The sequence below is a fragment of the Luteibacter flocculans genome (assembly GCF_023612255.1).
Lineage (GTDB): Bacteria > Pseudomonadota > Gammaproteobacteria > Xanthomonadales > Rhodanobacteraceae > Luteibacter > Luteibacter flocculans.
The window spans coordinates 2,343,041-2,458,383 of sequence record NZ_CP063231.1; the positions used below are offsets into that span (position 1 = coordinate 2,343,041).

104 protein-coding genes, 1 tRNA gene and 1 pseudogene (2 of these 106 running past the window's edge) are annotated in these 115,343 nt (G+C 64.1%); 38 read left to right on the forward strand and 68 right to left on the reverse strand.

Annotated features, from left to right (window positions below; translation table 11 throughout):
- The 8 genes in view from IM816_RS09900 to IM816_RS09935 are tightly spaced (at most 22 nt apart) and all read left to right on the forward strand, a layout consistent with a single transcriptional unit that may run on beyond the window.
- Positions 1-661, forward strand: the 3' portion of a protein-coding gene (locus IM816_RS09900; protein WP_250337941.1) for an NAD(P)/FAD-dependent oxidoreductase. It extends 623 nt beyond the left edge of the window; the window shows 661 of its 1,284 coding nt (coding positions 624-1,284); the start codon falls outside the window, past its left edge; the stop codon is at positions 659-661.
- The gene (locus IM816_RS09905; RefSeq protein WP_250337942.1) at positions 658-1,455 is read left to right on the forward strand and encodes a DUF1365 domain-containing protein; all 798 of its coding nucleotides are present in this window, start codon (positions 658-660) and stop codon (positions 1,453-1,455) included. Before IM816_RS09900 ends, IM816_RS09905 begins: the two co-directional genes overlap by 4 nt.
- A complete protein-coding gene (locus tag IM816_RS09910; protein WP_250337943.1) occupies positions 1,452-2,744 on the forward strand; it encodes an SAM-dependent methyltransferase in 1,293 nt (430 codons plus the stop codon). Before IM816_RS09905 ends, IM816_RS09910 begins: the two co-directional genes overlap by 4 nt.
- Positions 2,745-2,766: 22 nt before the next feature.
- Positions 2,767-3,573, forward strand: coding sequence for a DUF1295 domain-containing protein (locus IM816_RS09915; protein ID WP_250337944.1), 807 nt, complete (start codon positions 2,767-2,769; stop codon positions 3,571-3,573).
- Positions 3,554-4,642, forward strand: a complete 1,089-nt coding sequence (locus IM816_RS09920; RefSeq protein WP_250337945.1) for an SAM-dependent methyltransferase — start codon at positions 3,554-3,556, stop codon at positions 4,640-4,642. Before IM816_RS09915 ends, IM816_RS09920 begins: the two co-directional genes overlap by 20 nt.
- 11 nt (positions 4,643-4,653) lie before the next feature.
- Positions 4,654-5,214: a lipocalin family protein gene (locus IM816_RS09925; protein ID WP_250337946.1), complete on the forward strand. Its 561-nt coding sequence runs from the start codon at positions 4,654-4,656 to the stop codon at positions 5,212-5,214.
- A gap of 19 nt (positions 5,215-5,233) precedes the next feature.
- Positions 5,234-5,866, forward strand: coding sequence for a sigma-70 family RNA polymerase sigma factor (locus tag IM816_RS09930; protein ID WP_250337947.1), 633 nt, complete (start codon positions 5,234-5,236; stop codon positions 5,864-5,866).
- Positions 5,863-6,522 carry a ChrR family anti-sigma-E factor gene (locus IM816_RS09935; protein ID WP_250337948.1) on the forward strand — a complete coding sequence of 220 codons (660 nt, stop codon included), beginning with the start codon at positions 5,863-5,865 and terminating at the stop codon, positions 6,520-6,522. Before IM816_RS09930 ends, IM816_RS09935 begins: the two co-directional genes overlap by 4 nt.
- A gap of 29 nt (positions 6,523-6,551) precedes the next feature.
- Here IM816_RS09935 and IM816_RS09940 read toward each other — a convergent pair whose 3' ends face one another.
- A complete protein-coding gene (locus tag IM816_RS09940; RefSeq protein WP_250337949.1) occupies positions 6,552-7,451 on the reverse strand; it encodes a LysR family transcriptional regulator in 900 nt (299 codons plus the stop codon).
- A 122-nt stretch (positions 7,452-7,573) separates the two neighbouring features.
- Here IM816_RS09940 and IM816_RS09945 point away from each other — a divergent pair, with 122 nt between their 5' ends.
- The 3 genes from IM816_RS09945 (at position 7,574) to IM816_RS09955 (ending at position 11,506) form a co-directional block, all read left to right on the forward strand.
- A complete protein-coding gene (locus IM816_RS09945) occupies positions 7,574-8,362 on the forward strand; it encodes an alpha/beta fold hydrolase (RefSeq protein ID WP_250337950.1) in 789 nt (262 codons plus the stop codon).
- 198 nt (positions 8,363-8,560) lie between these two features.
- The gene (locus tag IM816_RS09950) at positions 8,561-9,544 is read left to right on the forward strand and encodes an SGNH/GDSL hydrolase family protein (protein ID WP_250337951.1); all 984 of its coding nucleotides are present in this window, start codon (positions 8,561-8,563) and stop codon (positions 9,542-9,544) included.
- A 96-nt stretch (positions 9,545-9,640) separates the two neighbouring features.
- Positions 9,641-11,506: a beta-ketoacyl-[acyl-carrier-protein] synthase family protein gene (locus IM816_RS09955; RefSeq protein ID WP_250337952.1), complete on the forward strand. Its 1,866-nt coding sequence runs from the start codon at positions 9,641-9,643 to the stop codon at positions 11,504-11,506.
- Positions 11,507-11,521: 15 nt separating this feature from the next.
- On the opposite strand, the gene IM816_RS09960 is transcribed toward IM816_RS09955, so the two are convergent.
- The 4 genes from IM816_RS09960 to tehA all read right to left on the reverse strand — a co-directional run bounded on the left by IM816_RS09960 (position 11,522) and on the right by tehA (position 14,871).
- Positions 11,522-12,397 (reverse strand): retroviral-like aspartic protease family protein, encoded by an 876-nt coding sequence (locus IM816_RS09960; RefSeq protein ID WP_250337953.1) that lies wholly within the window; start codon positions 12,395-12,397, stop codon positions 11,522-11,524.
- A 100-nt stretch (positions 12,398-12,497) separates the two neighbouring features.
- A complete protein-coding gene (locus IM816_RS09965; RefSeq protein WP_250337954.1) occupies positions 12,498-13,244 on the reverse strand; it encodes an EAL domain-containing protein in 747 nt (248 codons plus the stop codon).
- Positions 13,245-13,318: 74 nt separating this feature from the next.
- Positions 13,319-13,726, reverse strand: coding sequence for a DUF6326 family protein (locus tag IM816_RS09970; RefSeq protein ID WP_250337955.1), 408 nt, complete (start codon positions 13,724-13,726; stop codon positions 13,319-13,321).
- 176 nt (positions 13,727-13,902) lie between these two features.
- Positions 13,903-14,871, reverse strand: coding sequence for a dicarboxylate transporter/tellurite-resistance protein TehA (gene tehA / locus IM816_RS09975; protein WP_250337956.1), 969 nt, complete (start codon positions 14,869-14,871; stop codon positions 13,903-13,905).
- Between the two features lie 211 nt (positions 14,872-15,082).
- Here tehA and IM816_RS09980 point away from each other — a divergent pair, with 211 nt between their 5' ends.
- Entirely contained in the window at positions 15,083-15,796 is a 714-nt protein-coding gene (locus IM816_RS09980; protein WP_250337957.1) for a DUF4386 domain-containing protein, read from the forward strand.
- Between the two features lie 27 nt (positions 15,797-15,823).
- Here IM816_RS09980 and IM816_RS09985 read toward each other — a convergent pair whose 3' ends face one another.
- On the reverse strand, positions 15,824-16,174 hold the full coding sequence (locus tag IM816_RS09985; RefSeq protein ID WP_250337958.1) for a DUF3147 family protein: 351 nt from the start codon (positions 16,172-16,174) through the stop codon (positions 15,824-15,826).
- A 236-nt stretch (positions 16,175-16,410) separates the two neighbouring features.
- Here IM816_RS09985 and IM816_RS09990 point away from each other — a divergent pair, with 236 nt between their 5' ends.
- On the forward strand, positions 16,411-16,797 hold the full coding sequence (locus tag IM816_RS09990; protein ID WP_250337959.1) for a nuclear transport factor 2 family protein: 387 nt from the start codon (positions 16,411-16,413) through the stop codon (positions 16,795-16,797).
- 33 nt (positions 16,798-16,830) lie between these two features.
- On the opposite strand, the gene IM816_RS09995 is transcribed toward IM816_RS09990, so the two are convergent.
- The gene (locus IM816_RS09995) at positions 16,831-17,721 is read right to left on the reverse strand and encodes a LysR family transcriptional regulator (protein ID WP_250337960.1); all 891 of its coding nucleotides are present in this window, start codon (positions 17,719-17,721) and stop codon (positions 16,831-16,833) included.
- Between the two features lie 101 nt (positions 17,722-17,822).
- On the opposite strand from IM816_RS09995, the gene IM816_RS10000 reads away from it, so the two are divergent.
- Together IM816_RS10000 and IM816_RS10005 are read left to right on the forward strand one after the other, a co-directional pair.
- A complete protein-coding gene (locus IM816_RS10000) occupies positions 17,823-18,692 on the forward strand; it encodes an SDR family oxidoreductase (protein WP_250337961.1) in 870 nt (289 codons plus the stop codon).
- A gap of 93 nt (positions 18,693-18,785) precedes the next feature.
- The gene (locus IM816_RS10005; RefSeq protein WP_250337962.1) at positions 18,786-19,151 is read left to right on the forward strand and encodes a cupin domain-containing protein; all 366 of its coding nucleotides are present in this window, start codon (positions 18,786-18,788) and stop codon (positions 19,149-19,151) included.
- Here IM816_RS10005 and IM816_RS10010 read toward each other — a convergent pair.
- Positions 19,144-20,076: a LysR family transcriptional regulator gene (locus tag IM816_RS10010; RefSeq protein ID WP_072321118.1), complete on the reverse strand. Its 933-nt coding sequence runs from the start codon at positions 20,074-20,076 to the stop codon at positions 19,144-19,146. The two genes, IM816_RS10005 and IM816_RS10010, sit on opposite strands and share 8 nt — an antisense overlap.
- Positions 20,077-20,176: 100 nt before the next feature.
- Here IM816_RS10010 and IM816_RS10015 point away from each other — a divergent pair, with 100 nt between their 5' ends.
- Together IM816_RS10015 and IM816_RS10020 are read left to right on the forward strand one after the other, a co-directional pair.
- A complete protein-coding gene (locus tag IM816_RS10015) occupies positions 20,177-21,208 on the forward strand; it encodes an NADP-dependent oxidoreductase (protein ID WP_250337963.1) in 1,032 nt (343 codons plus the stop codon).
- 59 nt (positions 21,209-21,267) lie between these two features.
- Positions 21,268-21,627, forward strand: coding sequence for a hypothetical protein (locus tag IM816_RS10020; RefSeq protein WP_250337964.1), 360 nt, complete (start codon positions 21,268-21,270; stop codon positions 21,625-21,627).
- 18 nt (positions 21,628-21,645) lie between these two features.
- Here the strand turns inward: IM816_RS10020 and IM816_RS10025 are convergent, their stop codons facing one another.
- Positions 21,646-21,885 (reverse strand): hypothetical protein, encoded by a 240-nt coding sequence (locus tag IM816_RS10025; protein ID WP_250337965.1) that lies wholly within the window; start codon positions 21,883-21,885, stop codon positions 21,646-21,648.
- A gap of 212 nt (positions 21,886-22,097) precedes the next feature.
- Here IM816_RS10025 and IM816_RS10030 point away from each other — a divergent pair, with 212 nt between their 5' ends.
- Positions 22,098-22,241: a DUF2256 domain-containing protein gene (locus IM816_RS10030; protein ID WP_250337966.1), complete on the forward strand. Its 144-nt coding sequence runs from the start codon at positions 22,098-22,100 to the stop codon at positions 22,239-22,241.
- 232 nt (positions 22,242-22,473) lie between these two features.
- Positions 22,474-22,860 carry a cupin domain-containing protein gene (locus IM816_RS10035; RefSeq protein WP_305884080.1) on the forward strand — a complete coding sequence of 129 codons (387 nt, stop codon included), beginning with the start codon at positions 22,474-22,476 and terminating at the stop codon, positions 22,858-22,860.
- A 111-nt stretch (positions 22,861-22,971) separates the two neighbouring features.
- Here IM816_RS10035 and IM816_RS10040 read toward each other — a convergent pair whose 3' ends face one another.
- The 5 genes from IM816_RS10040 to IM816_RS10060 all read right to left on the reverse strand — a co-directional run bounded on the left by IM816_RS10040 (position 22,972) and on the right by IM816_RS10060 (position 29,096).
- On the reverse strand, positions 22,972-25,071 hold the full coding sequence (locus IM816_RS10040; RefSeq protein WP_250337968.1) for a carboxy terminal-processing peptidase: 2,100 nt from the start codon (positions 25,069-25,071) through the stop codon (positions 22,972-22,974).
- A 36-nt stretch (positions 25,072-25,107) separates the two neighbouring features.
- Positions 25,108-26,070, reverse strand: a complete 963-nt coding sequence (locus IM816_RS10045) for an alpha/beta hydrolase (RefSeq protein WP_250337969.1) — start codon at positions 26,068-26,070, stop codon at positions 25,108-25,110.
- A gap of 73 nt (positions 26,071-26,143) precedes the next feature.
- Positions 26,144-26,977, reverse strand: coding sequence for a CPBP family intramembrane glutamic endopeptidase (locus IM816_RS10050; RefSeq protein ID WP_250337970.1), 834 nt, complete (start codon positions 26,975-26,977; stop codon positions 26,144-26,146).
- Between the two features lie 154 nt (positions 26,978-27,131).
- On the reverse strand, positions 27,132-27,935 hold the full coding sequence (locus IM816_RS10055) for an SDR family oxidoreductase (RefSeq protein WP_250337971.1): 804 nt from the start codon (positions 27,933-27,935) through the stop codon (positions 27,132-27,134).
- 165 nt (positions 27,936-28,100) lie between these two features.
- The gene (locus IM816_RS10060) at positions 28,101-29,096 is read right to left on the reverse strand and encodes an alpha/beta hydrolase (protein ID WP_250337972.1); all 996 of its coding nucleotides are present in this window, start codon (positions 29,094-29,096) and stop codon (positions 28,101-28,103) included.
- A 42-nt stretch (positions 29,097-29,138) separates the two neighbouring features.
- On the opposite strand from IM816_RS10060, the gene IM816_RS10065 reads away from it, so the two are divergent.
- Complete coding sequence (locus IM816_RS10065; RefSeq protein WP_250337973.1) at positions 29,139-29,783, forward strand: TetR/AcrR family transcriptional regulator; 645 nt, start codon at positions 29,139-29,141, stop codon at positions 29,781-29,783.
- A 226-nt stretch (positions 29,784-30,009) separates the two neighbouring features.
- On the opposite strand, the gene IM816_RS10070 is transcribed toward IM816_RS10065, so the two are convergent.
- A complete protein-coding gene (locus tag IM816_RS10070; protein ID WP_256470154.1) occupies positions 30,010-30,357 on the reverse strand; it encodes a zinc ribbon domain-containing protein YjdM in 348 nt (115 codons plus the stop codon).
- Between the two features lie 249 nt (positions 30,358-30,606).
- Between IM816_RS10070 and IM816_RS10075 the strand changes: the two genes are divergently transcribed.
- Complete coding sequence (locus IM816_RS10075; RefSeq protein WP_250337974.1) at positions 30,607-31,140, forward strand: P-loop nucleotide/nucleoside kinase family protein; 534 nt, start codon at positions 30,607-30,609, stop codon at positions 31,138-31,140.
- Positions 31,141-31,317: 177 nt separating this feature from the next.
- Here the strand turns inward: IM816_RS10075 and IM816_RS10080 are convergent, their stop codons facing one another.
- On the reverse strand, positions 31,318-32,517 hold the full coding sequence (locus tag IM816_RS10080; protein ID WP_250337975.1) for an alpha/beta hydrolase-fold protein: 1,200 nt from the start codon (positions 32,515-32,517) through the stop codon (positions 31,318-31,320).
- 788 nt (positions 32,518-33,305) lie between these two features.
- Here IM816_RS10080 and IM816_RS10085 point away from each other — a divergent pair.
- Complete coding sequence (locus IM816_RS10085) at positions 33,306-33,530, forward strand: hypothetical protein (protein ID WP_250337976.1); 225 nt, start codon at positions 33,306-33,308, stop codon at positions 33,528-33,530.
- Positions 33,488-33,712 carry a hypothetical protein gene (locus IM816_RS10090; protein ID WP_250337977.1) on the forward strand — a complete coding sequence of 75 codons (225 nt, stop codon included), beginning with the start codon at positions 33,488-33,490 and terminating at the stop codon, positions 33,710-33,712. Before IM816_RS10085 ends, IM816_RS10090 begins: the two co-directional genes overlap by 43 nt.
- 23 nt (positions 33,713-33,735) lie before the next feature.
- Here the strand turns inward: IM816_RS10090 and IM816_RS10095 are convergent, their stop codons facing one another.
- The 19 genes and pseudogenes from IM816_RS10095 to IM816_RS10185 form a co-directional block, all read right to left on the reverse strand.
- On the reverse strand, positions 33,736-34,092 hold the full coding sequence (locus IM816_RS10095; RefSeq protein WP_250337978.1) for a hypothetical protein: 357 nt from the start codon (positions 34,090-34,092) through the stop codon (positions 33,736-33,738).
- 57 nt (positions 34,093-34,149) lie between these two features.
- A complete protein-coding gene (locus tag IM816_RS10100) occupies positions 34,150-35,271 on the reverse strand; it encodes a PIN domain-containing protein (protein WP_250337979.1) in 1,122 nt (373 codons plus the stop codon).
- Positions 35,272-35,274: 3 nt separating this feature from the next.
- A complete protein-coding gene (locus IM816_RS10105; protein WP_250337980.1) occupies positions 35,275-35,625 on the reverse strand; it encodes a hypothetical protein in 351 nt (116 codons plus the stop codon).
- 1,231 nt (positions 35,626-36,856) lie between these two features.
- Positions 36,857-37,453 carry a hypothetical protein gene (locus IM816_RS10110; protein ID WP_250337981.1) on the reverse strand — a complete coding sequence of 199 codons (597 nt, stop codon included), beginning with the start codon at positions 37,451-37,453 and terminating at the stop codon, positions 36,857-36,859.
- Positions 37,454-37,504: 51 nt separating this feature from the next.
- Complete coding sequence (locus IM816_RS10115) at positions 37,505-38,371, reverse strand: HEPN domain-containing protein (protein ID WP_250337982.1); 867 nt, start codon at positions 38,369-38,371, stop codon at positions 37,505-37,507.
- A gap of 121 nt (positions 38,372-38,492) precedes the next feature.
- Positions 38,493-38,582, reverse strand: a tRNA-Ser gene (locus IM816_RS10120).
- Positions 38,583-38,914: 332 nt separating this feature from the next.
- Positions 38,915-40,195: a serine--tRNA ligase gene (gene serS / locus IM816_RS10125; RefSeq protein ID WP_250337983.1), complete on the reverse strand. Its 1,281-nt coding sequence runs from the start codon at positions 40,193-40,195 to the stop codon at positions 38,915-38,917.
- Positions 40,196-40,295: 100 nt separating this feature from the next.
- Positions 40,296-41,711 carry a hypothetical protein gene (locus IM816_RS10130; protein WP_250337984.1) on the reverse strand — a complete coding sequence of 472 codons (1,416 nt, stop codon included), beginning with the start codon at positions 41,709-41,711 and terminating at the stop codon, positions 40,296-40,298.
- 99 nt (positions 41,712-41,810) lie between these two features.
- Positions 41,811-42,398, reverse strand: a complete 588-nt coding sequence (locus tag IM816_RS10135; protein WP_250337985.1) for a hypothetical protein — start codon at positions 42,396-42,398, stop codon at positions 41,811-41,813.
- Between the two features lie 81 nt (positions 42,399-42,479).
- On the reverse strand, positions 42,480-42,788 hold the full coding sequence (locus IM816_RS10140) for a hypothetical protein (protein WP_250337986.1): 309 nt from the start codon (positions 42,786-42,788) through the stop codon (positions 42,480-42,482).
- Positions 42,785-43,111 (reverse strand): hypothetical protein, encoded by a 327-nt coding sequence (locus IM816_RS10145; protein WP_250337987.1) that lies wholly within the window; start codon positions 43,109-43,111, stop codon positions 42,785-42,787. Before IM816_RS10145 ends, IM816_RS10140 begins: the two co-directional genes overlap by 4 nt.
- Before the next feature lie 13 nt (positions 43,112-43,124).
- The gene (locus tag IM816_RS10150) at positions 43,125-43,520 is read right to left on the reverse strand and encodes a hypothetical protein (RefSeq protein ID WP_250337988.1); all 396 of its coding nucleotides are present in this window, start codon (positions 43,518-43,520) and stop codon (positions 43,125-43,127) included.
- Between the two features lie 28 nt (positions 43,521-43,548).
- Entirely contained in the window at positions 43,549-43,728 is a 180-nt protein-coding gene (locus tag IM816_RS10155) for a hypothetical protein (protein WP_072321171.1), read from the reverse strand.
- Positions 43,728-44,168 carry a hypothetical protein gene (locus tag IM816_RS10160; protein WP_250337989.1) on the reverse strand — a complete coding sequence of 147 codons (441 nt, stop codon included), beginning with the start codon at positions 44,166-44,168 and terminating at the stop codon, positions 43,728-43,730. Before IM816_RS10160 ends, IM816_RS10155 begins: the two co-directional genes overlap by 1 nt.
- A 3-nt stretch (positions 44,169-44,171) precedes the next feature.
- Positions 44,172-44,429, reverse strand: coding sequence for a hypothetical protein (locus IM816_RS10165; protein ID WP_072321173.1), 258 nt, complete (start codon positions 44,427-44,429; stop codon positions 44,172-44,174).
- 149 nt (positions 44,430-44,578) lie between these two features.
- A pseudogene (locus IM816_RS10170) lies at positions 44,579-45,193 on the reverse strand (DUF2589 domain-containing protein); the annotation flags it as partial.
- A 68-nt stretch (positions 45,194-45,261) separates the two neighbouring features.
- A complete protein-coding gene (locus IM816_RS10175) occupies positions 45,262-45,783 on the reverse strand; it encodes a DUF2589 domain-containing protein (protein WP_072321174.1) in 522 nt (173 codons plus the stop codon).
- A 3-nt stretch (positions 45,784-45,786) separates the two neighbouring features.
- On the reverse strand, positions 45,787-46,347 hold the full coding sequence (locus IM816_RS10180; protein ID WP_250337990.1) for a glycoside hydrolase family 108 protein: 561 nt from the start codon (positions 46,345-46,347) through the stop codon (positions 45,787-45,789).
- Positions 46,348-46,453: 106 nt separating this feature from the next.
- Positions 46,454-47,104, reverse strand: coding sequence for a response regulator (locus IM816_RS10185; RefSeq protein WP_250340737.1), 651 nt, complete (start codon positions 47,102-47,104; stop codon positions 46,454-46,456).
- A gap of 626 nt (positions 47,105-47,730) precedes the next feature.
- Here IM816_RS10185 and IM816_RS10190 point away from each other — a divergent pair.
- A complete protein-coding gene (locus tag IM816_RS10190; protein WP_250337991.1) occupies positions 47,731-48,588 on the forward strand; it encodes a LytR/AlgR family response regulator transcription factor in 858 nt (285 codons plus the stop codon).
- A 147-nt stretch (positions 48,589-48,735) separates the two neighbouring features.
- A complete protein-coding gene (locus tag IM816_RS10195) occupies positions 48,736-50,961 on the forward strand; it encodes a CocE/NonD family hydrolase (protein ID WP_250337992.1) in 2,226 nt (741 codons plus the stop codon).
- A 153-nt stretch (positions 50,962-51,114) separates the two neighbouring features.
- Here IM816_RS10195 and IM816_RS10200 read toward each other — a convergent pair whose 3' ends face one another.
- The 3 genes from IM816_RS10200 to IM816_RS10210 all read right to left on the reverse strand — a co-directional run bounded on the left by IM816_RS10200 (position 51,115) and on the right by IM816_RS10210 (position 56,573).
- Positions 51,115-52,437 (reverse strand): replication-associated recombination protein A, encoded by a 1,323-nt coding sequence (locus IM816_RS10200; RefSeq protein ID WP_250337993.1) that lies wholly within the window; start codon positions 52,435-52,437, stop codon positions 51,115-51,117.
- Between the two features lie 64 nt (positions 52,438-52,501).
- On the reverse strand, positions 52,502-53,848 hold the full coding sequence (locus IM816_RS10205) for a DUF3999 family protein (RefSeq protein WP_250337994.1): 1,347 nt from the start codon (positions 53,846-53,848) through the stop codon (positions 52,502-52,504).
- Entirely contained in the window at positions 53,838-56,573 is a 2,736-nt protein-coding gene (locus tag IM816_RS10210) for a DUF2339 domain-containing protein (protein ID WP_250337995.1), read from the reverse strand. Before IM816_RS10210 ends, IM816_RS10205 begins: the two co-directional genes overlap by 11 nt.
- A 115-nt stretch (positions 56,574-56,688) precedes the next feature.
- Between IM816_RS10210 and IM816_RS10215 the strand changes: the two genes are divergently transcribed.
- Positions 56,689-59,685, forward strand: a complete 2,997-nt coding sequence (locus tag IM816_RS10215) for a sensor histidine kinase (RefSeq protein WP_250337996.1) — start codon at positions 56,689-56,691, stop codon at positions 59,683-59,685.
- A gap of 393 nt (positions 59,686-60,078) precedes the next feature.
- Here the strand turns inward: IM816_RS10215 and lolA are convergent, their stop codons facing one another.
- Genes lolA through IM816_RS10235 form a run of 4 tightly spaced genes read right to left on the reverse strand, consistent with a single transcriptional unit; the run spans position 60,079 to position 64,633 of the window.
- Complete coding sequence (gene lolA, locus IM816_RS10220; RefSeq protein WP_250337997.1) at positions 60,079-60,726, reverse strand: outer membrane lipoprotein periplasmic chaperone LolA; 648 nt, start codon at positions 60,724-60,726, stop codon at positions 60,079-60,081.
- Between the two features lie 30 nt (positions 60,727-60,756).
- A complete protein-coding gene (locus IM816_RS10225) occupies positions 60,757-61,185 on the reverse strand; it encodes a hypothetical protein (RefSeq protein WP_250337998.1) in 429 nt (142 codons plus the stop codon).
- Between the two features lie 6 nt (positions 61,186-61,191).
- Positions 61,192-63,537, reverse strand: a complete 2,346-nt coding sequence (locus tag IM816_RS10230) for a DNA translocase FtsK (RefSeq protein ID WP_072321183.1) — start codon at positions 63,535-63,537, stop codon at positions 61,192-61,194.
- Between the two features lie 31 nt (positions 63,538-63,568).
- Complete coding sequence (locus tag IM816_RS10235) at positions 63,569-64,633, reverse strand: alanine dehydrogenase (RefSeq protein ID WP_250338000.1); 1,065 nt, start codon at positions 64,631-64,633, stop codon at positions 63,569-63,571.
- Positions 64,634-64,856: 223 nt separating this feature from the next.
- On the opposite strand from IM816_RS10235, the gene trxB reads away from it, so the two are divergent.
- Genes trxB through aat form a run of 3 tightly spaced genes read left to right on the forward strand, consistent with a single transcriptional unit; the run spans position 64,857 to position 67,698 of the window.
- Positions 64,857-65,819: a thioredoxin-disulfide reductase gene (gene trxB, locus IM816_RS10240; protein ID WP_072321185.1), complete on the forward strand. Its 963-nt coding sequence runs from the start codon at positions 64,857-64,859 to the stop codon at positions 65,817-65,819.
- 38 nt (positions 65,820-65,857) lie between these two features.
- Positions 65,858-66,991, forward strand: a complete 1,134-nt coding sequence (locus IM816_RS10245; RefSeq protein ID WP_250340738.1) for a GNAT family N-acetyltransferase — start codon at positions 65,858-65,860, stop codon at positions 66,989-66,991.
- Entirely contained in the window at positions 66,988-67,698 is a 711-nt protein-coding gene (gene aat / locus IM816_RS10250) for a leucyl/phenylalanyl-tRNA--protein transferase (RefSeq protein WP_250338001.1), read from the forward strand. The genes IM816_RS10245 and aat overlap by 4 nt, the downstream gene beginning before the upstream one ends.
- Positions 67,699-67,702: 4 nt before the next feature.
- On the opposite strand, the gene IM816_RS10255 is transcribed toward aat, so the two are convergent.
- On the reverse strand, positions 67,703-69,256 hold the full coding sequence (locus IM816_RS10255; protein ID WP_250338002.1) for a protein adenylyltransferase SelO: 1,554 nt from the start codon (positions 69,254-69,256) through the stop codon (positions 67,703-67,705).
- A 188-nt stretch (positions 69,257-69,444) separates the two neighbouring features.
- On the opposite strand from IM816_RS10255, the gene IM816_RS10260 reads away from it, so the two are divergent.
- Positions 69,445-70,083: a hypothetical protein gene (locus IM816_RS10260; protein WP_250338003.1), complete on the forward strand. Its 639-nt coding sequence runs from the start codon at positions 69,445-69,447 to the stop codon at positions 70,081-70,083.
- Here IM816_RS10260 and IM816_RS10265 read toward each other — a convergent pair.
- The 17 genes from IM816_RS10265 to IM816_RS10345 all read right to left on the reverse strand — a co-directional run bounded on the left by IM816_RS10265 (position 70,068) and on the right by IM816_RS10345 (position 98,866).
- Positions 70,068-71,741 carry a putative bifunctional diguanylate cyclase/phosphodiesterase gene (locus tag IM816_RS10265; protein WP_250338004.1) on the reverse strand — a complete coding sequence of 558 codons (1,674 nt, stop codon included), beginning with the start codon at positions 71,739-71,741 and terminating at the stop codon, positions 70,068-70,070. The genes IM816_RS10260 and IM816_RS10265 overlap by 16 nt on opposite strands.
- A 155-nt stretch (positions 71,742-71,896) precedes the next feature.
- Positions 71,897-72,898, reverse strand: coding sequence for a beta-propeller fold lactonase family protein (locus IM816_RS10270; protein WP_250338005.1), 1,002 nt, complete (start codon positions 72,896-72,898; stop codon positions 71,897-71,899).
- Between the two features lie 245 nt (positions 72,899-73,143).
- A complete protein-coding gene (locus IM816_RS10275) occupies positions 73,144-74,022 on the reverse strand; it encodes a type II secretion system minor pseudopilin (RefSeq protein WP_250338006.1) in 879 nt (292 codons plus the stop codon).
- Positions 74,019-74,678: a prepilin-type N-terminal cleavage/methylation domain-containing protein gene (locus tag IM816_RS10280; protein WP_250338007.1), complete on the reverse strand. Its 660-nt coding sequence runs from the start codon at positions 74,676-74,678 to the stop codon at positions 74,019-74,021. The genes IM816_RS10275 and IM816_RS10280 overlap by 4 nt, the downstream gene beginning before the upstream one ends.
- Entirely contained in the window at positions 74,675-75,103 is a 429-nt protein-coding gene (locus IM816_RS10285; RefSeq protein ID WP_250338008.1) for a prepilin-type N-terminal cleavage/methylation domain-containing protein, read from the reverse strand. The genes IM816_RS10280 and IM816_RS10285 overlap by 4 nt, the downstream gene beginning before the upstream one ends.
- Positions 75,104-75,258: 155 nt before the next feature.
- A complete protein-coding gene (locus IM816_RS10290; RefSeq protein ID WP_250338009.1) occupies positions 75,259-76,638 on the reverse strand; it encodes a PstS family phosphate ABC transporter substrate-binding protein in 1,380 nt (459 codons plus the stop codon).
- Positions 76,639-76,858: 220 nt separating this feature from the next.
- A complete protein-coding gene (locus IM816_RS10295; protein ID WP_250338010.1) occupies positions 76,859-88,936 on the reverse strand; it encodes a filamentous haemagglutinin family protein in 12,078 nt (4,025 codons plus the stop codon).
- Positions 88,937-88,994: 58 nt separating this feature from the next.
- A complete protein-coding gene (locus IM816_RS10300; protein ID WP_250338011.1) occupies positions 88,995-89,387 on the reverse strand; it encodes a hypothetical protein in 393 nt (130 codons plus the stop codon).
- Positions 89,388-89,588: 201 nt separating this feature from the next.
- Positions 89,589-90,215: a hypothetical protein gene (locus tag IM816_RS10305; protein ID WP_250338012.1), complete on the reverse strand. Its 627-nt coding sequence runs from the start codon at positions 90,213-90,215 to the stop codon at positions 89,589-89,591.
- Between the two features lie 9 nt (positions 90,216-90,224).
- Positions 90,225-91,931, reverse strand: a complete 1,707-nt coding sequence (locus IM816_RS10310) for a putative porin (RefSeq protein WP_250338013.1) — start codon at positions 91,929-91,931, stop codon at positions 90,225-90,227.
- 56 nt (positions 91,932-91,987) lie between these two features.
- On the reverse strand, positions 91,988-92,665 hold the full coding sequence (locus IM816_RS10315; protein ID WP_250338014.1) for an energy transducer TonB family protein: 678 nt from the start codon (positions 92,663-92,665) through the stop codon (positions 91,988-91,990).
- A 4-nt stretch (positions 92,666-92,669) separates the two neighbouring features.
- Positions 92,670-93,077 (reverse strand): ExbD/TolR family protein, encoded by a 408-nt coding sequence (locus IM816_RS10320; protein ID WP_250338015.1) that lies wholly within the window; start codon positions 93,075-93,077, stop codon positions 92,670-92,672.
- A 10-nt stretch (positions 93,078-93,087) separates the two neighbouring features.
- Entirely contained in the window at positions 93,088-94,863 is a 1,776-nt protein-coding gene (locus IM816_RS10325; protein WP_250338016.1) for a DUF2341 domain-containing protein, read from the reverse strand.
- 37 nt (positions 94,864-94,900) lie between these two features.
- Positions 94,901-96,505: a ShlB/FhaC/HecB family hemolysin secretion/activation protein gene (locus IM816_RS10330; RefSeq protein WP_250338017.1), complete on the reverse strand. Its 1,605-nt coding sequence runs from the start codon at positions 96,503-96,505 to the stop codon at positions 94,901-94,903.
- A 131-nt stretch (positions 96,506-96,636) separates the two neighbouring features.
- Entirely contained in the window at positions 96,637-97,614 is a 978-nt protein-coding gene (locus IM816_RS10335; protein ID WP_250340739.1) for a FecR family protein, read from the reverse strand.
- Positions 97,615-97,619: 5 nt separating this feature from the next.
- Positions 97,620-98,156 carry an RNA polymerase sigma factor gene (locus IM816_RS10340; protein WP_250338018.1) on the reverse strand — a complete coding sequence of 179 codons (537 nt, stop codon included), beginning with the start codon at positions 98,154-98,156 and terminating at the stop codon, positions 97,620-97,622.
- A gap of 2 nt (positions 98,157-98,158) precedes the next feature.
- Positions 98,159-98,866, reverse strand: a complete 708-nt coding sequence (locus IM816_RS10345) for an STN domain-containing protein (protein WP_250338019.1) — start codon at positions 98,864-98,866, stop codon at positions 98,159-98,161.
- Between the two features lie 184 nt (positions 98,867-99,050).
- On the opposite strand from IM816_RS10345, the gene IM816_RS10350 reads away from it, so the two are divergent.
- Positions 99,051-99,398 (forward strand): hypothetical protein, encoded by a 348-nt coding sequence (locus IM816_RS10350; RefSeq protein WP_250338020.1) that lies wholly within the window; start codon positions 99,051-99,053, stop codon positions 99,396-99,398.
- A gap of 40 nt (positions 99,399-99,438) precedes the next feature.
- Here IM816_RS10350 and gspD read toward each other — a convergent pair whose 3' ends face one another.
- Entirely contained in the window at positions 99,439-101,763 is a 2,325-nt protein-coding gene (gspD, locus tag IM816_RS10355; RefSeq protein ID WP_250338021.1) for a type II secretion system secretin GspD, read from the reverse strand.
- A 194-nt stretch (positions 101,764-101,957) separates the two neighbouring features.
- Entirely contained in the window at positions 101,958-103,370 is a 1,413-nt protein-coding gene (gndA, locus tag IM816_RS10360; RefSeq protein ID WP_250338022.1) for an NADP-dependent phosphogluconate dehydrogenase, read from the reverse strand.
- 245 nt (positions 103,371-103,615) lie between these two features.
- On the opposite strand from gndA, the gene IM816_RS10365 reads away from it, so the two are divergent.
- From IM816_RS10365 to ykgO, 4 genes are all read left to right on the forward strand, one after another.
- The gene (locus IM816_RS10365) at positions 103,616-104,335 is read left to right on the forward strand and encodes a CoA transferase subunit A (RefSeq protein ID WP_072321197.1); all 720 of its coding nucleotides are present in this window, start codon (positions 103,616-103,618) and stop codon (positions 104,333-104,335) included.
- Positions 104,336-104,346: 11 nt separating this feature from the next.
- Positions 104,347-104,982, forward strand: coding sequence for a CoA transferase subunit B (locus IM816_RS10370; protein ID WP_250338023.1), 636 nt, complete (start codon positions 104,347-104,349; stop codon positions 104,980-104,982).
- A 318-nt stretch (positions 104,983-105,300) separates the two neighbouring features.
- Complete coding sequence (locus tag IM816_RS10375; RefSeq protein WP_250338024.1) at positions 105,301-106,215, forward strand: LysR substrate-binding domain-containing protein; 915 nt, start codon at positions 105,301-105,303, stop codon at positions 106,213-106,215.
- An 88-nt stretch (positions 106,216-106,303) separates the two neighbouring features.
- Positions 106,304-106,429: a type B 50S ribosomal protein L36 gene (gene ykgO, locus IM816_RS10380; RefSeq protein ID WP_029213509.1), complete on the forward strand. Its 126-nt coding sequence runs from the start codon at positions 106,304-106,306 to the stop codon at positions 106,427-106,429.
- A 275-nt stretch (positions 106,430-106,704) separates the two neighbouring features.
- On the opposite strand, the gene IM816_RS10385 is transcribed toward ykgO, so the two are convergent.
- The 4 genes from IM816_RS10385 to IM816_RS10400 all read right to left on the reverse strand — a co-directional run bounded on the left by IM816_RS10385 (position 106,705) and on the right by IM816_RS10400 (position 111,877).
- Entirely contained in the window at positions 106,705-108,453 is a 1,749-nt protein-coding gene (locus IM816_RS10385) for a sensor domain-containing diguanylate cyclase (RefSeq protein ID WP_250338025.1), read from the reverse strand.
- Between the two features lie 297 nt (positions 108,454-108,750).
- The gene (locus IM816_RS10390) at positions 108,751-110,370 is read right to left on the reverse strand and encodes an OFA family MFS transporter (protein WP_250338026.1); all 1,620 of its coding nucleotides are present in this window, start codon (positions 110,368-110,370) and stop codon (positions 108,751-108,753) included.
- Positions 110,371-110,557: 187 nt separating this feature from the next.
- Entirely contained in the window at positions 110,558-111,613 is a 1,056-nt protein-coding gene (locus tag IM816_RS10395) for a LysR family transcriptional regulator (protein ID WP_250338027.1), read from the reverse strand.
- Positions 111,614-111,616: 3 nt separating this feature from the next.
- The gene (locus IM816_RS10400) at positions 111,617-111,877 is read right to left on the reverse strand and encodes a sigma factor-like helix-turn-helix DNA-binding protein (RefSeq protein WP_250338028.1); all 261 of its coding nucleotides are present in this window, start codon (positions 111,875-111,877) and stop codon (positions 111,617-111,619) included.
- Positions 111,878-112,038: 161 nt separating this feature from the next.
- On the opposite strand from IM816_RS10400, the gene IM816_RS10405 reads away from it, so the two are divergent.
- From IM816_RS10405 to IM816_RS10415, 3 genes are all read left to right on the forward strand, one after another.
- Positions 112,039-112,518: a carboxymuconolactone decarboxylase family protein gene (locus IM816_RS10405; protein ID WP_250338029.1), complete on the forward strand. Its 480-nt coding sequence runs from the start codon at positions 112,039-112,041 to the stop codon at positions 112,516-112,518.
- Positions 112,519-112,547: 29 nt separating this feature from the next.
- Positions 112,548-112,967 carry a cupin domain-containing protein gene (locus IM816_RS10410; protein WP_250338030.1) on the forward strand — a complete coding sequence of 140 codons (420 nt, stop codon included), beginning with the start codon at positions 112,548-112,550 and terminating at the stop codon, positions 112,965-112,967.
- 76 nt (positions 112,968-113,043) lie between these two features.
- Positions 113,044-113,949, forward strand: a complete 906-nt coding sequence (locus tag IM816_RS10415; RefSeq protein WP_250338031.1) for an RNA polymerase sigma-70 factor — start codon at positions 113,044-113,046, stop codon at positions 113,947-113,949.
- 65 nt (positions 113,950-114,014) lie between these two features.
- Here IM816_RS10415 and greA read toward each other — a convergent pair whose 3' ends face one another.
- Both greA and carB read right to left on the reverse strand, forming a co-directional pair.
- Complete coding sequence (gene greA / locus IM816_RS10420; protein WP_072321205.1) at positions 114,015-114,497, reverse strand: transcription elongation factor GreA; 483 nt, start codon at positions 114,495-114,497, stop codon at positions 114,015-114,017.
- Positions 114,494-115,343: the 3' end of a carbamoyl-phosphate synthase large subunit gene (gene carB, locus IM816_RS10425; RefSeq protein WP_250338032.1), read on the reverse strand. It continues 2,378 nt past the right edge of the window; the window shows 850 of its 3,228 coding nt (coding positions 2,379-3,228); the start codon falls outside the window, past its right edge; the stop codon is at positions 114,494-114,496. The genes greA and carB overlap by 4 nt, the downstream gene beginning before the upstream one ends.

The window sequence follows — 115,343 nt, forward strand, 5'->3', positions numbered from 1 at the left end:
CTCCTCGACTTACATACAGGCCATGCGACGCCAATGGCAGATCGACGAGCGGTTGTCCTGCCCCGTCTGGGCCGTGACCCGGCATCCGCAGCATGTCGTCATCACCTCGCTGCATGGTCAGGAAAGCTTCGACCACGTGGTGCTGGCCTGCCACAGCGACCAGGCACTCGGGCTGCTCGCTGATCCGTCGGACCAGGAGCGCGAGATCCTGGGCGCCATTCCCTACCAGACCAACGATGTCGTGCTGCACACCGACGCCCGCGTCCTGCCGCGTCAACGCAAGGCCTGGGCGGCGTGGAACGCGCGGATTCCTGCGGGACCCAGCGAGGCATGCACGGTCAGCTACTGCATGAACATCCTCCAGGGCATCGCCTCGCCGCGCCCCTTCATCGTGAGCCTCAACCTCGCGGCGTCCATCGATCCGTTGCATATCCTCCGTCGCATGTCGTATGCGCACCCGGTCTACACCGCCGACAGCGTCGCGGCGCAGGCGCGAAAGCACGAAATCCAGGGACAGCGGCGTACCTGGTTCGCCGGTGCGTACTGGGGATGGGGCTTCCATGAAGATGGCATGCGCAGCGCGGTCGAGGTCGCCTCCGCACTGTCGGGTCAAAACACGACCACGACACAAGGCACGTCGCGCCGTGGAGTGAGCGCATGAGCTTCGCCAGCGCCATTTACGAGGGCCGCGTGGTGCATCGTCGCCACACGCCGACCCAGCACGCCTTCAGCTACCGCATGGCACAGATCTACCTCGATCTCGACGAAGTAGACGACGTGTTCCGTTCACGCTGGTTCTGGTCGGTGAATCGGCCGAACCTCGCGGAGTGGCGGCGTTCCGATTTCATGGCACCACACGACCGGCCCCTGGCCGAGGTCGTTCGCCAGAAGGTAGAAGCTCAGACAGGGAAACGTCCGCAAGGACCGGTGCGGATGCTCGGACATCTCCGCTACGGCGGCTACGTGTTCAATCCGGTCACCTTTTATTACTGCTACGCCGCGGACGGCGAAACGCTCGAAGCGATTGTCGCGGAGATCACCAATACGCCCTGGCGCGAACGTCACGCCTACGTGCTGCCGGTGGATCGCGCCGACGCCCACGGGCGCGCCATGAGCTGGGCCTTCGACAAGCGTTTCCATGTCTCGCCGTTCATGGCCATGGCACGTCGCTACGACTGGCGCTTCACCGCCCCAGCCGACGATCTCCGCGTGCACATGAAAGTGCACGACGCCGACACCTGCGAGTTCGACGCCACCCTGGCACTTCAGCGCCAGCCGCTGACCGGACCCGCCCTCGCCCGGCTGTTGTGGCGCTACCCGCTCATGACGATGCAGGTCATCGGCGCGATCCACTGGCAGGCACTGCGCCTGTGGAGCAAGCGTACGCCCGTCCACGATCACCCACCCGAAGCCGCTTCCCTCCCCGAGGCGCGCGCACCAGGAACTGCGCCGTGAACGAACTCACCAGGACTCCCTCCCTACCCTTGCGCACGCCTGCGGCTCCCGCGCTGGACCGCTGGCTCCGCAACCGCCTGATCGACCGACTGGGCGGACTTCGTCATGGCAGCCTGCTGCTGCGCGATGCATTCGGAGAACGCGAGCTGGGCGACGCCGAACCCGCGTCGCCGCGTATCGAGCTGGTGGTTTCCGATCTCCGTTTCTACCGCTCGCTCGCCACTCATGGCAGTGTCGGTGCCGCGGATGCCTATATCGAAGGCCACTGGCACTGCAACGACATCGTCGGGCTCGTGCGCCTGCTGGTACGCAACCGCGACCTGCTCGATGCCATGGAGAGCGGCGCTGCCCGCCTTGGCGGCGCGGCCATGCGCCTGTGGCATGCCTTCCGCGAGAACACACGATCCGGTAGCCGCCGCAACATCGCCGCGCATTACGACCTGGGCAACCCGTTCTTCGCGTTGTTCCTCTCGCGCGATCTCATGTATTCGTCCGCTCTCTGGTGCGACGAGACGGACAGCCTCGACCAGGCATCCACCCGCAAGCTGGACGTGATCTGCGCCAAGCTCGACCTGAAGCCCGGCATGCGCGTCATGGAGATCGGCACGGGCTGGGGCGGCTTTGCGATCCACGCCGCACGCCACTACGGTTGCCACGTCACCACCACCACGATCTCCAAGGAACAACACCAGCTGGCAACCCAGCGCGTTGCCGAGGCGGGGTTGCAGGATCGCATCGAACTTCTGCTGCGCGACTACCGGGACCTCGACGGCACCTACGATCGCGTGGTGTCCATCGAGATGATCGAGGCCATCGGCGCTCGCTACATGGAGACCTATTTCGCGAAGATCGGTGCGCTGCTGTCCGCCGACGGCGTGGCGCTGGTGCAGGCCATCACCATCGAAGACCACCGCTACGCACAGGCCCTTGCCTCGGTAGATTTCATCAAGCGCCACGTCTTCCCGGGAAGCTTCATTCCGTCCATCGCCGCCATGCTGACAGCGAAAACGCGTGCCAGCGATCTCGCGCTCGTGCATCTGGAGGACTTCGGACTCTCCTACGCCCATACGCTGCATGCGTGGCGCGAGCGCTTTCTTGCACGCCTCGACGACGTGCGCCGGCAAGGCTTCGACGAACGCTTCATGCGCCTGTGGGACTTCTATCTCGCGTACTGCGAAGGCGGCTTCCTCGAACGCTCCATCGGCGTATCGCACCTCCTGCTCGCCAAGCCGGGCGCTCGGCCCGCGCTCGGGCGTTGGACGGCCAACGCCGAAGGACAGCCGGTATGACCGTGAACGTGCGGAGGCACCCATGAACCATGTGCTGCAACTAGGCATCCTCGCGTGCGTCATGCTCGCGCTGATGACCGCAGGTTGGGTCTGGCAGCGCCGGCACCGGAACGCCGGCATCGTGGACGTGCTCTGGGCGGCCGGCCTGGGCATGTCGGCGCTGTGGATGGCAGCGACGGGCTCGGGAGGATGGCTGCCTCGTCTGCTCGTGGCGATCCTTGGTGCGGCTTGGTCGGTGCGCCTCGCGTTGCACCTTTGGCAGCGTGTGCGCGATGAAGAAGAAGATGGTCGCTATCGCTACCTTCGTTCGCACTGGAAGGGGCATCAAGGGAAGTTCCTCGCCTTCTTCCTGGCCCAGGCCGCACTCGTCTTGCTTTTCTCTCTTCCGTTCATGGCAGTGGCGGCAAACCCCACCCAGACGCTCAACGGCTGGGCCGTGCTCGGCGTGATCGTCTGGGTGGGGAGCGTCGCGGGGGAAGCCATCGCGGATCGCCAACTGGCGCGCTATCGCAGGCAGCCCGAGAGCCGGACGCGGACATATCGCGGCGGCCTGTGGCATTACTCCCGCCACCCGAACTACTTCTTCGAGTGGCTGCACTGGTTCAGCTACGTGGCACTGGCCGTCGGGTCGCCACTGGCGTGGCTCGCCTGGCTCGGCCCTGTGGTGATGTTGGGCTTCCTCCGCTGGCTGAGCGGCATTCCGTTTACGGAAGCGCAGGCGCTGCGCTCGCGCGGCGAAGACTACCGCGACTATCAGCGCAGCACGCCCATGCTGTTCCCCTGGTTTCCCAAACCCGTTAAGGACTCCCATGAACACGACGCTCGCTGACGAAAGCGCGTTGGCGCCGGATCGCGCTGCGCCGGGCGTGTTGGGGCTCGCCGAGCGCGGCCTGCTGCCCGACGCCCTCATCCGCGCCGGCATCCGCCGGTTGTGCGAGCAGCGGCTCGCCGAATGCAATCTTGGTGATGCGGAGGCCCGGCAATACCGCCACCGCATGCTCATCGAGCAACTGCGAAGCGCACCCGTAGCGGTGCATACGGACGCCGCGAACGCGCAGCACTACGAAGTGCCTACCGCGTTCTTCCAGCAATGCCTCGGTCCGCGTCTCAAGTATTCCGCGTGCTATTTCACCGATGCTTCTGCCACGCTGGAACAGGCCGAGAACACGATGCTCGAACTGTATGCGCAGCGCGCGGGGCTCGCGGACGGACAGGACATCCTCGAACTCGGCTGCGGGTGGGGCTCGCTCTCGCTGTGGATGGCCGAGCGTTATCCGAATGCACGCATCACTGCCGTCTCCAACTCGGCGTCGCAGCGCCAACACATCGAGGCCGAATGCCTGCGCCGACGGTTGCCCAACCTGCGCGTCATCACTTGCGACATCAACACGCTCGCCCTCCCGGTCGAGGCGTTCGACCGCTGCGTCTCGGTGGAGATGTTCGAGCATGTACGCAATCACCGCGCGCTCATGGCGCGCATCGCCTCCTGGCTGCGTCCTGGTGGCGCCTTGTTCGTCCATATCTTCGCCCACCGCCAAGCGGCCTATCTCTTCGATACCGAGGGCACGGACAACTGGATGGGCAGGCACTTCTTCACCGGCGGCATGATGCCGGCCACGGACACGCTGCTGTGGTTCCAGGAGCACCTGCGCATCGAGGATCAATGGCTCGTGGATGGCACGCATTACCAACGCACGGCCAATGCCTGGCTGCGCAATCAGGACGAACGACGCGACGAGGTGATGACCACCCTGACCGGCGCATACGGGTCGGCGGAACTCGCGCGACTCTGGTTTCAGCGCTGGCGCATCTTCTGGATGTCGTGCGCCGAATTGTTCGGCTACGCCCATGGGCAGGAATGGCTCGTAGCTCACTACCGCTTTGTACGAAGCGATTGATGGAGATGCCCATGAGAACCCTTGTCCGCCGCCTTGGCGGTGCCCTGCTCGTCGCATGGCCGTTGATCGGATGCTCCACGCAACGCCCGACACCCGTGCCCCGCGCGTCCCACGTGGACGTCCCGCGATACATGGGCGATTGGTACGTCATCGCGTCCATTCCCACGCCCTACGAGGAAAGTGCGGTCAATGCCGTGGAATCCTACAAGCTGCTGCACAACGGCAAGATCGAGACGTCGTTCCGATACCGCAAAGAGACGCCAGCCGGTCACCTGAAAACGATGAGTGCCACGGGCTACGTGCGTCCCGATACGAATGGTGCCATCTGGGGTATGCAGTTCGTCTGGCCGATTAAGGCGCAGTATGTGATCTCGTGGGTCGATGCCGACTATCACACCGTGATCGTGGCACGCGACAAGCGCGACTACGTATGGATCATGGCGCGCAGTCCGACGATGCCCGACCCGCAGTACCAGCAGCTGGTGGATCGCGTGGCCGCAATGGGCTACGACGTGAAGCAGTTGCGCAAAGTGCCCCAGCAGTGGCCCGAGCCACCGACACAGGCACGGTAACGACACGACGAATGCCGCTATGATGCGTTCCGACCCGACTTGCCAGAAAGTCATCCCGATCGAGGCCCATCGGCGCGTGTCTCATTCCGCTTCCCAGGCCAACGACGATCCCGCCTACTGGGCGGGGCAGATGGCGGCCGTCGCAGAGAACCGCGACGTCGACTGTTTCATGCGTCTGTTCGCCCATTTCGGACCACGCCTCCAGCGCTATCTCGTCGGCCTCGGCGTGGCCGCGCCACAGGCCGAGGAACTCGTGCAGGAAGCCATGCTTCGGGTGTGGCGACGCGCGAATCAGTTCGACCCTAGCCGGGCGAACGTATCCACGTGGCTGTTCCGCATCGCACGCAATCTCTACATCGACAGCATTCGCGGCGAGCCGCATTGGCTCCCCATCCAGGACGGCCTCGACTGGCTCGATCAACGCACCGACGACGATGCGAACAGCACGGAGTGGTTCGCAGACGGCGTGGGTCTGGAGCGAGCGATCGACGAACTGCCACCGCAGCAGGCCCGGGTGATCCGGATGTCCTATTTCGAAGCAAAGAGCCACAGCGAAATCGCCCAGGAGCTTGGGCAACCGCTGGGCTCGGTCAAGTCCAACCTGCGTCGTGCCTTTGCGAAGCTGCAGGCAGGCCTGAGAAAAACACCATGAAGCCGCACCATCATCTCGACGCCGCCACCTTGATGAGCTACTCCGCAGGCGCGATGCCCGCTGCGTTCGCTGCGGTGGTGTCGGCACACCTCAGCGTCTGCCCGATCTGCCGCGACCATCTGCTCGACGCCGACGCCATCGGCGGCCAATTGCTGAGCCAGCAAGAAGGCATGCCCTTGTCCGATAACGCTCGCGAGCGCTTGCTGGCACGCCTGGGCGAGGAGGACATTCCTGCACCCCGTCCGTCTCCGGCCCGCCCCGTGGCGCATGACCCGGATGACCTGCCGATGCCGTTGTGGCCCTACTTCGGGCGCTCGTACCGCGACCTGCCGTGGAAGTGGATCGGGCCCGGCATCCACCACATCCGGGCGCGCGGCGTGGACGACGGGCACCTCATGCTGCTGCGCGTGGCACCCGGCCGCAGCTTGCCCATGCATACGCACGGCAAGAACGAGCTGACGATGATCCTGCGCGGTGCCTACGACGATTCCATCGGTCACTTCGCGGCGGGCGACGTCGCGGATCTCGACAGCGACATCGAGCATCAACCGGTAACGGCGCCCGGCGTTCCCTGCGTATGTGTGGCGGCAACCGATGCACCGCTGCGCTTCTCGGGCTGGCTGGCCCGCTCGCTGCAACCGCTGTTCAAGTTGTAATCCGCTTACCGGCGCCCCGGCGCACGCGATCAGGCATCGCCTGCGTCGTCCCAGGCGAAAGGCTCCGCCAGCGTCTCGGCCAGGTGATCGACGAAGGCACGTACGGTGGCTGGCAAATAGGTACGGGTGGAATAGACGACGCTGATGTCCAGCGGGTCCGCGTGGTAATTCGGAAGAATGCGCACCAGTTCGCCGCTTCGAAGGAGCGGCCCCAACACGAAGGTGGGAGCGAACACGAAGCCGGCGCCAGCAACGGCCGCAGCGGCAAGCACCTGCACGTTGTTCGCGGACACCCGCGTACTTCCCTCAATGCGATAGCGATCTCCTTGCGCATCGCGGAGCGTCCAATCCGGTCCCGACACCGCTTCGCTGAATGCAAGCAGAGGTTGTCCGGAGAGATCCGACGGTACGTTCGGCGCTCCATTGGCCGCGACATACCCCGGCGCTGCGCAGAGCGCCATCCGACACGCTCCGAGGCGTCGCGCGACCAACGATGAATTGGCGAGCCTGCCGATGCGTAGCGCCACGTCCACGGCGTCGGCATGCAGGTCGCCATAGCGGTCGTCGAGCGAGAACTGCAGCGACACCCGGGGATGTTTCTGAAGAAAAGCCGCGACGACGGGGCCCAGGTGCAGCGCACCGAACGCCACCGGCGCCGTGACGCGCAAGGTGCCCGATATCGTGCCGGTCTGGCTGCGCGCTTCGTCATCGGCCTCTCGCACGTCGACCAGAATGCGGCGACAGCGCTGCAAATAGGCCTCACCCTCCGGCGTGAGCGTCAACTGTCGCGTGCTGCGCTTCAGCAGAAGCACACCGAGCTCCGCCTCCAGCGCAGCGAGGTGCTTGCTCGCTCGCGAAGGCGTCATGTCGAATGCGCGTGCCGCACCCGCGATACTTCCCGTGCGAGCGGTCGCTTCGAAGACGGCCATGCATGTCAAGCGGTCCATTCGATCCCTTTCTGACCGAGTGTCGGTCGATTTCAGGCGCTAATCAGTGGCGATGCCGGTGCCTAGGATAGTTCCATCGTCCTCACATCGACAGGTGACCTGCCATGTTCATTACACTTCCGTCTGGCCCTACGCTCTTCGTTCACGAACGGCACGGAGACCATCCCACCCTGGTTTTTCTGCACTACTACGGCGGGTCGTCGCGCACGTGGGCCCCGATCATCGAAGCACTACCGCGCGACATGGGCGTGATCGCCCCCGATCTTCGCGGCTGGGGCCGCTCAGAGCGTTCTACGGAAGGCCATACGCTTGCGGGTTACGCCGACGATGTCGAGGCTGTGCTCGCGAACACGCAAGTGGGCGAGTACGTGCTGGTGGGGCATTCGATGGGCGGCAAGATCGCCCAACTCATCGCGTCACGACGACCTGCGGGGTTGCGCGGCGTCGTGCTCGTCGCGCCGGCCCCGCCGACCGCGCTCGCCCTACCGCTCGAGGTCCGCGCTGGCATGGTTGCGGCGTACGACACACGAGAGAGCATCGAAGGCGCGCTCGAACATGTACTCACCGGACGGCCGCTCACGCCCCAACAGCGTGAACAAGTGATCGAAGACAGCATGAGCGGTACACCCGAAGCCCGCTTGGCATGGCCTATGGAGATCAGCCAAACAGACATCACGGACGCGGTGCGCCGCATCGAGGTGCCCGTACTCGTGCTTTCGGGCGACACGGACAAGGTGGATACGACCGACACGCTTGAGGCCGAGTTGATGCCACGCCTGGCACACGCCGAGCTGCGCGTATTGCCCGGCGTGGGGCATCTGGTGCCCTTGGAGGCACCCGAGGAAGCCGCCCGGTCGATTGCAGCGTTCGTGGAGAGGCTGCGCGCCGGGTGATCCGACGCGCCTGGACGCGTCGATATCGGCTCGGCGAAATCGCGGCCCATGATCGGGATTTTCCCGATACGGGCCGCCGCAGCGTGTCGCGATAGTGACCCCCGAGGGACGCCGCAGGCGTACCCGTCAGTCCACGGCATACACCGCTGGACACACCGCACACATCACTCGGGTGATCACACCAAAGGACACGCTGCCATGACCGTTACGGCAAATCGACTCATTATTTTCGGGGACAGTCTTTCGGATATCGGCGTCAAGCGAGACACGCTGACCGGACAGTTCGCTTCGCTTTTCGGCTTGATGCGCACCAATCAGGTGAAGCGCTTCAGTGACAACCGCAACTGGACGGACTTCATCTGGGAATGGGCCGGCGGCCAGCCGTTGATCACGGTGGATCAGTCCACCTCCCTGGCTGCCGCCGCGCCGCATTTGACGTGGAGTGCGAACAGCAACCACGGGTCGTCCACCACGCATCCTCTCTACTACGTCAATTATGCCGAAGGCGGCGCAATGGGCGGATCGGACCGCTGGGGCGCTGGCCTGGGCACATTCAAGGAGCAGTACGATCGCTACGTCAAGGATCTCAAGGCTTACGGCCCGCAGCCGGGCAACGGTCTGTACCTGGTGTGGTTCGGTCTCAACGATCTGGTGACCAACGGGCGCGACAAGGCCGACATGGCTGCCGTGGCGCGGCAGATGAGCCAGATATGCCAGAACATCCTCCAGAAGGACCCGAACGCACACTTCCTGTTCGGCAACCTTCCCGATCCGCAGGACGCCGTCCGCTATTACGGCCAGGAAGCCACGCAGAAGGTCGTCGACTTCTCCACTGGCTCGCTCAACTTCGGACATGAGCTGGCCAAGGAGATCAACGCACACTTCGCTGGCAGAGCCACCGTCGTCGACATCTACACGCCCATGTATCACGTCTGCAAAAATCTCAACTCCTACGGGTTCACCAAGAAGGCGCAACCCAAGGGCATCGAGGTCCGCTATGGCGCGCCGCCGCGGAACCAGCTCGACGCCTTCTGCACCACGACCAGCGACGAAGCGCATCCCACCGAGGAGGTCTACAAGGTGATCGCGCAGATCTGGGCGGATGAGATCAAGAAAAATTTCGACCTGGGCACGCTGTCGCAGGCGACTGATGCCCATTTCAAGGTCCAGGGCTCGAACTGAAGCCTTTGCACGCGGTGCCGCCGGCCGGGAGCGGCCGGCGGCGGCGGGAATGGGTCGGGGCGCTATAATCGTCTTTTCCCTGTCATGACGATTAACATGCTGCGAAGCGATCAGGTCCTCGTCACCGTTGGCACCGCGTGCACCCTTTCCGCCGTGGGCTCGACGGAAACCTATCAGGCGCTGGTGGCGCGTTCTCCCGATTTTTTGCCACTGGCCGCCTTCGATGCCGGCCTCGTCTCGCTCGATCCGCACGCCGAGAACGCGGCGGACGGCATGCGCTGGGCCTCGGGCGATCATGACGGCGAACCGGCCACGCTGGCAGATCTGGAGCGATTGCACGGCGCCGAGCTGCGTGCCAATAGCGGTATCCGCCATGTCGCTCAGGTCGCCGACCATGCGCCGCGTGCCGTGACCGACATCGCCGCACCCCTGCCGCACGATCTGGAAGCAGGTGGCCTGCGCCGGCTTGCCGGTATCCGTTTCGAAGACATACGCGCATCCAGCCTCAAGGACATGCACGGCCTGTTTCAGGACGAGCCCTTGCTGAGTCCGTCGTTGCAGGCGCAGTTGTTCGTGTATGGCGCACTGGGTGCCTTGGCCGGCCTGCCGCGACCGTTGTCGGAGCTGGTGCCCAATCCGTTCGGCTTCCGCGTCGCCTCCGCCACCGCCTTCGGCGGTCACGACGCATTGGGCCAGTGGCTGCGCCCCGATGCGCCACAGCCTGCCGGTGGTATCCCGAAGGACACCTTTGCGGTCCGGCTGTCGCACTCCCTCGGTTCGCACGGTCCTGCGCTCGTCTCGACGATGCTTGCACCGTCTTACAGCATCAGCCGCGTGCTGAAGAATCCGGAACTGCGCGAATCGCTGCGTTCCGACGAGGTCGGTTTCATGCGCGTTCCGCAGGCGCCGTCTACCGCCGTGGGGGCCTGCGCATCGAGCCTCGTCGCACTGGCCGACATCGCGCCGCAATTGCTGTTCGATTACCCCGGTTTCCAGAAACCGAAGATGGTGTTGCTGACGGCCGCCGATGCGGCACTCCAGCCCGGCTACGGCATCCTCGAAGCCTTCGGTGGCGGGGCCTTGATGACCGGCGCCAAGCTGGCGGCAAAAAACGAAGCGCATGCGGGTGAGCCGGAGCGCACCGCCCACGACGCACTCGCGCCGTTCGACACCGATGCCGACGGTACGGTGGTCGGCCACGGTGGCTCCGGGCTGCTCGTGACGACGCTCGACTTCGCGCTGCGCAACCATCTCGACATCACTTCGATCATCGTGGGCTGGGGCCAGAGTGCCGAGGCCGGTGGCAAGGCGCATTTCGCAGGCGTCGGTTTCGGTGGCGAAAACGCCCTGGTGCAGGCGATGGAAATGGCCTATCAGGGCCACGGTTATGCCATCGGCGACTTCCACTACCTCGCCGCCCATGCCACCGGCACGCGCACCAACTCCAAGACCGACCTCGGCACCGCACTCGCAGGTCTGCAGGGCGCAGCGCAACGCCAGGGTCATACGGGCGAATTGCCCAAGCTTTTCGTCGGTGCACACAAGGCGGTGGGCGACGGCCACACCATGGGCGAAACCGGCCTGAAGGCGTTGTCGCAGGCCGTGCAATTCGTGCTTGGTCGCCCTGCCCCCGGCGTGCCCAGCCTGCGTCGCCTCGACCCGGATCTCGCCGAAGTCGGTTCGCACTTCCACCTACAGGCCGAACCGACACCGGGACACGCCGACGGGGGCGCCATCTGCGTCACTCAGGGCTTTGGTGGCTACAACGGCGCGGTGGCCTTGCGTTCTGCGACGCCGGAGGCTTTCGCCCGCTACGCGTGCGATGCCGATGTACTGGCTGCGTATCTCGACGCCTGGCCGCGCATCCGGGCAGAGCGCGAAACGCGTGAACGTGTGGCCCGCCGCAGCCCGAAGCTGGCGTTGGCCATGGCCGAGCGCCATCGCTGGACGGGGCTCGACTGAGCATCCATCCATCCTTCACGGGCAAACGGCCAGCGCTCGTGAACGTGGATCGATCATGATCCGTGCGTTGCGCAGCGCTGCCGAACCCAACACCACTTCGGGAAACCCCTCGATGACGCGGGCGTTCACGTCGCTCAGCGTCAATGCGCCCACGCGCACGGGGCCGTGCAATACGCCCCGTTCCGTGCCTACCTTACCGTTGGTCAGGCTGGCCTGACCGGCCGACGCCAGGGGCGCATCGGTCAGTTGCGGCCAAAGCGCCTTGGGCACCACGAGTTCGACGTCAGCCCCGGTATCGAGCTGAGCCTCGAACGATCGGCCATCGATGGTCACAGGTACGCGGAATGCACGTTCATACGGCAAGGCCTGCGCATCGTCCGTGGCCACATGCCAGCTTCGGCCAAACCATAACTCGCGCCGACGATAATCGATGACCAGAACGCCGTCGGCAAAGAAGTCTCGAGCCAGGATGCCGTCGAACGCGGCTTCCTTGGAGACACGCGATCGGTAGTCGCGTGTGATGACCTCGACGTTGCGCCGAGTCAAGCCACCAAGCGTCAACGTGTTCAGTTGGGTCGTGTCGACCGTGCTCGTTGTCAGCGCGTCGGACGAGGTGGCCCCACGACCTACGGGTAGCCCCAACGCCGTCACGAGGCTTGCATCGACGCGCCCGACACCGCTGGCCCCGGTATCGACAGCGAAGCGGTAGGGCCCGCGTCCATTGACTGCGGCATCGACATAGACCCGCCCGCTCACCAGCGTCACCGGTACATGAACGAGTGCATCCGCAGCGCTCAGGTGCTGCGCGCAGGCCTCGCGTGCCATGCTCTCTGCCGACGACGTGCCATACATGATCGCAGCGAGCGCGATCATCCATTGGAGCGATTTCATCCGTTTTTCCCCTTGTTCGTCGCTGAAACGGCGAAGCGCGCCATGCGCCTCGACATGATCAGTGATACGTCGAGAGGCTATTCGGCTGCAGTATTGATCGCTACATGGGAAAAACGGGCGGCATGGTCTTGCCGATCGACGGCCGGGCAAAAAGAAAACCCTGCTGGAGCACGACGCCAAGGTCGAGCAACGCGGAACACTCGGCGATCGTCTCGACGCCTTCTGCGATGACCTTGATATCGAGGTCGTCGCACAGACGCATCATGTGCGACACGATGCGCTGGCGAACGCGATCGCCGCCGATGTCGCGAACCAGTCCGATGTCGAGCTTCACGATGTCGGGCTGGAAATCGGCGAGAAGATTCAGCCCCGCATAGCCCGCCCCGAAATCGTCGATGGCGGTGAGGAAGCCACGGGCGTGGTAAGTCCGCAGGATCGACAGCAGGTGTGCCTGGTCGGCGATTCGCTCGTGCTCCGTCACCTCGAAGATGATGTCGGATAGCGGCCACTTCACACGTTCGGCGGCCGCGAGCGTGGCGCGCAGGCAGTGCTCGGGGTTGTACACCGCATTCGGCAAAAAATTGATCGACACCAGCGCTGGAAGCTCGGAGTCCACCGCGCACTCCAGTGCCTTGACACGACATGCCTGATCGAACGCGTACTGGTTCTCGGGATGGACCGATGCGAGCACGTCGGCCGCCGACGATCCGTCGGTACCGCGCACCAGCGCTTCGTGCGCGAAGACGCGCCTGGCCGACAGGTCCAGGATCGGCTGAAACGCCATGGTGATGGTGCCTTCAAAAGCCATGCCGTTACGGCACGCTCCGCATGAGTGTTGCTGTGCCATGACTTCCCTCGCAGCTCGCTATCCTATCGGCCGAAGGTAAAGGGACTTGAACAACGAAACGTGAAGATCGACCGTTACGCCTGCTTTAGCCGCGGCCAGCGCCAGGCCGTCACGATGGTGAAGAGGCTGAGCGCAATCTCGATCACGCCAAACATAACGTAGAAAGGCGCCGCGCCCGGGAGGGTCATCACGATGATGCCCGCATAGATTACGCCGAGGATGAAATTCCCCCAGCGGCACCACGCGGCGGGAAGCGCCATGGAGCCAAACACCATCAGTGCGGGGATGGCCATCATCACGCTCACGCCAACGAGCAGGGCATTCGTGGTCGGCCCCATCGGCCCGAAGTTTCCAGCAAGCATGTTGCGCAGGTGGTCCGGGACGAAAAGTCCGAAGTAATCACCGTAGACATAGCAGAACATCAACGATGTCCAGAGACCGGCCAGGCGCAACCTCACGGGTACCTTGATGTCTTCGAGCATAGTTCGGCCACATCCTCTCTTCGGAAACGTCACTGTACGATGGCGAAGGAAGAACGACTCGGACCTGGCTCTCCCTTTCGGATTTTCGACATCATGCACCAACGCTCGCACGCCGTGTCGCGCGAGCACGCCGCAAGGGCCGCGCGAGGAAGCCGAGTTCGCAAGGAAACGCCCGATCAGGGTGCGGGGCGAATCACCGCGGCAGGAAAAAGCTTGCCTTGAAAGGCGCGGATTACCGTTCCGACGATGATCGCGGCCAGCACGAGGTTCGTCACCACGAAAAGCACGGGCGCAAGCTGCGGAATGGCGCCGGTAAGGCCGCGCGAGGTCATGGTGAGGGCCGTGCCCGAGAGCGCCGTCACACCGAAGGTAAACGCCCAGTACGCAGGGCTGAAAGGCTGCTCGGCGATCCACGGGATCAGCCGCGCCAACAACAGGAACTGGAACATGCCGTACCCCCAGGTGGCCTGCACCAGCAGCGCCGGCTCGCCGCTGGTATTGGCGAGCCACGCCGCGACAGCCACCACAGGCGGAGCGAGTTGGATGCCCAAGGTCGGTCGGAGCGGCAACGGAAGCGGCTGCGCATGGAACAAGCGATTGACGATCACCGATTCCAACGCAAGCCAGGCAAACACTCCCGCGCCAAAGAACAGCACACCCCACGATGGATAACCCAAGGTGCCTGCCGCAATGGCCGTGATGAAATTCCCGGCGACCGAAGGCAGGTAGATCACCGGTGTCACCGTCGTCACCTCGCGACCGCCCTGCAACATGCCGCCCAACCGCCAGATGCTGAAGAGCACGTGGCCTACCCCGCCGACCACCAGCGCGACCATCGCGAGGCCATGCGAATGCGGTGCGAGCACCACCGCCATCAGTGCCGTTGTCGCGGGCGCCAAGCCGATGAAGCAGCACTGCACGGGATGCGTCGCCTCCTCGACCGCTGCGTCGCGATGAAGACACCACTTCAACGTGTAAGACGCACTTACCAACAGCCACACCACGAACGCCACGGCCATGATGGTCTCGCCGATCACGGGCGACATGCCCCAGAGGCGCGTCGCCAGGCGCCAATTACCGCCCAGCCCAACGAGGCCGAGGACCATGCCGAAGAACGACGCGGGGATGGAGCGATAGAAGGGCATTGAATGGCCGAGGAGGACAAGGACGCCGGCACTGTGCGATGCGCTGCGGATGCTGTCTTGAAGAACCCGGTGGTGAGGCATCGATAACCCGCCATGTCCGAAAACGCGCATTCTCTCGGCAAAGGCGCGGCACGATACTTTCGGCACGGTCCCGCAAACGAAGCCTTTCGCATACTCGCGAGCATCGAGAGTCGCACCGAAGGATACGTGCATGGACGAGAAGCAGCTCGGCCGACTAACCGGAGCGATCTATCTGATCGTTGTGGCGACCGGCTTGTTCAGCCTGATGTACGTCCCGGCTACGCTGGCGGGAGACGGTACTCCGTCTGACCGACTAGGACGGCTATTGGCACACCCCGCACTTTACAACGCAGGCACCGCAGCGTTTATCGTCGAGCAAGCTGCCTTTTGCGTGCTGCCGATCATGTTCTACCGATGGCTGTGTCACGCCGGGCCATGGCATGCCGCCCTGATGGTCGTCCTGGCGCTGGCGAGCGTGCCGGTGTCTCTCGTTGCCGCCGCCGATCGCCTTGACGCGATCGGCTGGCTTACCGATACAAACCTGCTGTCCGAGGTTACAAGCGCAGAAAGCCGCACCCTGGCGCAGACGGCATTGCATCATTGGGACCACGCCTTGCTCATCGCCAGCCTGTTTTGGGGACTGTGGCTCGCGCCGCTCGGTTATCTCATCGTCGTGTCGCGGATGATTCCACGACTGCTGGGCTATCTGCTGATGCTGGGGAGCCTCGGCTATGTCATCGACGTGTTCGGGCAACTCCTGTGGTCCGACTATGGCCGTTCGGCGCTCGCCGACTACGCCACCTTACCCGCTGCGCTTGGCGAGCTGGGCACGTGCTTCTGGCTGCTGGCCGTTGGTGCGAAGCGCAGCAGCGTTGCCTCCATAGACCACGCCCGCGTGGCATGAGCATGGCCCCTACGGCGGCAAGGCAGATCAAAGCAGTCGGATCCCCCAAGGCCGCACCATCCAGGCGAACAGCACGAAGCAGACGATGGTGACCACGGCGCTCAAGCCCAGCGAAGGCCAAAAGCCAAAGCGGTTGAGCAACCAGGGGAACAGCAGGAACATCGGCAGCGTCGGCACCACGTACCAAAACGTATACCAGGCGTGGTTGGCGATCTTCTCCGTGGGTTGCTTTTCGATGTGGAGCCACGTCAATGCGAGCAGGGTCACCATCGGCAGCGACGCAATCAGCGCGCCCAGGCGATCGCTCCGCTTGGCGACTTCCGAGACCAGCACGACCACTGCTGCGGTGATGGCGTATTTGGTGATGATCCAAGGCATGGGATGGTCCGACGAGTGAATGAGGGTTAGTGGAAAACACGGTCGGGAGAATGCCGAGTCACACGACGTTTTTAGACCCGACATCGCCGTGCTCACGCAAACGGCATCGAAATCGGCCCCAGAGCTGCCGCGCCGATCCGGCATAGTGCCCAATCGACGACGGATCGCAAGCACCTACAAGGCCCGCCACGCGAGGGTGGGTTATGGTCCGGAACACCATCCCCAAGGCACCCTCCATGGCAACGACCGAAGCGGACCTCAACTACGACCGCCTGCTCCGTTCCAACCTGGAGCGGGTGTTCAACGAACGGGATGCTGAGCGTCGCGCTACCGCGCTGGCGGAGCTTTACGTCGACGATCCGGTCATGTTCGAACCGGATGCTGTCGTCCGCGGGCGGGACGCCATCGGCGCGGTTGCGGGCAAGTTGCTAGAGCAGTTCGGCCCAACCTTCACCTTCGTCCCTGAGGGCTCCGCCGTTGGGCATCACGGTCTCGCCGTTCTGCGTTGGCATGCCGGCCCACAAGGTGGCCCGATCGCCGTCACCGGGGCCGATGCGGCCGAATTCGAGGGTGGCAGGATTGCCCGGCTCTGGGTGCTTCTCGATCCGCCGCCGACGGCGTAAGCCCCCGTCGCGCCGCATGACCCGAAAGCCGGGTCAACGCATATAGGCAGCGAGTTCATCGGGCGTGCCGCGTGGAAAAGCGCTTCGAAGATGCTCCAGGAACGCCGACACGCGAGCGCTCAGCAATCGTCGTGTGGGGTACAGCGCCCACAAAGCGATCTCCGGCCCTTCGACGTCGCCCCAATGAACCAGTGTGCCGGCTGCGAGATCGTGGCTGACGAGTGACAGTGGCAGGCGCGCTGCGCCGACGCCCGCGCGAACCGCGTCGCGCACCATCACCAAGGACGACATGCTGAGCACCGGGGCGACGGTGAGGGTCGATGGGCCCGACGACATCGTCACGTTCCAGGTTTGCGCCGGCTGCATCGCCCCGCGCGTGACCGCGGGTACCGGCGAGCCATCCGCAGGACGTACGAGATCGGGGCTTGCCACGACGACCAGTCGATCCCGAAGAAAGATCCGCCCGACAAGCGTGGCGTCGGGTTCCGGGTTGACCCGGATGACCAGGTCGTAGGCTTCTTCCACCATGTCCACGGCGCGATCGTCCGCCGTGATTTCGAGCCGCACATCGGGATAGCGAAGCGCAAACTCCGCCGCGAGCTTTCCCATGGCCGTCTGCGAAAACAGCAGCGGTGCGCTGATCCGTAAACGCCCACGGACGGTCTGACCGCCCGACGCAATCGCTGCCGCCGTCTCCTCCAGTTCAAGCAAGAGCATGCCCGCGCGTTCGAACAAGGCGCGCCCCTCTTCCGTGAGCTTGAGTGACCGCGCCCCTCGTTCGAACAAGCGCAGATCGAGGCTGGACTCCAGCTCGGCGACGCGCCGGGACAGCGTGGCCTTCGGGCGACCGGCCTCCCGGGCCGCCTTGCCGAACCCGCCGTGACGGGCCACCAGGGTGAAATCGGCCAGTGCGAGCAGATCCATGTGTTCCACCCATGAGACGACGCGTCCAATTCTAACGGCTATGCACACGAAATTGGATCAATAGCATAGGGGCTGTTCGCAACCCAACCCGGAGACATGCCATGACTATCCTCGTAACTGGTGCCACCGGCCGCGTCGGCCGCCACGTCGTCGACCAGCTCGTCCAGCGCGGCGCCAAGGTGCGCGTGCTGACCCGCGACCCGGCCAAGGCCAACGTACCGGCCGGTGTCGAAGTCGCCCAGGGCGACCTGCTCGACATCGATGCCGTGCGCAGCGCCTTCCAGGGCATACGCACCCTCTTCTTGCTCAATGCCGTGACGGGCGATGAATTCACCCAGGCGATCATCACCCTCAACCTCGCCCGCGAGGCCGGCGTGGAACGCGTGGTGTACCTCTCGGTGATTCACGCCGATCGCTTCGTCAACGTGCCGCACTTCGCTGTGAAGGCGGGTGCCGAGCGCATGCTGGAGCAGATGGGCTTCAGCGCAACCATCCTGCGCGCGAGCTACTTCATCGACAACGAACTGATGGTCAAGGACGCGATCCTGGGCCACGGCGTGTACCCGATGCCGATCGGAAGCAAGGGCGTCGCCATGGTCGATACGCGCGACATCGCCGAGGTGGCCGCGATCGAACTGATCCGTCGTGATCAGGCACCGGGCAAGCTGCCGATCGAAACGATCAACCTCGTGGGCCCGGACACCCTGATCGGCACCGAAGTCGCCACGATCTGGACGGACCTGCTCGACCGCACGATCGTCTACGGCGGCGACGATCCCAGCGGCTTCGAACAGACCGTGGCGAGCTTCCTGCCGAAATGGACGGCCTACGAGATGCGCTTGATGGCTGAGCGCTATGTCAGCGACGGCATGATCCCGGAAGCCGGCGACGTGGAACGGTTGGTCAAGATCCTCGGCCGCCCGCTGCACAACTATCGCGATTTCGCCGCCGAGATCGTGCGTGCTGATTGAGTGCTTTTCAGGCGACCGCCTCGCTCATGGGGTGGTCGTCGACAAGCCAAGAAAGACAAGTGGACAATGTCGCCTTTCGGAGAGGGTTCAGCCATGTTTCCTGCCAACGATCTCGAAGCCGCATTCGATCGCGTGACTGATTATTGGTCGCCGAAGGTCGTCGGCAAGGTCAATGACCAACTGCTCAAGGTCGCCAAGCTCAAGGGCGAGCTGGTCTGGCACGCGCACGACAGCGAAGACGAGTTGTTCTACATCGTGAAGGGCGAGCTTCGCATGGAGTTCGAAGACAGTGTCACGGTGCTTCGGCAAGGCGCGTTCCTCACCGTGCCGAAAGGCGTCCGGCACAATCCCGTCGCGGACGAGGAATGCTGGGTGTTGTTGATCGAACCGGCGTCCACCTTGCACACGGGAGCGGAAGTGACGGATCGCACCCGCAGCCTGGAAGAGCAACTCAGCTGACAGCACTCCCTGCGATGACGCGCTCGGCGACGTCACGCAGATGCTCTAGAAACGCTTTCACCGCAGGATTGTTGCGGCGGCTCGACGGCCATACGGCGTTGATGGTGTCACGCTCCACGGCGAAGCTTTGCAATATCGGCACCAGCTCGCCGCGTGCCACGTAGGGCGCGGCGATGAGGGACGCACTGATGCCAATGCCGCCCCCTGCGGCCAACGTGGCGACGACAGCCTCGCTCGCATCGACGACGATGTGCGACGCAGGCACGATGTCTGTTTCGCGTCCTCCTATCCGAAACGGCCAGCGGAAAATCTGACCGCTGCTCTGATATCGGAAGTTGACCGTTTCATGTTCCGCCAGATCGTCGGGATGCTCGGGCGTGCCGTACTTGGCGAGATACGCTGGCGATGCATAAGCGCCTAGCCGCAACGGACCGAGCCTGCGCGCTATGAGGCGCGAATCCGCGAGTTCGCCGATACGCACAGCAATATCGATGCCCTGCTCTACGACATCGACCAACCGGTCGTCGAGCCGGAGATCGATCGACACCTGGGGGTAGCGTTCCCTGAAAGCCGGCAAGGCAGGTCCGATCAGATGGATCCCGATCGGCAGCGAGGCCGCAATGCGCAAAGTACCGGTCGGTTCGCCGCGAGCGGCTTTCGCTGCCTGGTCGATCTCCTCCGCATCGCGCAGCAGTTTCAGGGCCCGCTCGTGCAGCTCCATGCCCTCCGCGGTCAAGGTGAGCGACCGGGTGGTCCGGGTGAGCAGGGACACGCCGAGCTGCTGCTCCAGGCGTTGCACGCTCTTGCTGACTGCCGAAGGCGAAATCCCGAGCGAGCGGGCCGCCGCCGTGAAGCTGCCCAATGACCCTGCCCGCGCGAACGCGATCAGGCCGGTCAGTCGTTCCAGGGCGATTTGTTCCTTCATGGCACTATTAAAGCGTACTGGAGCCCCATTATCAGCTGGATGGCACGGACATACCCTTTCTCCATGACAACGCGCCCTCGCGCGCCATGGAGACAGAGACATGAGCAACGTAATGAAAGCGGTTCGCCTGCATGCGTTTGGCGGCCCGGAAGTGCTGGTTTATGAGAACGCCCCTAAGCCGCAAATAAAGGCCGGCGAGGTTCTGGTCCGAGTGCATGCCGTGGGCATCAACCCGCCCGACTGGTACCTGCGCGAGGGCTATAAAATGCTGCCGCCCGAATGGCAGCCCAAGGTCGCCTTCCCGATCATCCCGGGTACCGACATCTCAGGTGTCGTAGAGGCCGTGGCCGAAGACGTGCAGAGCTTTGCGGTCGGAGACGAGGTCTATGCCATGGTCCGTTTCCCCGGGGGCCTCGCAGGCGAAAGCAGCGCCTACGCCGAGTATGTAACGGTGCCCGCGACGCAACTCTCCCTGAAGCCGTCAGGCATCGATCATGTGCACGCAGCGGCGGCACCGATGTCTCTGCTGACGGCATGGCAGTTCCTTATCGATCTCGGCCACACCGAACCGAATCCGCTTCAACCGCACACCCACGTGCCCGTGCCGCTTGCAGGCAAGACCGTGCTCGTCAATGGCGCGGCGGGCGGCGTCGGCCATTTCGTGGTGCAACTCGCCAAGTGGCGCGGTGCCCGCGTGATCGCTGTCGCCTCCGGCAGCAACGAAACCTTCCTGCGTGACCTGGGTGCCGATGAATTCATCGACTACGGCACGACCAAGCCCGAAGACGTGGTACGCGATATCGATCTCGTCGTCGATGCCGTCGGTGGCCCCACGACCGGCCGCTTCCTGCACACGTTGAAGCGTGGCGGTGCCCTCTTCCCGGTCTTCCCCTTGGGCTTTGATGGAGGCGAAGAAGCCGAGCGTCTCGGCGTCACGGTGTCGGCGACACAGGTCCGCTCGAACGGAGCCCAACTCGCCGAAATCGCACCTTTGCTTAGCAACGGCACGATCCGCGTCGCCATCGACAGCGAATTCCCACTCGCCGATGCGCGGAAAGCCCATGAGCGTGCCGCCACAGGACATATACGAGGCAAGATCGTGCTGACGGTCGCGGAAGACGGTGAGTCATGAGCACGTCAGGAAAACTTCCCCAAGGCTCCGCAGCATGGTTCGACATGCTGGGAACGCTAATGTGCGAGGCCGCGTTACGCGCCGGCCTCGCCCCGGATGAGAACTGGTCGCTCGTGGAGCGATACACCGATGGCGCCACACTGCCGAACGGACGCGGTCAAGGCATCCGATTCGACATCGTCAACGGGTTGCCGTCGTACCGGATTGGGGTACACACAGACGAACATGCTGACGTGGTGATCGAGGTGAGCGCCGCCGTCGCCCGCGAACTCAATCTGCTTTACACGGATGATCCGGCGTATGGCGCAGCGCTCGATCGAGCGAAACAGACAGGCCAGATCGCCATGGAGGGCGACCTGTCGCGAATACCGGATTGGTTCACGGCAATACATGATCCGCTCGTGGATCGGACTGCGTAGGTCTCCTTAGATCGGGGACTACCGAACGTTAAGCACCACCAAGCCGATCCCAGCCAACATGGCCGCGATCGACCCCAGCATCATCCGGGTGCCATCGGGATTCCCCTCCCCGCGCAACCGCTTGATCATGGCCCACGCAGACGTCTCCGGCAGATGTGCTCTTGCATATCGAGAATAGATCCGCCAATTGGCGATGGATGAAGCCGCCAGGATGAAGATCAGCACCAGACGAAGTACGTGGTAGTTGGAAGCGGTCATGAACAGGTTCCCTCTGTTGGCGGTGAATGCCAATATTAGACGGCATCCGACGTTCGTTGGCCTTTCCGGGCGGTCTCGGGCTAAGTCATCTAGGGCACGGCGCATGGAGCGCACGCTGACCACGTATGCCAAAATCTCGCCGGCTTGCCGATGCAATTGCAGGATAAAGTCGGCCGATGCCCGATGGCCATCTGGGACACGACATGCCCCGCATGAAGAAGAAATCCGACCTGCCCCAGAAGGTCTGCGCTGGGTGCGGCCGGCCCTTCGTATGGCGCCGTAAGTGGGCGCGTGACTGGGACAACGTACGTTACTGCTCGGACCGCTGTAGAAGCGCAAAATATACATCGCCCTGATCGCCACCGGCCTCGCTCCGATAGCGCATCGATTCCACTACCAAGCTATCGTAACGTAGGTGCTGGAGTAGAGCGCCTGCATGATTCACCTGGGTCATTCCATCGTAGTCAGTGCTTGTATGGAGTCGCTATGTCGGATCTATCGCCACCCACGTCCCCCGTCGCTGTGTTTGCCCCCGAGGCGCCACCCCGACTAACCCCGAGCAACTATCCCGAGCCTTACGCTTCGATGATGGCTGGGCGAATCAAGCGCCCCCTGGGCGATCTTTTCGGCCTCCAGGGTTTCGGTGTGAACCACGTAACGTTACCGCCAGGTGCGATCTCCGCGTTGCACCATCGCCATTCGGTGCAGGACGAGTTCGTCTTTGTATTGACCGGCGAACTGACACTCGTGCATGACGCAGGAGAGACCACGCTCCACGCAGGATCGTGTTCCGGCTTTCCGAGTAACGGTACAGCACATCACTTAGTCAATCGGTCCGACACCGAAGCGATTTATCTTGAAGTAGGCGATCGACGGCCGGGCGATAGCGTGTCCTATCCAAACGACGATATCAAAGCTGTACGAACAGCCTCGGGATGGCAGTTTGAGCACAAGGACGGACGGCCGTACGGATAGGTCGATTATTGCGTTACCGCCCTTTGATGCTCGGTTCGGCTGGCATGGCGTCCGAAGCTTATGGCTCCCCCGATCGCACGCTTAGCGGCCCGTGCCGTCTTCGAGGGACGCTTAGCCCGTCGCAAGAGCTGCAAGCAGCGCCGCCTCATCCTCGGCGATGGCCGCCGCCTCATGAAGGAATGGATCATCATGCCGCTCGGCCCTGGTACGAATCGGACCGACGGGCCGCTCAAGCGCGGTCAAGCCGTCATCAGCCGCCGCCATCGCGTCGTCCTTGTCGCTCGATCCGGCAAGCGCTTGCGCGCGGCGACGGAGACCTTCCATCTTGCGCACGTCCGCCTCCCGTGTCGCTTTCCGCTCCGCAAGGTTCAATGACACCGTCGGCCTCTCGGAGATCTGCCGGTAAGCCTCAAGCCGCTCGACGGCAAGCTTCCACGCTGCGTCATCACCGACCCGGGCGTCATGCTCCTTCATCAGCACGGCCCGGATAGTTGCAAGACGCGGATCCTTGTCGAATGCAGTGGCCGCGATGCTCGACTGAGGTAGCGCATTCTTGTAGGTCGACTCGCCAAAATCCCGTTCCGAATAGGTCTGCGGGAAGACGATATCCGGGGTCACGCCTGAGAGTTGTGTGGTCGTTCCATTGATGCGGTAGAACTGGGCGATGGTCATTTTCAGTTCGCCCAGACCATCGGCATGGCCGATGCTGTCGAGGTCGACCAGCGTCTGGACCGTTCCCTTGCCGAAGGTCCGCTCCCCCACCACGATGGCGCGGCCACGGTCCTGAAGGTCGGCAGCCAAGATCTCCGACGCCGAGGCTGAGGCACGGTTTACCATCACGACCAAAGGACCGGTCCATGCGGCCGCGCCGTCCGCCTGTTGAACGTCAGGCGCGCCCTTTGCGTCCTTGACCTGAACCACGGGGCCCGGCCCGCAGAAAACGCCGCCCAGAGCGACCGCTTCCGAGAGGGAGCCGCCTCCGTTGTCCCGCAGGTCAAGGACGATCCCAGCGACGTTCTGGTCTCGGAAATCCTGAATGTGCGCAGCAACGTCCTTACTCACGCTCCGGTAGCTTCCTCCTCTCTTCTTCGCCTCGAAATCTTCGTAGAAGGACGGCACCGATAGCACGCCGATCCGGTGCGGTGCAGCGGGCGAGCCAATGTTGATGACACTGGCCTGGACCGCTTGATCCTCGATGCTGACGTGTTTGCGAACGAGTGTGACAAGACGACCTGCGGCATCACCCTTGCTTTCGTCTGGCAGTATTTCCAGACGCACTGTTGACCCGCTCTTGCCTCGAATGAGCGTGACCACCTCGTCTGTGCGCCATCCCGTCACATCTACCATTGGCCCGCTGGCCCCCTGCCCGACAGCTGCAATGCGGTCGCCTACGCCTATCCGGCCTGACGCCGACGCAGGGCCACCAGGAATGAGCTCCGTGACCTGCGTGTAAGCGTCGTGCTCGCGCAAGTAGGCGCCGATGCCCTCGAGCGACAGCGACATCTCCGTGTCGAACTGACGCGCTGCTGTCGGTGAAAAATAATCGGTGTGTGGGTCCATGGCCTGGGCATATGCCTCCATCAACATCTGGAAAGCATCCTCGGACGTGGTGTTCCGGGCTCGTGTCCCGAGGTTCTGATAACGGTGGCGTAGCGTTTCTCGAATGTCCGCGTCGGCCCGACCCGCGAGTTTCAGCCGCAGCCAGTCGTCCTTGACGCGCAGCGCCCATCGCGTGTGCAACTCCGTTGCCGATTTCGGCCTCGGGACGCCCTTGCTATCTACGGAAAACGACTCATGCGTTGAGAAATCCTGCTTCACGTCGAGCGCTGCTGCATCGAAGTCCGCTTTCTCAACCACCCGGTTGAGATAGACGTTGACCGGTGCGAACAACGGCACGAGGTCGCCCTCTGACAAATGCCGCCCGATGTCACTGCGAACGGTGGATAGATGCTCGATGTCCTCATCCGTGAAGACGATGCGCTCCGGGTCGAGCTCATCGATGAGCCCATCGAACACCTGTGCCGAGAGAGCGGCATCCATAGTGCGCGGATTGAGGTGATAACGCTGGAGGAAGGTCATCACCATCTGGCCGGACCTCACCTGGGAAGGCGTGGGCATGAGCAGGATGGGGCTGCTCGCAGGAAACGCCCGCGCCGCTGAGATCGGCAGGACAAAGAACAACAGGACATACAAAGGATGGCGGAACGACATGATGTATAGGACACCAGCAAGAAAGGAACGGACGCCCTATTTCGGATGCCCATAGGGAAGCAGGAAAGTGACAATCGGATTCACAGCTGCCCACGGCACAGTGTTGTGGGTTTCACCGTCGAAAATCTTGGATTCGAACGCCATATGGTGTTTATCAAAGAATGGCCGAACCTCGGCAGCGAAGTCGCGCAGATTGCCGACCATACGCACATACTTGATCTCGGCAGCAAGCTTGGATTGATCGACGGGCCAACGGGTCATTCCCGACGACACCTGTTCCTCCAGAGCTCCGCCCCCTAGAAAAAGGCTCACGGGCTTGGCGCCGTCGGTGATGGCTTTTTCAAATCCAGGGATTTCCTTGAACACGGCACGATCACTGCGCCAGAGCGATGGGCTCAGTGCGACATAGGACGTGAAGTAGCCCGGATGGACCAGCATGGTGTGCACCGCGACCTGGCCGCCGAGGGACCATCCAAGTAACGTTTCGTGAGCGGCATCCACATGCACCATCGCCCTCACCTTCGGCTTGATTTCATCCTGAATGGTCTGCATGAACTTCTCATAGCCACCAAACTTTGGATTGGGTCCAAGGTCAACAACCACCTTCTTTTCGTAGGCGGAAAGATCTGATGGCGTGAAGTCCAATGTGCGATCCGCGCTGTTGTCTCCGGGTCCGTCCTCGATCCCAACAACCACCGCCTGGGCGCGCTCCTGCGCTCCTCCTTGATTCCTGATGGCACCGGCAAAGGTGCCGAAGAGGTTTCCTCCGTCGAGAACGTAAATAGCCGGGTAGCCGGTCGCGGGTGGGGTGCCGTCTGGAATGTAGACCTTGATGCGATACGACTCGCCATTTTCCGCCGAAACGAAGTCAAAGCTGCGGGTGTGATCGATCGTCGCCTTGTCGGTCGGTTCCGGCGGTTCAGCGACCGGCGACGCCAACACGCACTCCAACGGAGCCGCGATCAGTAGAGCTACAAGGCCCAGCGTGTAACGTTTCATAAATACCTCAAAAGGGTCTGAAACTATATCCGAGCCAACGCCAGCGAGCCTGCAACGTCAGCGCGGCTCGATGTCAGGAGTGCTCGATGCACACCGGCTGCATATCATTATTTCGCCGGCCGTGATTGGTGAGCACCACCGCCGCTGCCAACATGGCCAAGAACGCAAGAACACTTCCCTCCGGTCCCACCTCACCGCCGGTCAACCAATCCGGACCGGCCGGAACAAACGTGAACAGATGTCCTTGCACACCGTATCCGCTCTCGGCCACACCAAAGAGAGGTGCGCTGCCGAAGTTCCATCCCGCGTGATACCCAATGGACCACCAGAGCGATCCGGTTCGAAACACAGCCCATGCGAGCAACATGCCCTGGAGGAAAAGCCTCAGTAGCCAGAGTTTGGTGACACCAGGATTGCCAAGATGGCTCAGCGCGAAAGCTGCGGCAGAACCCACGATGGCAAACGACTTGCCACCGAGACGCTCGAGTGTCGACAGAATCATTCCGCGATAGAGAACCTCTTCGGCCGCCGCGCCGACGACTGAACATCCGACCCAGCCAAGCGCCACAAGTAGCGCAAATGCGGTGCTCGACTGAACGTAATCGATGTATCCACATCGAAAAAATGCCAGCGTCACGATGATGGACCCCATCGCGCACGTGCCAGTGAGCAGACCGATAAAGAGCCAGCGGATGGCCCTCGGCCATTCCGCCCGCCAAGACCGCCAGTTACCCAGCAATCGTCGAACCGCGGCCAGCCCCAATAGATACCACGCGCAGCGGGCGGCAAGAAAAGCGGTGAAGGGAAGGAGAACGAACGCCTTACCCTTCCCCGTTTCAACAACGCCCCTGCCAACATGGAAAATACGGAGCACGAAGCCATTGACCGCCGGCTCAGTGAGATGCACGGCAGCGATAACGCACAGTGCAAGTGCACAAGGCACGAATCGGCGTGTGAGGTGTGCAAACCGCATAACTAATTCACTGAGGAACACAGTTGGATACAGGCACCGGATACACGTGCATGTACATGTGCGTGTGCATCGCAAACGGGGATCTGAGTTAGATTTGCCTGATCCACGCCGTCAGCTGCTCCGCCTGCAACATCTCCTCGACGGCGGCGGGCACAACATTGCGAAAGTGACCGGTGTCCGACGGGACAATCTCGATCATCCGCGCGACCATTTCCTTGGCATCCATATGCCCGAAAGGAGACGACAGCGCCGCGTCGAATTGCTCCCGTAGATCGGCGCGCCGCGTGATGTTCTTCTCTTCGTCGAGCCAGCGAAATGGTGTGTCCGCCATGGTCTCATTGAAGCCGGTGAAATAGGCGCCAGGGTTGATCGTCTGGACCTTGATGTTATGACCGGCCAATTCCTGATGAAGCCCCTCGGCAATGGCTTCAAGGGCGTGCTTGGTAGCCGCATAGACCCCCCAGTTCACGGGAGAGAAAAGCCCGCTCATCGATGAGGTGAAAACAATTTTTGCTCGCTTGCCTTGCTTGATCCACTGACGGACAAACGCCTGCGTGAGGCCAAGGGGGCGAAATACGTTCACCTCAAAGTTGAGCCGAATGAGATCCAGAGGTGTCTCAAACACCGGACCGGCTTCACCAATACCTGCGTTGTTCCAAAGCACATCGATATCAAAAGTCTGTGCATGGGCGACATCATAAGGATCAAGAAGATCAAGCTTCTCCACGCGGAGGTTTGACAGGCCCAGGCTCTTCGCCTTCTCCCGCAACGGGGTGACCTGCGGCGAGATTTGCACCGTCGCTATGACATCGTGACCGTTCTGGGCAAGGCCTAGCGCCGCCGCCTCGCCAAATCCCGAACCCGCGCCCGTGATCAATATTTTCTTCGACATGGAATTCCTAGGTATCGTCTGTTCGCGTTGTGCCTGGATGAGTCGGTAGACGTCTGTCTGGCCGACTCTCCACCAAATGTCTAACCATCAAAGAAGGCGTGCCGGATGCGGAGCTCGCCCGGGAGCCCGACAACGGGCTGCTTCGGATCTCCGCTCGGGCTGATCTCAGACCTGGACTTCCAGCAGGTTCATGCAGAACTTGTGCACAGCATCGACCATCTGTCCGAGACCGGGCTCTTCCAGGGGATAATGGCCAGCGCCTTCGAGAATCGTAACCTCGACAGGAACGCGCCCGATGCGCCGAAGAGTGAGCTCGCTCAGCTCCCACGGACTCCAGCGATCTTCCGCCGGCTGGGTAAGTAGAATCGGGCACACGTCGAAATCCTCCAACTCTATCGCCGGCTCATACGACATGTATGTTGAAAGGAATTTGAGAGACACCCACGCGCCCGCCGAGGTCCTGTCCGCGAGTAAAACCCGGAGTGCTTCGCGATCGTTGACCAGTGCCGACATCTTCCCCGCCATCGCCATGGGAAATTTCAAATTTCCCAAGCGCGTCCGGGCGAGAACGTGGACGAACGGGATGCCGACCCGCGCCGTCAGCAGATTCTTCGCCGTCTCGTCGCGTACTCGGGGCACACGCTGGTCGAGGAAGGTCATACCGACAATCCCCTTGACCCGCCTGTTCAAGGCCGCGACGTGATAGGTCTCCATCCCGCCCGCGCTGAGGCCATACAGCACCACGGGCCGGTCATCACGGGTAAGCTCTACATTCACGAGGTCACTGGCAATCTCAACCCAGTCTTGATACTGAATCGGGCTGCCCGAGCCAACACGCGTCATCCCGTAACCAGGCATGTCGATAGCGATGGTTTCGAGACCTCGTTTCGCCAGTGGAGCGCCCAGGATGGTCGACATCTGCCGTCCATTGGTCCCCACACCGTGCAGCAGGATCACCTTCAAGGGTGCCGTTGCGTTCCGGTAGCAGTCGAGGTGGACGTGATGTTGTCGCCAGGGCCACCACTCCTCCATCGGCTCCTGACCTGCGCTCAGCTGAAACGGGGTTGGCAGGAATGCCTGGATATCCCGCCAGTGCGGGCACGCGGCATAGCCGGCAAGGGTGTCGCGGTGTCGGTTCGAGGAATCAACTGGCGGCCGCACGACGCTAAATCCAACTTTTGTAAGATTTACTGAAACTAACTTATGTCGGATATCAAGTCAACAGACACGAAGAGCCAGAAGTCGCGCGTTCCTGTCCAGGAACGCTCAGCGGCAAGGGTTGCCAAAGTGCTGGAGGTGGCCGAACGGTTACTGGTGGAGGTCGGCACCGAAAAAATGTCCATCCCAGCGGTTGCCGAGGTGGCCGACGTCCCGAGGGCAGCCATCTACCCCTTCTTTCCAGACAAATACGCCATCTTTTCCCGCCTCGCCCAGCTCCATATGCAGCGAATGGGGGGCGAATTAGCGAGCTCGTCGGCCGAGCGTGCCCGCACCTGGCAGGAATGGGTGGAGATCGTCATCAAGACAAGCGCGAAGTATTACAACGCCAATCCGGCGGCCTGCGTCCTCCTTTTGCGCGGGTCGTTCACCGACGAAGATCATTCAGCGCATGCGGCAAAGAACGAGACGATCGCCGACCAACTGCGGCGAAAGGCTGAGAGCCTGGGAGAACTCCCTCAACTTCCGAGGAAACCTGACGCAGCGGCCATCGCGGTTGAGCTAGGGCTCGCCTGCATGAAATACGGCTACGCGCTGGAAAAGCGGATTTCGCCTGCCGTATGTCGTGAGGCTACACGAGCCGTCACTGCCTATCTGATGGCATGGGATGCGACGACGTCTTCCCGCTAGGCGAACATCAGAGTGACACATCCCGGATGTTGTCAGTCACTCCCTGCTAAGGCTGACGGGGGCGGATCACTTCTTCGCGCGATGAATGTAAGGCGTGGATGCGACTGCTATGCGCAGTGGCCATCGGCACAAGCTCGGGGCGCTGCTTTCGGCTACGCAAGACGTTCTAGGATTATGGAATCGGCCTCGCGCCCTCACGAGTAAAAGCCGATTCGCACGGCAGCGACTAGGCCTTCTTCAGAAAGCAGACCTTGAGCACCAGACCCTTGATCTTGTCCGAACTGCCTTCGATGTGTTCAGCGTCCCCGTCGACCAAACGGATGTTACGGATGACGGTGCCTTGCTTGAGGGGAATGGAAGAACCCTTCACCTTCAGATCCTTGATCACCACGACCGTATCGCCGTTACTGAGCACGTTCCCGTGAACGTCTCGCGTCACGGCGGCGTGCTCCGCGCCATCCGCCTGCTTCTGCGGCCACTCGTGCGCGCAATCGGCACAGATGTACAGATCCCCATCGGGATAGACGTTCTGCATGCCGCACTGCGGGCACGCGGAGGGAGTTGATGTGTTCACGACATTCTCTGTTGTTTTAGGAGAGGCTGGTTTGGGCTACCTGGCCGCCCTAAGGGGAGCAGGCACCAATGGGCGGGGTGGACGTACTCACGCGATTTCCCCCGTGTAGCGCCCCCTATTATACGATTCCTAACGACGCTCAGCCCCTTATGCCTTTGACCCTGCCCCGCCATCCCGTTCCATCTTCCTTTGTGGAAACGGACGTGCATCGTGTAGCGTCTGGAGCGAGAATCACCAAACGGGTGCATCGTGGCGGCTGCTGACAGAAAGATTGTGATTGTGTCCGGTGCGCCCGGCGCTGGGAAAACAACCCTGGCAGTTCCGCTTGCAGCACGACTTGGATTTCCCCTTTTCTCCAAAGACCTCATTAAAGAGACCTTGATCAACGTGTTTGGTGATGCGGGTGGGGACTTAGCGGCATCACGGAAGATGGGTGGTGCGTCGATGGAATTAATATGGGCACTGGCGCGATACGCGCCACAGGCCGTCCTAGAAGCCAACTTTAGACCCCGTAGCGACTATGAGCGATCCAGGCTCGCCGGCTTGGATGCCTCTATTATCGAGGTACATTGCGACTGCGGCGAGATGGAAGCCGCCCGTCGCTTCCGTAATCGCGCCGCTGCCAGCGGCCATCATGCCGCTCACCCACTGAAAGAAATGCTGCCGGAGATGCTCGCCGAGTACGATCAGGCGGTAGGGCTAGGGATCGTGATCACGGTAGATACGCGGGTTCCAACGAACATTCAGAGCATCGCGCAGGAGATTCTGCGTTCCTTCACTTGAAAGCCCGCTTCCCAAAATTCGTTTTCGAGGCGGAACCTCGATCCGAAGCCCGGAGCAGTATGCGACTCTTCTTTGCATCCGTCCTCATGGTTGGCGGACTTTACATCCTCATGGGGTGCGGATCATTGGCGGCGGTTCAAATCCGTCTCCACAGGCGGGAACTACTGTGATGCATCACTATTTGCCTCCAACTGCAGACTTCTGCTTTCGCAGTACCCGCGCCAGCTGCCTGTCATAGTAGTCAACGTTGTCGTGATCGTACTTGTCAGCGAGCGACCGGGCGTGGCGCGAGGCTTCAAGCGCTTCCGTCAACGAATCCTCACTCTGATAGGCCTCGGACAAACTATCAAAGGCCTCCGGTGAGTTCGGGTCGTCGGCAATGACGGCGTGGAGCATGACAAACGCCTCCTTCTTCCGACCGGCGTGCAGCGCGTCGAACGCGAGGGCATTGCGGACCGAGGCAGGCACGGAAATCTTCATGCCGAGTGTCGAAGACAGCCTGGCGTAATACGCCTCGACATCGGCGACTCCTTTCGACACTACAGCGTCCGGAACGGCATAGCCTGCAAAGAGCTGTCGCAGGGCATCTGCCTGAGCGGGAAGCGCAATACCCGTATGGGTTTCTTGCGGATAAGGACGATAAATGCTGCGAATGCCTTTGCTTGCCGCCCCCTTGAGAATGGCAGCCAGTGCCTGGTCGTCCTTCAAGGCATCACCGGAATCATCAGAACTGGCGAAGTAGACAAAATTCTTGATGTCTCGACGCTTTGGTATCGACTCCTGCAATGTACGCAGTGGCACGCGATGGTCCCAATCCAGGCTCGGACTGATGGCAATGATGCCTTGAAAAAGCGCAGGGTCTTCTGTCAGCACATAAAGTGCGAACTGGCCACCGGCGGAATGTCCGGATAAGGCTCGATATGGGCTTACGCGATACGTCGATGCAATGTGTGGAAGGAACTCGTCGGCCAGAAAAGAGCGAAAACGCGACGCGCCGCCGCCTCCTTCCCAAGCTTCCGCCCAATCCGTCTGCGTAAAGTCGCGAATGCGTACGGTGCTGACGATACCGACGACGATCACTTCGGGGATTTGACCATCGGCTGCAAGAAATGCCGCATCGGCAGCGGTATGTTGGAACTGGGTTTCACCATCCAGAACGTACACCACCGGGTAAGTCCGGTTTGGGGATCTCTCGTAAGAGGCAGGCAACATCACCTGATAGGTGCGGTCCTCATTTAGCTTGGCGGAATGAAAGGTCGCGGTGGTTCCAATGACGATGTCGCCGGCTGCTGCAGAGAACGCCATCAGCAGTCCCAATATGGGCGCCAGGATACGCACACCTCGAAGCCATGCCTTGCCCCACGGGAACTGCACCATCGAGGTTCTCCTTTTCGTGCAACCTTCAGGAAGCATCCATCGTAAATGATGGGAAGTCGAGCAGTTCTATCCGTGATCAGTGATCATCAGTGTAATCCGCTCCCATCCAATATGTTTTCCAGAAAACCCATTTCCCGGAAAGTAAAGAAAACCCCACTGTGTTACTCAATGTGATGATTGAGCACCGCCCCAATCGCCTACTTGATGACTTCAATCTTGCCGTCTATCGATGCGTCTTCTAGATCGAGCGCCGTATCACTACACATCCCGAGTCGGATCACATTGTCCTTGTCCGTGTCAGCGCGAAAGACGCCCGTCAGACGTACTTTCCTGCCATTGAACTCATCCTCCCGCGCGTCAAGTGATCTGCCATTGATCACAGAAAGACATGTGGCTCCCTTTTTCCATAAGCTATACCCCTTCTTCTGGGAAACGATGTAGCGCGACTACGGCCTCATGAGTATCCGACCGGTAACCGTGATCGTCTCTCCGTCGTAGTTTTCAGGGACGGTTTTGAGTTCGGAAATCGAAGGCTTGGGATAGTAGTTCGACATTGACAACAAGGCGAGGATGGCAAAAGTGATCATCGGTTGTCCTAGTGTGTCATAAATTTTTCCTGCTGCTGGCCGAGGACCCTTTGAAGATCATCGTGTTCGGTGCGCGTCATCTTTCCATCGAGCATGCGGACCTGCAACCGACCGTCCAACATCTCCCAAACGCCCTACGCCAGGCCATCTAGACCGTGGACCGGCCCCGCCCCCGACGCAAGATGAAGTGAATAAAACGCCATGAACCAGCCCAATTCGGTGCTCCCGTCGTTCCACGATGGGTTTCTCGACGGCTTCCTCGCAAGGGGTGATGAGGTCAGGGTGTTTGTGCGAGCGGATCAGGGCGCGCCCTTCACCCTGATCCTTATGGGCGTGAAACGCTTCAATGTCGAGCGCTTCGCCGAGGGAAACATCATTCTGGAATGTGGGATGTCGAAGAACCCGGAAGTCCCGATGGACATCTGACCTGCGCCACGCATCACTACGGCATCCCGGCATGGTGCGGCGATCCCGACAACCCGCCCGAGTTCGAGACGCAGCGCGCCTACCTCAAACGGCACGGCCTACTGCTGCCGGAAGAGCGTCGGAAGATCGACGAGCCCTTCCTGCATCCGCTGCGCATTGAGGCGGCCACGAAGTGGAAGTGAGTCGCCGGGATGGTGAGGGGAAATCAAGGAGGCGTATTCGTTTGACTCTGCGCATTTGCGCTGAGCGGAACAGTTACCTTGGCTTCGTATCGCCCATCTGGAAGTTTTTTGTAGATAATCTTTCCCTTGTTCAGATAGGTGTGCGCAATAACTCTTTCCCAAGAGCCCCCATAGAGAAGCAACGTTCCGCGCTCACTGGGGTTATGAATAATTGGCGTAGGAACTAGCTCAAATCCTGACGACAGGTAAGGACTGATGAGCGGCGATGATTCAAACCCACCACCAGAGTCGATATCTTTCGCATCCAAATAAAACGTCAGGCTTCCTCCGCTAGATACAAAAAGCTTGTATTGATCCTCTGTAACACCCGTGATCGCCATTTTTAATCCTCGTAAAAGAGAATGACGCCTAAATTAATGTGTGGATGGATACATAAATCATTCTTGGTCATGACTTATCTCCACCTCCCCCAAATCAATATCAATATAGCTGTCCGTTAACTCAATATCCTGAAATTCTAGATTAATTGCATCATCGTCGTTCTCTATCGAAAAGCTAAGCAGGGATTCAAGCTCAAGATCATCATCTCTTGAAACGTCCTCGACGCTGAGCGGGACATAATCTTTGTCAATAGAATCGTATACGCTAAGTTGCACACTTGCTTCAAAGCGTACGCGCACGTGAACTATCCACCGCACAACAAATTCTTGCCCGTCGCTCCTGACTATCTCTAGATCGTCTGGATCAAGGCTGCCCAGGTCAACATCCAATACCCTTGAGTCGAGTACATCAGCCTCAGCGTAATGATAGCTATCGACATTGGCATTAATAGCCATGCTATTAATACGTTCATTCAACCGAATCTTTATGCTGTCGATCTCAGGTCCCTTTATTGCAGCAACGGCTTTCTTGAGAAGAATTGGATCAGCAATCTGTATTGCCACCAATAGATCACCTAACCTTGGGCCTGCATGAATGCGCTCATTATCTTTTGCAAAGTTTGCCCATCCGTCGTCGTTGGATATAACAACGACCTGAGTATCTTCACTTTCAGCCCAGCGTTCTATGGCGCTAAGTGAAAATGCGTCTGGAAACTCACTTTTCTTTTTAGACTCAAATGGGGCAATAGCTTTGAAGTAGCTATCGAAAACTTGATTCGTATCCGCATACTCGCCTACGGGTAGGATGCAGGCATCGATGTCATCTACATGTCGTTGGAGACGATCATTGGCCAACTTCTTAAAGTCTTGCTCGGGGACTTGGAGCTTGGCCTCAGCGTCCTCAGCGATCAGTCCAAAATTGCCGGCAGCTCGCATAGCCTTGCGGAGTGCTGAATGTATTTCAGGAAGTTTTTCACTCATATGAGACAAAATCTCTCGCTCGATTACATCAGGCAAGAGCACCTGAATCCCCGCCGCTGGGAGATTTTTCATTTCGCCTAGCAGTCCTCTGTGGAACGCGAAATGCTGGGCTTCATACACACTCGTGTCTACACAAACGGCTTTTATCTCGCCCTTGTGGATTTTTGATTGAAGCTCATCTCTTTCGATGATGGCCATATCTTACGGCCGACCTACGTTATTGCCGAATTTGATCGCCTCGCCCTCAACGACGACATGCCGGTCATTGTTGCTTCGATCAGCGCGCACGATTACCGCGTCAGCGCCAATCTCCGCGCCGGCAGCTCGTGGCTGTGGAATCGCGTCACTGACGGTCGGGTCAGTCCAACCGGGCTTGTAACGCTTAGCCGAGACGATGCCGATGGAGGTGTACGCGCGCTGCGGCGGCGAGTAGAGAATCTGCACCTGGCTCGCATTCGTCGGCGCGTAGGGCGTCGGCAAGTTACTGTGCGCCTGATACGTGCTGCACCCGGCAAGCGCGCACACGAGCGCGATGCTCATGAGGATCTTCATGACAGTTCCCCTGTCGTCCCATCCGGGGGACGCTCCGGCACAGTATCGAACGATCGCGCGCCGTCCGCCAGTCCGGCCCTTCCTACGCGGCGCTGCGCGTATCCCGTGCAGGCGTTTGCAGGAGCGCGTCGCGCGGACAGACCGATACCTTCCCTTGCCCGGACGGCCCTACAGGGCCGAGGCGGCGAACGCCTAACACACACGCTCGTCCGTAGCCGTTCGGTCGCAATCGGAATACAACGTAGGGACGTTCGTAGGGACGAAAAATCGTGATCAACAAAAAAGCACCTAGCTTCATAGGATTATTTGCATTTCTGACGGAGATAGTGAGAGACGGTTTTGCCGCCCTGCCCCCAACGCCTCCAGGCCCCTCATCGGTGGGCCGGATTGTGGCCTCGACGTTTGAAGAATCGACGGGATAACGGCAGGCCAATCCGTGAAGGTCAGCGCCGACTGACAAGGGCGTTTTCTTGTCTGGCGGTGGGACCGAACTTCCTTACTGGACAGCGCTGGTGATGCTGCCCGTGGTTACCACGTCAACCACAGCCGGTGGTGTTACGAAACCCGATGGTCAAGGTTGGGGAAACGGTGACCGAGTAGTCCAAGGGTCAGTCCCGGCTCCGCGCTCCGGTCTCATCAATCAAGTACATCGCGTGGACGGTCAACCGTCTTTTTCCGCATTCGACGTAGGCAGTACCGTGATAGCTCACCTGCGATGCCTCGACACCAAGGATGTCAGCATAGTTGACAGTGCCGTACGGCCGTGACGCCCGCCAGTCCCTCATCATCCTGGCGTGCTTTTCCGAGAACCGGATGCCCCTTCGATCGACAGCACAACGGACAACCGACAACGGTTGGTTATTACGACGCGAAGTTGGATCGCCCGGTGAACGAGCAGCCGTCATCCAGGCGTTAGAGGCCCATGCGCTGATTGTTGTAGATCAGGGGTCGGTGATCGTCACCGACAAGGGCTTTGACTACCTTACGTGGCAAGGGCCACTACCGCAAAGTTGACGTCAGTGCTCGCTCCGCTCCTACCACCGCAAAAACAGGAGGAAAGGAATTGTGTCGAAGGGCATCGAAGATCAACGCGCGACCGTCGGGGTTCGACTCGGAGAAACCTTGGCGATCGCTGCCATTCGTTATCGGATCGCTCACAATCCTCCTCCTCGAAGAAGATCGCCGCCGTTACATCGCGCCACGTGCCTTGGCCCGACATCATGGGCTGTCGCTACGTTCGCCCTCGGCCGAACATTCCGCCCGCCTTGTCCATATTCAACAACTTCGAGTGAACCTGTGCGACCTCGGCAACGATCGGCTCAATGTCGTAGATCTTGTCTAGAAGTTGGAACCTTGCTGTGTCAACGTAGTAAGCCCGAAAGATATGTGTCGGAACGCCGTTCGGCGTCGGTGTCGGGCCTATGTACTCGGGAAAGATCTCGCCGACAATGTCTTCGGCAAGGTAGTCATCGAGTTTCTCATCGAAGTGCTCCACGGAATTCCGAAGATCCCTATCTCGCAGCGGATTTTCGTCCGTGATTTGGAGAGCCCCTCGCAGTTCAGCCCCGCGCCAACGATGGTTCGGGTTGGCCGCCCACAGGTATCGCGACAGTGCCCCCGCGTGGACAATCATGTTTTGCAGTTCTGCAAGGAAGCGCGTTCCGTAAAGGGCCCCATACGGGTCTTCTGGACTGTTTTTCTGCGCGGTGGCCAGCATCGCATTAAACAGCCCGAGCGACTGGACGGCGGAGGTCGTGTTGAACAACATGCTCTGGATATAGAACGCTTGATGAGGAGGGTGGATTTCCTTATCTCGTGGTTCGCACATATTTATTCACTCCGTTGTGGACCAGGGTCTTGGCGGAATTGAGACTGGCATTTATAAGAACTGCTGCCGCTTCCCGGGCCAACTATCACTCTCCATCGCGTGCGCGAGATCCACCGGACCCAGCCGGCGGACCGAGGATGCAGCGATGAACTGGGCAGCCAGGGCAAGCCTGACGACAGTGAAGCGCGTCGCCCCCTCCGCCTTATACCGACTATCCACGTAATCCGGAAACCGCTGAATAACCTCGGCGATCAGACCGTCATCGCGATGAGGCTTCACCTTTGCCAAAGCCACCGACAACACCGAAAGGTGATGTTTGAAGGCATATTTTTCGCCCAGGTAAGTCAATGCCCCTTTCAGCGACAACTCAGCGGTGAGGCATATGGGTTGCAGCACACTATCCACGCTGGGCGTCGTAGGCAGGATCGTGCCGACGTCGGAGAGGTTCGAGGCCGCCATGTGCCAGAGATCTGCGGCACCAGTGTTGGACGGGGCCAACGCCTCCACACCATTAGCGAAGTCGTGTAGGTCAGCGAAGGCCAGAGCGGTTCCCGCAGCGATCTGCGGGTTCTCCTGGCACCACGACCACCAAGAGGTTTCGTCTTTGAACCCCACGGCCAGCCATGGCGTCGCCGTCGGCGATCCGATGGGCACACCCAATGTCACCTTTCGCGCTTGGTCTCCCGATACGACCACTCCAATCCCCATTCCCGGCCAGGTCTCATCCACATGGGGGAATAGCGCCCTATAGGCCTCGGTGATTTTCTTAACCTCGGGATTGGCAAACACGCCCATCGAGAAGTCGCCGCCAAGCAACTCGACCGCAGCCCTTAGGGGCCGGGCGTGGGGCTTCACGCCCGCCTTGGCATATTCAAGGTCGAGGGCACGTAGATCGGCACTGGTCCACATGGATTTCATGACGTGTTCTTGCTCTCCACGTGTAACGTCGGAATTGCGGCATACGGCGCCATCTGGTCGCGAAGCGCGCTTAGGCCGTATGGCTCCACGCCCAGCCCCGAGCACAGAACGGGGGAAGACTTGGCGGAGAGAGTGGGATTCGAACCCACGGTAGGCTTACACCTACGGCAGTTTTCAAGACTGCTGCCTTAAACCACTCGGCCATCTCTCCGTATTGTCTTCGGCGCGTTGCGCGCCTGATTTAAACGCATGCTCCGATCACCGACAAGGTGGCTCGGACGCCGAGTGGGATTGTTCGCCGCTTCGCAACGAATCCCTCCCGATGGTCGGGACCGCCCTCCGGGCGTCCTGCGGCGGCTGCGCCGCCTTGTCGAACCCGCGGTAGGCTTGCACCTACGGCAGTTTTCAAGACTGCTGCCTTAAACCACTCGGCCATCTCTCCGTTGTGTTTTGCACCGGCTGGGCATTGCACCCTTGCCGGTTTGCAGCCTCGCACGCGTCGGGGATGGTCCCCCGGCGCGTGATTGTACCCTGCCCTCGCCCTCAGGCGATGGCTTCGATGCCGGCCATGTACGGACGCAGGACCTCAGGGACTTCGATGGAGCCGTCGGGCTGCTGGAAGTTCTCCATCACCGCGACCAGGGTGCGGCCCACGGCGAGGCCGGAGCCGTTGAGGGTGTGGACCAGTTCCGGCTTGCCCGTGGCCGGGTTGCGCCAGCGGGCTTGCATGCGGCGGGCCTGGAAGTCGGTGCAGTTGGAGCAGCTGCTGATCTCGCGATAGGTGTTCTGGCTGGGCAGCCAGACCTCCAGGTCGTAGGTCTTGGCAGCGGCAAAGCCCATGTCGCCGGTGCAGAGCTGCACCTTGCGATAGGGCAGTTTCAGCGCCTGCAGCACGGCCTCGGCGTGACCGACCATTTCCTCGAGCTGCTGGAAGCTGGTCTCCGCCGTGGCGATCTGCACCATTTCGACCTTCTCGAACTGATGCTGGCGGATCATGCCGCGCGTATCGCGGCCATAGCTGCCGGCTTCCGCGCGGAAGCACATCGAGTGCGCGGTCATGCGCATGGGCAACGCGTCCGCTTCCACGATGCTGTCGCGCACGAGGTTGGTCAGCGCCACCTCGGCGGTAGGAATCAGGTAACGCCGGGTGTCGCCCACCTGCGTGGCAAACAGGTCTTCCTCGAACTTCGGCAGTTGGCTCGTGCCTTCCATCGCATCGGCATTCACGATGAGCGGCACGTTGTGTTCGAGGTAGCCGTGCTGCGTGGTGTGCATGTCCAACATGAACTGCGCGAGCGCGCGATGCAGATGGGCGAGCTGGCCGCGCAGGACCGTAAAGCGTGCGCCGGACAGCTTCGAACCCGCTTCGGCGTCGAGCCAGCCATGCCGTGCACCGAGGTCCACATGGTCCTTGACCGGGAAGTCGAACGGACGCGGATGGCCCCAGCGGAGAATCTCGGCGTTGTCGTTCTCGTCCTTGCCGATGGGCACGGACGCATCGGGCAGATTCGGGATGCCGAGCGCGATGTCGGCCAGCTTGGCCTGCACCTCGGCCAGCGCGTGCTCGTTGGCTTTCAGCTTGTCGCCGATGCCAGCCACTTCCGCCATCAGCGGCGCCACGTCCTCACCCTTGGCCTTGGCCTGGCCGATGGCCTTGGAGCGGGTATTGCGCAGGTTCTGCAGTTCCTGCGTCTCGGTGGACAGCGCCTTGCGCTCGGATTCGAGGCGCTCGATCGTGCTCACGTCGAGTTCGAAGTTCCGGGCGGCGCGAAGGCGCTCTGCCGTTTCGGCGAGGCGGCCGCGCAGGAGGGCGGGATCCAGCATCTTCTTGGCTTCCGTGGGTGGCGAACGGGGGATTATCGCAAATTCGGGGGCGTGCGTCGGTGGAGGGCGCCGCGGGGGCGCCCTCTCCTTTCCCGGAGGCCTAACGGACGAACAGACGCGTGGTGGCGTCTGGCTTCTGGCCGCTCACATCGGTCGAGCAGGCGGACGTGCGGTAGTAGGCGAACTGGTATTCGAGGTTTCGGGTGATCCAGCTTGCGAGCACCGGATTGGTAGCCGACATGCAGGTCCATAGCTTGCGCGGCTGCCCGGGTGTGGTGATGTACACCTGGTAAGCAAGACGGGTGTCGATCGGCGCGAAGGTCAGGTTGCCCTGCACCGTGCAGGTCGGGTTCGTGGTCGCCGCGCAGTTGACGTCGCTGAAGGACATCAGGTTTGGAAGGTCGGACTCCTGCGAGAAGTGAGCAACGATGCGCCCCATGAGCGACAACTGGGTGGTCGTGTTCAACGCCGCGAGTGACGAATCCCTCACATTGCCGTCGCAGCCGCTACAGATCGGGTCACGCGTAGCCGGCCATTCGGTAACGGCGAAGAGGTGGAAGTCCGGATGCGCGGCGAGGAAGTCGGAAATCTGCAGCGCCGTCAACGGATCGTTCTGATACGTCTCTATCAACATCACCGGTTTCGACCGCTCGGCGGTCGGCATGTTGTTGTAGATGTCCTGCAGGCCCGTATAGACGTTGCCATACGCCGTATAGGCATGGCGCGACGGCGGACGATTGCCGTAGACGGCGAACTGGGCCTGCACCCGCGCAGGAACAGCGATGGCCGAGAAGCCCACCGTGTCATCCGAACCGAAGACGAAGGTGTAATCCGACCATAGACGCTGGAGATAGGCCGTGGCTGGGCAGTTCGGCACATCCGCGTTGCACGGCGTGCCTGGCGCCTCTCCACCGAGATCGTAGATAGCCCCTGTGGCGCTGTCGCGCAGTAGCTCGTCGGCTGTAACGTGAACGTTGACGATGTAATTCCAGGCGTGGGAATACTCGGTCTCGTTCCACGATGCCCAGCCGGACGCCCGGCCATCGTTGAAGCGGAAGATCACGTTGCGGAACCCTAGATCTCGGATCTTGACCAGCATGGCGCGCAGATTGTCCATGTGGGTCGGATGCGGTTTTCCAAGACTGGAATCGATGAGATATCCCCACGTCCAGTCGTCAGGAAAGCCGCTATTGCATGCCCCGCTGGCGATACAGGGCGCGAGCTCCGCCAGATTGAATTGCAGAACGACATAGTCCATGCCGGAAGCGCGCATGTTCGCTAGCTGACTGTCGACGAGCGTCGGGTTGAGGTTGTACAGCGAAATGGGCGTCTTGAACTGGCGGGCGGGTATGTACCAGTTGTTCGAGTCCGACGTCGGTATTTCCGAGGAATAACTACCTCGGTCGTACGCGAAATAGACCACGCCATGGCCGCCGACCACGGTATCCGCGGATGCGGGAAACGCGAACAGCGAAAGAAACACGGTCAGGATGACCGCGACAATGCGATGAGACATCGATGAAACCCTCCTGGTCTGATAGATCCGGCAGCGCGCCGGCCCCTCCGGGATGACACAGCTCGCGTGCGCACCCCGACCAGGAAGATAACGGATGGCTTATGCCAGCGGTTTGACCGAAGGCGCCGTCTTCCGCCCCAGCCACCACCCCATGACCGCGCCAGCCAGCAGCCAGCCGAAGGCCTGTTCGATGAGATAGCCGATAGTGAATGCCCCGGGGAACCGGTACCAGTTCCAGAACGGCACGCTCAGTGCCAGCCAGGTGAATACGCCGAAGGCGAGGCCGATGCAGAGGCCCCTTACGGCACCGGTGCCGGCGCGGATCATCACCAGGGCCATGATGAGCGCGGCCAGGGTGTCGGAGAGCCACTGGTGGAACAGGTTGTTGCCCATCGCCAGCGGATCCTTGCCGTAGGGCGTGTAGACGATGAAGGCATACGGAGACGCCGTGGCCTTGGCCGAATACGCCGCCAGCTTCGTGTCGTCGCCGTGCATGGCCGGGTCGAAATGCGGCAGCACGTAGATGCCGTGCTCGGGCGGCAGGCCCTCGTGCAGGGCCGTCAGCACTTTGTCCTCGTCCAGCGGCGCGCGCATGGACATCTCGCCCAGCGGCAGCACCATGTGCGCGAACGCGCCCCAGAAGAACATCACCAACCCGCCGATCAAACCCGCTATGGCGATACGCATGATCCGTCTCCCTGGTCCGGTGGCCCGAGCGTACGACCACGCGGCGGCGAGCGATATCGGCCTTTCGGCAGGGGCTGTCGATCAGGACGTTTCGGCCTTTTCTGCGGTGGTGTCGCGGAGCGACTGCCATACGCGCGTCGCCATGATCACCGCGATGCCCGCATTGGTGGCGACCTCCCCCGGCCACACATGACCGTAGCTCACGCCGTGGAAGCCGAGGCGGTCGGCAAACATGCCCAGCAGATTCACCAGCGCCCCGGCCACGATGCAGGCGTGGCATGCGCGCAGCAGCCGGCCCAGGCGTCGGTCGGTGAGCAGCCAACTGCCGCAGATCGTCATCACCAGGCTGCAAATGATGTTGGCGTACATGTAGAACGGCCCGTCGCTCATGGGCGGCCTCCTGCGATCCGATCGATCACGCGTTGGGCGAGCGCTTCGCCACGGTCGTCGATCAGGCGCTGCACGATCATGGTCACACGCAGGCCGAAACAACCGATGAGAAACGACACGCCGGCCTGTATCTGCGCCGACGCGCCGGGGATGAAGCGCTGTTCGAGTGCGGGGGCGAGAAAGATCGCCAGCATTGCCCCGCATACCACCTGGACCACGGCGCGCTTGCGCGAGGGTTCGTTGCCGAGCGCCACCGGGAGCACGGCCCCTCCTACCGCTGCCAGCAGCAACCAGAACTGAGTGAAGAGCAGCATCGTGTCCATGGCGGCACCTCGCTTATGGGCTCGTTGATTGCCTGCTCAGTTCGCCGGTCCAGTCGCCCGAGGAACTGAAGGCCAGCGTCACGGTGTTGCTGCCGTCGGGTGCGGTCACGGTCAACGTCTTGCCCATGAGCCCGTCGCAGAACGCACCGCCATTGATGGACAGGCCGAAGCGATACGTGAGCGATTTGCCGTCGGGCCGCACATAGTCGGCCTTTACCTTGCAGGCGAAGGTGCTGGGAAAACGCACCTCTACTGCGTTGGTCGAGAAGCTCGCTTCCACGGGTACGCTGTCGGTGCCGCGTTGAATCGATCCGCGCCAGGCGCCTTGTGGCGCGGCGGCGAAAGCCAGCGCCGGCAACAGGCCGAGCAACGCGGCGAGGGCAAAAGTCTTTACGGTGGTTCGATGCATGACAGTCTCCTGGTGTGAGATGGCGCGATCAGGCCCGCAGGTCCAACCATGCCACGGTGCCGGCGATACCGGCGAGAACGAACGCGAGCAGCACGATGCCGAGCCATAGCGAGCGCCGGCTGCGAGCGCGTCGTGGCGGTTGATCGAGGCAGGCGATGAGAGCGGCCTCCCACTCGGGCGGCACGCGCAATCCGGATAGCTTCTGCATCACGCCCTCCCCCGCCACGGAATGAGCGCGACACGCTCGTCGATCGAAACACTGGGCTCCCACGCGTCGGCGGCGCGGAAGGCAATGCGCATGCGATGCAATGAGCGGCGGCGAAACCACGTCGGACGCGGCGGATGCAGGTCGATGATGAGTCCACCCTCTCCTCCTCGGCCGCGCTCGTAGCGCAGACGGCAGGAGAACTCCACTGACAGTTCGGTCACCTGAGGCACGTGCGGATCGCGAAACCAGCGCAGCGGAATCACCACCGAGTCCAAGGGGGAATCCGCAGAGGCATCACGCGGCACGTCCACGTGCAACGCTTGTCCGCTCGCATCGCCCACCGCGTACTGCATGGCGCGGCGACGTCGCAGTGACTCATTGGCGGCTTCGACCGCAATGCGCAGCGCGTACAACCATTGATCGAGGGTACATGTCGCCATGGTCTAGCCCTCCAGCCAGGCGGGCTTGCGCGGAAATCCCACGTGGTAGCAGAGCCACTGCAGCACCATCTGGTGCTCGCCGATCTGCAGCACGGTGAAACTCTTCTCCACACCGATGATGGTGCCCTTCGGTGTTTCCGTGAAACAGCGATTGAGCAAGGCGCGTGCTTCCTCGATCTTCGCCTCGCTCTGCATGTGGTTCGGATCGTCGCTACCCACCACCACGCGCTTGACGAACTTGACGTCGCTCAGGTCGAACATCGTGATCTCCCGAAAGGAACCGCGACGCCACGCCGACGCCGCGATTCACGCTTGGAACGAACTGCTCAAGGGTTGCCGGTGCCACCGGTCGTGCCACCCGTGCTTCCACCGGTATTGCCACCGCTATTGCCACCCGCAGTGGTGTCCTGCACCGCCACGGGCGCGCTGATCTTGCGCGGAGCGCATGCGGTCTGCAGGATGTCCATCACACGCGCGAGACCTTCCGGCATGCCGCTGTCCTCCGCGTGCACCTCTACGTGGTACTTCGCCGAGTTGTCCGACGAACGGGTGTTTTCCTTGTGCGTGGCAACGGAACCCGACACTTTCGCCGAGGCCTTGAAGATGCCCCAGCCGATGGACATCTCGGCACTGAACGAGCCCGACTTGTCTTCCTTCTCGGCGGAGCTGAAGGACGACTTCACTTCCATGTCGAACGTGATGTCCACCTTGGTCACGCTGAGGTTGGGCACCTTCACGATGGCAAGCAGCGGCACTTCGAGTTCGACGTCTTCCTCGGCGATGCCGCCCGCCTTGTTCGGATCGTCCACGGGACGCTTGAAGCGGAACTGCGCGGTACGGGTCGCGCCGACGCCATTGGGATCGTTCGCGGCCGGCGGCAGAAAGCCGATGACCTTGATGAAATCCGCCGTGGCCTGAGCCAGCTTCACCTGCGCTTCGCAGGCGGCACTGAGCGGCGATCCGATCAGGTCGCCCATGGGCAGACCCTTGAACTGGCTGGATAGATTGACGAGTTCGTCAGCCATGATGTGACTCCTTGTGGTATCTGACGCGACGCACGACATGCGCGCCGCGGTTCAACGCGGTCGACCGATCAGTCGCCCGGTTTGAACGTCTTGAAGACCCCTTGCGTCTGCGAGAGGTGGTTCATGAGGCGCGCTGCGCCATCGGTGGGCTCGCTGCCTTCCACGCGCAGCACCACGTGTACGGCGCCGGACTTCCGATCCCCACCCCCCGAGGTCGGGTCCACGCGCAGGTGCGGCCGCGATGCAGGAGCGTTGCCTTTCCACCCGGGTTGCGGCGGGTGGTCGTCCGCGGTGGGGTCGCCTTCTACCAGGGGGCCGATGTCCGCGTCGAAGGTGATTTCCACATCCTTGATGCGCAGCACGTTGGTAGAGACCAGCGGCAGGATCGGCGCGCGGTACAGGTCTTCGTCGCCTTCTTCCGCCTGCGGGTGCAGGGACGGCATGCGAATCACCACGCTCTTCGGACGGTTGTCCTCGTCGAAGAAGTCGCTCAGGTGGGACATCTGGTGTTGCTCGATGCGGTCCTGCGCGTCGACGACGGCGCCGGCAATCGCTTCGATCAACGTGTTCAGCGAGGTCTGCGCGGCCATGGCTCAGGCCCCTCCCGCTGGAGCGGCGGTGAGGTCGGGGAACGAATCCACCCGCGCCAACCAGCCCTTCAGGAACTTCGCCAGCGGCGGACGCTGCTTCACCAGATTGGTGTAGTAGTCCTTGCGGCCTTGCTTGTATGCCGCGTACACGGCCACGGTGTCCGCTTTCGCCAGCGCGGCAAGCGTGCCCGCACCGATCGCGCCGTCCACCGCGATCTGCGGCGATGCACCGAGCGTGTTCAACACGCGCTGCAACAGGCGCGAAGCATTGGCGCCGGCATTCACCTGGAAATCGAACACGATGTTCGCCAGCGGCTGCGAAGCGATCTGATCGCCGCGGACCTTGTCCCAGTACAGCGCCTTGTAGATGGTGCCTGCTTGCGCATCGGTCAGCGCGCGCAGATTGTCGAGGCTGGGTTCGATGCCCAGCAGGCTCTGCGCACACTGGCGGAAGGTCGCCAGCGTCACCCCTTTGTTGGTGGCGCCGCCCGGATCGACGGGGTCGTTCACGTATCCGCCCTCGTGCTTGAGCAGCGTGGGAAAGAAGCTGTTGAAGTCGGCCATGGGTCGTGTGCTCCTGGTTCGGCGTTGCGCCTGTGGAGCTACTTTCCGTTTCGGCCAGCCCGCGCGGGATCGGGAAAATCCTGATTCCCGCGCATGCACACGCTGATCACGGTTCGAGCGTGGTGATGCCCTCCCGCAGCGCATAGCGCGTCAGCTGCGCGATGCCGTTGATGCCGAGCTTCGCCATGATGTGTTCGCGATGCGTACCGACGGTTTTCACACTGACATGAAGACGTTCGGCGATCTCGCGTGCGCTCAAGCCTTCCGCAAACAATTGCGTGATCTCGCGCTCGCGCGCACTCAGCGCCTCTCTCGGCGCAAACGCAGGTCCGTCGTGACGTCGCAGGCCATCGACCAGCAGATGCGCGATGTCCGGGCTGATGAAATAGCGGTGACGCATGACGCTATCGATCGCCTCGCGCAGCACGCCGAAGCCGTCGCGCTTGAGTACGTAGCCATGCGCGCCCGCGTCGAAGGCCGCACGCACCCAGCGGGCGTCCTCGTAACCGGAAAGGCAAAGCAAGCGCGTCTGCGGGCAGCGCGGGGCGATACGACGTATCGCTTCCAGGCCGCTCAGTCCGCGCATGGCGCAATCGAACACGATCAATCCGGGCTGGCAGCGCAAAGCGCTGCGCACGCATTCGCGGCCGTCGGCAGTACTGCCGATGACTTCATAGCGCGTCAGCGCCGCCAACAAGGCAGCCACACCCTCGCGCAGCAAAGCGTGCTCGTCGGCAAGCAGCACGGTCACGGGCATCACGGGATGCGCTCCCGTCCGCGTGTATGAGGTACAGAATCGAAAACACCGCCACAGAGGGCGGTGGTAAGGTCGTTGCGATGCATGTGGGCCCCCAGTTTGGCTCCCCCGCCGGCCATCCCTGCACGATGTCCGGCGCGCGATCCTGGGCGCCGTCGCGTATCGGTCCCGTCGCTATCGGGTAGGCAGGAGCAAGGCCTTGCGAACCTGGGTCAGGTCCATAGTGCCGAATTCGCGCCGGGGCATACCCGGCGTCTGATGGCGGTAATCAACACGAGACATGGCACACCCCCGTCGATGGTCGATAGCGCCACACTACGTTGCGCCACCCCATCCGCCGTATCGGCCAAATGCTGATTTTTAGAGCCCGGCGTGCCGAGCCTGCGATGGCCGTCACGCATCGCCCGAGCAAGCATCGCACGACGCGCTTATGTGGGGACGGCGGCTCGCACGGCATGGCGTTTTGGTTTCGCGCCCTTCTACGGCCTTGGGGTAGGATGGCGACCGCGTCATGTGACGCTGAATGGGTACATGGCAGACGACGTTGGCCGCCATTGGCAGCATGCGAGCCATCCCGCCTTCAGACGACGGGTTTTTTGGGCACTGAAACAAGGGTCAGGCGGGGGATGAGGCAGCGCACTTTCGATGTCCTGGCTGTTATTGGCGTCTTCGTGGCCTATACGATCACGATCCGACTGGCCATGGGCTTCGACCTTGTCGGCTGTCTGCTGGGCGGAGCTGCCAATACGATTCCTGTAGTCATCTTCGGAGTGGCCGTGCGCCGCATCGTCGCGCAGGGTTTGGTGGGACGCCCAGCCGGAACCCAACTCGTCGTCCACTTGGTGCTGTGCGCAGCGTACACGGCGCTCTCGTACCTGTTGTTGATCGTGCTGCTCGGCCTGTTCAGCGGTGCCGGTCCCGAGGGCTTCGTGGTGCGTCCCTTCTCCCTCAGCGGAGCTGCCTGGCAATCGCTGGAGAACGTGACGACCTATGCCTTGATCGCAGCCGTGTCGTACCTGCAGATCCAAGGTCGTGCGCAGGTTGCGCTGCACCGTGAACCGCCCGGAGACGCTGCGCCCATTGCCATCGCGGCGGAGAAGGAGATAGCCACTGCGCCGGATGCCCCTGCTGCGGAGCCCGGGGCGCGCGCCGACAGCAGTCTTTCCCGCTATTTCGTCCGGATGGGCGACGAGCTCCGGCCACTCGACATGGATACGGTGGTGAGCATCGGCGGTGCGGACGACTACGCCGAGGTGCGCACGCAGAACGAGAAGCATCTGGTCCGTGTGACGCTGACGGAATTCGCCAGGTCGCTCGATCCGGCGAAGTATGTACGCGTTCATCGCTCGTGGATCGTGAACACCCATCGCATTGCCCGTGCCGAGCCGGCCGGCGGCGGGCGTCTGCTGCTGCACATGGAAAACGGCCAGACCATCTCGACCAGCCGCGAAGGAGCGAAGCTGCTGCGCTACCGCGTCATCTGACCATCGCGCCGTTCCCGTCCACCGCGGCGTCGTGTCCATTCGCCGATTTTCCGGCCTTTCCTTCCCGTATCTCGCGACCATCGCCCCGTCCTGGCCCTCGGCCGAGGACGAATCGAGATAGGCCGAATGATCCGGAGAAAGAACCGCATGAAAGTCCTTGCCCTGCCCCTCCTGCTTGCCTGGAGCCTCGTCGCCTCCGGTGCCCATGCCGGCACGCCTCCGTCCAGGGAGCCCACGATGCCCGACATCGCGGCGACGCTTATCGCCCGTCATGTTTCGGCCTCGAAGCCAGCCGAGCTGATCGTGCTCTATCGGCTGCAACTCGCCGCCGAGCGCTATGTCGATGCCGAGACAACCCTCGATCGCCTCACCGCAGCCTATCGGTCCAGCGAGCCCAGGCTGGTTCCCTCGGTCGTGCCCTGGCAGACCTACGCGCGCGCAAAAGCCTACGAGGCGAACGGGAGCGAGGCCTCCGCAGCCTTGCGCCGCGCGTTTTCCGAACTCTATGGTTCCCTTTCCGATACGCAGGCTGTGGACATCGGCCCTTGGTACAAAGTCGATCTCGACGCCATGCGCGCCCATGTGGCGGAGCAGGAGAAGGCCTGCGCCGGAATGCGACTGGAGCATTGTCCTTCCGCTGCGGACCTGATTGCGGCTCGCCAGGGACTCGCCACCTGGACGTATCTGGTGCCTGCCTTGAAGCCGCTGCTCGAGGCCGATACGCAACGCCGGTTCCTGATCGACGACCAGATCCTCATCCCGACACCGGATGGCGCGAAGATCGCCGCGCTCCTCGTGCGCTCGCGCTCCGCCCCATCGATCAAGCTGACCGCCCTGCTGAATTTCACGATCTACGCCAACGACGGTTGGAGCATGGACGACGCCAAGAAAATGGCCGCCCATGGCTATGCCGGCGTGGTCGCCTATACACGAGGCAAGGGGCGCAGTCCCGGTGCCGTAGTGCCCTACGTCCATGATGGCGAAGACGCATCGACGGTGATCGCATGGCTGGCACGCCAACCGTGGAGCGACGGTCGCGTCGGCATGTTCAGCGGCAGCTACAACGGTTTCACCCAATGGGCGGCCGCCAAGCATCATCCGCCGGCGCTAAAGGCGATTGCCACCCACGCCACCAACGCCCCGGGCATCGATACGCCGATGCAAGGCAACGTGTTCCAGAGCTTCATCTATTACTGGCCGTTCTACACAACGAACACCAAGGGCCTCGATAGCGACACCATGAACGATCGCGCGCATTGGGCCGCGCTCCAACGCTACTGGTACGTCAGCGGCAAGCCCTATCGCGACCTGGACAAGATCGACGGCAAGCCCAACCCGATCTTCGATACCTGGCTGCAACACCCGTCCTACGATGCCTACTGGCAGCGCCTGATCCCCTATGGCCGCGAGTTTGCCGACATCGGCATCCCCGTCTTCGTCGAAACCGGCTACTACGATGGCGGCATGGTGGGGGCGTTGTACTACTTCGAGCAACACATCAAGTATCGTCCGACGGCAGACGACCGGATGCTGATCGGCCCTTACCATCACATCGCCATGCAGACCGGCGTGCTGCCCGAGATCGATGGCTACGTCGTCGACAAGGCAGCGCTGCTCGACCTACAAGACGTGCGATTGAAGTGGTTCGAACACGTGTTCCGCGGCGCACCGCTGCCCGACCTGCTCAGCGACCGGGTCAACTTCGAAGTGATGGGCGCGAACACCTGGCGGCACGTGTCCACGCTCGCCGATATGGCCGCAAGCTACCGGCGCCTCTATCTCACTGGCCGTCATGAAGCCGATCGGTTGTTGTTCGACGACACGCCGGACAAGCAGTCCCTTCCACCCGAACTCGTGGTGAATTTCGCCGACCGTAGCGATGCGGATTTCCGTCCGCCAGGGGGCATGCCCGACACGCGCAATGCCCTGGTGTTCGAAACACCGAAGCTGACGAAAGCACTGGAGATCGATGGCTTGTTTCATGGGCAATTTGAAATCGTCACCAACAAGCGCGACTTCGATCTGGCGGTCAACTTCTATGCGTTGATGCCCGACGGCACCTATCTCGATCTGGCCTCTTATCTCGGCCGAGCGAGCTACATGGAAGATCGCACTCGCCGGCACCCGTTGCAGCCAGGCCAGCCGATCACCCTCGCATTCCAGAGCCAGACGGTGACCGCGCGTTTGCTCCCCGCAGGAAGCCGCATCGTGGCGGTGGTCGGCGTACCTAAGATTCCCCAGGTCCAGATCAACTACGGCACGGGCCGCGACGTGAGCACCGAGTCGATAGCCGACGCGGGCGATCCCTTGCGGATTCGCTGGCTGGCCGGCAGCTACTTCGAACTCGGCATGCGGGGAAGCCTCGAATTCTGATCGGCGTCGCCTGCAAATCATCGCCACAGCCCGCCTGTGGGAGCCGCCATGGCGGCGAGGAAAACCTTGCCTCATCGCAACTTGGTCTCGCCGCCGTGGCGGCTCCTACAACGAACGCACGCGCCGATCGGGCGTGATAGGCACGCGCCTCGTTTACTTGCGTGCGGCGGCTCGCGCGGCACGCAATGCCGCCAGCTTCTCGCTCAGCTTCAGTTCGAGGCCCCGATCTACGGGCTCGTAGAACGTCATGCCCACCAGTTCGTCGGGCAGACATTGCTGGTCCAGCGCCACCCCGCCTTGCACGTCGTGGTCGTACTGGTAACCGGTGCCGTAACCCAGACCCTTCATGAGCTTGGTCGGTGCGTTGCGCAGATGCATGGGCACATCGAGGCTGCCCATTTGCTTCACCGTGGCGCGGGCCTTGTTATAGGCCATGTACGCCGCGTTGCTCTTCGGCGAGATAGCCAGCCAGATCGCGAGTTGGGCGAGGCCCAGTTCGCCTTCCGGACTGCCGAGACGCTCGTACGTGTCCCACGCATCCAATGCCATGCGCCACGCGCGCGGCTCGGCCAGGCCCACGTCTTCCACCGCCATGCGGGTCATGCGACGCGCGAGGTAGAGCGGATCGCAACCACCGTCGAGCATGCGGGTGAGCCAGTACACCGCGGCATCGGGATCGGACGAGCGCACAGATTTGTGCAGCGCCGAGATCTGGTCGTAGAACTGCTCGCCGCTCTTGTCGAAGCGACGTGTGCGGTCGGCCAGCACCTGCTCGAGGGTGGCGTCGTCAATGCGTCCGTTTTCGGCAAGTTCCGCCGCGATTTCCAGCAACGTGAGCGCACGGCGCACGTCGCCATCGGCGGCGCTGGCGATGAGCTTCAGCGATGCTTCGTCCACGGACAGGCCCAACTCGCCGAGGCCGCGCTCCTTGTCAGCCAGCGCACGATGCAACGCCGCCACGATGTCGTCGGCGCTCACCGCATCGAGCACGTGCACACGGCAGCGCGACAGCAACGCCGAGTTCAATTCAAACGACGGGTTCTCGGTGGTAGCGCCGACGAAGATGATGACGCCGCGTTCGATGTGGGGCAGGAACGCATCCTGCTGCGCCTTGTTGAAGCGGTGCACCTCGTCCACGAACAAGACGGTACGCCGACCTTGTGCAAACTTGCCTTCGGCTTCCGCAAGCGCCTTGCGTACGTCGGGCAGCCCGCTCATCACTGCGGAAATGGCGCGGAAGTCCGCATCCGCGTAACGGGCCACCAGCAGGGCGAGCGTGGTCTTGCCGCAGCCGGGTGGCCCCCACAGGATCATGGAATGCACCTTGCCCGCCTCCAGCGCGCGGCGCAGCGGCTTGCCCTCGCCCACCACGCGTTGCTGGCCCACGATCTCGTCGAGCGCGCGGGGACGCATGCGCTCGGCAAGGGGCTTCAAGTCATCGGGTTCGGCGAACAGGCCGGGGGACGAAAAGGACATGGGCAGGCAGACAGCGGAAGAACGCGCATTATCGCGCGTTCTTCGTGCAAGCGGCCTCAACGGCTCATTCGGCGCCTGGGCGTGGCTTGCGCAGCAGGCTGGCTGCCATGCCGGCCACGAGGGCGGCGCCCAGCAGCAGCACGATCCAGAGCAGCGGACGCGTCCAGTCGAACGGCGTGGTGCCCTCAACGGCCTTCCGGCCCTCCAGTTCCTTGGCCTCGCCTACCATCGCAGGCGCGGGACGCCAGGCCGGGCCGCCATCGGTGCGCAACGCGGTCATGGCGTCGGCGATGGGCCATGCCAGCCGCCGCGCCGAGCGGCTGCCGACGAGCAGGCGGTAAGGGCCCTGTCCCTCGGGCAGAAAGACAATGCGGTCCGGTCGCCAACCGACGGAAAGCTGCGGCGCTTCGCGCAGCGGCGTCGCCGAATGCAGGCGCAGCAAGTCACGTCGCGCGGCGGGCACGGACAGCGACGGCGACGCCTCGGTGTCGGCACCGGGGGTGACGACGAGCGTGCCGAGCTGCTCGCCGCTCATTTCGCCTTCGACGGCAATGGCGTCGAAACGGGCCACGCTGTCGCTCTTGCCGAGCTTCACCCGTAGCGCGCTCACCGGCAGGGCCGCGGGAAGACGATAGTCGTAATCGACGCCCTGCCCGCTCGACCGCGTATCGGTGGGCGCGACGACGAACCAGCGACGCTTCGCGACATCCTTGCTCGTCGCGTCTTCGACGTTGCCCGACAAGGTTACGGTCGTCGCGCTCGTGCCCCAGGGCGCGTCACCGCGGGACACGCGCACGCGGTAGTAGCGTGCGGGGCTACCGGCAAGCTTCACGACACGCACGTCCACCGCGTCGTCGCCCTTGCCGAGCATCACCACCGATGCATCGCGCACCAGCGGCGTCCAATCCTGCAGGTTGTGGCTCGAGTCGATGTCGATGCCGAGGCTCGCCTCGCGCGGAAACGGCGCGAATTCCAGCCGCTCGGGTGCCACGGGCTGACGCGCATCGATCAACCACTCATGCGGTGCGCCGTCGGCGGGCGCAGCCCCCGGCTCGATGATGATGTCGCCGGTGGTACTGCGCTGAATGCGCGGACCGGCGATGCCATCGGCCGTTGACGGTACCGGCAGCAACGGCGCGTCGAGCGTCACCGGATGCCATCCCGGGGGTGCGGCCACGTACGGCCCTGCGGTGACCTGCCGTCCCTGACCATCGACCACGACGACGTCCGCGAGGCCAGCATCGAGCGTGGCCCATGCGTAAGCGTCCTGCGGCAGCTCCAGCACGTAGGCCTTGGCGCCGGGCTCGATCGCGAGGGGATAAGCGACGGCGAACGACGGTGGTGCTTCCGCACGTGCCGCCGCCACAAACAGGCCAGCGGCCATGAGACAACGACGCCAGTCACGACGCATGCGGAGACTCCGAGGGATCGTTCGCAGCCACCCGTGGCGGCGCGGGAGCGAGATAACCGATGACCGTGCAGAGCAGGCCATAGGCAATGAAGGAAGCGATGCCGAACAGGTTGCCCAGGTGGCCGCGATCCACGAGCAGCAGTTTCAACAGGACCAGCGCCATGGTGGCCGCACCGGCCAGCCACAGCAGTCGCTGTCCACGCCGCGAGCCGAGCACCCACGCCACTACGCCGATCGCGCTCCACACCACGGTGAGCGACAGCTCCGCCAGGCTCGAGCGCGGCATGTAGTCGTTCCACGGCACGCCACCCAGGTGATGCACCGCACGCAGGGTCATGCTTGTGGCGATCACGAAGAACATCGCCGCAAGCACGGCTGGCCGCCATGTACGAACGCGGTCCGGCACCAGGCGATCAGACATCGCACGTGCGGCAAACGCCAACACGGCAAGCAGCAGCAGGTCCAGCGGATTGAGTACAGGCAGGAATGGCAAGGGCTTCGGATTGCCTGCAGAACTCAGTGCGTGCAGGCCCACGATGATGATCGCGAGCGTCGCGCAAGCGCCCACCGCATAGCGGATGTCCGTGGCGCGGTCGGCCAGCGACATAGCGAGCCAACGTCCGCCCCAGAGCACCAGCGCCGCCAGCACCAGCGTGGGCAACGCGCACGCCAGCATCTGCCAGCCCTGCCCCAACGACCAGGACGGATCGATCGCAAGGGCAATCGCCGTGGTGAACACCGCGAGCCAATGCAGCCACCAGAGCGTGACGGACGCGACGGCCGCAACGCGATGCGCCTGCACCGCGCGCAACGCGACGACTCCCGTCACCGCGCTGATCGCCACTGCCAGCAGCGGCCAACCCAGCAACCACTGGATGCCCGCGTTCGCCGCGGACAGCACAACGGCGATGCCGGCGAGCAACGCCAACGGCAGTCCAAACGCGAGCACCACGCCAAGATCGAGCTTGCGCACGCGGCGACATGCCAAGGCAAGCAGGCATCCGGTCACGCTCAGCAGCGCGAGCCAGGATGCGGCGGCGACGCGATCGTCGACGACGAAGGTCTCGATTTCATAGGCGAATGCCACCATCCACCAGAGCACCGCCCAGACCAGCAGACCGATGCGCGCGAGGCTCGACACACCTTGCGACGCACCGTGGCGATCGAACTGCCATACGCCCGCAACGGCACCCACGACCAAAAGCAGGCTGCCGATGAAGACCGCATTGAGGAACGGCGTGTCGTTGTAGTGCGAATGGAACACGGTGGCGAGTACCCAGGCAGCACCGGCGACCAGTTGCAGACCGACACCCGACCAGCGCGGGAGGCGACGTCCCTGGCGGAAGCCTAGCCAGATCAGCCCTGCGCCTTCGAGCGCGAAGACGCTGGCCGTCACGCTCGCGCTCAAGGCCAGCGGCACGGCGATCGTGGCGAAAGCAACCGCGAGCACCGCCCAGGTTTCGCGCAACAGCGTCATGTCGTCGCGACGACGAATGGCAAACGCGATCGCCACGTAGATCGCCGCGGCGACCAGTGCCGAGATCGCCAGCGGCATTGGCTGCCAGTCCAACAAAGCGCCTTGCAACAACAGACAGGCGATGGGGTTGCCGAACATGAGGCAGCCATCGAGGATCGCGCGCTCGCGCCGCGGCGAACGCAGCACATGCAGCCAGGGCACGGCCACATAGAGCAGGAAATGCAGGATCAGGAATGGCTCGGTACTGGCAAACAACGCCGGGTTGTAGCTGAGCACGCCCCAGGCCGTACCGACACCGAACGTGGCGATGAAGCCCAGCACGTTGAGCACGCGCCACGCGCGCTTCCAGGCGATGCCGAGAATGCCCAGGTTGAGCACGGCGTAATAGGAGAACAGCGCCACGTGATTGCCGTGACCGCTGGACGCAATGATCGGCGCCGCAAAGCCCGCCACCAGGCCGAGCACCGCAAGGGCCAGCGCGTCCTGCACCACGGCGAGGACGCCAAGCGCGCCGACGAACACGATCAACAGCGCGAAGGTCGCGCCAGCAGGCAGCACGCCATAGAGGCGATACGCGGCAAACACCGTCATCACCAGCACGCCGATCGCACCACCTTGCAGCGACAGGGCGAAGGCACGGCGCCGGTCACGCTGTCGCCAGCCGAACGCGACGCCCGCGATGGCGGCGAGCGCAACGAGGCTCAAGCGAACCGACACGGGCACGCGCAGCAGGCCGCTGTCCGAGGCGTACTTCAAAAACGCCGCGATGCCGGCAAACAGCACGAGCATGCCGACCTTGACCGGTACATTGCCCTCGGTGAACCAGCGTTTGATGGACGCGGTCAGTCGCTCGACGAGCGTGGGGCCCCCAGGCCTCGGCGGTGGCAAGGGTTCGCGCGGCGCGGACGGCAGCGGCGCCGGCTCGTGCCGCACGTCCTCCACCAGCGTTTCGCGTGGTCGCGTGGCCTGCTCGGGCACCGGCCAAGGCGTCGGCGCTTCCGGCATGGGCGGCGGCGTGGGCGGCTGCACCGTGGACACCGCAGGCGACGGTCCGACGTCGACGGCTGGCGGCGTGACTGACGCGGTTTCAAGACGCTCCAGCGCCCGGCGGGCGTCGTCGAGATCACGGCGCAGCTGCGAGGTGCGCCCCCAAAGGAAACCGATGGCGAAGCCGGCGATGCCGCCGCCAAAGCCCTCCCCCACGAAGGCGCCGATCACCGCGCCGACGATACCCCAAACCAGATACATGTCCTTCTAACCCCAATACATCCGATGTCCCGGCAGAGTCTGGCATGAAACCGTCACGTTGTTGGAGCCATGGAAGGCTCCTCGCCAATGAAAGACGAACAGGCGATCATGCCGCATGCCCTTCGCACGTCGCATCGCGTTTCTCATCATCGCGCTCGTGTCCTGCGCGTCGGCGAGCGCCACCGACCCGCAACGCACGCTTGCGCAGCTGCACCACACAGCCCTCCGCGCGGAGGACGGTGCGCCGGGTGGCGCCACGCATATGGCGCAGACGGAGGACGGCTGGCTCTGGCTGAGCACGCGCATGGGCCTCTACCGCTACGACGGTTTCGCGTTCGAGAAAATCGACCTCCTCCCTGCCGGCAGCAACCGCACCGAGGCCACCTGGGTCATCTACGCAGCCCCTGGCGGCGACCTCTGGGTCAGCCGTGCGGATGGTGGTGCCGCGCGCCTCCGGCATGGCGACATCACGTTATACGACACTGCCGAGGGGCTCCCCGACCACGTCGCGATCGATGCGTTTGGCAGCGACGGCGCGGGGCGGGTCTGGGCCTCGACGGAGACGGGGACATACCGTTTCGATGGTCGCCGTTGGACCGACGTATCGGCGATCTCCGGCATCCAGGGATATGTCGGGGAGTGGCTCGAGGACGCGCGCGGCAACCTCTGGGCAACGACCGAGAACGCCGTTTACATACTGAGGAAGAACGCGTCGCGGTTCGAGAACGTCGGGTTGGGGAGCGACGAGCCCTGGGAACTGTTGAACCATCCCGACGGCAGCGTGTGGGCGCGCACCCGCTCGGGCATCCGTCCCCTACCGCACGAATGGGGCCAGCCGTTCCCGCATACCGAACCGCGCCGGGCCAACAGCACCACCACCATCTTCGACGCGGAAGCCAACCTGTGGACGGTCGACTGTGCCACGAACCTTTGCCGCGTGGCCGAGAAGGACGTCGACGCCCACCTTACCGGCGACGTGAGCGGGCCAACCGTGCAGGCATACAGCGAAGATCTGGGCATGACCTCACAGGCGACGATGGGCGTCATGGAAGATCGCGACGGCCATGTATGGGTGAGCACCAAGGTCGGACTCGATACGTTCCGCGACAGTTGGCTGTCGCGTGTGCGGTTTCCCAAGCTCGAGGTCTACTTCGCGCTGGTCGAAGACGGACAGGGGCGCACCTGGACGGGCACGGCCGCGCACACCGGCAAGGTGGACCGGCTGTGGCGCCTTACACCCGAGCCGGTGCCGATCCCAGGATTCGCAGCCCCGGTGACCACGGCCTACCGCGATGCCGATGGCAGCGTATGGCTCGGCGGCAGGGGCACGCTCTGGCATATGCGCGACGGCGTCCCTGCGCGCGTTCCGCTACCGGAGGACGTCGAAGCGCGCGAGACCATCGTCCAGGCCATCGCTCGCGACGGCGCCGGTCGGCTCTGGACATCCCTGCGCCTGCGCGGCCTTTACGTGCAGGACGGCAAGCGCTGGCTTCCGGCCGCGACGGTCGCCGCGTTCCCCGCCGATGCACCGGCGACGATCCACGTCGACCCGGCTGGCAGGGCGTGGTTCGGGTATCTCGACGGCACCATCGCGATGCTCGACGGGCACGTACTACGCCGCTTCGGAACGGGCGACGGCCTGCGCCAGGGGCCCATTGTTTCGATCGCCACGATCGACGGAACCCTCGTCGTCGGTGCCGAGCGCGGACTTTCCCTCTTCGACGGGAAGCGCTTCCGGCAGGTGGCGGCCCAGCCTTCCGGACGCCTCGACTCGATCACGGGGATCGTGCAAGGCCGGGACGGCGGCGTCTGGGCCTACGGCATCGCTGGCGTCGTCCAATTCAGCCGGGAGGCCTGGGCGGCAGTGCTACGCGCGTCATCGGAAGCGGTCGCTACGCGCCTCCTCACCATGGAGGATGGCGCCCCCGGCCCGGCCCAACTCGTGAGGCCGCTTCCGACCGTGCTCGCCGCCAGCGACGGCCGCCTTTGGTTCGCGGGTGCACAAGGCCTGGCGTGGCTGGACCCGACGCGGCAACCGACGCCCCCTTCACCGCCCCCTGTCGTCATCCGCTCGGTGGTCGCCGGCGACAGAACCTTCCCGAGCGGTGCCTCGGTGGAACTGCGCGACAATCGCGACTTGCGTGTGGCGTATACGGCGCTCGCCCCGGGGCAGCCGCGTGGATTGATGTTCCGCTATCGGCTCGACGGCGCCGAGGTCGCCTACCAGGACGCCGGTACGCGTCGTGAGGCCATCTATACCGACCTGCCGCCTGGGCGTTATATGTTCCATACGGAAGCATCGTATGACGGCGTTCATTGGAGCCGTTCGGATCCGCTGAGCGTGACGGTGGCTCCACGTCTCTTCGAGCGGACCGCCTTTCAGGTGTTCTGCGTTCTCTTTGCCTTCGCACTGGTATGGCAGGCGCATCGCTGGCGGGTACGCCTGCTTACGCGCCGCCTCCGCTGGCGGATGGACGAACGACACCGCGAGCGCGAGCGCATTGCCCGCGACCTGCATGACACCTTGTTGCAAGGTGTGCAGGGGCTCATCCTGCGGTTCCAGGCGTTCGCCGATGCCCTGGCGAAAGACGATCGGCGCCGGGCGGCGCTGGAACGGACCATCGACCGCGCAGAAGCGCTGCTGGTCGAAGGTCGCGACCGGGTCAAGGGACTTCGCGACCATGCCGTGGAAGAAGGCTCGCTGGAACAGCAGCTCGCGGCACTCGGCGATGACATGGACCCGCCGCTGCATCTGTCGACATCCTCGCGCCGCCGACGCCCGCTGAATCCCGTCGTCGTCGATGAGGTGAATGCCATCGTGCGCGAGGCGGTGATCAACGCCACGCAACACGCCCACGCGCGATCGATTCGCGTCTCGATCGACTACGCGGTTCGTTACCTCAAGATCGACGTGCAGGACGACGGCGACGGTTTCGACACGGACGCTGCCCCGCGCGGCGACCACTTCGGCCTGGTCGGCATGCGCGAGCGCGCCGCGCGTATCGGCGGCCGTCTCGACGTCGTGTCACGTCCCGGGAAAGGCTCGGCGATACGCCTCAGGATTCCTGGCCGCATCGCCTATGCGACGAAGGCGCGAACGACCGCGGTGTGACCGTGGTCGGCATTCTGGGCAGCTCGGGATAAGTCGTCGAACGATGGGCCGGCGGGGCAGCCATGGAGGCAATAGGCACCTGCCGGTGGGAGCCAGATTGCTGGCGATGGAACCTTGCCTCGCTGCTACACCGCTTCGTCGGCTTTTCGCCAGCAGGCTGGCTCCCACCCCCGCATTTGCCTTCTCGCCGCCTGGACGCCAAGCACCTGCCGGTGGGAGCCAGATTGCTGGCGATGGAACCTTGCCTCGCTGCTACACCGCTTCGTCGGCTTTTCGCCAGCAGGCTGGCTCCCACCCCCGCATTTGCCTTCTCACCGCCTGGACGCCAGGCACCTGCCGGTGGGAGCCAGCCTGCTGGCGATAGGTGCTTGCCTCGCGGCTACACCGCTAGGGTTATTTCACCGGCTGGGTCTGGAGGACTGGCGCGTCGCCGATGACGTCTGCACCTGCGGGCGGCACGAAGTTGAACGTGTCGGCTGGCAAAGCGGCATTACGCTGCCACCCGGCGAACTGGATCGTCGTCGTGTTGCCGAGCTGGTCGCGAAAGGTCATGCGTGCCAGGCCGCTGGCGTCGAAGCCGAGGTCGGCGAACTCGAACTGCGGGTCCTTGCTCGTCGAAGTCAGGCGCAGCCACTGCAGACCGTCGCGCTCGCCTTGTTCGGTGACCTTGAAATCCTTGTCGAGCTGGGACAGATCGGTGAGCACCGTGAGCGGGCTCTGCGCTTCCTCGCTGCTCTGCTTGCGCACCGTGACCTGCTCCAGATCCGGATCGTAGAGCCACACGCGGCTGCCGTCGGCCACGATGGTCTGCTTGTATGGCGTGGTGGTTTCCCAACGGAACTGACGCGGCGCCTGCAGCGCCATGGTGCCGGAGCTGGTCTTGCCCGGATCGCCGTTGGCGTTGGACATGGTCTGACTGAAGCGCCCGCTGAGGGAATGCATGCCCTTGGCAAAGGCATCCAGGCGCTCGCGCGCCGGGCCGGCGGCAAGCGCAGGCAGGCTGAGCAGGGACAGCGTGGCGGCAAGCAGGAAGCGTTTCATGGAGGGATTCCGTAAGAGTCGGCGCGATTGTCAGCGATCGTTTTCGAACAACGACTTAAGCATGTCGATGGCTTCGGTGGGCGTGATCTCGCCCGCTTCCATCTTGTCGCTGATCTCCGCGATGGCCTTGCCGTCGCGATGCCAGAACGGTGCGTCCCGCGTGGCGGTATGCACGGCACGCGCTTCCTGGCCCAGTACGGTGACTTCAGCGATCTCCGGCTGCTCGGCGAAGATCACTTCCAGCGCGTCGTCCACGCCGGCCGTGTGGCCACTCGGGTAGTCGCGGGCCACGAAGCACGCGCGGCCGTCGTCGGCGCGCAACTCCAGGCCCGGAATCGACGGGTTGAGTTCGAAAATGCTCTCCACTTCGTCGAGCACCTCGCCCGTAGGCGCGAGGTCGCCGGTGACGAGCAGACCCCAGGGACGCTGGCGGAGCGCGCCCGGCTTCATGTCGTTCATGCGGAATCAGTCCTTCGGGGGTGGCGGCGCGAGTACTTCGCGGTTGCCGTTGTGTTGCGGTGCGCTGACGATGCCGTCCTGCTCCATCTGCTCGACGAGGCGGGCGGCACGGTTATAGCCGATGCGCAGATGACGCTGCACGCCGGAGATCGATGCGCGACGCGTTTCGGTCACCACGCGCACGGCGCGGTCGTAGAGCGCGTTGTCGCTGTCGGAATCGCCGTCGGCGTCCTGCGGCAGGCCAGCGTCGTTGATGATCTTGCCGTCCGCGGTGGATTGCACTTCTTCCAGCACGCCTTCGATGTAGTTCGGCGTGCCCTGCGCGCGCAGCCACTCCACCACGTTATGCACTTCGTGATCGTCCACGAAGGCACCATGCACGCGCTCGGGCGTAGCGGTGCCGGGCGGCAGATAGAGCATGTCGCCATGGCCCAGCAGCGCTTCCGCGCCCGACTGGTCGAGAATGGTGCGTGAGTCGATTTTCGACGACACCTGGAAGGCGATGCGCGTGGGGATGTTGGCCTTGATGAGGCCGGTGATGACGTCCACCGACGGACGCTGCGTGGCGAGGATCAAGTGCACGCCGGCCGCGCGCGCCTTCTGCGCGAGACGTGCAATGAGTTCTTCCACCTTCTTGCCGACGATCATCATCATGTCGGCGAATTCGTCGATGATGATGACGATGTGGGGCAGCGGCTGCAGCGGCTCGGCCACCATGCCGGGCATGTCCGGGTTCGCGCGGAACAGTGGATCGAGCAACGGCTGGCCGCTGTTCTCGGCGTCCTTCACCTTCTTGTTGAAACCGCCGAGGTTGCGCACGCCCACGGCGGCCATGAGCTTGTAGCGGCGCTCCATTTCGGCCACGCACCAGCGCAGCGCGTTGGCGGCTTCCTTCATGTCCGTGACCACGGGCGCCAGAAGATGCGGAATGCCCTCGTAGACCGAGAGCTCCAGCATCTTCGGATCGATCATGATCATCCGGACGTCCTTGGGGCTGGACTTGTACAGCAAGCTCAGCACCATGGCGTTCACCGCCACGGACTTGCCCGAGCCGGTGGTACCGGCCACCAGCAGGTGGGGCATCTTCGCCAGGTCGGTGACCACGGCCTTGCCGCCGATGTCCTTGCCCAGCGCCAGCGCAAGAGGCGACTTGACCTGATCGTAGCGCTCGGAGCGGAGAATCTCCGAGAGGTACACGATCTGTTTCTTGGTGTTCGGGATTTCCAGGCCGATGACGTTCTTGCCCGGGATCACGTCGACCACGCGCACGCTGACGACGGAAAGACCGCGCGCAATGTCCTTGTCCAGGCTGGACACCTGGCTGCCGCGCACGCCGGCTGCGGGTTCCAGTTCGAAGCGAGTGATGACCGGGCCGGGATACACGCCGACCACGCGCGCTTCGACGCGGAAGTCCTTGAGCTTCAGTTCTACCTGGCGCGACAGCACCTCCAAGGTTTCCTCGGAATAGCCGGGGCCTTGCGGCGGCGCTTCGTCCAGCAGCGACAGCGGCGGGATCTCGCCATCCATCGACGCGCCGGTAAACAAGGGAATCTGGTTTTCGCGGCTGGCACGCTCGCTCTTGACCACCATCGGTGTCGGGGTCTCGATACGCACCGGTTCGCGCTTGGCCTGCTTGACCGCCTCGGCCTTTTTCACCACTTCGCGCTCGGCGCGGGCGGAACGCGCTGCCATCACGTCAGGCGCGCTGCGCAGCTTGCCGCCAAACCAGCCGCCAATGCGCATGACCAGTTCGCCCGTGGCATCCATGACGCGGAACCAGGACAGGCCAGTGGCGAGGGTCACGGCGATCAGGCAGACCGCCAGCAGCAACAGAGGCGCGCCCTTGTCGCCAAAGGCATTGCGCAGGCCGCGACCGACCCACTTGCCCACGATGCCGCCCGGACCTTCCGGCAGCACCGTGGCGTCCACGTTGAGGTAGATCAACGCGGGCGCGGTAATAAAGAAGAACACGAAACCAATGAGCCGCAGCGACGGCTCCCACGGCTGCACGTTGCGCTCCCCGCGGTGGCGTATCACCTGGATACCCAACGCGAGGAGCAACAACGGGAACCCGTAACTCACCAGGCCGAAGATGTACCGGAGCAGGTTCGCGATGTTCGCGCCGACTGCGCCACCGAAATTGGTGGCGTGTTCGGCGACGCCCATGTGGCCCCAGCTCGGGTCCTGGTCGTTGTAGCTGAGCAGGCAGACGAGAAGGTAAAGGGCAAGCGGCAACAGGAGCAGTGCCCCGGCCTCGCGCAGGCGGCGCTTGAGCTCGTCGCTCAAGCCCTCCCGCTGGGCCTTGACCTGCGCCTTGGCCTGCCTTTTGACGACTTTCGCGCTACGCGCCACTAACGAACGACCTCGGTCCCGGTTTTCGGCATCATGCCATGCCCTGGAGGGCCGGATGCACGAGCTTGCCGTTCTCGATATTGATGCCCGCGGCCAGCGGCGCGTAGTCGCGCCACTCGTTACCGGCAGCCAGACGCTGCACGTACGGCAGGATGGCGGCGGAGATCGCGGTCGAGGACGTCTGCGGCACCGCGCCCGGCATATTGGTCACGCAGAAGTGCGTCACGCCGTGGACGTCGTAGGTCGGTTCCTTCCAGGTGGTCGGGCGCGAGGTCTCGAAGCAGCCGCCCTGGTCGATAGAGATGTCGACGAGCACCGAGCCCTTCTCCATCGTCTTGACCATGTCTTCGGTCACGACGCGCGGCGCCTTCGCGCTGGGGATCAGCACGGCGCCGACGACGATGTCGGCATTGCGCACTTCTTCGGCCACCGACGATTCATAGGCGTAGAGCGCGGTGACGTTCGGGCCCAGGGCCATCATTTCGGCCATGCGGTCCGGACGCTTGTCGAACACGACCACGTTGGCACCCGCCGACGCGGCGAGCGCAGCGGCGTTGCCACCGGCGGCACCGGCGCCCAGCACCACGACCTTGCCGCGCGGGGTCGAGGCCATGCCGCCCAGCAGCTTGCCCTTGCCGCCGTTGGGCTGGTGCAGGAGCGTCGTGCCGATCTGGGTGGCGATGCGGCCGGCGATGACGGACATCGGCAGCAGCAGCGGCAGCGCGCCGTTCTCGTCCACGGATTCGAAGGCGACGCCGGTCAGGCCGATGTCCAGCAGGCTCTTGGTCAGCGCCGGCTCGGCGGCCAGGTGCAGATAGCAGAACAGCAGGTGGTGCTTCTTGAGCAGCTTGAGGTCGCCCTCGATCGGTTCCTTGACCTTGACGATCAGCTCGCCCTTTTCATAGACGGCGGCGGCGTCGGGCACCACGGTGACCCCGAGCGCAGCGTAGTCGGCATCGGCGTAGCCGCTCTTGGTGCCGGCACCGGACTGGATGAATACCTCGTGGCCACGGCGCACGAGGTCGGCGGCGGCGGCCGGGATGAGGGCCACGCGGCCTTCGAGGGTCTTGGTTTCGGAAGGAATACCGATGCGCATCTTGTGGAGGATCCTGAATGAGCCGAGCAAATCGAAGAATAAAGCCGTGCCGTGGGGACGACGCGGCCGCCGTCATGAGGCGAGCATCTTGAATCGCACCTCCGTCTTCCCCATTCTTCCGGGTCGACAATGTCCTCTTCGGACCTCGACACGGCCTTAGCATCCTGCCGCAAGAGGCGAGCGGTACGACCGAAATACGCCGCAGTAAACTCAAGGATTATACATGAGCACCCCCAAGCACAGCCGCCTGCTGATCCTCGGCTCCGGCCCCGCTGGCTACACGGCCGCGGTCTATGCCGCGCGCGCCAATCTCAAGCCGACGATGATCACCGGCCTGCAACAAGGCGGCCAGCTCATGACCACCACCGAGGTCGACAACTGGCCCGGCGACGAGAAGGGTGTGCAGGGCCCGGAACTGATGCGCCGCATGGCCGAGCACGCCGAGCGCTTCGAGACCGAGATGGTCTTCGACCACATCCACAGCGTGGACCTCGGCAACCGCCCCTTCCGCCTTAAGGGCGACAGCGGCGAGTACACGGCCGACGCGCTCATCATCACGACCGGTGCCACCGCCAAGTACCTGGGCATCGCTTCGGAAGAGAAGTTCAAGGGCCGCGGCGTGTCCGCCTGCGCCACCTGCGACGGCTTCTTCTTCCGCGACCAGGACGTGGTCGTGGTGGGCGGCGGCAACACCGCCGTGGAAGAGGCGCTGTACCTGTCGAACATCTGCCGCAAGGTGTACCTGGTTCACCGCCGCGACAAGTTGCGCGCCGAGAAGATCATGCAGGACAAGGTCTTCGAGAAGGCCGCGGCCGGCAAGATCGAGTTGCTCTGGAACCACCAGATCGACGAGGTGCTGGGCGACGATTCGGGCGTCAACGGTGTGCGCGTCAAGGAGGTGAACACCGGGGCCAAGCGCGACATCGAGGTCCAGGGCTTCTTCGTCGCCATCGGCCATACCCCGGCCACGGGCATTTTCGAAGGCCAGCTCGAGATGAAGGACGGGTACATCCAGATCCAGTCGGGTCTGAACGGCATGGCGACGGCTACGTCGGTGCCGGGCGTGTTCGCGGCCGGCGACGTGGCCGACCACGTCTATCGCCAGGCCATCACCTCGGCCGGCTTCGGCTGCATGGCCGCGCTGGATGCCGAGCGCTGGCTCGACCAGCAGCACATGCTCGCCTGACGGTTCTGCCCCGCGCCCCGGCGCGGGGCATGCCTCGCATGCCCGCGATCCGCTTCCTCGACAGCCTCGACGGCATCGCTGCCGCCGACTGGGACGCCCTTGTGCCCGATGGCAACCCCTTCGTGTCGCATGCCTTCCTGCACGGCATGGAAGCCAAGGGCTGCCTGCGCGAAGACTACGGCTGGAAGCCCTACCACCTCGCCGTATTCGAGGGCGAACACCTGGTGGCCGCGGCTCCCACGTACCTCAAGGGCAACTCGCATGGCGAGTTCGTCTTCGACTGGAGCTGGGCGGCGGCTTGGGAACGCGCCGGGGGCGATTACTACCCGAAGCTGCTGGTCGCCTCGCCCTACTCGCCCGTGCCCGGGCCGCGGCTGTTGGTGCGCGACGGGCCGGACGCGGGCGCCATGCGCAATCTCCTCACGGCCACGCTGATCGACGAAGCGGACCGTCTGGGCCTATCGTCCATCCACGCCAACTTTCTCGCCGAGGCCGACCTCGATGCGTTCGACGATCGTTGGCTCGTCCGCTCCGACTATCAGTTCCACTGGCACAACCGGAACTACGCCGACTTCGATGCCTTTCTCGCGGCGCTGACCGCCAAGAAGCGCAAGAACATCCGCCAGGAACGCAACCATGCGCATGCAGCGGGGCTCACCCTCGAGATGCGCGGTGGCGACGCATTCTCCGATGCCGAGTGGCGGCAGATCCATGCGCTCTATGAGCTCACTTTCGACATGAAGGGCAACCACGCGGCGCTCACGGCGCGGTTCTTCCAGTACCTCGGCCGCACCCTCGGTTCGAACGTACAGGTGGCGCTCGCACGTGACGGTCACGACATCGTCGCGATGGCGCTGTTCCTGCGCAGCGGCGAGGCGCTGTATGGCCGCTATTGGGGCGCCAGCGTGGAAGTTTCCGGCCTGCACTTCGAGCTTTGCTACTACCGCGGCATCGACTACGCCATCCGCGAAGGTCTTGCGCGCTTCGAGCCCGGCGCGCAGGGCGAGCACAAGCTCGCGCGCGGTTTTCTGCCCACGCCGACGCACTCGCGTCACTACATCGCTCACGAAGGGTTCCGTCGCGCCGTCGCCGACGCGCTGGAGCAGGAAGCAGCGCATCGCGAGGCCTATCGCGAGGAACTCATGGCGCATACGCCGTACGCCGACCGATGATCCAGCTACCGCAACTGCACCGCACGCGGATCGGCTGGTTTCCGGACCCGGAAAACGCCCTCGCCGACCCGAACGGCCTGCTCGCCTGGGGCGGCGATCTTTCGGCCGAACGGCTGCTCGCGGCGTACAGCCAGGGCATTTTTCCCTGGTTCAACGCCGACGAGCCGATTCTCTGGTGGTCCCCCGATCCGCGCTGCGTCTTCCGCACCGATGGCGTGCACGTGAGCCGCAGTCTGCGCAAGCAACTGCGCCAGTCCAACTGGCGCGTGACGGCCGACACCTCGTTCAGCCGCGTGATGCGCGCCTGCGCCGCGCCCCGCGCCGGTCAACCGGGTACGTGGATCGGTGAAGGCATGATTGCGGCATACGAAGAACTGCACCGCCGCGGCCACGCGCACAGCGTGGAAGTGTGGGACCGCGGCTCGCTCGTGGGCGGCATCTATGGCCTGGCGGTGGGGCGATTGTTCTGCGGCGAGTCCATGTTCAGCGCGCGCACCGGCGGCTCCAAGGCGGCGCTCGGTGCGCTTTGCCAGTTGCTGCACGGGTGGGGATTTCCCCTGCTGGACGCGCAGGTGACCAATACGCATCTGCTCAGCATGGGCGCCATCGAGATACCGCGACGCGATTTCGTTGCCGAGGCGCGCCACCTGGCGACCTTGCCGGGCGTAGTCGGGTCGTGGGTGAGCTACCCGCTGTCCCTGCCCTGAGCGATCAACTGCTGCACGAGAGCATCGAGCAACCCACGCGCTCGCGCGCCCAGTCGGGGCGCTTCCCAGCCAGATGCTCTCGCCCCGGTTGGTCGTCGTACGGATGGCGCAAAGTGTCCAGCAACTCGTGGATGCCGGCGTCGTCGCCCTGCTCGGCCCTGTCGATCGCCTGCTGGGCGAGATAATTGCGCAGCACGTAGCGCGGGTTGGCGGCATGCATGAGCGCGATGCGCTCGCTCGTCGACGATTCGTCGTCGCGCACCCGCATCGCGTAACGCTGCAGCCACGCCTGCAAGGGTTCCGCCACGGCAGCACGTCCCGCGTCGTCGTAGAACGCCGCATCCACCGCAGCCACGTGCGGCGCGCGGAGGTCCAGCGTCGCCAGATCGCGGAAGAAGATCGTCATGTCCATGCCACCCGCCGCCAGCAGACCGCGCAGGTCGGCGACAAGCGCCTCGTCGGCGTCGTCTGGCCGGGCCAGACCCAGTTTCGCCACGGAAAACGCCGCGTCGGTAGCCTGGAACACCTCGACGTAACGATTCAGGCCGGCCTGCAACGGCGCCACGTCCTCGAACAACGGCGACACGGCCTGGGCGAGACGCTGCAGGTTCCAGTACGCCACCTGCGGCTGCTGGCCGAAGCGATAGCGGCGATGCGTGCGATCGGTCGTGTTCGGCGTCCAGTCCGGATCGAAATCGTCGATCCAGCCGTAGGGGCCGTAATCGATGGTCAGTCCGAGAATGGACATGTTGTCCGTGTTCATCACGCCATGCACGAAGCCCACCCGCATCCAGTGCGCCATGAGCCGCGCGGTACGCTCGCACACTTCCGCGAAGAACGCGGCGTATCCCTCGTCTGCTGGGAGTGTCGCGATTTCCGGGTAATGGGTGGCGATGGTGAAGTCCACCAGGCGGCGCAGCAACGCCACGTCGCCCCGCGATGACGGGAGTTCGAACGAGCCGAAACGGAGGAAGGACGGCGCCACCCGGCAGACGATGGCACCCGGTTCCGGCGCGGGGTTGCCGTCGTACATCACGTCACGCACCACCTGCTCGCCCGTCGCCACCAACGCCAGCGCTCGGGTGGTCGGCACGCCGAGGTGGTGCATGGCCTCGCTGCACAGGAACTCGCGGATCGACGAACGCATCACGGCGCGGCCGTCCGCGCCACGGGAATACGGCGTGCGCCCGGCGCCCTTGAGTTGCAGCTCCTGGCGACCATGCCGCGCGGTCAGCACCTCGCCGAGGCCGATGGCGCGCCCGTCGCCAAGCTGGCCCGCCCAGTGACCGAACTGATGGCCACCGTAGGTCATGGCGTAGCCCGTCATGCCCGGCCAGCGCACGTTGCCGGCGAACACTTCCGCAAAATCCGGCGCCTCCGGCGACACGCCGAGCATCGCCGCTACCTCCTGGGCCACCGCGACGGTGCGCGGGGCCGGCACAGGGGTCGGGTCCACCCACGAGAACGCCGCCCCGACCACTTGGCGCGGTACGTTCGTGGTGTCCGGATCGGCGGGAAGCGCGCGGACGAAAGCGTTGTCGAAGCGAAGGTCTGTCATCGGGGGCCCGGATTGTGCGTTCACCTGACGATATCCGGGCGTGACGCCCCGCACGCAAGGTCATTGACCTCACGGCGGAGCGTCACGGCGAGGTCCAGGGGGTCTTTCCGCCAGACAACGCGCAAACGTCCGGTAAGAATCGTCGAACTCGTGCAAACTAGCGCCCCGATCACCCTTGCCCGGAACTCATGCGCCTTCTCCGCTCCCTGGCCCCGCTGCTCGCCGCCGTCCTGGCCGTGCCCGCTGGCGCCGAGCCGGCGATCGCGAGTGTGCAGCGCAGCGACAAGACGCTGGTGGAAATCATCAATGCCACCATGGGCACCTTGCCCAATGCCGTGGACTCGCTTGCAGGGAAGATCCCAGGCGGCCTGCATCCCACGGCCGACGCGCCGCCGCAGATCGTGCGCAGCACGCCGTTCATCACCCGCGATGGCTTCCGCGTCAGCGCCTTCGAGGCGCGCGGTCTGGATGAAGGGGGTGACGTGCCCATGGTTCGCTTCACCTCCATACAGCTCGAGCAGCGGCCGTGCTTCCAGCGCGGCGAGGTGGGCGACGCCTTTCACGCGCCCAGCTCCGAGACGAACCTGCCCGCCGCGCCGTCCATGCTGCCCAACCGCTATCTGGTGATGCAGATGCCCTGGGGGCGGCTGTCGTTTGGCACGTCGAAGGACAGTGGCGGATGCGTCATCGCCATCGTTGGCGACGCCACCGGTGGCATCCTCGGAACACGCATGCCGCTGCCGTTGCCGCAGCCGACCAGCGTGCCCGGCATGCCGGACCTTCGCCGCACCTGGCCCATGCCGGCTGACGCCTACCCGACCGACTGACCCGGTTTGCCCGCCGGGAAACCGACGACGCGCTCAAGCCCCTCGCCGGGCACCGCCTCGGAAAACAGGTAACCCTGCAATTCGTCGCAGCCAGCCTCGCGCAGGAAGGCGAGTTGTTGCTCGGTTTCCACGCCTTCCGCCACCACCGAGAGGCCCAGCGCCGCGCCGAGGTTCGACACCGCCCGTACGATCGCGGCGGAGTCGTCCGCCGTGGGCGCCATCTGCACGAAGGAGCGATCGATCTTCACCTTGTCCACGTCCAGGTCCTTCAGCAGCGTGAGGCTCGAATAGCCGGTCCCGAAATCGTCCAGTGAAATGCGTACGCCGGTGCGGCGCAGTTGTTTGAGCAGGCGTACGGTAGCCGCGTCCGCGTTGACGATGGCCGTCTCGGTAATTTCCAGTTCCAGTCGCTCGGGCGGCAGCCCGGCCTCGGTCAAGGCGCCGAGCACCACACGCGCGAACCGATCGTCGCGCAGTTGCACGGCACTGACGTTCACAGCCACAAACAGGTCGCCCATCGGCGCGATGCGTTTGCAGGCCGTGCGCAGCACCCACTCGCCGAGTGGACCGATCAGCCCCGTCTCCTCCGCCACCGCCACGAACTGCACCGGCGGTACGCTGCCCAGCCGAGGATGGTTCCAGCGTGCCAACGCCTCCACGCCGACGATCTTGCCATCGCTGGCACGGACCAGCGGTTGATAGTGGCAACTGAACCCTTCGCCGGTATGCAACGTTTCCCTGAGCGCCAGTTCCACCTCTCGCCGGTGCGCAATGGCGGCGTCCAGTGCATCATCGTAAAGCACCCAGCGATTGCGCGCCTTCTTGGCTTCGTAGAGCGCGCTGTCGGCCTTGCGTGCCATCTCGCCGGCGGCGACCGCGTCGATGTCGATCGGTACGACGCCGACCGACGTTCCCAGAAGCGCGGCATAGGCCGGGACGTCGAACGGCTCGCTGGCGAGCAGGAGAACGTGTTCGGCGAGCGCTTCGACGTCGAGGCCCTCGGCCTCCTCCACCAGCAGGGCAAACTCGTCGCCGCCGATGCGCGCCACGGTATCTTCCGCGCGCACGGCTCCACGCAGTCGCGCGCCGAACTGCACCAGCAGTTCGTCGCCTGCGAGATGACCGTAGGTATCGTTGACGCGCTTGAACCCATCGAGATCGAGGTAGAACAGCACCGACGGTTTGCCGCCGCCGGCCGCCTGGGCAATGGCCTTGTCGAGCTTGCTGAACAAGGCCGTCCGATTGGCAAGCCCGGTGAGCGCGTCATGGCACGCCAGCCAGCGCACGTGCGCCTCGGATTCGCGCAATTCGGTGATGTCGGTGACGGAGGCCAGTACGTGCGGCTCGCCGTCCAGGTCGATGCAGCTCTTGCGGGTAAGCAGCGTGCGCTGACGCCCACTGGTGTCGGCCACCGTTTCTTCGGTTTCGACCACCTCGTGGCCGCGCAGCACCGCATCGTCGCCCGCGGCGAAGCGTGCCGCCTGGTCGGGTGGAAAGAGGTCGAGGTCGCGCTTCCCCACGACGTCCGCGGAGGCGATGCCGAAATACTCGCAGCCCATCCGGTTCACGTAGACCCAACGGTGCAAGGCATCCCGCACGAACATCGCCGTGGGCATCAGTTCCAGCACTTTCGACCAGGTACGCAGGTCGTGGATCACCGGAGTTCCCCCTCTCAGGTCATATCCGGCAATCTGCGACGCGCGCCGTGAGCGCCGCGTGTGTGTCAATGGCCCCGAGACCCCAAGGGCCGGCGACGGATCCGGCGGGCATGAACCGAGAAGCCGGCCGGCCATAGGGGACGGCCGGCCTGCGGTTACTCCGGCTGGGTGGCGATGGCGGACGGCACGCTGCCCACCGGCACGGTCGCGATGACCTTGTTGGTGAATGGATTGATCACCGACACCGTATTGGAGTCGGCGTTGGCGACGTAGACACGGCCCGACTTCGCACTGACCGTGAGCGACGACGGGGAGCTGCCCACCGGAACCGTCGCCAGGAGCTTCTTGTCGAGCGGGTTGACGACCGAAACGGTGCCGTCACCGAAGTTGGAGACGTACAGCGGGAGCCCGATCGGGCTGGTCGCCACGGCGTCGGCGCCGCTGCCTGCCGGCAGCGTCGCCACGACCTTGTTGGAGAACGTGTCGATCACCGAAACGTTGTTGGACGCAACGTTCGCCACATAGAGACGCGCGCCGAGCGGACCCACGTCGAGTCCGAACGGGGTGGCACCGACCGGCACCGAGGCGACCACCTTCCGCGTGCGGGCGTCGATCACGGAAACGGTGTTGTCGCCGCTGTTTCCCACGTAGACACGGCTGCCGCTCGGGTTCACCGCCATGCTGAAAGGGACGGCGCCTACCGGCACGGAGGCGACGACGCTGTACGTCGCCGCATCGATCACGGACACCGAGCCATCGTTGGCGTTGGCCACGTAGACCGTTGCACCGTCCGGGCTGACAACGACGGCAACCGGCGTCGACGGCACGGCAATCAGGGCAACGGCCGTGTTCGTATTCGCATCGAGCACCGATACCGTGTTGTCGTTCGCATTGGCGACGTAGACACGCTTGCCGCTCGGGCTGACTGCCACGCCCGCGGGAAACGTGCCCACCGGCACTGTCGCGGTCACCTGGTTGCTCGCCGCGTCGATGACGGAAACCGTGTTGTCGATCTGATTCGCCACATAGACACGGTTCGCGGCCATGGCAGGAAGCGCCGCGGTCGCCAGCAACAGGGGGAAGGTGCAGCGGGCTGCGGGCGCGAGCCAACCGCTTACCTTAAGGCGGCTCTTGAGCGTCGTCTTCTCGTTCGTCATGACATACCTCGATAGGGTTCGTCGGCACCGCGAAGGGCGCCGTGATGAAGGAAAGATGCCTGGACTGTCGGCGGTCGCTCCCCGCGACGCTTCCGACACAGCGTGCCTTCGATCGCATGGATCGCCTGCAAGCGCGGTTTGACGCTAACGCACGGGCATGACGGTGCGTTGCCGCAGCGGTGACGTTGGATATTGCACAGCGGTTGCAACCATGCGAGAGCCACGCGCGTGCATCGCGCGTCGGATCAACCGCGACCTGCGCTCGAACGTTCGCGCCATCGCACGACGCGATACGCGGCGGGATCACCCGGGTCGTTCTTCAGGAAAAGCACGACGTCCAGCGTGACCGCCTGTCCGTCCTTCAAGGTCGCCGTGGCGACGATGTTGAAGGCCGCCACGGGACTGCGTGACGCATCGCCTGGCTTCGTGCCAGGCAACGGTGGAAGCAGAAGCACGCCCATGGGCGTACGGCTCACACGATCCACATAGGCACGCGCCGCTGCGGCGTCCGCGCCCGTCACCGCGGCGACGACGACAGGCGAGGCATAGGCAAGATTGGGCTGCTGGACGGTCCAAAGCGTCAACGCGGGCTCGATCCGGTCGACGATGTCGGAAGCGAGGCCCGGCACGCGGCGCAGTTCCTCAAGGCTCGTAAAGCCGCCTCGCAGCAGCAGCGCGGTGTCCTTGGCCTCGCCCGGGTCGCCCCACGCACCGATCGCCTTGGCCGCCGGGCCGATACGTTCTTCGTCGACGCCTGCGGCGCGCAGGAGATCGGTAATCTGCTCCGGCGTCGCCAGATTGAGATTGAGCTTCCCCTCTTCCGCCGACACGGACACCGACACCTCAGCATCGCCGACGCGCATGGCGTGACTCTGCCAGTCGGGCTGCCAGCGTCGATCCCCATCGGCGTCACTCAGGTGAAAGACCGCCACGTCGATGCCCGCTTCGGCTGCATAGAAGGCCTGGGTACGCAGCGACTGTGTCCGCGCCTGCAGGCTCTCGATGCGCGCGTTGGTCGCCAATGCGCCCAGCGTGATCGCCGCGAGCGTGCAACCCCATAGCACCACGAGCAAGGCGACACCGCGTTGCGCGGGTGCATGCCTCGCGAGCCCCACGACGTTCATGGCTTGGCGAAGGTGGTCAATCGCGCCAACCCTTCGCGCCCATTGACCGCGCGCGGGTCCATGCGCAACGGCACGGCCAGCACCGGCCAGCGCACGCCGCCCTTGAGCACGAGTTCCACGCCGACCATCGTCGGCAAGCGCGTCGCGTACGGCCAGCGCTCCTGCCAACCCAACAGATGCCCTTGATCGTCCATGCCGTTGTAGACGAAACGTCCGGAGACCACGTCGGAGACCAGCGTCTCGGGATCGGCCGGCACGATCGGCGAGCCACCGCGCAACGCCAACGGTGCGAACGCCGCTTCGAGACGGCGCTGATCACCGTCACCGATGATCTGGAGCTTCTGCAATTGCAGGCCGCTCGCGGCGAGATATCCGGGGCCGGGGGCGACAAAGACCAATTCGCTCGCATCGCCCTGGAAGACGATCATGCTGCGGTCGTGCGCCAGACTCCACGGATAGGGCATCGCATTTGCCAGCGCATGACGGAGGTAGCCCTGCGCCGCACGCACCTCATCGAGCCGTTGGCTTCGCGCCATACCGGCGCGTGTCGAACGGGTCAGCGTCTGCAATGCCGCCGTGACGCCGAGCAACAGCAACGCGAGCAAGGCCAGCGCTGCGATCGTCTCCATCAGGCTGAAGCCGCGAGATTTCTTCATGCATCCCCCTGCACTGCCGGCGCCGGCGTGTCTGCGGGACGCGTCGAAACGGTGCGCAAGGTCACGAATCGCGCCGAGACCGGTTGACCACCTTCTTTCCACTCGACGGTAAGTTCCACGCGGTAGAGATGCAACGGCGTGGACGTACGTACCGCAGCTTCTTCGGGAGGCGAAGAAACCTGCATGGTCCAGTGATATTCGTCGTCGAAGTCGCCACGGTGGATTCCCTCCGTGGGAAAGTCAGCGACGAAAACCCGGTCGAGCAAACCACTGGCCCAGAGCGACGCCTGCGTATAGCCTTCCGAACGGAGGCCGAGGGCCATCGAGGCACCCGCCGCGTGCATCAGCGCACCGAAGCAGAGCGCCAACAGAAGCATCCCGGCGAGCGCTTCCAGCAGACTGAATCCCCGATCATTCCGTCGCACGGCGTTCCTCCTCGTCGCTCGGAGCTTAGGCACGAGAGCATGTCGACTCGATGACGCGACGCCTGGTTTGCCGATACGGCGCATGCCTGCATGAAAAAAAGGAAGGGCTCGAAAGCCCCTCCTCTGTTCTTCCGTGAATCGTTTGGTATGCGCTATCAGCTCTTGATGCAGGTGCTGACCTTGGCCGACACCGTCGGGGTGACGGTGGCGAAGGCGTAGCCCGTGCCGGTACCGATGGTCGTCACGCCCGTGTGCGAACCGTAGGCCGAACCGATGAGGCCCTGCACGGCAGCCGTATCGGCACCGTTACCGGTGTTGTTGGCGATCAGGTAGGACACGGCCACGATCGGGTAACGCGTGGTGCTGGTCGCGTAGGTCGACGGCTCGACGAGGTTCATGCAACCCGCCTGCACGATCGGCGAGAGCGTGCCGGTGACCGGACGGCCGTTGGAATCCACACCCGTGATGCCGCGATCGTTGACCGTGGCGAGCGTGATGGCATTGGGCAGGTTGGAGAACGGGTCGAAACCGTTGACGGTGGCGTACGAGACCTGCGGGTTGGCAGCGGAGATGTTCTTGAAGTTCGCCGCTTCGGCGTAGCCGATGGAGCTGGCGTTCGACGCGACCGCAGCAACGACAGCCGGGTTGCCGCTGGCGCCGACGTAACGCGACGGCAGGCCGCTCGGGAAGAACAGGCTGTTGACGGTGGTGAAGGCCTGGTCGGCGATGAAGTGCGCGGAGCCGACGGCACCGCACACGGCGGCCAGGTGGTTCGCCAGGGAGAACGTGGTGCCGCTGCCGTCCGAACGGAAGACGACCTTGAAGTCATCGCCCGACGAAGGAACCGGCAGGCCGAGCTGGCTGAACTTGGTCGCCTGGCCGTTGAACACCTGGCAGACCTGCGAGTCGGTGAGGTTCACCGGCGAGGTGATGGCGGAGTTGTTGATGACGATGGCGATCGAACCCACCACGGCCGGGAACTGCACCGGCTGGGTGTACTTGGTGGCCTTGTTGCCCGGCGAAGTGAACCAGCCGAATTCCGTCTGCGACATCGGCGCATCGCTACCTGCGAAATGCGGATTGACCGTGGTGGACAGCGACGCACCGAATCCACCCTGCACCGGCGTGAAGGCGTTGCCGTTGCAGAAATCCGTGCCGCTCAGCGGGTGGGCAGTCGGCGACGCACCGTCGGTGTTGTCGAAGATCTTCTTGCCGTTGCCGCTACCGGTCTGGCAGTACGACACGTGGTTGCTCGAAGAGGCCGCCCAGGCACCGAACAGCGAGTTGGCGGCGACGCCAACCGGCGCGGGCGCCGACGGATCGAGGTTGTTGGTGGTGGCGTTCGTCGACAACTTCGCCGAGGGCGTGACGCCGTTGAAATTGAAGCCGACATAAGCACCGGCCGGCAGCGTGGCGCCGCCGCCAAAGACGTCCGTGCTCATCGCCGAGCCAGCAGCGGCGAAGCCGACGGCCAGCAGCACGGCACCCGCGATGATCTTCGTGCGGGTGTTCCCCATAACGTGACGCTTGTACATGGTGTTACCCCTAGTCGATAGACCTCCATCTGGAGGCCAGACGACTATTCGCTTTTTTATTGTCCTGCGAATGACGTTTGCATGTCCTCGAACATGCCATCTACATGACGATCTTGACGTCGTGCCGCATTTGCTCATGCACATGACATGCATCGTGACAAAGCATCACAAAATGTGATGCGCGACGCACGATCCATGTGCATCGCGACACGGCACATCGTCACTGCGTGAGTCGCGCTCGCTCTGCCGGCGTGAGCCGATCGTTGGCGCTGCCACGACGCATGACCTGCACAGGGCTCGACGGGTCATACGCGCCGTTGCGTGCCGAATCGACACTGGCGCTGGGATTGTCGCCAAGCACTTGTACCGAGATCACCGACGGCTGACGATCGCGCGCATCGGCCTGCTGTTGACGTGCGACGTCTTCCGCTGCCTTCGTCGCCGCGCTCGCTGCGGAACTGGCGGCGTTGAGTGCACCGACGTTCACGCTCTGCACCACCGGCAAACCCACGGCGTCGCCCTTCACCTGGACGTTGTCGGCATTGGCCACATGTGCGGCAGCGATGACGAGGTTGCCCGACACGCGGATGCCTGCGTCGCCCGCATCCACCGTACCGCGCGGCGCCATCAGATAGACCGCGCCTTCCGGCGCACCCGCAACCGTCTGCAAAGTGGCGATGCCGGCGCCACTCACCTGACCGGCGGGGTTCTGAAAACACCAGGCATCGGTCGTGCAGAGATAGCTCACCGGCGGAATTTCGCTGGTGGTCTTGGCACCCTTGCCGGCATTGATGTCGCCGTTGGAACTCCAGATCGTGACATCGCCGCCCTGCTCCGTGAACACGCGGCTTTGCGCGAGTAACGTACTGCCGTCGGTGAACATGGAAATACCGCCTTGGCGCAAGGTGAGTACACCTTGCGTGTTGGGACCGTCGAGAACGTTGCCCGCGGAATCGGTCGCCGGAGGCGGCGCGGACGTGCCGCCGAGAAGCGCATCGCCACCGGGTCCGAGAATCGACACGTTGCCTCCGCGCTGGGTCTGGATCGTGCTGCCGCGCATGTCCAGGTCACCTGTCGATACCCGCGCCTGCGCACCGTTGCTTCCGCCATCGAGGCCGTTCGCCGTGTAACCGAGCGATGCCGGGAATAGCGTATTGATGGCGGCATAACCCCTTGCATACTGTCCCTTGAAGGGGCTGGCGTCGTCGTTATAGTCCTTACCCACCTGCGCGAGGATGCGGAACAGCGAGTCCTGGGTGAACAGGGCCTTGGCATCGTCTGGAAGCTGCTGGAGTCGTGCCCAGGCCTGTTCCACGGAATAGCTCGGCTTGACCGCGTCCGCGATCAGGCCGGTATCCAGGCCAAGGCCCGCGTCGTAGCTTTCGACAAATGCCACGAGCGAGGCAGCACCGTCGTCCAGTCCAGCAGGCCTGCTCGCGGTGGGGTCGACGTAAGTCGCGATGAACGCGGCCTGGTCGATACCGGGGCCGACGCCGAATGCGGCGTATATCGATGCGCCATCCGGCCCGAGGAACGGATTGAGCGTGTTGCCCGTCGAGTCGATTCCCGTCATGAACGACGGGGTACCCGGTTGCTGTAACGTCTTGTATGTCGCGGACCGTGTATTCGGAAGGGCATAGAACTCCGTCTGCGACGCAAAGCGGCCCAGGTCCCGCCCGGCTTCCACGCTGAGATATCCCGAACCGCCCTGCAGTATCACTGGCAGGATGGACCAGGGTTCCTCGACGCCGCCCGTCTGAAGGAACCTGACGGAGAGCGGCGTATCGTAGATGTCGCGACCCGCGCGGATCACGGAGATATCGGAGCCGTGTACCTGCTGCCCGACATACGCGAGGTCGACGATGTCCCTGCCCGCCTCGACTCGCGCCACCTTCGACGGCATCAGAAAGACACCGCCCATGCCGCCGCCCGTGCCGTTGAGGATGTCGCCATCGAGTGCGTACACGCGAACGGGGTCGGCATCGTTGGCATGCCATGGCGTGGGTGCATGCAGGAACTGCTGATCGGCCAGCGTGCCGAACAATGCATCGGCCAGATAGCCTTGCTGACGCACGCGCGTCGCAGGCGATCCATCGCTCAGCGTCAACGGATCGAGGTAGAGCGGCGATGGCAGCGACGAGAGCGGCGCGTCGATCTGGCCCCACACGAATCGGCTGCCGGTATCCCCGCCTGCCGGCATGTCGAAGCGCACGGAATCGCGGGCCAACAGCGTGAGGTTGCCGTCGGCCGAGGGGAACAGTTCGCCGGCCGCGCGCAGGTCGAGGTTGCCGTTGGCGGCCACCAGGCTCACTGTCGCAGGCAGAATGTCGCCCGCGGACTCGACAGGTACGTCGGCGGTCAGGCCCGGCGTGAACAACGTCAGCGGCGACACGAGGTCGCCATAGGTCAGATCTCCCGCAAACGCGGTAACCGACAACCGTGAGCGCGTCGAATACGACTGGCCGTCCGCATGTCCCGTGGGCGCCAGGGCGTCGACGCCACCGTCGTCGAGCCAGGACGGGTTGAACACGCCGCCCAGTGACACCGACCCGCCCGCCGCAACGTCCACGCGCGCATCCTGCATCGCGATCAGCGTGGAAACCGGCATCGTGCTTTCCTTGCCGGCGGCTGTCGTGTACGGCACGGAGAAGTCGGCACCGATGCTTCCGCCCGCGCGGATGTCGCCGTCACCCTTGGCGACGAAGTAGCTGCCGCTGAGGATGTCGCCGCCCGCGGCAACCGAAAGATCGCCGCCACCGATCGTTCGCAGCGTACGGTCCCCGGAGGCGTCGCTGGTGATCGTCCAGGTGGTGGGCAGCGACACCGAGAGCTGCCGTACGTCACCGCCCGCGGATACGTTCACGTCACCACCGACGCTCATCACACCCTGGTCGAAACTGCCGAAATTGATCGACGAGCGGTCCGCGGTGTTGTTGACCTGCATCCACTGCCACCAGTACTGCGCGGTGGATGTCCCTGCCGTGCCGGTGATGTCTCCGGTCTCGTCGACCGTATTCTGCAGGGCTACGATGTCGCCGCCCGCATGCAGCGAGACGTGGCCGCCCTGGTCGGGATTCACCGCGCCGTTGACGACCATTTCCGGCGCCGCCGATGTGACCAGCCCATCGATCTGCGATGGCCGTAGCAGGTTCACGCCCGCATCGGTCGCCGTACCGTCGGCAGGTGCACCCGCGGCATAGATCGCCGCGGGTGCACGATCGTCGGTCCAGCGAATGTCGCCGGAGGCGGCGATGTCGATATCGCCTGTGCCGGTACGCACCAGCGTCGGTGCCACGATGACCCGGCCGGTCGCGGTGTCGGTGAACTCCGTGTGGCCTCCGAGCATCACGTCCCCGGTGTGCGACGGCGCCAGGGCCAACGGATCGACGGAGAGCGTGTCGGCCCCCGCGACGAAGCGATACGAACTGCTGTTTCCACCGGCCAGCGTGGCGCTCAACAGAGGTAACGGATTCTTCGTCACCGCCAGCGGAGACGGGCTGTTGTCGACGGGCGCGCTGCGGTCGATCGCATCGAGTGTGGTCGGTGGCGCGAGCAGCGGCTGCATCACGTCAGGCACCGAGAGCGTATCGACGAAGCCGGTCAACGCGATCGACTGGTTGAGGTAGTCGGGATACGCGGCGAGATACGGCAGGTACTGGTTGAGGTTGGTCGGCGTGGGTAGCGGCGCTGGCGCGTCGGGCACCGACATGACGAAACCGAAACCGAGGCCATAGGTGATCGCGTCTACCGGACGATAACCGGGCGCCCCCGGAAGTTCGGACAACAGATACGCGGTATAGGCCACGTATTCGGTGTAGTAATCGTTGATCGCGACCGGATCGCCACTGGTGAATTCGGTGGGCGCACTGAACAGGTTGGGGAATCCGTCCACGCCAAGGCCCGTATCCAACAGGGCCTGCCAGCCGGCGCTCGCTTCTTCCCACGTAGTCGGCACCGGCGGACCGCCTGCCGAACCACCTGCGTTACCGAGTTGCAGGAAGCCGTCCGTCACGCTGGCGCGTATGTCGAGATCGTGGGCCGCGCGCAAGGTGAGGATCGGCGCTTCGGTCGCCGTACCGTAGCGGAACACCGGATGCAGGTTGCCATCCGTATCGCGCGTGGCGGCACCGAGGTTCCAGTTGGTCAGGATCGAGATGTCGCCGCCGTCGATCGCCGTGCCGCTGTTGCGCAATTCGATGCCCGGCCTGACGTGGAAGTTGGGCAGGCCGGCAAAACGCGAGTCGAAAACGAAGCCCGGTGCCTGCACGAAGTGCATGAGCGTACCGGCGCCTTGCGACGGGTCGCCGTTGACGTAGCCGTAGAAGGTGGCATGCCCAGCGTTGGCCGCGCTGGGCGTGAAGCGATAGCGCGCGAGATAGTCCCGCACCTGCGCGTCGTTGGACATATCCGGTCCGGGCATCACATTGCCCGCGTCGTCGCTGAAGGTGCCCGCAACCAGCACGGGGCGCCCCGTCGTCGGATCGGCCTGGAACCACCCCGCCGCGTCGATCATGCCGTCGAAGTGCTTCGACGGATCGGCCGAGGCATCGGACGTGTCCCACACCGCATAGGCTTCCAGGGTGGTCGAGGCCGTATGTGACAGGTCGACGCTCGGCGCGATGCTGACTGGCACGTCGCCATCGGCCAGCAGCGGCACGCGGAGATGCAGTTCGCCTGCGCCCGCATCGCCGCCCTGGATCACGCGGGCCTGGGCGCCCAGGCGAATATGACCTGCATCGCCAGTCTGCACCACCTGGTAGCCATAGGTGGGATCGAGCGTGCCGTCCGTGACGCCCGAGGTTCCGAGCGTGATGTCGCCGCCGCGATGGCCTGCCGAGGAGGCGCTGGTATCGAGGCGCCCGTCGATATCGACGCCCTTGGCACCGAACAGGTCGATCGTGCCGCCGAACGTCCCCGAGCCATCGATCGCGCCCGCCACGGACACGTCGCCACCGTCTGCCGTCAAGTGGACGAGATGCGCGTGCAAGGTGTCGCCTGCCGCCAGCGACAGGTCGCCCTGACGGGTGTGCACGCTCAACGAGCCATCGAAGCCCCCGGCCGTCGCGCGCGACGCAAGGCTGCCGAGATCGAAGGCCGAGAACGTATCCACGGCGAGCGTGCCGCCCAGGTAACCGTCGGCCGCCGTGCCCAGTAGACGACCCAATACGGTCGCGGCGCCTGCGCCGGCTGTGACACGAACGGTGCCGGCATTGCCGCCGTCGCTTGCGCCGCTGACGTCAACGGTCGTGCCTTGCGCGAGCAGAATGCCACCGGCATCGGCCGTCAATTGCACGGTGCCACCCGGTACGCGTACCGCCGTATCGTTGAAGGGCAGCGACAGTCCCGATGCATCGATCGACGCACCGTCGCCGACCGTGACGTCGCCCGTCGTCGCATGCAGACGAACAGTGCCGCCATGCGAGACGAGTTCGGTGTTCCATGCCAGCGAACCGGCCTGGATATCGAAAGTGCCTCCTACCGTGGTGGCGGCCGCTCCATCGGCCTGCCCACCGCGCGTCAACTGCGCTGCGCCTGTGGTGACAAGGCGAACGTCAGCGCCATTGTCGACGCTGACGCGCGGCGTGGTGAGGGTGAGATCGGCGTCGGCCAGATCGAGCGTCCCCTTGCCCGAGAGGATGGTCCCCGTGGTCGCATCGACGTCCAGCCTGGACAGTCCATGAGTCGCGATGTTGCCGTCGCCCCACTGGAAGCGATTCGTCTCGACGCGCAAGGCACCGTCGCCCGCCGCCGCGCGCGTCGTGGATGCGCCGGTGTCGTTTTCCAGCGTCAGTGAGCGCGCCGCGAGCGACGCCTGGCCGCCATCGCTGTTCAATCCGGGCGTGCTGAGGATGAGATCGTTGGCGACACGGAGTGAGGCGTCACCGAGCAGATCGATGGACTGGCGCGCCCGCAGCGTCGTCGATTCACTGTTGGCGAACTGCGCGAGAACGCGCGGACCGATGAGCAGCGTACCTGCGCTCGACGTGCTGTCACCGTTGTCGCCAGCGAGTGCGATACGCCCCGCGGTGATATCGATGTCCGTCGCCCGCAGCGTCGCGTCTGCCGCCAGCTGCGTCTGCCCGGTGGCATCCATGCTGAGCGATCCCGCGGCATCGATGATCGCCCCGGCCCCGATCGTGAGGTAGCCGCCCGGCGTACCGGCTGAGCCATCCAGACCGGTGATGTTCTTACGCACGATCCGGGAGGGATCTCGCCCTGAGACGCGCAACAGCGAACCGTCACCGCTGATGCCCGGCACCGTGTCGGTCGCGAGCTGGCCCAGCAACAACGGCGCCGAGGCCGTGTCATCGCTCGCGGTAGCCGTCGCGCGCAGCAAGCTTCCATCCCCAAGCGTGACGCCGCCTTCGCCGCGAGCAACGAGAATGATCTCGCTGCCCTGGAGCGGATGGGCAGCATCGTTCGACAGCAGCACGCGATCGGCCTTGACGTCCACGATGTCGCCTTGCGCCGTACTGGTGCGATTGCCGCCGATCAACAGGCTGCCGGCACCCAGCTGCGACAGCTCGTCGGCCGCCACGTGAAGATAACCATCCAACGCCGTGTCACCCGCGCCGGTGATCTGGATCGCGTCACCGGCAATGTCCACCTGCGAGCCACGTCCGCCTGCGGCCGGCGCGGCATCGAGCGTGGCGCCCAGTGTCAAGGCCTGGCTGGCGGCGACGCTGAGGCGGCCGGCGTCCTTGCCGAGACGCGGGGCGACGTCGCCATTGCGAGCCGCCTGATTCGCAAAGAACGTATCCGCCGAGGTGACGGCGTATTCCGAGTATTGGCCCCAGACCTGCGCGGATTGCAGCATGAACGCGCTGGCGCGCGCATCCCGCGCGCCGGTCAGCGTGTCGGCAAAATAGCCGCCCGCGATCTGCGTGCCATCCGGCGCCTTGACGACTCGACCAACGACCGCATCCGTGACGCTCGTGTCCTGCACCACGCGATACGCGCCGGGCAGCGTTGCGTAGCGTGCGGGAAGCAGCGTATAGACACCGTCCGGCAGCCCCGGCACGCCACTCAGGTACACGCCCTGGCCGACCTGCGGGCCGGCGCCCGCGCCCTTCTCCAGCGCAGCGTCCTGCGCCGACAACGGCGCACGGTAACCCGGAACGATCGCGTAGACCGGGCGCCCGTCGGCGTACTGCGATACCTGCGTCCCGGTCTGCGAGTTGCTGAAATCGGTGTGGCTCTGCGCGAGTACGTCGCGCGATCCCCCCGTGCCCGGCACCCATTCCACGGCCTGCACGTGCCCGCCGCCGGAGAGGTCGACGTTCGCACCGCTGTCGATCGCCACGTTGCCGGCAGCCATCGAGATCGACTTTTCCGGTGGCGCGTCGACGATGTTCGGCGACGACGCCGCCTCGCTGTCGAAGTGCCAATCTTTGCCGTCTTCGGTGGTGCCGTAGGGAACGACCGCGCCGTCGAGCGAAACGGAGGTGACGCTTCCTGCGGCCAGATGGACATCCTTCGCCACGGACAACGGCATGGACGACGACAGCCCAAGGGCAGCAATCGTGGCAGCCGGGTCGTCGGTGCCTAGCGCAATGGCGCCCGATGGCACCCACAGGTTGCCACCCTGCACGACGTGATCGGCACCGACCGCCAACGTGCCGCCCGCGGAAAGCGGCGTGGAAGTATCAGTGACCGCCGCGGGATGGAAGGCCACGGTGGTCTCCCCCGTGGGGTTGTACGCATCGATCAGAAAGCGGTAACCCGTCGCCGGATATACGCGTGACGCGGTGACATCGAGGTCTCCGGTCGTGAACAACCAACCCGTCTGCGGGAACAGCGGTTGGTCGCCATCCAGCGCTAAGCGCAGGTCGCCCGTCGAGACGAATGAGGCGCGCTCGAAGCCGGAGAGGTTCACATGGCCGCCGATGTCGACGAAGTTCGCCGCGACGTCGAGCGAACCCGTGCCAACGGAAGCACCGGGCGTCGTCCGCGTATCGGTACCGACGATCGATATATACGGGGCAGCGAGCATGACATGGCCGCCATTCGTCGTGGCGTTATTGTCGAATGTGGCCTTGCGCTCGTCCGCATCGAAGGCGGCGACGTGTCGCGCATCGATCTGGATACTCCGTCCGACCTGGACATCGACGTCGCCTGCGAACACCACGTCGCTCTTTGCACCGAGCGTGCCGATGGTGAGCGCATCGATACCTGAGTCGTCCAGTCGGTCGATCGCGAAACGCAGGTCGGCGCCATCGTTCTGGCCAAGCGCTGCGCCGTAGGGATCGCTTGCGCTTGGTACGCGGGTACCGTCCTGCGTCACGATCAGTTGCTGGATGCCGAGGTTGCGGTCGAGCGCCGTGTGCGCACCGATGTTCAGGGTACCCCCGCGGGCCAGCGGCGCACCGCCGTGCGCGTCGATGGTGCCGTCGAAATAGAAACCCGTGCCTGCCTCGATCGTGAGCGCACCCGCGTCGCTCCACACGGACGACGGTGCATAGAAGGTCGTATCCAGACCGGCGCGACGACCGTCGGTAGGCAAATCGAAGGTATTGCTGGCACCGCCGAGAGCAATCCGCGCGCCCTGCTCCGCCACGAGATCGCGATCCGACGTCAGCGCAACGTTGCCGCCTGCCAGCACTACACCCGTCCTGCGCTGCGCAAGCACGCCGCCGACACCCGGCAGCACGCCTGCCGTCGGATCGCGCAGTGAGATGCCGCTCGCATCGAGCACCGCGTCGGGACCGAGCCACAGGGACCGGTTGGCGTAGGCTTTGCCGTTGAAACCGAGCGCATAACCGATATTGTCGAGCGTGATGCTTCCGCCGCGTGCCACGAGCGAGCCCTTGACGACGACATGGCCCGCGCCAGCCAGCGCGATGGTCTCGCCAGCACCGACCTCGACGTGAGCGCCGTCGCCGATATCGACGGTGCCCGTGACCGAACTGAACACAGAGGGGCCGGTTACCTGCCGCCAGTTCTGGTACAGGCCAGCTTGAATGGAGATGCCGTCGCCATTCTGGCGATGGAGATAGCGCTGGTACGCATCCGCTTCGCCCGGGCCGACATTCGCGGGCTGTCCGGCAGTGCCCAGCAGTCCGGTCGCGCTCGGCAGCGTCAACAGGGCTTGCTGGTCGGCCACCATGGTGCGTGGATCGACGATCACACTCGCGCCTGCGGCCACCGAGGCATCGGTGTCGGCGATCAGTGCATAGCGGGAGAAGCCGAGCGAACGGAACAGCCCCGTATCGAGGTACAGCATGCTCGCATCGTCCAGCGGCGCGGGCGTGCCACCGATCTGGATGGCCGGCGCGTGCAGCGTAAGCGCGCCGCCGCCAGAGAAGCCTTCGCCGATCAAGGTGCCATCGAGCTGGATCGCTCCGCCACGAAGATCGTTCGGCGAGGCATAGCCGAAGTAACTGAACAGCCCCGACTCCACATGCGTCTGCAGGGTGACGTCACCGCCGCGACCGCGTGGCAGGGCGCCGTTCATGGCAAGCACGCCCTGCGGCGACACATAGCCGCCACCCGACACGTCGATGATGCTGCCGGCGTCGAGGACGATGTTCGCGGTGTCGTCGGTGCCCTTGAGGGAATCGACGCCCTGCCAGGTGCTGAGCGACACGCTACCCCCGTCGATCCACGCGTCGCCCTGGAGCGCGTCGGCCGCGCGACCGCTGTCGTTGATCCAGCGGCCGCTGGTGTCGAGCACGCCCTGCGGTCCGACGTGCAACACGGCCTGTACATAGTTCTGCGAGGGCGCATTGGCGCCGGTAGGCACCGATATGAGGTTGATGGTGCCGCCGTGCGTCGTGATCGTGCCCTGCACGTCCACGGCGCCCGCGGTGATGTCCACCTCGCCGCCGTCGGGAAGCTGCAGGTCGGCATCGTCGCTCAGCAGGACCGTGCCGTTGGTGGACAGGCGAAGGCGACGGAACCCGCCGTTCTCGATCATGGCGGTCGACAAGGGACGCCACCACAACGGATCGCTGGGATCGCCGGGGCGGTCGCCGCGACTCGGCAGCTTCGTGTCTTCGTCGAAGTCCGGCACATAGCTTTCGATCGGCCTGGCATCGCGTTGAATGACGTAGTTGATCGCGTCTGCCGGTTTCAGGAAATCGCTGGGCGAGCCGATCGTCGGGTCGACCGCCAGGATGCTCAGCGTACCGGCGAGCGGGAGCGCACCCGTTCGCACCTGTTCGCGACCCGCGTAGGCATGAGCACTGAGGTCGCCATCGATGACGATGTCTTCCTTGGCGGAGGGCTGAAAGGACAACGTCCCGGCGTCGCCACCCTTGATGAAACCGGGGTCGAAGCGGCCGACGTTCGCCATCAGCGGACTCGTGGTGAAGTCCTCCGTCACACCCCAGCGCGCGTGGTCGCGTGTGTAGGTACCCGCAAAGCCGACATAGGCCACGTTGGGATCGGCCGAGGCGATGTCGTAAAGCAGACCGTCGGCGCCCTGCAGCCGCGGCGCATCGATGACGCCGGGAAGGTAATTGATGAAGCCGCCTTCGAGGCGCAGCTGCGCCCCGGTGCGCACGATGGCGCTGGCCTTGAAGGTCACGCTGCCCGCGTTGATCATCAGCTGATCGACGGTTCGCGGCATATTGGCAACGTAGCCCGCCGCGTTGAGCACCGGGCTGCCGACCCATTCGACGCCATCGGGGCGCGTGCCAGACTGGGTGCTGTCGATCACCACGTTCTTCGCCGCGAACAAGGGACTGTTGCGCAACAGCGGCGAGTCCGCGAGCTCGTTGAGACCAATGCGCGGGATGGTCACCAGCAAGGCCGACATAGGCAGCGTGACGTTCGCCAGACCGGATACGTCGACGATCGAGCCGCCCGCAAGATAGGCATCGGCGGCAAACGTCACATTCCCGGCCGGGACTTCCATCAGCGACCCGCTCTCCATCCGGGCGCTGACGTTGACGTCCACGCGGCTGGTCTGGAATGCCTTGTCGGCCTCCTGGCTGGACGATGTGGTCTCGCCGTCCTTCTCGGGGAGCACCGTGGTCACCGATCCCGCGTCGAAAGTGATCGTGCTGCCGGCAGGATTGCGCAACGAGTCGAACTGCAGGCTCCCCGGGTGGCTGAGGCTGGTCGACGTCACCACCACGCCGTCCTGGTGCGCCTCGTCGGCGAGCCACTGGATCGAGCCACGCCGCGCCTGGATCAGTCCGGTGTTTTCCACGATGCCCTTGGGCGGTGCGAAGGCGGAAAAGCGACTCGATGGCGCGACTTTGAGGTTGCCTGCCAACGTCTGCACGGCAACGAGTGCCGGCGCGGCGGCGAGCACCACCTGGCCGTCGTCGGCGACGATCCGGCCAGCCTGCGACACCGTGGGTGCCGAGAGAACGACGAAGCCATCCTTGGTGCCGGAAAGCGAAGCGCCCTTTTCCACGGTGACCGCACCGCGGGTCGCATCCGCGTAGCCTTCGACCGAGCCACTGGTGAGGAAGGTCACGTCATCGGTGGGCAGAATATGTTCAGGATCCTGCGTCGCCCCGATGCCGTACTTCATGAAGAACGCATTGCTCTTCGCGACGTCGTTGGTAAACAGATCCAACGAACTGGCAATCAGCGAATGCGTATCGACCTGCGCCCCACCGCCGAAGATCATCCCGTTCCGGTTGAGCAGGTAAACCGTACCTTCGGCCTTGATCTGCCCGAGGATCTCACTCGGCTTCCCGCTCGGATCGTTGACGCGGTTCAACGCGATCCACTGGTTGCTTCCGCCGGTCTGATTACCACCCGTCTGGTCGAAATGCACCGTGGTCCCTCGGCCCACGTTGAACGACTCCCACGAGAGAATCGCTTTCGACTTGGTCTGCTTGATCTCGACCGTGGTCTGATCGCCCGCCACCGACTGCGTCGGCGCGTTGGCGTTCTGCCAGAGCGACGGATCGACACTCACGCGGCTATCGACCTTGAGGCCGCCGGTCGCCAAGCCATTGGGTACATTCGAGGCCAGCGCCTGTGCGGCAGCCTGCGCACTTTTCTGCGCGCTCATCTGCGCGGCGACGGCCTGCGCCGCGGCGTCGAGGTTCGCAATCGACTGCTGCACACGCTGCTGCAACATGACGTTGCCCGGCGTGTAGACGTTGCCGCCGTTCGCACCTGGCGCACCCGTCGGCGGCGTAGCGACCGGCTGCGTCGTACCAGGCTGCTTGGTGGCGAACCAGCCGGGACTGAATGCCGGTGGTGTGGCCGCATGCGCCGTGCCGCCAAACAGGCACAACGCTATGACCTGGCAAATCGCGCGACGACGCAGTGCGGGTCGGGGTATCGCCGAGGCGGCGCGGGAACGGACGGAAGGCTGGGTGCGTGCGATCATGGCTGACCTCGGAAAACGGAATGTCGCGGCGCGGCGCCGCGTTGTGTTGCATCGGCGATCACGGCGTATCCCCGCCCGCGAAGTCACCGGTCATCGTCGCCACTTCGTCGTTGAGTTCGGGAAGGGCGGCGAGCTCCTTCAATTCGTCGCTGTTCAACTCGCGCAATACGGCTCGGATAGCGAGACGACGTCCGTCGTGCAACCACGCATTGAGCACGCTGGCGATCGCACGGATCGCGGGCAGCGCCGTCTCTTCCAGATGCGGCTTGCGGTGACGCAGGCCGTCTTCCACGGCGTAATGGACGCGCGAACCAAGAAAGGCAGACGACTCGCGCAGCAGCTTCTCCAGCGTCTCGCGCGAACAGCGCTCCATCAGCACCTCAGCGGCCCTCGCCTGACGTGCCGCGAACAACTGCCGAAGCATCTCCGCCAGTGCGTTCATGCAGCTCATGCCGCAGGTCCGTGCATCGACAGCCGCGCGAGCGCGCGACGCGCGCGGCTTCCTCGCGCGGGGTTCGGCGTGGACAGAGAGATCATGATCGGGATACACAAGCCACCTCGCGGCGAGTGCAGCAAAAGAAGGGACCTCCGTGTCCGGTGCGGTGTCCGGTGCCTTCCCTTGCGCCCCACCGCTGGGCGAAACTCTTCCCGTTCATGGCGTCGCGGACGCCTGGCCGGCGCGCGGATCGAAGCGCTGCTCGTAAAGCTTGTCGCCGAACGACTGTGCGGCGTTCTCCAGCTTCGCCCTGGACTTTGCTGCGAACGGTTGCCGCGAGGCGATCACGTCGCCAAGGTCGAGGTTTTCATAGGCAGCGATCACTTCCTGCCCGACCCGGTACATCTGCACGTTGCGCGCGGTGCAGGCGTCTACCTGCCCCTTGGCGACATCCAGTTCCTTCGCCAGCCGTGCCCGTTCGCTTTCCGCCGTGCGCAAGGCCGTGGCGGCCGAGCCTGCCTCCGCCTTGCCGCGCAGTGCTTCGGCCTCGGCGACCTCGCGACGCTGGCGTTCGACCGCGAGCGCGCGACTCGCCTCCGGCGACACGCCGCTGGCGCTCTTTGCCGCCGCGCGCGCCGTCTCGGCATCCTTCTTGGCCTCGTCGCGTTCCTTCTCGAGCGCCGCCTTCTCGGCCTCCCATGCCGACTGGCGCGCCTGCAATTCCTGCACCTGCGTGCGTGCCTCGCGTAACTGGTCGCGAATGCGGCTCTCCAGGCTGGCTGTCTGCGCATGCGCCGCCGGCAGCACGGCGAGCAAGGCAATGGCGATGACGGTACGTTTCATGTCGCCTCCTTAGAACCGGGCATTCATTTCGAGCTGGAACACGTCGATGGATAGCGGCGGACCGAAGACTTCCTTGGCGTTGAGGTAACGCGCGGTCAGCCATGCGTAGGTCGAGATGCCGTAGCTGCCACCGACGATGAAGCCCTTGGCATTGGTGCCACCGAGATGGAAATCGGGATCGGCCAAGCCATCGAGCGTGGCATCGGGCTGCAGGTACTTGTAGGCCAGCGCGACGTTCCAATCCCCCGCGGCGTGCGGGTTCACGTCGCCCAGCGTGGCGCGCACCATCCAGCCGACGGGGCCGCTCTTGTAGGTCTTCTCGCTGAAGTCGCCCGCGCCGAAGTTGTTGACCAGCCGGTTCAGGCCCACGTCGGGGCGGAACGCGTCACTACGGTGATAAGCCATGTTGCGGAGGTAGTCGGCCTCGATGCGCAGCGGCGTGTCTGCCACCTTCATGTCGAGCCGCGTGGTCGCATTCGCCACGTGATAGTCATAAACCAACCCGACGTATTGCGGCTGGGCGTATTGGGTCGGCGAGTTCGGATCGGGCACGATGTTGCGGATCAGGAACAGCGAGTTGCCCTTCTGCATGTACGCAGAGCGGGTGGCGTCGGTGTCACAGAAGCTCGCGCCGAGGTAGATCGAACACGGCGACGACAGTTCGCCGCGCATGTGGTCGAAACGGTAGTAGGCGAGGGCCACCTTCCATTCCGTGTCCTCGTCGAACTTCCAGGAGCCACCGAGCTGTGCGCCGGTCATCCACTTGTCGCGGCTGGCACTCTTGACGCCTTGCCGCGACGGAAAGTCGTCCGCCTGGTATTCGATCGGGAACATGCCGACCGTTGCGAACGCACCGACGCTTTCGGTCATCGGCACGTTGAATTTACCGGCGATGCCATCGAAGTTGAGGTCGTTCGCGTAGAGCAGATCCGTGCTCAGGAACGGATTGGTCATACGCCCGCCGATCACCTGCGCCCACGTGGTGGGCTTCCAGGCGAGCCACGCCTGATCGAGCCAGAGGTTCTTCTTGACGAGACCGCCGCCCAGCGTCGCCGTGGTGGACACCGGATTGTTGTCGTCGCCCGAGCCGATCCGGATGCCGGCCGTCACGGTCTCGCCAAGATCGACATTGACGCCGAGGCGGGCGCGGATGCGCAGCGAATTGGTACGGTTCTCTCGCGTGTTGAGCAGCGGCGGCGGGTTCACACCGTTGAGGTCATACGGGCCCGTGCGGTTCAACTGCGCGAAGTCCACCACCGGATAGGCATTGCCCTTGTCGTAGTAGTGAAACTCGTCGCGCACGCGCATGTCGCCGGCCCAACTGATCCGATCGAGCCATTCGGGAAGCGCCCCGGGCTCGGCCCAATGCTCGCTCTTGGCCTGCGCCACCACTTCCTGACGCAGCTCGTCCTTGATCTGGTTGCGCACCACTTCCGGCACGTAGGTCACGCGTACCTGGCCCGGCGTGGCAGGCGCCGCATTGGCCGTGCCGGCCAGCGTCTTCGCTTGCGCCGCCTCGGCGTTGGCCTGAGCGATCAGCCCATCCGCATCGGCCTGGGTCAGTACGCCGCGCTTCACCAACAGGCGTACGAGGTTGATGGTGGCGTTGTCCGAGGGCGCGTTCTGCGCATGTGCGGCACCCGTGCACAGCGCGAGGCCGATGGTCAGGGCCAGCATGGCTCGCGCGGGACGATGGCGGGCCTTTCCGATGGTCATGCGAACTCTCCGGTATCCAAGGTCTTGGCGTTCGTGGAAGCGTGGGTGGACGGCGCTCATGCGGGTCGTTTCCCGCGGATGGCGACGCGCAAGGGGAAATGCAGGGATACTGGCGGTGCTACGTCGATCCGCGGCATCGCGCGCAACGCGTCGAGCAGCGCCGCGTCGTTCTGAGCATTGCCGGTGGAGCCGACCAGCTCCGCGCGGGTCAGTTGGCCCGAGGCGTCGAGCCAGATGTCGGCGCGCACGTCGAAGACAAGCCGATTGACGCGGTCGTCGCGCTGCATCGCTTGCTGGATGGCGTAACCGAGATACTGGTCGTAGCTACCCATGCCAGTGCCTGTACCGCCATTGGCACCTACCATGCCGCTGCCATCGCCCGCGCCGATGTTGAAGGCGTCGCCGCCCGCCTGCGCGTCGGCGTTCATCGTCAACTGCTTCGCGACGTCGTTGCTCGGCTTCGGCGCATCGACGGGCTTCTGCGGCACCTCCGTCGGTTTTTCGTCGACCGGCTTCGGTTCGTCGGTCTTCTTCGGCTCGGGCGGCTTTTCCTTCGGCGGTGGAGGCGGCGGAGGCAGCGGAGTGATCGTCGCGATGCGCGGCGCTTCCCGACGCACACCGACGCGGCTGCTGGAGAAGTGCCAGATCGCCACGCCCAGCAACAGCAGTGCGACGACGCCGACCGCCTTGCCCAACCAGCGTGGGGTGCCCTGACGGGGTCCGTTGCGGCTCACGCGATCAGTCCTTGGGTGCCTTGCCGGTGACCAGGCCGACCTGCGGCAGGTCCACCCGGCGCAGCAGGTCGAGAATGTCCATCACCTTCTGGTACTGAACCGTCGAATCGCCCTTCACCACGACAGGGAAATCGGGATTCAGCGCCTTCAGCGAGCGCAGCCGGTCTTCCAGTTCGGCGAGCGTCACCGGATAGGCGTCCAGATAGATCTGGCCCGTCTCCGAGACGGTGATCGCCTTGGTCTGCGGCTTGGCCATGCTGACCGCCGCGCTCGCCTTGGGCAGGTTCACCTTGATGCCCTGCACCGATGCGGTGGTCATGATGATGAAGATGACGAGCAACACGTACGCCAGGTCGAGCATCGGCGTGATGTTGATGTCGTCGTACGGCTTGTCGTCGTCCTGGGCGCGCATGATCCGGACCTCAGGCCGCGACGGCCGACGGATGCACGACGCGCTGCTGCTCAGCCAGGCGCGTCACGAACTCGTCGACGAACACCTGCATGTTCGCCGTGACGTTCTTGTTCCGGATCAGCAGGTAGTTGTAGCCGAACAATGCGGGGATCGCGACGAAGAGGCCGGCCACCGTGGCAAGCAGTGCCGCCGCGATACCGGGAGCGATGGCGTTGACGTTCACGTCGCCTGCGGCAGCAATCGCCGCGAAGGTGATCATCACGCCCACCACCGTGCCGAGCAGTCCAAGGAAGGGGCCGCCGGAGATCGCGATCGTCAGCATCACCATCGACTTCGCCAGGCTCTGGTTCTCGCGCACCAGCGTGGCGTCCATGGTGGCGCGGATGGCCTCGATCGATTCGGAGGCGATGTGATCGTGCCCGTCTTCGTCGCGGCGGCTCCACACTTCGGCAGCGCCTACCTTGTACAGGCGATACAGCGACGAATCAGACAGGCGCGACGCGGTGGGGTCACGCGACAACGCGAGGATGTTGCGCCCCTGCTGACGGAACGCCTCGAGGAAATCGTCGTTGGCACGGCTGACGCGATTGACGTACGACGCACGCTGCCACATGACCACCCAGGACAACGCAGCCATCGCGAGCAGGATGCCGATCACGACCCACGCGTCCACGGTCACCGACTTCACGATAATGCCGAAGTAACCGAAGCCGATGCCGGCCTGCTTTTCATCGGCCCCATAAGCGAGCAGCTTGGATTCGGCGCCCTGCGACTGCGCGTCCACGGCGATGAGCGCTGCCGGGCGCGCGACGCGCGACACCCGCACTTCGTCGACCAGGCCGGTAAATGGCACCACGCCATCGGCCTGCGCGTTACCGTCGCCGCCGACCGTCGCCTCGCTGGTCAGCGCCGGCAGTTTCGCATCGAGCGTCGCATACGGCCGACCATCGACATATAGCTGGATGGCGGCGCCGCTGGCGACGACGGCGAGATGGGTCCATGCGCCCGCCTTGATCGGCTCTCCGGCCGCGCTGGTGGCGTCGTCCAGTTGGACGAAGGGCACGCCATTGTCGAGCCCGACGAGCAGCTTCCGATCGCCTTGATGGCGGGCATACACGACCGTGCGCCCGGCCGGCATCGGATCGGGCTTGATCCACGCGCTGAAGGTGAAGCTGCCGCCCTCGGCGACGTTCATCGAGACACCGCCAGGCAGCGTCATGAAGGTCGTGCCATCCAGGCGCGCCGCCTTGCCGATGACCCCGTCTACCGTCGGGACAGCGTTGCCGATGGCATTGTTGCCGTATGCGGTCGCATCATGCGGCGGCGTACCGGCAGCATCCTCGAAATGATAGACGGCGGCGTAGTCCGCATCGAACACCGCGCCCGTCTTCTCGGCGCCCTGCGCCTTCGGATTGCCGTAGTACATCCATATCTGCTGCTGACTGTCGGCAGCCAGTTGCGGCACGTCGACCCAGACCAGCCCCACGCCGAGCACCGGATCGAAGCTTTCGATCTGGTAGTTCAGCGGCGTCTTGTCGTCGGCGGCCACGAAGCGCACATCGGCGCCGCTCTCCGACACGCCATCGAAGGTGAAGTTGCCCGAATGCAGGCGGACGAGCAGCGGCACGCGCCCCACGGCTGTGGCGACGTTGCCGCCCTTGGCCGTCGTATCGAGGGTGATGGCCTTGCGGAAGGCGAAGTCCTGGTTCCACCAGGAGCCTTCGGCATGGGCCGCCGGGATCCCGCCGAGGATCAACAAGCAGGTCAGGAACAAGAATCGAGTCACGGTGATACCCCTGGATGGTTGCGCTCGGACCGGGCGGTCAGAGATCCGCCTTGAGTGAGAAATGGATGCGCGTGTCGTGCGCGCGTGTCGCCTGCCCGTCCTTGAAGGGATAGGCGAGTTCGAACGCGCCCGTCGCGACGTTGAAGATCTGGAAGCGCGTACCGAAGCCCGCGCTGGAAAGGTTGTAGCTGCTGACACGGGTGCTACCGGCCGCTGGATTGGCGGGATCGATGAGGCTGGGCAGTGCGTTCATCAGCACGAGATGTGCAGCGTCGACGAAAGCGTGGAAGCGCCAGTCGTTCACCCAATGACCGATGTGCGAGGCGATGGAAGGCGTGCGCAGTTCGATGGAACCGGTGACGCCGTGGTCGGCGGTCTGTTCGGCTTCCAGATAACCGCGCACGCTGCTTTCGCCACCCGCGGCGTACTGCTCGCTGGAGATCAGCGACGAGTTGGAAAGCTGGCCGCCTAGCCGTCCCGCCAGACTGAAGCCGTTGTCGAACTGGCGCGTCCGCCCGCCATCGACCTTCACGTAGAAGAAGTTCGCCCGCGCCTTGTAGCGTTGGTTGTCGAACTCGGCCGCGTCGCTTCCGCCTGCACGGAACCCCAGCGTGCCGCTGATGGCGATCGTGCTGATCGAGCGCTCGCCGGTCGATTGACCCTGGTAAGTCACGTTGAGCGGGATATAGGTAATCGGCGCCTTGGACGTCTGCCCTGCCAGGCTGATGTTCTGGTCGAAATGTTTACGGGTCAGCCCCATCGACAAGGACTGCGAATACTCGGCGTGCGTGGGCAGCGTGCGGATGAAGCTGAAGCCGAACGCATTGCCCTTGCCTAGCACCGTGGTACCGCCCACCGCGTTGGCGTTGCTGTTCGAGCGGTAACCGGACGTGAGCACGCTCCAGTCGCTCGACAGCGGCACCATGTACGAGCCTGCCCAGACCTCGGCCGCGTTGCGATCCTGCGGCGCCACGATGTAGGTCAGCGATGCCGACTGACCATCCTGGAACAGGTTGTCGTCGCGCACGCTCGCTACGGTGCGCAACTCGGGCGTATTCACGCTGTGGTCGTTGTTGACTTCGAGGCTGGCGTGGAGCGGCGAACTGTCGGTGACCTTCAGCGTCACGTCCATGGTCTGCGGCAGCTTGCCCGGCGCGAGTACCGGCACTACCTGGGCGCCGCTGCGGCGGTTCACGTCGGTGAGCTGCTGCTGCGCGTCCACGAAGTTCGGCACCTCGCCCTCGCGCAGCGCAGGGACGGCGTCGCGGATGTCCTTGGGCGAGTGGTAGGCGGACCCTTCGACGCGTACTCGGCCGATGGCGTTCTCCGTCACCTGAAAGCGGATGATGCCGCCCTTTACCTGCTGCGGCGGAAGATCGACGACGACCGACTGATACCCGTGCGCCTGATAGGTCTTCTGCAAGGCATCGCGCGCGGCACTCACGTCGTTCATCGACTTGCCGGGGCCGAGAAAGGGATACACCGCCGTCTCGATGTCCAGCGGCTGCAACGTCGTGTTGCCGTCCACCACGTACTCGTTCACGTCGAACGCCGCGGGCGCGTCCTGGGCGCCAGCGCCAGTGGAAAGTGCACATGCGACAGCCAGCGCGAGCGCGCGCCGCAAGGCAGCGATACGCGTCATGCGCTCACCTCGATGGATCGTCTAGCCACGCCGAACTTCCCCTGTCGTTCCGTTTAACAGAAGACGCGCGGGGCGCCGCGCCACTGAACCACTGTCACTAAAAATTCATCGAATCCGTTCGGCCGACAAACTCAGCTCAGCAAGACCCAGCCACCCGGTAGATGCGTGGCGTGTGCGCCGTAGGCGTCCTGGATCAGCGTCGCCACGTCGGCCATCTGGTCCAGGGTGAAACGTGCATGCACGCGACGCGCGCCGAGCGTGCGATCGGTGATGACGATGCGCCCGGGACGGTAGCGATTGATGTCCGCGACAACGTCGGCAAGCGGCTGGTTGTCGTAGATCAGCACCTTGTTCCGCCAGGACAGCGCGGTGTCGGGATTGACCGCAGTGGGGGCACTGACGCCACGGGCGTCGAAGGCCACCTGCTGCGACGGCTTGACCACCACATCGCTCGCACCGACGGAGAGCCGGGTTTCCCCATCGAGGCAGGTGACCGCCGCTTCGTCGTCGATGCAACGGATCGCGAAGGATGTACCTGGCGCGGAGACAATCCGTCCCTCGGCAAGCTCCACCACGAACGGTGAGGTACGCGACGCGTCGATCCGCACCACGGCCTCACCGCTGTGCAGACGAAGATGCGCGCCGCGGGCATCGCCGCCACGCAGACCGATATCCGACGACGTGTTCATATCGACGACGACGCCCGGTGCCACGCTGACACTGCGCTGCTCACCGACCGCCGTACGCCACCGCGACGCATCGCGATCCGCACCTAGGTCAAGGCCCAGGTCGAGCCCGTAGCGGCCGACAAACACCGCGGCCACCGAGGCACTGACTGCGGCGGCGAGGAACGCGCGGCGATTCATGCGTATGCCGTGCCGTGGCGGAACCCGCGCCGTGCGCCGTGCGTTTTCTTCATGCATCGCGATGGCGGGCCCAAGGGCTTCCCACATCTGCCGGGTCCGGGCGAAGGCCTCAGCGTGCTGGGCGCTCGACAGGCACCAGCGACGGAACGCCTCGCCGTCCTCGCGCGTGGCCGCGCCCGAGGTCAAATGGACGAGCCATGCCCTCGCCTGTCGCTCGCTTTCCTGGATGCCGGTGCTTCCCATATCGTTCAAGACGATTCCCCGGCGCCCGGACCGAACCGCTGGATCGACTGTCGTCCCACTTTTGTGGCGCAGGTCTCAAGTGCCTTCTTCAGCTCCTTGCCCACCATGCGCACGGAGATGCCGTGCCGGGCCGCGATATCGGCTTGCGGAAGTTCGTCCACGCGCGCGGCAATGAGAATGTCCCGCTGGCGGCGGGTCAAGGCGGACAATGCATCGCTCAGCGCAGCAAGATCCTGCCGCGAGGACAGCACCGTGGGCGGATCGAGGCTGTCGCCTGCGCCATGAATGAGTTCATCGATCTCTTCGCCGGTCAACAGGCGGCGCGAGGCACGATGCTGGTCCGTTGCCATGTTCAGCGCCATGCGGAACAGGTAGCCCATCGGCTGGACGGCGCGATCGCTGGCGGCGTCCAGCCGCTCCACCTTGAGATAGGTTTCCTGCAGCGCGTCATCGACGAGATCGTCGGACGGCAAGCGACGGCGCAGACGCCGACGGAAGTCCTCGTAGTTATCGACGAACAGCCCGAGCAGCGACGTGTCCATGCCTAGCTCTCCCACACGGGCGATCCGCGGCAGGGATCGGCACCGTTGAGCGAAGGCCGCAACAGGATCGTCATGGGACTGAAACGGTGGAACGCCGCGTCGAGGTGCAAGGCACGCAAGGTGGACAGCACACGATCGTCGCGTGTCGGATCGTCGGACGGGGTAAGAGCGACGGCATCCGCGACCTGCCCTGCCGGATCGATCCAGACCTGCATGGCGAGTCGATAATGACCGGGACGGGTGGAAGCACGTGCGCAAAGCGCACGCTCGATGGCCTCCTGCACGGCAGCGGCAACGCGATCGTCCGGCAACGCACCGTCGGCAGCGGACGGCACGGCATCCGCAGGCAAGGCGTCGGAGGCACTATGGATCGCTGTGACCGTGAACGCATTCATGGATGAAAAGTGCGCGGTGAGACCGCTGTCGGCGAGTAACAGGCGCAACGCGTCGCGCGGTTCGAGCAGCGCGTGGACTGCCGACGAGCGACGTCCCGAGGCAAGGTCGTCGTCGAACAGAACGGCAATGCCGGCCGTCTCACTGAACGAGCGCAGCGCGTCGGGCAGGGCTTGTGCATCGATGTCGAAGCGCATTGGCGCATGCGTGTCTTCCGATCCCTGCGAGGTCCCCATCGACGTCAAGGCCCGTGCCATCAGCCCGGTTGGCGCGAGCAGGACCATGCACGCGACGAGCGCGAGGACGCTGCGTGCCACGATCATTCCTCGTGCATAAACGGACAGGACGGGAGTCGTCTTCGCGTGCAGGCTAGGCGTGCCGGATGACAGAACGACGCTATCGCGGTGACAGCATTAATGACCGACATGTGACACGTTCACGCGCGCTCACCCGGCCAGGTGCATTCGTGTTATCCCTGCGCGAGGGCACGGAGGAACGACCATGCATATCCGGCAATTCGTTACGGCGGCGCTGGCTTTTGCTCCGCTCGCGGGCGCGACGCAGACGGTCGTCGATCTGCCCGGTATGCACGCATCGGCCGAAACGGCCTGCGTCGAAACGACCGATGGTGCGAGAGCCGCGTTGTCGTACGCATGCCTGAATCGCGCGATGGCGGCCACGCAGGACGGCGGACACTTCGGGCTCGGCACGCCCGTGGGCGGCCGACCGACGAACACGCTTGGCCTGTACAACGCCAGCAGCCTCAGTCACCGCATGGGGCAGAACCTGGGGATCTCGGTCGAGCCCTTCCGCCCGAAGACCAGCTACCCGAATCCCTTGGCGCACTGACCGCCCCGCCGCCCTGACGGCACCGGGGCGGCATCGCGTGCTACGGCTTGAGCGGTACCGTCACGGTCGGCTCGGCGGCGGGTCCTGCCGCCTGACCGCGGTACGGCCGCAGCGACTCGAACTTCTGCTGGTATTCGTCGGTGACCTGCTTGGCCTGTTCGCCGTTGCTGATGACCCGCGGGGTGATCAGCACGATCAGCTCCGTGCGATCGCGATTGCGACTCGTGGACCCGAACAGGCGGCCGAACACCGGAATGCGATTCAGACCCGGAATGCCGGTGTCTGTAGTGCCTTCCTGTTGCTTGATGAGGCCGCCGAGCAGGACGGTCTGCCCGCTCTGCACCGCCACCTGCGTGGAGACTTCGCGCTGCTGGATCGGGAAGTTGCCCGTGGTGGTGTCCTTCTGCCCGGGCGCGCTGACCACCTGGTTGATGTTGAGGTACACCAGGCCACCCGGATTCACACGCGGACGCACGTTGAGGATCACGCCGGTGTCCTTGTATTCCACCTGCCCGATCGTGTTGTCCGTGTTCGCGTTGGTGTTGACGAAGGTCTGCGTGATCGGAATCTGGTCGCCGACCTGGATGTGCGCCTTCTGGTTGTTCAGCACCACCAGCGAGGGTGCGGACAAGGTCTTGGTGTTACCGCTGGTTTCCATCGCACGCAGCGCGACCGAGAGATTGTTGTTGACGAACGAGTAGAAGAAGCTCTCGCCGCCGTACGTGGCTCCACCGTTACCCAACGCCCACTGCTGCTTGTTGCCCGGCTGGGTGGGCTTGCCATCGGTGCTGCCGACCAGGCCTTCGAGGTACCACTGCACGCCGAATTCGAAACTGCCCGTCAAGGCCACTTCGAGGATGCGCGTCTCGATCTGCACCTGCAGCGGCACGGCATCGAGGCGCTTGATCGCCTGCTCGATCTCCGTCCATTGCGACGGACGGCAGCGCACCATCAACTGGTTGTTCGAATCCACCGACGTGATGCGCACGCCGTCCTCGGTGGTCACGGGACCACTGCGCTGCCGGCGGGAACCGGAGTCGTCATCGCCGAGCCCGCCGCTGCCGAACGACGACATGCCGCTGCCGGTAGAGCCGTTCAAACCGGACGACCCGTTCAGGCCGGACGATCCGTTGAGACCGTTGTTGGACGTGTTGAGCAGACCATTGCCCGACGAACTGTTGCCAAAGGAGCCAGTGGTGCTGCCGAGACCCGAACCACCGCGATTACCGAGATCGCTGTCGCCGCCGAGCGTGCCCGACGTCAGGCCCGGTCCGACGCGGCCACCGCGATCGCCCGACCCGCTGCCGCCACTGCCACCGCCGTAGATGTCCGAAAGATAATCGGCGAGATCCGAAGCCTGCACGTTGCGCACGTCGTACACGTATAGCTGCGGCTCGTTGCCGCCACCGCGATCGATGCGATCGATCCAGCTCTTGACCTCTTCCAGATACGCGGGCTGCGGGCTGATGACCACGAGCGAGTTGGTCCGCTCGATCGGAATGAAGCGCAGCAGGCCCGCCATGGGCGTGTTGCCCTTGTCGCCGAAGAGCTTGTCGAGCGTGGGGGTCAGATCCTTTACCTCGGCGCGCTGCAGGCTGAACACGCCGACCGACATGCCGCGCAGCCAGTCGACGTCGAAGGTCTTGACCGTGCGCTCGTAGTTGTCCAGTTCGCTCGATGTGCCGGCCATGACCAGCACGTTGCGCGTAGGATCGGCCAGCAAGGTGGCATCCGGCCGCGCGAACGGCTTGATCAGCTTCTGCATCTCGGTGGCGGAAATGAAACGCAGCGGGAACAGGCGCGCCTGCAGACCGCCCGGGGGCGCCGTGGCCCCGATACTCGGCACGAGGTTACCGGCTACGGCGTCCTTCGCCGGCAGCACCACGTAACGGCCATTGCTGCGCACCAGGGCGTTGCCGGTCCAGGACAGCAGGGTCTCGAGGATCGGCAGCGCTTGCTCGCTGGTGACCGGCTGCGAGGTGGAGAACGATACGTTGCCCTGCACGCCCGGTACGATCGAATAGTTTTCGTGCAGCAGGTCGCCCAGGATGGCCTTGACCACCGATTCGACCGGCTGGTTCTCGAAATTGAAGGTGACGGTGCCCTCGCCCGCGGCCACCGGCCGTGGCTTCGCGAGCCCGACCGGCTTCACGAACTCGCCGGTACCCGTGGTGATGTCCGGGGCCGCCGCAGGGGGTACCGCCGGGTTGGCCGTGCCCACCGCGAGGGGGCGTGGCACGGGCTTCTCCGTACCTGCCAGCGCTTCGCGCTGCAACGATCCGTCGTCGCGCGGCTGCGGCAGCGTCGTGCATCCGGCAAGCGCGACCGCAAGCGCCGTAGCGCCGATCAAAGAGCTTTTCAGCATGGAACAACGTACTCCCTCGTTGGACACGGCACGATACACCGACACAGCTGTACCGGCGATTCCGACAACTCTAAAGGGAGGGTTCTTACAGTGCTAGCGTCAGGCAGCGGACTTGCGTCATGGATCGCACGAAAAATCCCGACCACCGGCGGGATGCGGCGCCGGTTCGCGCCGCATCCCCTTGCCTCAGCCCGTCATTCCGCCCATTCGGCGTGGAAACTGCCCTTGTCGTCCACGCGCTCGAAGGTGTGCGCGCCGAAGAAATCGCGCTGAGCCTGAATGAGGTTGGCCGGCAGGGTCTCGGCGCGATAGCTATCGTAATAAGCGATGGCGGCGGAGAACCCGGGCACCGGCACGCCGACACGCACCGCCTCGGCCACGACCTCGCGCAGCGCCGCCTGGTATTTCTGGGCCACGTCGCGGAAGTACGGGTCGAGCAGCAGGTTGCGCAGGCCCGCATCGTGCTGGTAAGCATCGGTGATCTTCTGCAGGAAGCGCGCCCGGATGATGCAGCCGGCACGGAAAATTCTTGCGATCTCGCCGTATTGCAGATCCCACCCGTTCTCGTCGGACGCCGCGCGGAGCTGCGCGAAGCCCTGGGCATAGGAGATGATCTTGCTCATATAGAGCGCGCGACGTACCGACTCCACGAACGCCTTCCTGTCCCCGCTGAACGACTCGCGCGCCGGCCCCGCGAGCTGCTTGCTCGCCGCCACGCGCTCCTCCTTCATCGAAGAAAGCACGCGGGCAAAGACCGATTCGGTGATGAGCGTGAGCGGCACGCCGAGATCGAGCGCGCTCTGGCTCGTCCACTTGCCCGTGCCCTTCTGCGCCGCGCGATCCACGATCATGTCCACGAGCATCTTGCCGGTGCGCTCATCCTTGCGCCGGAAGATCTTCGAGGTGATTTCGATGAGAAAGCTGTCGAGTTCGCCCTCGTTCCACTCACGATAGACCTCCGCGAGTTCCTCGTTCGAGAGGCCGACCACGTGCTTCAGCACCGCGTAGCTCTCGGCGATCAGTTGCATGTCGCCGTACTCGATACCGTTGTGCACCATCTTCACGTAGTGGCCCGCGCCACCCGGGCCGATATAAGTGACGCAGGGCGCACCGTCGGGCGCCTTCGCAGCAATTTCGGTGAGGATCGGCGCCACGAGGTCATAGGCGTCGCGCGGGCCACCGGGCATGATCGACGGTCCTTTCAAGGCACCCTCTTCGCCGCCGGAGACGCCGGTGCCGATGAAGTGCAGCCCATCGGCGGCAAGCTCTTCGCCACGGCGAACCGTGTCGCGGTAATACGTGTTGCCACCATCGATGAGGATGTCGCCCTTGTCGAGCAAGGGGCGCAATTGCTCGATCACTGCATCGGTACCTTTGCCGGCCTGCACCATGAGCAGGATGCGTCGAGGTTTCTCGAGCGAATCCACGAAGTCTTCCAGCGTATACGTGGGAACCAGCTTCTTGCCTTCGCTGGCAGCCATGACCTCGTCGGTCTTCTCCTTGCTGCGATTGAAGATGGATACCGCATAGCCTCGGCTCTCGATATTCCAGGCGAGGTTGCGACCCATCACGGCCATGCCGATGACGCCGATCTTCTGCTTGCTCACGTTGCTTCCTCCGCGCGGGGATAGTGGATGGACATTGAGGACGAACTTCCGAGCATCAAGCGCCAGCGAGTGTGCAGGGTCTTGCAAGAACCCGACACAGCGAGGCTTCCGCCGCTGCAGTGCAGCACGAAACATGGGTCCGGCGCGCGTGCATTGGACCAAAGGGCAGCCACGGCAAACGCTGGGCGTCGGCTATCATGGGCGGCGAACCGGCGGCGGGACCGTCCGGATGGAATCGATGACGCATGAACCAGGTGAAGTCGCACTCGCGCGACAAGCGTGTCGCCACTGCTCGTGAAGCGCTGGCGGGTCTCGTAGCCGACGGACAGACCATCGCCGTCGGCGGTTTCGGTCTCTGCGGCATTCCCGAACTGTTGATCGAGGCACTGCGCGACTCCGGGGTCACCGGCCTCACCGCGGTGTCGAACAACGCCGGCATCGATGGCGTCGGTCTCGGCATGCTGCTCACCACCCGCCAGATCAAGAAAATGGTCTCGTCGTACGTCGGCGAGAACAAGGAATTCGAGCGCCAGTACCTTGCGGGCGAACTGGAAGTGGAATTCACGCCGCAGGGCACGCTGGCCGAAAAACTGCGCGCTGGCGGCGCCGGCATCCCCGCCTTCTTCACCCGCACCGGCTATGGCACGCAGGTGGCCGAAGGCAAGGAAACCCGCGAATTCGATGGGCACATGTACGTGATGGAGCGCTCCATCGTCGCCGACGTGGCGCTGGTCAAGGCGTGGAAGGCCGATCCGTCGGGCAACCTGGTGTATCGCAAGACCGCGCGCAACTTCAATCCGATGGCCGCCACGGCCGGCAAGGTTTGCGTGGCAGAGGTCGAGATCATGGTCGAGATCGGTGAACTCGATCCGGACCAGATCCACACGCCCGGCATCTACGTCGATCGCATCGTGCACAACCCCGCGCCGTCCAAGCGCATCGAACAGCGCACCGTGCGCGCCTGAAGGAGATCACCATGGCCTGGAACCGCGATCAAATGGCGCAGCGCGCCGCCCTGGAACTCTCCGACGGCGACTACGTGAACCTCGGCATCGGTCTGCCGACGCTGGTGGCGAACCACCTGCCGGACGGCGTGGACGTGTGGCTGCAGTCCGAGAACGGTCTGCTCGGCATCGGCCCGTTTCCGACCGAAGACGAAGTGGACGCCGACCTCATCAACGCCGGCAAACAGACGGTGACTGCACGCGAGGGGGCATCGTACTTCTCCAGCGCGGATTCCTTCGCGATGATCCGCGGCGGCCATATCGACATCTCGATCCTCGGCGCCATGCAAGTGACCTGCGAGGGCGACATCGCCAACTGGATGGTGCCCGGCAAGATGGTCAAGGGCATGGGCGGCGCGATGGATCTGGTGGCCGGCGTGAAGCGCGTCGTGGTGCTGATGGAGCACATGGCAAAGGACGGCTCGCCCAAGATCCTCACCGAATGCACCCTGCCGCTGACCGGCAAGGGCGTGGTGAACCGCATCATTACCGATCTGGCCGTGTTCGACGTGGGCCGCTCGGGCCTCGAGCTGATCGAGCTGGCCCCTGGCGTGGACGAGGCCACCGTGCGCGCCGGTACCGGCTGCGACTTCACTTCACGTCTTTGAGAGAGCCAAGGCGGGAGCCAGCCTGCTGGCGATGGGTGCGTGCCGCCGGCACCCATTGCCAGCAGGCTGGCTGCCACCGAGCGCTGAATCATCGAGGCCTGAATTACCGGGGGCTGAAATAAAGTCGCCCCGCAGAGGACGCCTCAGCATGGGCCTCGGGGGGGGAGGTAGGCCAGATGCCGGTAGTTAGCGTCGATGCGGGGCGAGGAACCTACCGACCCAGGGGGAGGGGTTGGTGGTAGGCCGGGAAGAATCATAGATTTCCTAGGAAATTCCGGCCAATATATCTTTCAGCACCCACTTATACGAAAAACGACTATGTTCGATCTGCGCCAGTTGCGCTATTTCGTCGAGGTGGCGGAGACCCTCAGTTTCACCCAGGCGGCTCAACGCCTGCACATCTCGCAGCCGCCACTCTCCCAGCAGATTCAATCGCTTGAAGCCGATCTCGGGGTACGCCTGCTGGACCGCAATCGGCGACGGGTCGCGCTGACCGAGCCAGGCCGCCTGTTCCTTGTGGAGGCCAAGGCCATCCTGGCGCGTGCGGAAAGCGCTCGGACCGTGGTAGCCGAAGCGGCGGCGGGATTCACCGGCCAACTGCGGCTGGCCTACGCCGTGTCGGTCTCCTTTCACCCGGCGCTACCGGAAACCTTGCTGCGGTTCTCGCACGCCGCGCCCGGCGTCAGTCTGCACCTCGGTGAAATGCTTACCGGAGCGCAGTACGACGCGATCCTTTCCGGGCAGATCGACGTCGGACTGCTGCGAGCGCATCCCTCGGGCGCGGCCAACGCTCGTCAGCTCAATGTCGAGGTTATCGACCGCGAACCGCTGGTGATCGCCCTGCCCCCGCATCACCGGCTGGCGAAGCGTGACGCCATCCGCATGCAAGACCTGGCCGAAGACAGCTTTGTCGCACCACCGCGGATACACGCCACCACGCTGACCGATCGGCTCGCCCTGCTTTCGAACAAGGCCGGGTTCCGTCCGATCATCCGCCAGGAGGCCCAGCAGATCCCATCCCTTCTGCCACTGGTCGCCGCCGGCCTCGGCGTCGCGCTGGTGCCTGCCTCGCTCCGCGCGGTTCATATGAGCGGCGTGACCTTCGTCCCTGTGGACGATCCGGAAGCGCACCTGTTGCTTGCGGTGGCCTCGCGCGTGGACAATTCGTCCCCGGTGCTGGAGAGCTTCCTGCGCACGGTGCGCGAGGCCAAGGCGAAGCTCGGCCTCGGCTGAAAGACGAACGGCATCCGGGGCTTGCGTAACCTGGGCGAGATCGCTAGAATTCCGTTTTTCCTTGTCCGTAAAGTTTCAGGAGCTGGCCGTGAAGGTGCTTTCCTCTTTGAAGTCCGCGAAGTCGCGTCACCGTGACTGCAAAGTCGTTCGCCGTCGCGGCAAAGTGTTCGTGATCTGCAAGAGCAACCCGCGTTTCAAGGCTCGTCAGCGCTGATCCAGCTGCGACGTGTCGAAAAAAAGGCCGCGAAAGCGGTCTTTTTTTTTGCTTTTGCGGAAGCGATGAGTCACCAACGAAGCAAAGGTAGGAGCCACCCTGGTGGCGATAAGCCAACGAAGCGGTGTAGCAGCGAGGCAAGTTCCCATAAGTCCCCATCGCCAGCAGGCTGGCTCCCACCAGCGAGCCCGGCAGCTCCACCGGCAAGCCCCCCTCGCCGCCATGGCGGCTCCCACACTCTCGATCGGGCATCGACGTGTGGATTCGTCGCCAGACTACCCGCGCGCCTCACTCAAATACGGCGAATCGGGAATATCGCCCGTGTCGCCCATGAAGACGCAGTTCCGGCCGGCTCGCTTGGCACGATAGAGCGCGGCATCGGCCACGACGAGCAGCCGGTGCAATTCGAAGCCGCAAGGCACGGTGCTGGCGACGCCGAAGCTCGCGGTGACCGACGGCGCCGGCTTCCCATGGGGACCAGCCGCCGCGGCGATGGACAAACGCAGTTGTTCGGCACGCGCACGCGCCTGCGCCGGGCTGCAATCGGGCAGCAACACCGCGAACTCCTCGCCCCCCAGCCGACCGAAGACATCGCAAGCGTGCAGCGCACGGCGGCTCACTTCGACAGCGCGCTTCAAGACCTCGTCGCCCACAGCGTGGCCGAACGTATCGTTGACGTTCTTGAAGTGATCGAGATCGAACAGGATCAGGCAAGCTGCGCGGTCCGAACGCGCGCCGTAGGCCAGCACGCGTTCCGCCTGCTCGACGAAGTGCTCGCGGTTGCAGATGCCTGTGAGGCCATCGCGGCGCGCCAGCTTCATGAAACGAAGCTGCGAGCGACGCAGTCTGAGCACCAGCCAGATGATCGCGGCGAGGCTCGCGATCAGCACAACGATGTAGAGCCGCCCCGTCTCTACTTCCTTGCGGTCGAGCGCCCCGGTCAGGCGCAGGATTTCGTTCTGCCGGCTCAGCGCATCCACTTGTGCCTTGCGCGCGACGACCTGCTGATCGACCATCTTGAACGCCAGGCTGCGCGCGCTGACGTCGTCGAGATAGGCCTTGTCCGCCGCCATGTATTTCTCGTGGAAAACGAGAGCGGCCGATGCATTGCCCAGCTTTCGTTCGATCTGATACAGCACCTCGTAGCCCACACGACGGGAATCGGTGAACTCGTTAGGAATGGCGCCCGCCACCGCCGACTGTGCAAAGCGACGTGCATTGGCGAGGTCTCCGAGCGACAGATAGGCCTTGGCGAGCGTTGCATCGAACTCCGACAGCAGCACCGGGTAATCGAGCCGTCGCATGGTTTCGCGGTGTGCCGCGAGCACTTTCACGGCTTCTGCCGGACGCCCCTGCGCCAGATGGAACGCGGCGATGTCGGCGCGCATGTTCTCGGCAAACACCTGATAGCCCGTGCTCTCGCACACCTGAAGCGCACGTTCGAACAAAGGATCGATCGACACCAGGCGATTCGCCTCGCGACGCGCACGAAGAAGGTGCTGCGCACCGAAGCAGATGGTCTGACCTGCAGGCGGGTTTTCCATCATGTCCTTGGCATACGCTTCGGCCTGCTCGAACTGACCGACCGAACTGAGCAATTGCGACGCCTCGCTACGCGCGGCGAACAACGCATAGCGATCGCGCACCGAACGCATCAGTTCCTGCAACTGCGTGAGACGCGTGAACGCTTCCTCGTAGTGATGACTGTTGCCGAGCAGGTTGATCAGCGTCGCCATTGCGCGAAGCCGCAGCACGTCGCCGGTCGAATGATCTACCACGTCGCTCAGCCAACGGCGACCTGCGTCGTAGTCGCCTTGCCATGTCGCTCGCCAACCCTGCAGGAAATGCAGACGCGATCGTTCGATCGGCGCAAGGTCCGCCTCGTGCGGCGCCATCTGATCGACCAGCCGGGAGAACGTGGCGAAATCCGTGCCCTTGACGGCATCGGCGCGGTCGAGAATCGCCGATGGCGTCGGATCGCTTACGCCGCCCGCCTGAGCCGTTGCGAAAACGACCAGCAGCAACCCCAAAGCCCAGCGTAGGCATCGCTGTACGCGCGCCGCAGTTCGGCCTCGTGCCGAAGACGACACGCGGAGCAATGCCGCACGGCTGCCAAGGCAGCCGGCATGCTGGATAACCCTCCTCCCCATCACCTCATCCTCTGAGTGCAGGGGCCATACCCTGGCCCTGGCGGCTGTCCTCCCCTCGAGGTCCCCCGCGCACGGATCATAGCCCCGGCCGGGAGCGATGGAGTAGTAGGCCAGCCGGCCGGGTTCGAAGGGTTGTGACGCGGATCGAGAACCCGAGGTGAAGGCCGCGGGCTAGAGCAGCGCTGCCGCCTTCTGCAGGGCGATCCACACGCCGATGAGGAAGGGAATGCCCACGGCCGCCCAGGCCAGGACACCCAGCACACCGAACGGTCCGCGCGCCGCAGCGGCGAGGTCCACCGCGGACGCCGGCGCCTCATGCTGCAGGGAACGCTCGCGCCGGAGTTCGTCCTCGGTCATGTGGTGTTTGCTGGCAACCGGCCGCACCAGGAGGTTGCAGACCAGCCCCACCAGCAGCAAGCCGGCGAGGATATACAAGGTGCGGTCGTAGACGAGGTTCTTGGGCACGCCCGCACTCAGTTGCGCTTCGCGAAGGCTGGCGATCAACACCGGACCGACCACGCCGGCCACGGACCACGCGGTGAGCAGTCGTCCGTGAATGGCCCCGACCATCTGTGTACCGAAGAGATCGGCGAGATAGGCGGGAACGGTGGCAAACCCACCGCCATACATGGAAAGGATCACGCACACGGTGACCACGAAGGCAGCCGCCATCCCCAGATGCCCCAGTGTGGGCAACAGGCAATACAACACGATGCCGAGCACGAAGAAGACCACATAGGTGCGTTTGCGGCCGAGAACGTCGGAGGCCGACGCCCAGGCCAGCCGGCCCACGGAGTTGAACAGGCTGATGAGCCCCACCAGCCCGGCCGCGGCAGCAGCGATCGCCGCCTTCTGAGCCGTGGTGAGTGCGGTGGCGGCATCGGCCCCGACCAGACGCGCACCGAACACGTCCTGGAGCATGGGGCTGGCCATCGAGATCACCCCGATGCCCGCCGTCACGTTCATGCACAGCACGCCCCAGATCAACCAGAACTGCGGCGTCTTCCAGGCGCGATTGAGATGGACGTGATGCGGCGTGACCAGCGGCGCGCTTGCGGCGCTCGCCTTGGGCTGGAATCCGGCCGGCTTCCACCCGTTGGGCGTGACGCGGAAGCCGAACGCGCCCAGCGACATGGCAACGAAATACAGCGCGCCGAGACACATCAGTGTCGCGGCCACGCCCGGCACGTCGCCCTGCTTGAAGACGTCCATGAGCTTGACCGCGATTGGCGCGCCGATCAATGCGCCGCCACCGTAACCCATGATCGCGAACCCGGTCGCGAGGCCGCGGCGGTCGGGAAACCATTTGATCAACGTCGAGACCGGCGTGATGTAGCCAAGCCCCTGCCCTACGCCGCCAAGCAACCCGCAGCCGAGATAGACGAGCCAAAGCTGGTGGATCGCTACGCCAATGCCACCCAGCACAAGTCCACCGCCCCAGCAGCAGGCGGCGATGAACCCCGCCTTGCGTGGGCCGGCGTGCTCAAGCCAACCGCCCCAGATGGCAGCCGCGAGACCCAGCATGGCGATGAAGGTTTCGAAGATGTGGTTGACCGAGGGCACGGTCCAGTTGCACGTCGTGGTGGTCAACTGATCGAGAAAGCCCTGGCTCGCGCACAGGGCGGCATCCGCGCCCGGTACCAGCTTGGTCATCGGCAGCCAGAACACCGAGAAGCCGTAGGCCATGCCGATGCATAGATGGATCGCTAAAGCGGCCGGTGGAACAAGCCAGCGATTGAACCCCGGTCCTGCGATCGTACGTTCCCGCGACAGCCATCCACCTGCACCCATGACCTACCCCCTGCTTGAAGGTTGACCCACCCCGCATCGCATCTTAGGCAGGTTCCACCTCCGCACCACCCTACGTTGGTCTTATGGACGGCGGATGGTTGGAGTTGCAGGATGCGAGAAAATCGCAAGAAAACACCGGTGCGGCGCACAACGAAGCGATCGGCGATGTTGCGATGCAAACCTCCCTTCAGGCGGTCGTCGCGTACCGGGCGTGGCGCGAAGTCTTCACCGACGAGGGAGTGGCCAGTCGCGCAGCCATGACCTCCCCCGCATACGACGCACTGCACGCGCGGATAGACGCCACCATGAAGTCGATGAAGACGCGAATGCGTGCCGGCAACTGCCGGCGGCTCTGGTAGCAGATGTAATGCCCGCAATCGTTGGGTGCGTAGTGAGGAAGGCACGCCACGAGTTGCCCCGAGCGCAGGTACTCGCTCACCTGATAGCCCGCGAGCTGCGCGATGCCACGGCCTTCGAGCACGGCCTGCAGCACGAGATCGCTGTCGTTGAATGCTTCCATCGCGGGTGGCAACAGCTTGCGCGAGTCGCCATCCACCGAGAATTCCCATTCGGCAACCCGTCCCGATGCAGTGCGGAAATGGATCGCACGCTGGGCGAGTAGATCGTCGATCCGCTCGATCGGTCCGCGTCTTTCCAGGTAGCCCGGTGTTGCGCAGACGAAGAGATGCATCGGCATGATCTGCCGCGCGATGACCTGGCTGTCCTCCATGCGGCCGTCGCGAAATGAGACATCGACCCGGTCGGTGGTGAAATCCACGACGCGGTCGTCCAGCATGAGATCGACTGCGATCTCGGGATACGCGTCGCGAAACCGGTGCAGCAACGGCGCTACGACCTTGCGACCGAATCCCACCGGGGCGGCAATGCGCAACTGGCCGCGCGGCGGCCCATCGCGAAGTTCGCGCATGTCGTCCAGCGCCTGCGCGATCCGTTCGATGCCCGGGTGGCAGTTCTCGAAGAAACGTTCGCCTTCACGGGTGAGCGAGGTGCTTCGTGTGTTGCGCGAAAAGAGCCGCGCGCCGACCTGACTTTCCAGCTTCTGCACGCTGCGGCTGACCGCCGACCGCCCGATACCGAGACGATCGGCTGCCCGCGCAAAGCTGCCTTCCGTTGCCACGGCGATGAATGCGACGACGCCCGCGTACGTGGCCGAGAACGATGTCGCCAGCGCGTCGGGAACGACCAGGGCAACGGAGGATGAGGTGATGGCTCGCAGGGCCATGGCTTATTTCCTCGAACTCGCTGCCGCGTGGACCTGCGCGTGTGCTTCGTCGATCAGCCGTCGGCAGGCATCGGGGTTTCGATGCAGCAGCATCGCGATGTCTTCGGGGGACGCGTCAAAGACCTCCGCCAGGAGAAGTGCCAGGCGCGCATCGGTCGGCAAGGCGGCAATGGCGTCGATCAGGTCGAGCCAGAGCACGTCGCCGGCATGGCGTGTCGTGAGCGCGCTGCGCAGCCGTCCATAGGTGGAAGTCTTCTGGGCCATGTTGCTTAGACGTGCCTGCATCGCGGTTTGTGACGGCGTATTGGTGCGCGCGACGCAACACCGTGGACTCGGCGGCGGATCTACCGGGTGCCGGGAGCGAGGCCTAGCCTTCGAGTGCCCGCCATGACGGCGGCTCCCCCTTACCTCACGAGACCTACGCCATGACCCAGCGCATCGATTACATGAAGCAGTCGCCCGAACTCACCAAGAAAATGATGGAACTCAGTGCGGTGAACGCCAAATCGTCCGTCGGCGCGACGATCCAGAATCTGGTGAAGATTCGCGCATCGCAGCTCAATGGCTGCGCGTTCTGTCTCGACATGCACGTGAAGGAAGCCACTCTGCACGGCGAGCGGCCGTTGCGCCTGCACCATATCGCCACGTGGCGCGAATCCAACCTGTTCGAGCCGAAGGAGCGCGCCGCGCTGGCGTGGACCGAAGTGCTGACGCAGATCCCTGCAGAAGGCGTTCCCGACGACCTCTACGAGCGCGTCCGTGGGCAGTTTTCCGAACAGGAGCTTTCCGATCTCACCTACGCGGTGATGATCATCAATGCATGGAACCGCGCGAACGTCGCCTTCCGCGCTGAACCGGGCAGCTACGACAAAGCCTGGGGCCTGGACAAGGCGAACCTGTCCTGATGCGCTTTCGATCGAATGAGGAACACCCCATGCGCATGATGAAAGTGCTCGCGCTGCTCGGCGCGTTGACGCCCGCTGCTGCCCTCGCCCACGATGCCGCCGGCCATGGCGGCTCGGCGCCCCTGCCCGTCGTCAGCGATGTCATGACCAAGGCCTTGAAGGACTATCCGGGCAAGGAGATCACACTGATCTCCGTGGACTATCCACCCGGGACCGTCGAACCCATCCACCACCACGACGCCCATGCCGTCGTGTACGTGCTTCAAGGCACGATCGTGATGGGCGTCAAGGGTGGTAGGGAGCAGACCCTGAAGGCCGGCGACACGTTCTACGAAGGCCCCGACGACATCCATACGATAGGCCGCAACGCCAGTCAGACCGAGCCGGCGAAGTTCGTGGTGTTCATCCTGAAGGACGCCAAGAAGCCGCTGGTCATGCTCGGCCTCTGAGTCGGGGCACTGGCTTCCCTGGACGCCTTCCGCCAAGACATGTCACAAAGCACCCGTCAGGATCGTCTTGATGGGTATGAGCGACGCCACTGCCACTTTCTCCGCCTTGCGATCCCGCCTGCACGGCATCGCCTACCGCATGCTCGGTTCCGTGGCCGAGGCGGAGGATGTCGTGCAGGACATCTGGCTGAGCTGGAACGCGGCTTGCGACACGGTCGAGCATGCCGAGGGCTGGCTGGTCGCGGCGACGACGCGCCGCGCGATCGACCGGCTGCGTGCCGCCAAGGCCCGCCGCGAGGACTACGTCGGCATCTGGCTGCCCGAGCCGGTGTGGACCGATGAGGGCGCGTCCCCGGAAGACCTGAGCGAACTGGCGGACGACGTATCGGTCGCGTTCCTGCTGCTGCTCGAACGGCTTTCCCCTGAGGCGCGTGCGGCCTTCCTGCTGCGCGAAGTGTTCGACGTGGACTATGCGGAGATCGCCCGCACGCTGGGCAAGACGGAAGCCGCCTGCCGCCAGTTGGTGCATCGTGCGAAGGATCAGGTGCGCGAGGACCAGCCGACCCGCTACGTACCGCAGGACGCGCAACGGGAACTGGTGCGGCGTCTTGCCGACGCCATGGCGAGTGGCGACTTCCCTGCCATCCGTTCGATGCTCGCCGAAGACGCGGAACTGCGCGGCGATGGCGGCGGCAAAGTCACCAGTTTCCCGAAACCCATGCGGGGCGGGCAGCGCATTGCGCAGGTGTTCTACGCAGCGCATCTTCGCTACGGCACGGACGTCGAGGTACGCGCGACGCGCATCAACGGCGAGTGGGCGCTGCTGCGCTACATCCAGGGCCATCTGGAATCGGCGATGACCTTCACGACCGATGGCAGCACGATCCGCCGCATCCATGCACAGCGAAACCCGGACAAGCTTGCCCGCATCGGGAACGGCATGCGTGGATTTGCGTTACCCGCTGGCGCACTGTCGCTGTAGATCGATGCGGCGCCTGAGGGCGGTCCGGCATCCCTGCCGGCCGCGTTCAGGTCAAGAGCAACCGATCAGCTATAGCGAACGCCAACGATCTCGTAGGTCTTGACGCCATTGGGCGCCTTGAAGTCGAACTCGTCACCTTCGTTCTTGCCGATGAGCGCACGCGCGATCGGCGAGGACACGGCGATGAGGTTCTGCTTGATGTCGGCCTCGAGGTCACCGACGATCTGATAAGTGACCTTGGCGTCCGAATCCAGGTCGACCAGGTCCACGATCGCGCCGAAGACGATCCGCTTGCCCACGCTGAGGCGCTCGGTGTCGATCACTTCGGAATTCGACAGCGCTGCTTCCAGCTCGGCGATGCGGCCTTCGTTGAAGCCATGCATCTCGCGCGCGGCGTGATACTCGGCGTTCTCCTTGAGGTCGCCGTGCGCACGTGCTTCCGCCACCGCGGCGACGATTTCGGGCCGCTTCACACGCTTGAGGTACTCCAACTCGTCACGCAGGCGATCGGCACCCTTCTGGGTCATGGGAGGACGAGTGCTGCTCATGCGTTCAACTCCTTGTGCAGATCCTGCAGGCTGTTCACTTCGCCATCGGCGTGGAAGTCGAGCGAATGCACGAGCGCACGCGCGCCTGCGACGGTCGTGGAATACGTGACGCGCTGCTGCAGCGCTTCACGGCGGATCGAGAACGAGTCGGAAATGGCCTGCTTGCCCTCGGTCGTGTTCACGATGTACACCACCTCGCCGTTCTTGATCAGATCGACGATATGCGGACGGCCTTCGAGCACTTTGTTGATGCGCTCGCACGCCACGCCGTTGTCCTGCAGGAACTTGGCGGTACCCGAGGTGGCAACGATGCCGTAGCCGCGGCTGGCCACGTCCTGGGCGATCGACAGCAGGCGATCCTTGTCGGCATCGCGCACGGACATGAAGACCTTGCCCTTCGGCGGCGCCTTGATGCCGGCGGCTTCGTGGCCACGCGCGAAGGCGGCGCCGAAGCTGCGGCCCACGCCCATCACCTCACCCGTCGAACGCATCTCGGGGCCGAGGATCGGATCCACGTTCTGGAACTTGAGGAACGGGAAGATGGCTTCCTTCACCGAGTAGTACGAAGGAATGATTTCCTTGGTGGCGTTCTGCTCGACGAGCGTGCGACCGGCCATGGCGCGCGCCGCGATCTTCGCCAGCGACATGCCGGTGGCCTTGCAGACGAACGGCACGGTACGCGACGCACGCGGATTCACTTCCAGGATGAAGACCTCATCGCCCTGGATGGCGAACTGCGTGTTCATCAGGCCGATGACCTTCAACTCCTGCGCCATCAGCTTCACCTGGCGACGCATCTCGTCCTGCACTTCGGCACTGAGCGAATACGGCGGCAGTGAGCACGAC

What these genes read in the sequence shown, in the direction of transcription:
- IM816_RS09905 (WP_250337942.1), top strand. Translation starts at nt 658, where the DNA reads ATGAGCTTCGCCAGCGCCATTTACGAGGGCCGCGTGGTGCATCGTCGC.
- IM816_RS09915 (WP_250337944.1), top strand. Translation starts at nt 2,767, where the DNA reads ATGAACCATGTGCTGCAACTAGGCATCCTCGCGTGCGTCATGCTCGCG.
- IM816_RS09920 (WP_250337945.1), top strand. Translation starts at nt 3,554, where the DNA reads ATGAACACGACGCTCGCTGACGAAAGCGCGTTGGCGCCGGATCGCGCT.
- IM816_RS09925 (WP_250337946.1), top strand. Translation starts at nt 4,654, where the DNA reads ATGAGAACCCTTGTCCGCCGCCTTGGCGGTGCCCTGCTCGTCGCATGG.
- IM816_RS09930 (WP_250337947.1), top strand. Translation starts at nt 5,234, where the DNA reads ATGATGCGTTCCGACCCGACTTGCCAGAAAGTCATCCCGATCGAGGCC.
- IM816_RS09935 (WP_250337948.1), top strand. Translation starts at nt 5,863, where the DNA reads ATGAAGCCGCACCATCATCTCGACGCCGCCACCTTGATGAGCTACTCC.
- IM816_RS09940 (WP_250337949.1), bottom strand. Translation starts at nt 7,451, where the DNA reads ATGGCCGTCTTCGAAGCGACCGCTCGCACGGGAAGTATCGCGGGTGCG.
- IM816_RS09945 (WP_250337950.1), top strand. Translation starts at nt 7,574, where the DNA reads ATGTTCATTACACTTCCGTCTGGCCCTACGCTCTTCGTTCACGAACGG.
- IM816_RS09950 (WP_250337951.1), top strand. Translation starts at nt 8,561, where the DNA reads ATGACCGTTACGGCAAATCGACTCATTATTTTCGGGGACAGTCTTTCG.
- IM816_RS09955 (WP_250337952.1), top strand. Translation starts at nt 9,641, where the DNA reads ATGCTGCGAAGCGATCAGGTCCTCGTCACCGTTGGCACCGCGTGCACC.
- IM816_RS09960 (WP_250337953.1), bottom strand. Translation starts at nt 12,397, where the DNA reads ATGAAATCGCTCCAATGGATGATCGCGCTCGCTGCGATCATGTATGGC.
- IM816_RS09965 (WP_250337954.1), bottom strand. Translation starts at nt 13,244, where the DNA reads ATGGCACAGCAACACTCATGCGGAGCGTGCCGTAACGGCATGGCTTTT.
- IM816_RS09970 (WP_250337955.1), bottom strand. Translation starts at nt 13,726, where the DNA reads ATGCTCGAAGACATCAAGGTACCCGTGAGGTTGCGCCTGGCCGGTCTC.
- tehA (WP_250337956.1), bottom strand. Translation starts at nt 14,871, where the DNA reads ATGCCCTTCTATCGCTCCATCCCCGCGTCGTTCTTCGGCATGGTCCTC.
- IM816_RS09980 (WP_250337957.1), top strand. Translation starts at nt 15,083, where the DNA reads ATGGACGAGAAGCAGCTCGGCCGACTAACCGGAGCGATCTATCTGATC.
- IM816_RS09985 (WP_250337958.1), bottom strand. Translation starts at nt 16,174, where the DNA reads ATGCCTTGGATCATCACCAAATACGCCATCACCGCAGCAGTGGTCGTG.
- IM816_RS09990 (WP_250337959.1), top strand. Translation starts at nt 16,411, where the DNA reads ATGGCAACGACCGAAGCGGACCTCAACTACGACCGCCTGCTCCGTTCC.
- IM816_RS09995 (WP_250337960.1), bottom strand. Translation starts at nt 17,721, where the DNA reads ATGGATCTGCTCGCACTGGCCGATTTCACCCTGGTGGCCCGTCACGGC.
- IM816_RS10000 (WP_250337961.1), top strand. Translation starts at nt 17,823, where the DNA reads ATGACTATCCTCGTAACTGGTGCCACCGGCCGCGTCGGCCGCCACGTC.
- IM816_RS10005 (WP_250337962.1), top strand. Translation starts at nt 18,786, where the DNA reads ATGTTTCCTGCCAACGATCTCGAAGCCGCATTCGATCGCGTGACTGAT.
- IM816_RS10010 (WP_072321118.1), bottom strand. Translation starts at nt 20,076, where the DNA reads ATGAAGGAACAAATCGCCCTGGAACGACTGACCGGCCTGATCGCGTTC.
- IM816_RS10015 (WP_250337963.1), top strand. Translation starts at nt 20,177, where the DNA reads ATGAGCAACGTAATGAAAGCGGTTCGCCTGCATGCGTTTGGCGGCCCG.
- IM816_RS10020 (WP_250337964.1), top strand. Translation starts at nt 21,268, where the DNA reads ATGTGCGAGGCCGCGTTACGCGCCGGCCTCGCCCCGGATGAGAACTGG.
- IM816_RS10025 (WP_250337965.1), bottom strand. Translation starts at nt 21,885, where the DNA reads ATGACCGCTTCCAACTACCACGTACTTCGTCTGGTGCTGATCTTCATC.
- IM816_RS10030 (WP_250337966.1), top strand. Translation starts at nt 22,098, where the DNA reads ATGAAGAAGAAATCCGACCTGCCCCAGAAGGTCTGCGCTGGGTGCGGC.
- IM816_RS10035 (WP_305884080.1), top strand. Translation starts at nt 22,474, where the DNA reads ATGGCTGGGCGAATCAAGCGCCCCCTGGGCGATCTTTTCGGCCTCCAG.
- IM816_RS10040 (WP_250337968.1), bottom strand. Translation starts at nt 25,071, where the DNA reads ATGTCGTTCCGCCATCCTTTGTATGTCCTGTTGTTCTTTGTCCTGCCG.
- IM816_RS10045 (WP_250337969.1), bottom strand. Translation starts at nt 26,070, where the DNA reads ATGAAACGTTACACGCTGGGCCTTGTAGCTCTACTGATCGCGGCTCCG.
- IM816_RS10055 (WP_250337971.1), bottom strand. Translation starts at nt 27,935, where the DNA reads ATGTCGAAGAAAATATTGATCACGGGCGCGGGTTCGGGATTTGGCGAG.
- IM816_RS10065 (WP_250337973.1), top strand. Translation starts at nt 29,139, where the DNA reads ATGTCGGATATCAAGTCAACAGACACGAAGAGCCAGAAGTCGCGCGTT.
- IM816_RS10080 (WP_250337975.1), bottom strand. Translation starts at nt 32,517, where the DNA reads ATGGTGCAGTTCCCGTGGGGCAAGGCATGGCTTCGAGGTGTGCGTATC.
- IM816_RS10085 (WP_250337976.1), top strand. Translation starts at nt 33,306, where the DNA reads ATGAACCAGCCCAATTCGGTGCTCCCGTCGTTCCACGATGGGTTTCTC.
- IM816_RS10090 (WP_250337977.1), top strand. Translation starts at nt 33,488, where the DNA reads ATGTGGGATGTCGAAGAACCCGGAAGTCCCGATGGACATCTGACCTGC.
- IM816_RS10095 (WP_250337978.1), bottom strand. Translation starts at nt 34,092, where the DNA reads ATGGCGATCACGGGTGTTACAGAGGATCAATACAAGCTTTTTGTATCT.
- IM816_RS10100 (WP_250337979.1), bottom strand. Translation starts at nt 35,271, where the DNA reads ATGGCCATCATCGAAAGAGATGAGCTTCAATCAAAAATCCACAAGGGC.
- IM816_RS10105 (WP_250337980.1), bottom strand. Translation starts at nt 35,625, where the DNA reads ATGAAGATCCTCATGAGCATCGCGCTCGTGTGCGCGCTTGCCGGGTGC.
- IM816_RS10110 (WP_250337981.1), bottom strand. Translation starts at nt 37,453, where the DNA reads ATGTGCGAACCACGAGATAAGGAAATCCACCCTCCTCATCAAGCGTTC.
- IM816_RS10115 (WP_250337982.1), bottom strand. Translation starts at nt 38,371, where the DNA reads ATGAAATCCATGTGGACCAGTGCCGATCTACGTGCCCTCGACCTTGAA.
- serS (WP_250337983.1), bottom strand. Translation starts at nt 40,195, where the DNA reads ATGCTGGATCCCGCCCTCCTGCGCGGCCGCCTCGCCGAAACGGCAGAG.
- IM816_RS10130 (WP_250337984.1), bottom strand. Translation starts at nt 41,711, where the DNA reads ATGTCTCATCGCATTGTCGCGGTCATCCTGACCGTGTTTCTTTCGCTG.
- IM816_RS10135 (WP_250337985.1), bottom strand. Translation starts at nt 42,398, where the DNA reads ATGCGTATCGCCATAGCGGGTTTGATCGGCGGGTTGGTGATGTTCTTC.
- IM816_RS10140 (WP_250337986.1), bottom strand. Translation starts at nt 42,788, where the DNA reads ATGAGCGACGGGCCGTTCTACATGTACGCCAACATCATTTGCAGCCTG.
- IM816_RS10145 (WP_250337987.1), bottom strand. Translation starts at nt 43,111, where the DNA reads ATGGACACGATGCTGCTCTTCACTCAGTTCTGGTTGCTGCTGGCAGCG.
- IM816_RS10150 (WP_250337988.1), bottom strand. Translation starts at nt 43,520, where the DNA reads ATGCATCGAACCACCGTAAAGACTTTTGCCCTCGCCGCGTTGCTCGGC.
- IM816_RS10155 (WP_072321171.1), bottom strand. Translation starts at nt 43,728, where the DNA reads ATGCAGAAGCTATCCGGATTGCGCGTGCCGCCCGAGTGGGAGGCCGCT.
- IM816_RS10160 (WP_250337989.1), bottom strand. Translation starts at nt 44,168, where the DNA reads ATGGCGACATGTACCCTCGATCAATGGTTGTACGCGCTGCGCATTGCG.
- IM816_RS10165 (WP_072321173.1), bottom strand. Translation starts at nt 44,429, where the DNA reads ATGTTCGACCTGAGCGACGTCAAGTTCGTCAAGCGCGTGGTGGTGGGT.
- IM816_RS10175 (WP_072321174.1), bottom strand. Translation starts at nt 45,783, where the DNA reads ATGGCCGCGCAGACCTCGCTGAACACGTTGATCGAAGCGATTGCCGGC.
- IM816_RS10180 (WP_250337990.1), bottom strand. Translation starts at nt 46,347, where the DNA reads ATGGCCGACTTCAACAGCTTCTTTCCCACGCTGCTCAAGCACGAGGGC.
- IM816_RS10185 (WP_250340737.1), bottom strand. Translation starts at nt 47,104, where the DNA reads ATGCCCGTGACCGTGCTGCTTGCCGACGAGCACGCTTTGCTGCGCGAG.
- IM816_RS10190 (WP_250337991.1), top strand. Translation starts at nt 47,731, where the DNA reads ATGAGGCAGCGCACTTTCGATGTCCTGGCTGTTATTGGCGTCTTCGTG.
- IM816_RS10195 (WP_250337992.1), top strand. Translation starts at nt 48,736, where the DNA reads ATGAAAGTCCTTGCCCTGCCCCTCCTGCTTGCCTGGAGCCTCGTCGCC.
- IM816_RS10200 (WP_250337993.1), bottom strand. Translation starts at nt 52,437, where the DNA reads ATGTCCTTTTCGTCCCCCGGCCTGTTCGCCGAACCCGATGACTTGAAG.
- IM816_RS10205 (WP_250337994.1), bottom strand. Translation starts at nt 53,848, where the DNA reads ATGCGTCGTGACTGGCGTCGTTGTCTCATGGCCGCTGGCCTGTTTGTG.
- IM816_RS10210 (WP_250337995.1), bottom strand. Translation starts at nt 56,573, where the DNA reads ATGTATCTGGTTTGGGGTATCGTCGGCGCGGTGATCGGCGCCTTCGTG.
- IM816_RS10215 (WP_250337996.1), top strand. Translation starts at nt 56,689, where the DNA reads ATGCCCTTCGCACGTCGCATCGCGTTTCTCATCATCGCGCTCGTGTCC.
- lolA (WP_250337997.1), bottom strand. Translation starts at nt 60,726, where the DNA reads ATGAAACGCTTCCTGCTTGCCGCCACGCTGTCCCTGCTCAGCCTGCCT.
- IM816_RS10225 (WP_250337998.1), bottom strand. Translation starts at nt 61,185, where the DNA reads ATGAACGACATGAAGCCGGGCGCGCTCCGCCAGCGTCCCTGGGGTCTG.
- IM816_RS10235 (WP_250338000.1), bottom strand. Translation starts at nt 64,633, where the DNA reads ATGCGCATCGGTATTCCTTCCGAAACCAAGACCCTCGAAGGCCGCGTG.
- trxB (WP_072321185.1), top strand. Translation starts at nt 64,857, where the DNA reads ATGAGCACCCCCAAGCACAGCCGCCTGCTGATCCTCGGCTCCGGCCCC.
- IM816_RS10245 (WP_250340738.1), top strand. Translation starts at nt 65,858, where the DNA reads ATGCCCGCGATCCGCTTCCTCGACAGCCTCGACGGCATCGCTGCCGCC.
- aat (WP_250338001.1), top strand. Translation starts at nt 66,988, where the DNA reads ATGATCCAGCTACCGCAACTGCACCGCACGCGGATCGGCTGGTTTCCG.
- IM816_RS10255 (WP_250338002.1), bottom strand. Translation starts at nt 69,256, where the DNA reads ATGACAGACCTTCGCTTCGACAACGCTTTCGTCCGCGCGCTTCCCGCC.
- IM816_RS10260 (WP_250338003.1), top strand. Translation starts at nt 69,445, where the DNA reads ATGCGCCTTCTCCGCTCCCTGGCCCCGCTGCTCGCCGCCGTCCTGGCC.
- IM816_RS10270 (WP_250338005.1), bottom strand. Translation starts at nt 72,898, where the DNA reads ATGACGAACGAGAAGACGACGCTCAAGAGCCGCCTTAAGGTAAGCGGT.
- IM816_RS10275 (WP_250338006.1), bottom strand. Translation starts at nt 74,022, where the DNA reads ATGAACGTCGTGGGGCTCGCGAGGCATGCACCCGCGCAACGCGGTGTC.
- IM816_RS10280 (WP_250338007.1), bottom strand. Translation starts at nt 74,678, where the DNA reads ATGAAGAAATCTCGCGGCTTCAGCCTGATGGAGACGATCGCAGCGCTG.
- IM816_RS10290 (WP_250338009.1), bottom strand. Translation starts at nt 76,638, where the DNA reads ATGTACAAGCGTCACGTTATGGGGAACACCCGCACGAAGATCATCGCG.
- IM816_RS10295 (WP_250338010.1), bottom strand. Translation starts at nt 88,936, where the DNA reads ATGATCGCACGCACCCAGCCTTCCGTCCGTTCCCGCGCCGCCTCGGCG.
- IM816_RS10300 (WP_250338011.1), bottom strand. Translation starts at nt 89,387, where the DNA reads ATGAGCTGCATGAACGCACTGGCGGAGATGCTTCGGCAGTTGTTCGCG.
- IM816_RS10305 (WP_250338012.1), bottom strand. Translation starts at nt 90,215, where the DNA reads ATGAAACGTACCGTCATCGCCATTGCCTTGCTCGCCGTGCTGCCGGCG.
- IM816_RS10310 (WP_250338013.1), bottom strand. Translation starts at nt 91,931, where the DNA reads ATGACCATCGGAAAGGCCCGCCATCGTCCCGCGCGAGCCATGCTGGCC.
- IM816_RS10320 (WP_250338015.1), bottom strand. Translation starts at nt 93,077, where the DNA reads ATGCGCGCCCAGGACGACGACAAGCCGTACGACGACATCAACATCACG.
- IM816_RS10330 (WP_250338017.1), bottom strand. Translation starts at nt 96,505, where the DNA reads ATGACGCGTATCGCTGCCTTGCGGCGCGCGCTCGCGCTGGCTGTCGCA.
- IM816_RS10335 (WP_250340739.1), bottom strand. Translation starts at nt 97,614, where the DNA reads ATGGGAAGCACCGGCATCCAGGAAAGCGAGCGACAGGCGAGGGCATGG.
- IM816_RS10340 (WP_250338018.1), bottom strand. Translation starts at nt 98,156, where the DNA reads ATGGACACGTCGCTGCTCGGGCTGTTCGTCGATAACTACGAGGACTTC.
- IM816_RS10350 (WP_250338020.1), top strand. Translation starts at nt 99,051, where the DNA reads ATGCATATCCGGCAATTCGTTACGGCGGCGCTGGCTTTTGCTCCGCTC.
- gspD (WP_250338021.1), bottom strand. Translation starts at nt 101,763, where the DNA reads ATGCTGAAAAGCTCTTTGATCGGCGCTACGGCGCTTGCGGTCGCGCTT.
- IM816_RS10365 (WP_072321197.1), top strand. Translation starts at nt 103,616, where the DNA reads ATGAACCAGGTGAAGTCGCACTCGCGCGACAAGCGTGTCGCCACTGCT.
- IM816_RS10370 (WP_250338023.1), top strand. Translation starts at nt 104,347, where the DNA reads ATGGCCTGGAACCGCGATCAAATGGCGCAGCGCGCCGCCCTGGAACTC.
- IM816_RS10375 (WP_250338024.1), top strand. Translation starts at nt 105,301, where the DNA reads ATGTTCGATCTGCGCCAGTTGCGCTATTTCGTCGAGGTGGCGGAGACC.
- IM816_RS10390 (WP_250338026.1), bottom strand. Translation starts at nt 110,370, where the DNA reads ATGGGTGCAGGTGGATGGCTGTCGCGGGAACGTACGATCGCAGGACCG.
- IM816_RS10395 (WP_250338027.1), bottom strand. Translation starts at nt 111,613, where the DNA reads ATGGCCCTGCGAGCCATCACCTCATCCTCCGTTGCCCTGGTCGTTCCC.
- IM816_RS10400 (WP_250338028.1), bottom strand. Translation starts at nt 111,877, where the DNA reads ATGGCCCAGAAGACTTCCACCTATGGACGGCTGCGCAGCGCGCTCACG.
- IM816_RS10405 (WP_250338029.1), top strand. Translation starts at nt 112,039, where the DNA reads ATGACCCAGCGCATCGATTACATGAAGCAGTCGCCCGAACTCACCAAG.
- IM816_RS10410 (WP_250338030.1), top strand. Translation starts at nt 112,548, where the DNA reads ATGCGCATGATGAAAGTGCTCGCGCTGCTCGGCGCGTTGACGCCCGCT.
- IM816_RS10415 (WP_250338031.1), top strand. Translation starts at nt 113,044, where the DNA reads ATGAGCGACGCCACTGCCACTTTCTCCGCCTTGCGATCCCGCCTGCAC.
- greA (WP_072321205.1), bottom strand. Translation starts at nt 114,497, where the DNA reads ATGAGCAGCACTCGTCCTCCCATGACCCAGAAGGGTGCCGATCGCCTG.